The organism is Rhodococcus sp. WWJCD1 (assembly GCF_002258735.1).
GTDB lineage: Bacteria > Actinomycetota > Actinomycetes > Mycobacteriales > Mycobacteriaceae > Rhodococcoides.
Genome location: NZ_NOXY01000026.1, coordinates 1 through 115,343 on the forward strand (window position 1 = coordinate 1; position 115,343 = coordinate 115,343).

Here is a 115,343-nt window from a genome sequence, read left to right on the forward strand (position 1 = left end):
GGAAACGCCCGGTCCCATTCCGAACCCGGAAGCTAAGCCCTCCAGCGCCGATGGTACTGCACTCGACAGGGTGTGGGAGAGTAGGACACCGCCGAACACAACTTGGACCAGACAACCCCCGACCATCATGGTCGGGGGCTGTTTGCATTCGAAACCACTTACAGTCACAACAGTATTCGTGGCCTTGTCCGTCGTCGGTATCCCTGAATTCCAGGGCTCCGACATCTGCACCGCAAGTCCCATCATTGCGATGCGGCCGCGTGTCTCGCCCCCACCCGGGTCGCACACGCGAGCGCACTCGCCAGACGCGAGTAGAACAGCGACACCAGACCGCGCGCACCTGACAAACGCACGCGCATTCGCATAATCCAGAGGTGTCAGCACCGCCGGTTGCCTCCGATGGTGTCGGCCGTCGACTCGTCACTGTCACCCCCCGTCGCACACGCGAGCGCATTTCCCGCAAACAAAGGGAATCAGTGATGCCCAGCTGGGTCGGCCGCCTGACTTGTCATTGCCAACCTCGGTCACAAACGCGCGCGCGTTTGCGAGACGCGAACAGAACAGAGTCACCAGACTGAGCGCACCCGCAAACGCGCGCGCGTTTGCGGGCCCCCGAACCGGACTGAACCCCAACAAGTCGAGTACTGCTATCGAAGCTTGGCGATCGAGGTTGGCGGGCTTACGCACACCTGGCTTCTGCAGACGCGCTCGCCTTCGCGAGGCGCGCGCAGAATCGTCAGCGATGTGGTGAGCGTTCGACAAACGCGAGCGCGTTTGCGAGGGGACCGGGAAAGGACGGCCAAGTCGTCAGTGATGAAAACGGCAGGGACGCAGCGCACTACACCTTCTGAGCCCAACGATCGGGTCAGGCGTGAACAGCTTCGTGCTCATCCGCCTCGACCTTGACGTCCTTCGGATTTGCAAGAACTGTTTCCGCAGAGCGTCCGCGAAGAGTGACTGCATCACCGAATTCCCAACGATGTGCTTCCTCGTCAGCAGCACCGTCGACGGCAGTCTTGGAGGCGAGGATAGCTCCGGGCGCATTCTTTGCCAGTTCGGAGAGACGAGCTGCCTCGTTCACCGGGTCTCCGATAACGGTGTACTCGAATCTGGACTTTGCACCGACGTTGCCGGCAACCGCCCGTCCGGCAGCGACGCCGACGGCGGCGCTGCATTCGGGCACTTCCACCAACAACCGCCGAGAAATTGCTCGTGCTGCAGCCAGTGCGGAGCCGCAGTGGTCGGAAATTTCGTTCGGGGCTCCGAAGATGGCCAGCGCGGCGTCTCCCTCGAACTTGTTGATGAAGCCGCCGTGTTCGTCCACCTCGTCGACCACGACTGCGAAGAATCGGTTGAGTAGGTCCACGACCTCGGTAGGGGGCCGGGATGCCGCCAGTTCGGTCGAACCCACGAGGTCGATGAAGAACACTGCGATATCGCGTTCTTGGCCGCCGAGTTCGCTGTCGGACTGCAACGCCTTCTCGGCAACTTCGTGTCCGACGTGTCGGCCGAACAGGTCGCGGATCTTCTCTCGATCGCGCACGCCGTCGGCCATACGGTTGAACCCACTCTGCAGCTCGCCGAGCTCGGTGCCGTCGTACACCGCGAGGCGGACATCCATGTTGCCCTTCTCCACCTCGGCCATACCCGCACGCACGTTGTTGATGGGTGAAGTGGTCGCGAAGCCGCCCAGCACGGTCAACGCGAGCCCGAACACGATCGTGATGCCACCCAACGCGAGGATGGAGATGGCCAACTGAGTCGATGTGGTTTCGGGGTTGATGAAGCGGAAGATCGCGATGATCATCAAGCCGCTGACCGGGACGCCCGTTCCCAGTAGCCACGACAGGATGGAGCGGCCCATGACTCCTGCGATACGAATTCGTCGAGGATCACCGGCTTCGAGGGCCCGAGCGGCAGCGGGACGAAGCGCGAATTCACTGAGTAGGTAACTGAACGCACAGACGACGGTGCCACCTGCGGCGATCGTGAAGGCAACCTTGGGAATCGACGCCGGGTCGATGATCCCGTCGATCGTGGGGAGCAGCAGCAAGGCTCCGATCCACAGCAGAATCTGGATTCGCGTCAGTCGCCAGGGCATAGCGAGCGTCGCGACCTGCTCCTCGCGGCTGGGTTGACGGTCCTCGATTGCCCACCGCAAGCTTCGCAGGGCGTGCGTGGTGCCCCAGACAGCACCGACGACGAATGCCACGAACACGTAGACCGGTACGACGATGTAGTTGACCCACCAGTACTTGCTCGGATCGAGCACGTCCGGTCCCGGCACGACAACGCTGATCAACACACCGACGATGACGGCGCCGATCAGGTTCGACAGGATGAGGAAGACCGTCAACAGCAGCTGAATGCGAACCCGTCGTCGGCGCGGGGACTCGGAGGTGTCGCCGAGCAGTCGGGAACCCAGGGGAGCGGCGGATCGTCTCAATTGCGGCATGGTCGTCACAGACTAACGGGGCGCCTGCCTTATGGTGGTCGAGTGCGTTTAGTTATTGCTCGTTGCCAAGTCGACTACGTCGGCCGTCTCACCGCACACCTTCCGTCCGCTCGCCGTCTGTTGCTCGTGAAGTCCGACGGATCGGTCAGCGTGCATGCGGACGACCGCGCGTACAAGCCGCTCAATTGGATGTCTCCGCCGTGTTGGACGGTCGAGACCACCGAAGACGAGACGATCAAATGGGTCGTCACCAACAAGGCGGGCGAGGAACTTCGCATCACCATCGATGACGTCGAGCTCGACTCGAGTCACGAGCTGGGCATAGACCCGGGTCTGGTGAAAGACGGTGTGGAGGCACATCTTCAGGAGCTGTTGGCCGAGCACGTCAGCACCTTGGGCGACGGATACACCCTCGTCCGACGCGAATACATGACGGCTATCGGCCCGGTGGATCTGCTGTGCCGCAACGCTGATGGCGGAACAGTGGCCGTCGAGATCAAGCGACGTGGTGAGATCGACGGCGTCGAGCAGTTGACCCGTTACCTGGAGCTTCTCAATCGTGATCCGCTGCTGGCCCCGGTGAGCGGAGTCTTCGCTGCCCAGGTCATCAAGCCGCAGGCGAAGACGCTGGCCACAGACCGCGGCATTCGTTGTCTCACACTCGACTACGACGTCCTACGGGGAACCGACAGTACCGAGTTCCGTCTTTTCTGACGACTGTCGGCACGAGTCGGCCTGTTCTCTACACTGGACGGGTGCCCCGTCGTAACCAACCCCGCCGACCGAATCGGAGCGGCCCGAGTGATCTCGGTCCGGCAACCGACTCGGTGCTGGGTGGCAACCGGGTCGAGGTCGGTCCGGATGGAGACACGTACACGACGCGGATGATCCCGGGTGCCAAGGCCGTCAAGACGTATCGCTGCCCTGGCTGCGATCACGAGGTGCGGCCGGGCGTCGCGCATATCGTCGCGTGGCCGTCGGACGATTTCGGGGGCGCGGACAACCGCAGACATTGGCACACCGGATGTTGGAGCGGCCGAAACACACGAGGCCTCACCCGCAAGTGGTCGTAGCGGGGGAGGCCCAGCGTGTACTGCGAAATCAGGACGCCGAGTCGGCCGATTCCTTCTCGTCCTCGGCCTTCGCGGCTGCCTTCTCTTCTTCCTTCTTGAGGATTGCCGTCGGGTCGGGATTGTCGAGCAGTTCGCTCTCGCGGTTGACCGAGGCGAGCATGGCCGGAACCGAATCGAGCTGGCCACGGATTCCGAGCAGCTGAGCGAGCACGCGGCTGCGCAGCACACGCAACTCCTCGGCCAGTTCCTTGGAGTGGGCGATCCGCCGTTCGGCTTGTTCGCTGGCGGATTGAAGCCGTCGAGCAGCCTCGGTGGTTGCCTCCTCGATGCGGCGGGCAGCATCGGCCTTGCTCGACGCTTCGAGTTCTTCGAGCGCGGTCAGCACCTTGGTGCGGCGCTCGGCCATCGTGATCTCGAAATCTTCCTGAACCTCGGCGCGCTTGGCCTCGGACTCGGCGGCCAGCTTGTCGCGCTCGGCCTGCGCGGCCTCGACCACCCGGGCTGCCTCGGTGCGCGCCTGAGCCATCGTTTGCTGGTGCTCGGTCTCGAGCGCCGTCCGACGCTCTTCGAGTTCTGCCACCAGTGACTCGTGCCGTCCCCGCAGTCGCGCACTCTCTTGCTGCGCAACCGAAATCATTTCTTCGGACTCCGAGTGCGCCTTGGCGCGTACCTCGGATGCCTCGTCGGAGGCCAACCGCAGCATGCGCGAGATGCGATCACTCATACCCTCCGCTGTGGTGGGCGGAACCGACAGGCGATCGATGTCCTTGCGCAGTTCGTCGATCTCGTCACGCGCGTCGTCGAGTTGCTTGGCCAGATCACGAGCCTGGGCTGCGGCCGCATCACGATCAGCGGTCGTCAGCCGGAGCTCGGCGTCGAACCGCTCGAAGTAGTTGGTGACTTCGTCGCGATCGAACCCCTTCCGGACGATGGAAAAGGGAAGTTGCACCGCGGAAGTGCGCTCATGATCGATGGCCATGGCCGTCAATTTACCGGTGAGTCAAGTAGAGAGCCATACGGCTCGTTCACAGAGTTCGATCAGTGCGCGTCGGGGTTCGGCTCGACGAGTTCGATGAGCACGCCACCGGCGTCCTTGGGATGGACGAAGTTGATCCGAGAATCGGCAGTGCCCCGGCGCGGGGCGTCGTACAGCAGCCGAACGCCGCGGGCGCGCAATTCGCTCGAGATCTCCTCGATATCGGTGACGCGGTACGCCAACTGCTGTAGTCCCGGTCCGTTGCGTCCGATGAACTTGGCGATGGTGGACGACTCGTCGATCGGGGCGAGCAACTGCAGTGCAGCGGACTTCTCTCCGGCACCGGGGAACGAGAGCATCGCCTCGCGAACGCCCTGTTCTTCGTTGATCTCCTCGTGCACGGCGACCATGCCGAGGTGGTCGGTGTACCAGGCGATGGCGGCGTCGAGATCGGGCACCGCGACACCCACGTGGTCTATAGCCGTCACCAGGTCGGAGCGCAGCGGGGCTCCCGTGTAAGACTGCGTGCTGGAGGTCATGGCCATGACGTTAGCGCCAGCTGCGTTTCGGTGCTCCGCCCGGCCGGTATCGGTAGGGGGCGTCGGAGCGTTGATCTCGACAAGGCCGTCTTCACACTTTCGGAGGAAATCGTGACCACAACAGTCATCGTTGCCGGTGCTCGTACGCCCGTCGGGCGCTTCTCGGGCGCACTCAAGGACTTCTCGGGATCGGACCTCGGCGGAATCGCCATCAAGGGTGCCCTCGAGAAGGCCGGTGTTGCGCCGGATCAGGTCGACTACGTCATCATGGGACAGGTTCTGACCGCCGGAGCCGGCCAGATTCCGGCCCGTCAGGCTGCCGTTGCCGCCGGCATTCCGATGACCGTGCCTGCACTGACGATCAACAAGGTGTGTCTGTCCGGTGTCGACGCCATCGCGCTGGCCGATCAGCTCATCCGCGCCGGTGAGTTCGAGATCGTCGTCGCCGGTGGGCAGGAGTCGATGACCCAGGCTCCGCACATGCTCGAAAAGTCGCGCGCCGGGTTCAAGTACGGCGACGTCACGATGCGTGATCACCTCGCGTACGACGGTTTGTACGACATCTTCACCGACCAGGCCATGGGCGCACTCACCGAGCAGCGGAACCAGAGTGCCGAAGCCATCAGCCGCGAGGAGCAAGACGCTTTCGCTGCCGCGTCGCATCAGAAAGCCGCAGCCGCCTGGAAGAACGGCGTATTCGACAACGAGGTTGTCCCCGTGTCCGTTCCGCAGCGCAAGGGCGATCCGATCCAGGTCACGGAAGACGAAGGCATCCGCGCCGACACCACGGTCGATTCCCTCGGAAAGCTTCGACCCGCCTTCGACAAGGCCGGAACCGTCACCGCGGGATCGGCGTCGCAGATTTCCGACGGTGCTGCCGCCGTCGTCGTGATGAGCAAGGAAAAGGCCGAGTCGCTCGGTTTGACCTGGCTCGCCGAGATCGGTGCCCACGGAGTGGTGGCAGGTCCCGACTCCACGCTGCAGTCGCAGCCGGCCCGGGCGATTGCCAAGGCGTGCGCGAAGGACGGCATCGATCCGAAGGACCTCGACGTCGTCGAGATCAACGAGGCGTTCGCGGCGGTCGGAATCGCCTCGACACGCGAGCTCGGCATCGATCCGGAGATCGTGAACGTCAACGGTGGCGCGATCTCCATCGGACATCCCCTCGGCATGTCCGGTGCCCGCATCGCATTGCACTTGGCCCTCGAGCTGCAGCGACGCGGCGGCGGAGTCGGCGCAGCCGCACTGTGCGGCGGCGGTGGACAGGGCGACGCGCTCATCGTTCGAGTACCGAAGACGTAGGACCGCGGTGGCTCTGGTCGGGAGTGAGACCAGAGCCACTACGTTCTGTCGTAGCAAACCGGGCACAATGGCTGGCATGACCAACTTCTTCAACCTGAGCAGCACGGCCACCCGTTTCCGTTTCATCGCTGTACTCGAAGCGTTCACCTGGCTGGGACTGCTGATCGGAATGGCGTTCAAGTACATCCCCGCCGATGGCAACGAAATCGGCGTGAAGATCTTCGGGCCGATCCATGGCGGCGTGTTCGTCGTGTACCTGGGCATCGCGGTGCTGACGGCAGTGAAGTTGAAGTGGGACGTCAAGGCAACACTGCTGGCGCTCGTCGCAGCATTCCCACCGTTCGGCACGGTGATCTTCGAGATCTGGGCCGCGCGCACCGGACGCCTCGCCGAGCTGAGCACAGGCCGACCCGTAGCCGACGCGAAGGTCCTGTCCTGACTGCCCGCCAGTGGATGACGCATCGGGTTAGTGACAAACTGTAGAACGTGACTCGACCCGGTTCCCGTCCTCCCGTCCGCCCGTCAGCTGCCGTCCCCGCCTCGATCGCCGGTGCTGTCGACCTGTCCGTTCTCAAGGACCGTCCGGCACCTGCTCCCGCGGCCGAGCCCGCCGGTGAATCCGGGGGACTCGCACCGATCGTGGACGTGACCGCGGCGACGTTCGAGGCCGAGGTTCTGCAACGATCCACTCAGGTCCCGGTGATCGTCGATCTCGGTTCGGCCCGCTCCCCGCAATCGCAGGCGTTGACGCGACAGCTCGGCCAATTGGCCGTCGAGGCAGGCGGCACGTGGGTGCTGGCCCGCGTCGACGTCGATTCCAATCCACAGATCGCGCAGGCGTTCGGTGTGAAAGCCATTCCGACTGTGGTTGCCGTTGCAGCCGGTCAGCCACTGGCCGACTTCGAGGGAACGCAGTCGGACGAGCAGCTGCGTCAGTGGCTACAGGCCGTCGAGCAGGCGACTGCGGGAAAGCTCACCGGGCCTCCCGGGGCGGCTGCTGCAGAACCGGAACCCGAGATCGAGGACCCCAGAATCGTCGCTGCCGAGGAAGCCATCGACGAGGGCGACTTCGACAAGGCGGCGGCCGCATACCAGGCGATCATCGACGCCGAACCGAAGAACACCGACGCCGTCGCGGCGCTGCGTCAGGTCAGGTTCTTGGCTCGGGTGCAGAACATTGCACCTGACGCCATCGAGATCGCCGACGCCGATCCCGCGAACGTGCAGGCCCGGATCGCGGCCGCAGACGCCGAGATGGCTGCTCAGCAACCGGAGCAGGCTTTCGCTCGGTTGATCGACGGCATCAAGATCAGTGCGGGCGACGACCGGACCGCACTGCGCACTCGACTCCTCGAGCTGTTCGAGTTGTTCGACGCAGCCGATCCGCTGGTGGTGTCCGCGCGGCGCAAACTCGCGTCCGCTCTGTACTGAGTTCCTCAGCTGTAGCGCGAGTCGCACAGCTCCTTGCCGCCGAGAACTCCCGAGCGGAAGGCGTCGACTCGGGAGAATCCGGATGGCAACGTCGTTCCGTTGACGTCGCTGGCTGCGAGTCCGTCACTGAGTAGGCCCGACACCGCCTCGTCGAGATCGCCTGGGGAAAGAAAGACTTCGAGGCCCGTCGAACCGTTCTCGGCGCTCATCGCCGAGGTGATGACCCCGGACAGGCACGCCGAACGCAGAGCGGTCTGCGGGTCGTCGAGGGTCTGGCCGGCTTCCTTCTGCACCGCGAGCGTGTAGCGGGAGGCGAACAGCACGTACGCGCTGTAGTCACCGGAGACGTTGAGCGGCAATATGTCTCCGCGCTGCGGGGTCTCGGGCTGTCCGACTTCGGCCAGGGCCTCGACGTCGACGCCGATGGTATTGGTCGAGGGGCAGTACGACACCGGCGCAGTGGCTTCGGCGTCGGCGCATCCGACGTCCGAACCGGTGTAGTCGACGGCCGGGGGAGTTGTGACGGGCAGTACCTGCTCGAAGGATCGAGTGAAGGCGTCGAGGGAGTCCTCGGTGACCGGTAGTTCACCCGAGTCGTCCGGATCATCGAACTTCTGCGGCAACGATGCTCGACGCGAGTCGATTTCGGCCTCGTCGATGCTCGTGCAGGCCCCGGCACCGTCGGTGAAGCCGATCTGCACAGCCGTGACGCGCTCGAAGGCCGAGCCGTGCACCGATTCCGGATCGTTGGGATCGACATCGCGAACGGCGACGGTCGCGGCGAGAACGCCGTTGAGTCCGTCGGAGGTATTGATGGTGAAGTGCGGCGAATCGTCCTCTGCGACATGGCGAATGAACGCGCCGGCAAAACAGTCGGCCTGTTGCTCGGCCACGATGGTGGGAGTGTCGTCTCCGACCAGTCCCGATTGATGCTGGATGGCGTGACCGTATTCGTGGGCGATCACCATCACCACCGACATCGGTCCGAATGCGTCGACCAGAGCAGGAAGCAGAATGGTGCGATCCCACCCGATCGAGTCGTCGCGCGTGCAATACGCGGCATTGGGGATACCGCCGGTTCGATCCCCGCAGAACCTGACGCCGGATCCCTCGTCCTCGGACGCGTCCCACGAGACCACGTTCGAGATCGGCGTGAACGAGCCTTTGAAGAGGGCTGGGTACTGCTCGGCCCAGAACTGTTGAATGTCGTCGATCGCGTTGGTGGCGAGGATATCGGAGTCGGTGCCCTCGGCGTTCTCGACCTCGATCGTCGAATCGGGGACACCCGGTCGTGGCCCGCTCGGTCCGCTCGTGACCGGCAGTCCGGCGACGGTGAACGGGTTCTCGTAGATGGACACGGCGTTGCCGCCGACAGTCTGTGCGCACGAGGCGAGGAGAAGGAGTCCTGCAGTGGCGGCCGCGGCCAGTAGTCGGGGTGTGCGGCCGCCACTCATCTATCGCTCCAGTTTTATCCAGATCGCCCCGTTGGCGGGAAGTGCAACCTGGCCTGACGCCGGTCGACCGTGCCACGAGTGCGATGTTGCCGTCACTTCACCCAGGTTGCCCATTCCGGAGCCGCCGTATTCCGTTGCATCGGTGTTCAGGATCTCGATCCAACGGCCGGGTTCCGGTAGTCCCACACGATAGCTGCCGTGCTCGGAACCGGAGAAATTGAAAATACACGCGATGACCGAACCGTCGGACCCGTACCGCAGAAAGCTCAGCACGTTGTTCTCGGTGTCGTTGGCGTCGATCCACGAGTACCCGCTCGGCGAGGTGTCGAGTGTCCACAGTGCCGGGTGCGACTTGTACGTCGAGTTCAGATCGGAGACAAGGGATTTGACGCCGTTGTGCAGGGGCTCCTCGTCGATCTGGTACCAGTCGAGGCCGCGTTCCTCGGACCATTCACGGGTCTGGCCGAACTCCTGGCCCATGAACAGCAGTTGCTTGCCCGGGTGCGCCCACATGTAGGCGAGCATGCCGCGCAGCCCTGCTGCCTTGGTGTAGTCGTCACCGGGCATCCGAGTCCACAGCGTCCCCTTGCCGTGCACCACCTCGTCGTGGCTGATGGGCAGCAGGTAGTTCTCGCTCCACGCGTAGACGAGGGAGAAGGTGATCTCGTGGTGGTGGTAGCTGCGATGGATCGGATCACGCCCGAGGAATCCCAGGGTGTCGTGCATCCAGCCCATGTTCCACTTCATGTTGAAGCCGAGTCCGCCGACGTTCGTCGGGCGGGTGACGCCGGGCCATGCCGTCGACTCCTCGGCCACGGTGACGACGCCGCGGTGCTTCTTGTGCACCGTCGCGTTCATCTCCTGCAGGAACGTGACGGCCTCGAGGTTCTCCCGGCCGCCGTAGATGTTCGGCGACCAACCGCCCTCGGGGCGGGAGTAATCCAGGTACAGCATCGATGCCACGGCGTCGACACGGAGGCCGTCGATGTGGAACTCGTCGATCCAGTACAGCGCGTTCGCGACCAGGAAGTTGCGCACCTCTCGGCGGCCGAAGTCGAAAACAAGTGTGCCCCAGTCGAGTTGCTCGCCGCGCTGGGGGTCGCCGTGTTCGTAGAGCGGGCCTCCGTCGAATCGAGCGAGGGCCCATTCGTCCTTGGGGAAGTGCGCAGGCACCCAGTCGACGATGACGCCGATTCCGGCGCTGTGCAGGTGGTCGACGAAGTAGCGGAAATCGTCGGGACTGCCGAAACGTGAGGTCGGCGCATAGTAGGACGTCACCTGGTAGCCCCACGACCCGCCGAAAGGGTGCTCGGCGACCGGGAGGAGCTCGACGTGGGTGAACCCTGTCTCGGTGATGTATTCGGCCAATTGCTCGGCCAGTTCGCGGTACCCCAGGCCCGGTCGCCACGACGCCAGGTGGATCTCGTAGACACTCATCGGTGCCTGCGTTGGCTCGATTCCGGCCCTGGTGTCGAGCCACTTCTCGTCGTTCCACGTGTACGACGACGCGGTGACGACCGATGCGGTCGACGGCGGAACCTCGGTGGCAAAGGCCATCGGGTCTGCCTTGTCCTTGACCGAACCGTCGGCGCCGTGAACGCGGAACTTGTACAACGCACCCGGCGCGATATCGGGAACGAAGAGCTCCCACACACCGGTCGAGCCCAGTACGCGCATGGGCCAGCTGCGGCCGGTCCAGCCGTCGAAGTCGCCGACGAGGGTGACGCCCTGCGCTGCGGGGGCCCACACTGCGAACGAGGTGCCGACCACTGGACCGTCCGGTGTCGCGTACGACTGCTGATGCGCGCCGAGGATGTCCCACAGCCGCTCGTGCCGACCCTCACCGAACAGATGTAGATCGAGCTCACCGAGAGTGGGGAGGAACCGGTATCCGTCGGCGGATTCGGAGACGTGCCCGCCGGGCCACGTCACGACGAGCCGATAGTCGATCAGGTCCTTGAACGGCAGCAGCGCCGAGAAGACCCCGTGCGCGACGTGAGTCAGCTCGTGGTCGACACCGCCGACTCGGGCGACGACCTTCTCGGCGTCGGGCTTGAGCGCTCGGATGGCCGTTCCGCCGGGTACCGGATGGGCACCGAGAACGGAATGCGGGTTGTAGTGCCGACCCGCCGCGATGAGTTCCAGATCGTTGTCGGACGGGGCTGCGACGGTGTCTTCGGGCGTCGTCGGATTCTTGGTCACGTTGAATCCACTCACTTTCGGTTGCCGCGGTAGGCCAGTTCGATTCGTGCCGGGTAGGGAATGTGGGGGAGCGTGAAGATGTGCGCCACCGACGTCCAGGGCTCGAGTCGGACGAAATTGGTGTGGCCCCAGTCGTAATGAACGCCGCTCACCTCGTCCTTGATCGTGAGGGTGTCCTGCCAGTCGTGGCCGAGGGCAGGCATGTCCAGATGGATGGTGCCTTCCTCGGCTCCGAACGGGTTGAGGTTGATCACCACCAGAACCGAGTCGCCGGTCTGCGGGTCGAACTTCGAGTACCCGATCAACGCTTCGTTGTCGATCGTGTGGAAGTGGATGTTGCGAAGCTGCTGCAGCGCCGGATGCGCACGCCTGATCGCGTTCAGCGTGGTGATCCAGGGCTCGAGCGACTCGCCTCGGGCGAGCGCACCCTCGAAGTCGCGCGGACGCAACTGATACTTCTCCGAGTCCAGGTACTCCTCGCTGCCCTCACGCACGGCCTGGTGCTCGAACAGCTCGTACCCGGAGTAGACGCCCCAGGTCGGTGCCATCGTCGCCGCGAGAGCCGCTCGCAGAGCGAACATTCCGGGCCCGCCGTGCTGCAGGCTCTCATGCAGGATGTCCGGAGTGTTGACGAACAGGTTGGGCCGCGCATCGTCCGCGCGTCGGGCATGTTCCTCGGCGAACTCGGTCAGCTCCCACTTGGCGGTACGCCAGGTGAAGTACGTGTACGACTGGGTGAACCCGCGCTGTGCCAATCCGTACATGCGCACCGGACGGGTGAAGGCCTCGGCGAGGAACAGCACGTCCGGGTCGGTCTTCTTGACCTCGGCGATGAGCCATTCCCAGAAGTCCGGTGGCTTGGTGTGCGGGTTGTCGACTCGGAAGACCTTGACCCCCAGCGAGATCCAATACCGGACCACGCGCAGTACCTCTTCGTAGATGCCGCGTCGGTCGTTGTCGAAGTTGACCGGGTAGATGTCCTGGTACTTCTTCGGTGGGTTCTCGGCGTAGGCGATCGTGCCGTCCGGCAGCACGGTGAACCACTCGGAATGCGTTGCTGCCCAAGGGTGATCGGGAGCGGCCTGCAGGGCGAGGTCGAGCGCCACTTCGAGGCCGTGCTCCTGCGCGGCAGCGACGAAGGCACGGAAGTCGTCCTCGGTTCCCAGTTCGGGATGGATGGCGTCGTGCCCGCCGTCCTTGGATCCGATCGCCCACGGCGACCCGACGTCCTCGGGGCCCGGAGTCAGCGTGTTGTTCGGGCCCTTGCGGTTGATGGTGCCGATCGGGTGGATGGGCGGCAGGTAGACGATGTCGAATCCCATCCGCTGGATGCGGGGCAACTGCTCGATCGACGTTGCGAACGTGCCGTGCCGCGGCGATCCGTCCTCGTTCCACCCGCCGGTCGATCGAGGGAAGAACTCGTACCAGGCACCGTTGAGAGCGAGATTGCGATCGACCCAGATGTTGACCGCGCGCGAGCGGGTCACCAGCTCGCGCAGCGGGTGCGCGAACAGCAGTTCGGCGACCGACGACGCGAACGCCGACGACACTCGGGCCGGCAGTGGGCGGTCGGTGTCGCGCAGCGCGGCAGCGACGTCGGCCAACAGTTGCCTGCTTTCGGCAGGAACCCCGGTGGCGGCGCGCAGGAACAGCCGCGCCCCGATCTCCAGGTCGTTCGCGAGTTCGTGCGCGCTCTGGCCCACTCCGAGCTTGGCTTCCACGGCATGGCGCCAAGTGCTGATCGGATCGCTCCACGCTTCGATGCGGCAGATCCAGTAACCCGGCCGCGAGGGGACGAACACCGCGTCGAACGTGTCGGGTTCGCGGCCCGGTGTCATCGGGATGCGTTCGAGTTTGCCTCCCGGTCCGCGCACCGACAGTGTCGCGGCCACCGCGTCGTGACCCTCGCGCCAGACGTCGGCGGAGACTGGAAACGTCTCGCCCACCACCGCTTTCGCGGGGTACTTCCCGGTCGTCGTATCTGGAAGGACATTGTCGATACCAAGTCGACCTGTCACTTCACACTCCATTCTTCGCTAGAGGTATGGCTGCGCGGGCGCAACCTCTGATCGAACCGATATTGGTGTGCTTCTATTCGTCAACCGTAATGCAGCAATGCAGATGGCGCGTGCGCCGACGCATACTGCCCGCGACGGGCACCGCAGAGCAGATTTCGTGTAAGCCGCCCATCGACACAGGTGTCCGTGGGTAGGGTTCGATCCTGTGAAAGCTTTGCGCCGATTCACCGTCCGAGCCCATCTTCCCGCCCGCTTGAATGCCCTCGCCGAGCTCTCGACAAACCTCAGGTGGTCGTGGCACTCGGCGACGCAGGATCTGTTCGAGCACATCGATCCACTGTTGTGGACCGAACTCGAGCGCGATCCGGTGGCTGTACTGGGAGCTGTCGCACCCGCGCGCCTCGAGGAACTCGCGGCCGACGAGCGTTTTCTGGCCGAGCTGGACGCCGCCGAGGCGGATCTGCACGACTACCTCGCCCGTCCGCTCTGGTACCAGAACGAGCTGTCGAAGGGGCGGGCCCTGCCGTCGGGCATCGGGTATTTCTCCATGGAGTTCGGTGTCACCGAAGTGTTGCCGAACTATTCGGGCGGGCTCGGCATCTTGGCTGGGGACCACCTCAAGGAGGCCTCCGACCTGGGCCTGCCGTTGATAGGCGTCGGGTTGCTCTATCGCTCGGGGTACTTTCGCCAGTCGCTGACTGCCGACGGCTGGCAGGCCGAACGCTATCCGTCCCTCGACCCGCACGGTCTGCCGCTGCGGTTGCTCACCGACGACGGCGATTCTCCGGTGCTGATCCACGTGTCGATGCCGGGATCTCGCGTTCTGCGGGCGCGTGTGTGGATCGCCCAGGTGGGGCGCGTCCCACTGTTGTTGCTCGACTCCGACATCGCCGACAACGATCCCGAGCTGCGCGGGGTGACCGACCGGTTGTACGGCGGCGACCAGGATCACCGCATCAAACAGGAGATCCTCGCCGGTATCGGCGGAGTACGAGCGATCCGGGCCTACACCCGTGCACACGGACTTCCCGACCCCGAGGTGTTCCACATGAACGAGGGCCACGCCGGCTTCTTGGGCGTCGAACGCATCCGCGAACTCGTCACCTCGGGAACCCTGGATTTCGACGCAGCGCTGGCTGCGGTGCGGGCCGGCACCGTCTTCACCACCCACACCCCTGTCCCGGCCGGAATCGACCGGTTTCCGGCCGATCTGGTGCGGCACTACTTCGGAAGTGCGGACGGCGGCGCGGACTCGGCGCTGCTGCCGGGTTTGCCGATGGATCGAATCCTCGCCCTCGGCGGCGAGAGCGACGCCTCGGTGTTCAACATGGCGCACATGGGATTGCGGCTCGGCCAACGAGCCAACGGTGTGTCGAAACTCCACGGCATCGTCAGCCGCGAGATGTTCAACGGTCTGTGGCCGGGATTCGATGCGTCCGAGGTGCCGATCGGATCGGTCACCAACGGCGTCCATGCCCCGACGTGGTCTGCTCGGGAATGGGCACAGGAGGGGGAGATGTCCTCGGAGCGCGTGTGGTCCACGCGTAACGCTCTGCGTGCGCAGTTGGTGGACGAGGTACGCCGCCGAGTGCGGCGGTCGGCACTCGAACGCGGTTCCACGCAAGCCGAGATCAATTGGACTGCAAGTGTTTTCGATCCGAACGTGCTGACCGTCGGTTTCGCTCGTCGCGTACCGACGTACAAGCGACTGACTCTGATGCTGCGCGAACCCGAGCGACTGCGGGCGATGTTGCTGGACCCGGAACGACCGGTCCAACTCGTGGTCGCAGGCAAGTCGCATCCGGCCGACGACGGCGGAAAGGCGCTCATTCAGCAGATCGTCAAGTTCGCCGATCAAGCCGACGTGCGGCACCGCATCGTGTTCCTGCCCGACTACGACATGTCCATGGCGCGCTTCCTGTACTGGGGATGCGATGTATGGCTGAACAATCCGCTGCGGCCGCTCGAAGCGTGTGGCACCTCGGGCATGAAATCGGCACTCAACGGCGGCCTCAACCTCTCGATCCGCGACGGCTGGTGGGACGAGATGTACGACGGCGAGAACGGCTGGGCCATCCCGACGGCCGATGGTGTCACCGACGACAATCGACGGGACGATCTCGAAGCAGCTGCTCTGTACGAGCTGCTCGAACAGGCTGTGCTGCCCAAGTTCTACGACCGCGGCGAGGACGGCGTGCCCGGTCGATGGATCGAAATGGTGCGGCACACCCTCGAACAGCTGGGCCCGAAGGTGTTGGCGTCGAGAATGGTTCAGGACTACACGCTCGGCTACTACGCGCCTGCTGCCGAGTCCGCTCGCGCGGCGTCGGCCGACGGTCACCGCGGTGCCACGGACGTGGCGTCGTACCGTCGCCGCGTCGAACAGGCCTGGGGCGCAGTGAAAGTCACCCGCGTCGACAGTGAGGGGCTACCGGATACTCCGGTGATCGGTGCGGAACTGTCGCTGCGCGCGAACGTCGATCTCGGCGGCTTGGACGCGGCGGACGTCGTGGTGCAGGCGGTGGTCGGTCGCGCCGATGACGAGGAGAACCTCACCGACATCTCCGCGACGCCCATGACACACGTGGGCACGGAGGGCGGTGAGCACGTCTATGCCGGCGAGAGCACGCTGCCGCACAGCGGCGCAGTGGGATACACCGTGCGGGTGCTGCCGCATCACGACGGCCTGGCCTCGGATGCCGAGCTCGGATTGGTGTCCACTCCGTAGCGGTAGTGGCGCTACTTTCCCGCCAGCCGGGTGAGCGCCTTGCGCACCACCTCCGGGTCCGAGGTCTCCCAGAACGGAGGCAACGAGGCTCGGAGGTAACCGCCGTAGCGGGCAGTGGCCAGACGTGAATCGAGAACGGCGACAACGCCTTTGTCGTCCACGCTGCGGAGCAACCGGCCGACGCCCTGCGCGAGCAGCAGGGCGGCATGGTTGGCGGCGACAGCGAGAAACCCGTTGCCGCCGCGGGATTCGACGGCCTGCTGACGGGCTACGAGCAGCGGATCGTCGGGCCGCGGAAACGGAATCCGATCCAGAATCACCAGACTGAGCGACGGGCCCGGCACATCCACTCCCTGCCACAGCGACAACGTCCCGAACAGGGAGGTGGCCTCGTCGTCGGCGAACTTCTGCACCAGTGCGCCGGTGGAATCGTCGCCCTGGCACAGGATCGGCGTATCGAGTCGCTCGCGCATTTCCTCCGCGGCGGCCTTGGCGGCACGCATCGACGAGAAGAGTCCGAGTGTGCGTCCTCCGGCTGCGCTGACCAGAGACTCGATTTCGTCGAGGTAGGACTTGGAGAGGCCGTCGCGTCCGGGCGGTGAGAGGTGCTTGGCGATGTACATGATGCCGGCCCGGGCATGATCGAACGGTGACCCGACGTCGAGCGAATTCCACCGGATCGACCCGGTATCGGACGGCGGTTCCACACCCGACGCCATCGCGGTATCGCTCCGGGACGGCGTCTCCGCAGGCAGGCCCCAGTTGACGGCCAACCCGTCGAACGACCCGCCGACGGTCAAGGTTGCCGACGTCAGGACCACGGTGGACTCGGCGAACAGGCGCGCTCGGAGCAGTCCGCCGACCGAGAGCGGGGCGATACGGACCGTGCGTTTGACGTTGCCGCGGAAATCGTCGACCGCGTGCCAGACGACGTCCCTGCGTTTGGCCGGATCGGGTTCGTCGAAGGCCGTGAGAACTCGAACGGCGCTGTCGTGCACCTCGTCGACCGCGACGAGTGCAGCGCTGCGAGCCGCGGCAGCCTCGGGGTCGCTGGCCGCCATGCCCTGCTTGTTGGGGCCGATCGCGGTGCGCACTGCCCAGGCGGCGTCGCGGATGGAGGCGAGGGCCGGCCCGACGCCGTCGGGCAGAGATTGCCAGCGACTCGGGGGCAGCTCGTCGAGAATCGCGGCCCAGTTCTCGGCTGCACCTTCGAGCTGGTCCACCGTCTCTTCTTCGATCAACTTCGCGCTCCGGCGAGCGGCAGCGGTGACGGTTGCTGCCGACAGCTCCTCTGTTGCAACGCCCGTCACTCGATCGACCAGTTCGTGAGCCTCGTCGACGACCACGACGTCGTGCTCGGGCAGGATCTGGATGCCGGTGATCGCATCGATCGCGAGCAGCGCGTGATTGGTCACCACGACGTCGACCTGGGCGGCCTCGGTGCGGGCGCGCTCGGCGAAGCAATCCTCGCCGACGGGGCAGCGGGACTTGCCGAGGCATTCGCGCGCAGTGACGCTGACCTGGCGCCAGGCCTGATCGCTGACTCCGGGCACGACGTCGTCGCGGTCGCCGGTCTCGGTCTCGGACGACCACTTGGTCAGCCGCACCACCTCTCGGCCCATGCGCGAGACCGCGAACGGGTCGAACAGTTCTGCGTCCGGTGCCTCCTGCGCGGCACCGGTGTGGATCTTGTTCATGCACAAGTAGTTGTTGCGGCCCTTGAGGATCGCGAACTTCGGTCGTCGACCCAGAGCCTCGGTCAGTGCGTCGGACAGGCGCGGCAGGTCGCGGTCGACCAACTGCCGCTGCAGTGCGATGGTGGCCGTGGAAACGATGACGGTCTTTCCGGAGTCGACCGCGTGCCTGATGCTCGGGACGAGATAGGCGAGGGACTTTCCGGTACCGGTGCCTGCCTGCACCGCGAGATGCTCACCGGTATCGATCGAGTGCGCCACCGCCGACGCCATCGTCAGCTGATTGCTCCGTTCCTTGCCGCCCAGTGAGTGCACCGCTACCTGCAGTAGAGCGGGAACGGTTGGCAACTCGGTCTTCGACGGCACCGAAGAAGACTACTGCCGATTGCCCACCGGGTTCGGCATCGACACCGCCCCTAGCCTTCGACGAAGCGGGTGGGTATCGCCGGTTCGCCCTGAGACAGTTTCAGGCCCTCCCACGGGAGGCTGACCAGGCGCCCGGCCAGTAGTTCACGGCCGTCGGCCAGCGTCGGCAGGCCGGGGACGCGCTCGCCGCCGCGGACCAAAGGCGTGGTCAACGTCTCCACCGTCATATCGTCGCCGATGGTCGGGGGAGAGTCGAAGGGGTGCACGATCTCCTCGACGGCGGTGCCGGTGCTGCGCGCCGTTCGCACCGCGGCCTTGGTGCCCCCGCGCGATTCTTTGTGACTGCTGCGCTTGGCGACAGGGATGCCGTCGACCGTGACCAGCTTGTAGACCATGCCCGCCGTCGGGGCACCGGAACCGGTGACCAGTGACGTGCCGACGCCGTAGGAGTCCACTGGTTCGGCCCGCAGCGCGGCGATGGCGTACTCGTCGAGGTCGCCCGAAACGACGATCCTGGTCTTCGGCGCACCCAGGGCGTCCAGCTGGTCGCGAACCTGCCGCGCGAGCACTCCGAGGTCGCCGGAATCGATGCGTACCCCGCCGAGTTCGGGCCCGGCGACCTCGATGGCGTTGGCGACGCCCTGGGTGATGTCGTAGGTGTCGACGAGCAGCGTGGTGCTCACGCCGAGTGCTCGTACCTGCGCCGCAAATGCGGACCGTTCGTCCGGGCCGTCGACGGTGGTGTGCAGCAGGGTGAACGCGTGAGCCGATGTGCCGGCTCCGGGGACGCCGTGCCGGCGGACGGCTTCGAGATTGGACGTCGCGGTGAACCCGGCGAGGTACGCCGCACGCGATGCGGCGACGGCCGCTTCCTCGTGGGTTCGACGCGATCCCATCTCGATGATCGGCCTGGACTTCGCGGACGCCACCATCCGTGCTGCCGCCGATGCGATCGCGCTGTCGTGATTGAGGATCGAGAGCACGAGTGTTTCGAGGACGACGCACTCGGCGAAGGTTCCGCGGACGGTCAGCACGGGGGAGCCGGGAAAGTACAGCTCCCCTTCGCGATAGCCGTCTATGTCGCCGGTGAATCGGTAGTTGCGCAGCCACTCGACGGTGTCGGCGTCGAGAAATTCGGCCACGATGCGTAGCTCGTCCGGGCCGAAACGAAAGCGCGCGATGGCGTCGAGGATGCGGCCGGTGCCCGCGAGAACTCCGTACCGGCGGCCCGCAGGCAGCCGTCGCGCAAAGACCTCGAAGCTGCAGACACGATCTGCGTTACCGCTGGCCAGAGCGGCTGAGAGCATCGTGTACTCGTACTGATCGGTCAGCAGCGCGGTACTGACGTCGTCGGTGAAAATCGCGTGATCTGTGGTCGCGTCGTTGCTCACCTCGCCCACACTACGAGCGCAGGGGCGAGCGTGTGACGCTGGCCCGACACGCCGTACCCTGTGGACATGCCTTGGTTGACGGTGGATGGAACGCTTCTGCCCGTGGACGGCGTCTCGGCAGGTGATGTTGTCGCAGCATCACCGCAGGCGGTTCCGGCCCAGACCGAGGCCGTTGCTGCCGACGAGTCACACGACACTCCATGGGTCACGATCGTGTGGGACGACCCGGTCAACCTGATGCACTACGTGACCTACGTGTTCCAGAAGCTCTTCGGCTACAGCAAGGCCAAGGCCACCGAGCTGATGATGCAGGTGCACTCCGAGGGCAAAGCCGTCGTGTCGAGCGGCGAGCGCGACGCGATGGAGAACGATGTTCGACGCCTGCATGCGGCTGGTCTGTGGGCCACGATGCAGCAGGACAAGTAGTAGCTCACCACCTCTACGGCAGAGAAGGACATCAGCAACAGTGCGCACGTGGACGAGACGGAATTCGCTGTCCGGGGTCAAGATCAAATCCGAGATCGACGCGCGTGAGGCGGCAGTGCTTCGGTCTCTCGTCGGCTCGGTACTGGGTCTGCTGCGCGACCGATCCGCCGCTGCCCCCACCGACGAGCTGGCCGCGCTGACCGGTCTGCGTACCGGCCACAACACTCCGCCCGACGATGCCGCGCTGGCGCGGCTGCTTCCGGACTTCCACCGCGCCGATCCCAGCCGCGACGAGGAGGATCCGACCGACCTCAACGGCGCTCTGCGTGGCCTCCACGAGCCCGAGATCATCGACGAGAAGTTGGCGGCCGGATCGATCATCCTGGCCACGCTTCCCGAGTCCGGTGGCAAGATCGTGCTGACCCAGGAGCAAGCGGATGCATGGTTGACCGGCCTCAACGACGTGAGGCTGGCGCTCGGCACGACGCTGGGGATCAGTGCGGACACACCGGACGTCCTCGACGAGGGTGATCCTCGCGCTCCGCATCTCGATGTGTACCACTGGCTGACCTGGATGCAGGATTCACTCGTACAGGTCCTCATTCCCTAGGACGCGCGCGTGACCGCAGCCTTCTCCAACCCCGGACCGCGGGACTCTCTGACCGACGTGGCAGGTCTTCTGGTCGGTCACCATCACGAACTCGACGACGACGCCACGATGGGATCCGGCTCGGCCACCGGTGCCACCGTGGTGCGTGCACTCGGTGGAGCGACGGCCGCAGTCGACGTCCGCGGCGGCGGGCCGGGAACGCGCGAGACCGATCTGCTCGATCCGAGCCATTCCGTTCAGCACGTCAACGCGATCCTGCTGACCGCGGGCAGTGCGTACGGGCTCGCGGCCGCAGACGGCGTCATGCGATGGCTGGAAGAGCACGGTCAGGGCATTCCGATGGGCAGTCCCGATCACGTCGTTCCGATCGTGCCGGCTGCGGTGATCTTCGATCTTCCGGTCGGTGAGTGGACGGCGCGTCCGACCTCGGAGTTCGGCTATCTCGCGGCGGCAGCAGCGGCGGCCGAATTCGCGACGGGATCGGTCGGAGCAGGAGTCGGTGCTCGTGCCGGAGTGCTCAAGGGCGGTGTGGGCACCGCGAGCACGGTGATCGAAGGCGGTCCGGCCGACGGGGTGACGGTCGCGGCGCTGATGGTCGCCAATCCTGTGGGCGCGGTATTCGACCCCCGCACCGGATTGTTGTGGGGCACCGGCACACTCGGGCCCGCAGCGTTCGGCATGCGCAAGCCCGACGTCAACGAGGTGTGGACCGCCTCGGCGCTCGAACCCAAGGGCACTGCCCTGAACACCACGATCGGTGTGGTCGCCACCGACGCGACACTGTCGTCGGCGTCGTGCAAGAGGATTGCCGTCGCGGGTCACGACGGTCTTGCTCGGGCCATTCGGCCTGCGCACTCGCCCCTCGACGGCGACACGATCTTTGCCGTGTCCACGGGCACCAGAGCCGTCACTGCCGAGTCCTCGGTCCCCGCCGCGTTCTCGGCGGAGCTACCGGTCCTGGCGGCGGTCACCGAAGCCGCGGCGATCGTCGTCGAGCGGGCCATCGTGCGTGCCCTGCTCGACGCCACCTCGGTGGCCGGCATCCCTACCTACCGCCAGATCTTCCCGTCGGCGTTCGCCGCGTCGCGCACCTGAGGGCAGGTCTCGACCCGTCCCTGGCCGGTACCGTGGAGGAACCGAGGTTGGAGGCCACCATGAGTGATATCGGCAAGCTTCCCGGCAAGCGTGAGCGGCCGGTCTGGATGCAGGCCGCCGTCTACGTCGGGGCATTCACCGCTCTGCTGTGGATCATCGAGATCATCGATGTGGCCAGCGGGTCGAGGCTCGAACGCAACGGCATCGAGCCGCGTTCGGTCGAGGGTTTGTGGGGCATTCTGTTCGCGCCCGTGCTGCACGACGACTGGCAGCATCTGATCGCGAACACCGTGCCGATCATCGTGCTCGGGTTTCTGGTGTTGCTCTCCGGACTGGCGCGTGGGCTGGCTGCCACCGGGATCATCTGGGTGGTCGGCGGGTTCGGCACCTGGCTCACCGCCGGCTCCTACTCGAACACGATCGGTGCGTCGATTCTGATCTTCGGGTTCATCGCATACCTGTTGGTGCGCGGCTTCTTCACGCGCAAGCTCGGGCAACTCGCGATCGGTGTGGTGGTGTTCGTGCTGTACGGCAGCGCCCTGTGGGGCGTGCTCCCGAGTGATCCGAACATCTCGTGGCAGGGACATCTGTTCGGTGCGGTGGGCGGAGTGATCGCGGCTCGACTGTTGTCGGCCGACGCGCGCGCCGAGAGGTCGCGCGCGAAATCGCTCGATCGGCTCACTCCGTAGGTGCGAGGTAACTGCAGACACACCTGTCGTCGCTGGTGAATTTCGCCGACTCGCGCTGTGAATACTGCCCGAACGTTTCTGGTGATGCTCTCGGCGTGGCAGCATGGCTTTCATGCGAATTACCGTCCTGGGATGTTCGGGCAGCGTGTCCGGACCCGATTCACCCGCGTCGGGCTACTTGCTGGAAGAAGAGGAGACCGCTCCGGTCGTTCTCGACTTCGGTCCCGGCGTGCTCGGGGCGTTGCAGCGTTACGCCGACCCGGGGGATGTGAGTGTTCTGCTCTCGCATCTGCACGCCGATCACTGCCTCGATGTTCCAGGTCTGCTGGTGTGGCGTCGCTACCATCCGAACCCGCCGGAGGGTCGAGCGATCGTCTACGGGCCTAAGGACACGGCGTTTCGGCTCGGAGTCGCCTCGGCCGAGTGCGGCGGGCAGATCGACGACATGTCCGACACGATCGACCTGCGACGCTGGGTGGACGGCCGCACCGTGGAGTTCGGCAAGCTGTCGATTCTGACGCGGCAAGTGTTCCATCCGCCGGAGTCGTACGGCATGCGGATCACCACCGGTGAGGGCCGCACCTTCACGTACAGCGGCGACACGGGAATGTGTCAGGCGGTGCGGGATCTGGCGCACGGAGCCGATGTGTTCCTGTGCGAGGCATCGTGGACCGACAGTCCCGAGCGACCCGAGGGCGTGCACTTGTCCGGAACCGAGGCCGGCCGAATCGCTCGCGAGGCCGGGGTCGGAGAATTGCTGCTGACCCACATTCCGCCGTGGACGTCTCGCGAGGACGTCATAGCCGAGGCCAAAGCGGAGTTCAGTGGACCGGTGCATGCCGTTCTTCCGGGGGACGTATTCACCGTCTGAGGACGCGCTAGGCTTCGAGTCGTGTCCAGACGAGAAGACGGCAGGGCGGACGACGAGCTCCGCAACATCAAGATCACCCGTGGATTCACCAGCCATCCGGCAGGGTCGGTGCTGGTCGAGTTCGGCAATACAAGGGTGATGTGTACGGCCAGCGTCGAGGAGGGCGTGCCGCGTTGGCGAAAGGGATCCGGCCTCGGTTGGCTCACCGCCGAATACGCGATGCTTCCGGCCGCGACGCATACCCGCAACGGCCGCGAGTCCGTCAAGGGCAAGGTCGGCGGACGTACCCAGGAAATCTCTCGCTTGGTCGGACGTTCACTGCGTGCCTGCATCGATCTGGCCGCCATCGGTGAGAACACCATCGCACTCGACTGCGACGTACTCCAGGCGGACGGCGGCACCCGAACTGCTGCCGTCACCGGAGCGTTCGTGGCGCTCAACGACGCCGTCACCTACCTACGGGCAGCGGGACGCCTGGCCGATCCGCAGCCGATTTCGTGCATGATCGCCGCGGTCAGCGTCGGCGTCGTCGACGGACGGGTGCGTCTCGACCTGCCGTACGAAGAGGATTCGCGTGCCGAGGTCGACATGAACGTGGTCGCCACCGACACCGGCACCCTGGTGGAAATTCAAGGCACCGGAGAAGGCGCGACCTTCCCGCGCACCACACTCGACAAGTTGCTCGACTCCGCGTTCGTCGGCATCGAGAAGTTGTTCGAGGTTCAGAAGGAAGCTCTGGCGCTGCCGTACCCGGGGGATCTGCCCGAGCCGGCCGCCGCGGGATCGAAGAAGAAATTCGGTGCCTGATACCAAGCTCCTGGTCGCGAGTCGCAACGCGAAGAAGTTGCGTGAATTGCGGCGAGTTCTCGACGCTGCCGGGCTCGTCGGCATCGAGTTGATCGGTCTCGACGAAGTGCCTCCCTTTCCCGAGGCACCCGAGACCGGAGCGACCTTCGAGGACAACGCGCTGGCCAAGGCTCGCGACGGAGCCGCAGCCACCGGATTGCCTTGTGTTGCAGACGATTCCGGAATCGAGATCGATGCACTCAACGCGATGCCCGGGGTGCTGTCGGCTCGCTGGTCGGGTGCACACGGGCAGGACGAGGCCAACACCGCGCTGGTGCTGGCTCAGTTGACGGACACGCCCGACGAGCGCCGCGGGGCGGCATTCGTATCGGCATGTGCGCTGGTGCTGCCAGGCGGCAGCGAGACCGTGGTCCGCGGGGAATGGCGGGGGGTCGTGGGGCGAGAGCCGATGGGGGAGAACGGTTTCGGCTACGATCCGATTTTCGTTCCCGAGGGCGACGGCCGCAGTGCAGCGCAGCTGAGCCCGGACGAGAAGGACGCGGCCTCGCATCGCGGCCGCGCGCTACGCAAACTTGTTCCCGCGCTCGAAGAACTGACGGGGCGGTAGCTCGTGGGGGCGCGCGCAGTGCTGGGGCGTACGTCGGTTGCGCTCGCCGGCGTCGCGGTAATTCTGACTGGTATCCCGGCCTCGGCCACACCTGCGGCAGGCTCGTTCGCCGAGGCTCTCGCATATTCGATCGCGCACCCTGGAGTGACGCCTCCGGGCTCGAACGACTACTCGTGCGTCCCCAGTGCGCAGCACCCGGAACCGGTGGTGCTGGTGCACGGTTTCCTGGAGAACTCGTACGACAACTGGGCGTCCTTGTCGCCGAACTTGGCCGATGCCGGGTACTGCGTGTTCGCGATCGACTACGGAAACACCGGGCCGGTGCCCGCGCTCGGAGCACTCGAGTCCATCCCCGAGAGCGCTGCCGAACTGTCGACGTTCGTCGATTCCGTCCTCGCGGCAACAGGAGCCGAGAAGGTGTCGATCGTCGGTCACTCGAAGGGTGGCACGGTGCCCCGCTACTACGCGCGATCCCTCGGTGGGGATCGCACGGTGGCACGGATTGTCGCGTTGTCGCCGCCGAACTATCCGACTGCGGGCCCGCCCGTGCAGGACGACGTGCTGCAGAGACTGAACGAGGGGAGCGACACCGTCACGGGGATCGAGTACACGACGATCGTCACCCGCTACGACCAGATCGTCGTTCCGTACACCGCGTCACTGCTGACCGGTGCAGGAAACACGAACGTGGTGTTGCAGGACGTATGCCCGGCCAACGTCGTCGAGCACACAGGGATCTCCTACGATCCGCTCGCCCAGCGGCTGGTGCAGAACGCACTGGATCCGGAGAACTCGCAGCCGATCAGCTGCTGACGTCAGACGGCGAAGTCGGCTTTGACCTGCTTGGTGCGCTTGTGCTCGATGTAGAACGACAGGAACGGGATGGTGCCGGCCAGTAGCGTGCCGATGGTGCGGCCGGCGGGCCAGCGCACCTTGATCGCGAGGTCGATCGTCAGGATCAGGTACACGAGATAGACCCAACCGTGCACGACGGCAATCCAATTCGGCACGTTCTCGGCCTTGAAGATGTACTTCGCGACCATCTCGGCCACGAGGACCAGCAACCAGATACCGGTGGCATAGGCCAGAACGCGGTAACGCAGCAACGCGGATGCAATCTTCTGGGTCTTGTTCGCAGATGCCTGCGCCTTCTCCGGTGCCGAACTCACGTGGTGCTCCTGTCGGTCCCGCGGGATTCGTTCAGCTCCGCGAGGTAGCTGTTGTATTCGAGTAGTTGCCGGGCCTCGGGATCGTCGAGATCGCTCGTATCCGCCGCCGGGGCATGCCGCTGGGGAAGCAGGTCGAGGGGCACCTCGGTGGGACCGTCGGGTCGCGCGGCTGCCGCTTCGTCCGGATCCTCGTCCTCGAGTCGGACGAATTTGCGGTAGGCGTACACCACGAACGCGGCGAACAAGGGCCACTGGAACGCGTACCCCAGGTTCTGGCCGTTGCCACCGACCGACTCGAAGCGTTCCCACTGCCACCAGCCGAGGCCGAGACAGACCGCCGCTGCCACCACGACCAGCGCGATCAACGCAGGTCGACGGTTCGGGCGGGAGGTGGTCACGCTTCGACGGTACCGGAGGTACTACTACTGGAGGTAGTCGCGTGCTGCGGCCCGGCGGTGATTCTCACCATGAACGGCCCTGGTGTTCCTACGATCGTCGCCGACTCGCCCGCGCCGCCGCGAGTCGGTCCGCACCCGGGCCGGTGACGTCGGCGAGCGCGCTGCTACGTCCGGTAAGAATCAGTGCCAGCGTGCCCGCCGATCCTTCGATGATCGGACCGTCGCCGCGGGTCCAGTCGAGATCGGTTGCGCGCCACTGCAATCGAAGCTCGGGGCCTTTGAACGGTGCCGCGCCGGTTGCGGGCACCAGGAAATCGAGCATCGTGATCATGCGGTGGTCGGGAACGTGGTGCTCGATGCCCAGCGGCCGACACATGTCCAATCCGTGCACGATGACGTCGGACAAGGGAGCCATCGGCCCGTGTCCCGGCGGGGTGAACTTCTTGTCTGCGTGAGCTGTGAGGAGCGTGGGTAATTCGGCGCCGTGCTTGCGACGCACACGCTGGGTCATCAGCTGATTGGCCCGGTCGAAGTTGCCTCGGGTACGTGCCATGGCGAGGCCGAATTGCCAGAGGGGGACGATCAGCGGGACCACCAGATGGGCGGCGACGTCGCGCACAGTCCAGGCGTCGCACAGCGACGGGGTGTCCCATTGTTCGGGGGTCAAGGTCTCGAGTGTGCGCGCGATGGAGCGTCGTTCTTCGGAAATTTCGGCGAAGATCGCGTCGTCGTCGGGATCGCTGGACATACGAGCCACCTTCACACGTCGGAACCTGCAAACCTGGGAGTCTCGAGAAGAGCCGGGCCGAACGACCGTTGTGCGCGAGGGGGGACTTGAACCCCCACGTCCTGAGACACTGGAACCTAAATCCAGCGCGTCTGCCAATTCCGCCACTCGCGCGTGCCGGTGAAGTCTACAACCGATGCTCCTGCGCGTGCGACGCGGTTCTTCGAGCCAGGTCGACCTCCGATTAGGCTCGCCGGGTGGTGAAGAAGGAGAACTCGTTCGACCCGGCGCGCATCCTCGAGCTGCTGTGGCGGGTGGGGGCGAAGCCGAGCCGAACAGGGCTGAGCGTGGACGCGATCGTCGACGCCGCCATCGAGCTGGCCGACGCGCACGGCCTCGAGTCCGTGTCGATGCGCAACGTGGCCGAGCATCTCGGGGTCGGCGCAATGTCGCTCTACACCCACGTTCCGGGTCGAGAGGAGTTGGCGGATCTGATGATCGACCGATCCCTCGTCGGCCTCTACTCGCATGTCGACGAACCGTCCTCTGTTCCCGGCGGGTGGCGTCCTGCTCTGCGGTTCGTCGCAGAGCGCAATTGGTCTCTGTATCAACGGCATTCGTGGCTGCTGGAGGCGGAAGGGGCGCGGCCGGTGCTGGGTCCGCACACCAACGATAAGTACGAGGCCGAACTACGCCCCCTGGTCGGCACCGGCCTGACCGACATCGAGATCGACTCCGTGCTCACACTCGTACTCACGCACGTCTCCGGTACCGCGCGTGCCCTCGCGGGCGTCGTGCGGGTGAAGGAGCAGTCGGGAATGACCGACGCCCAGTGGTGGGCGGCCACTGCTCCGATCATCGAACGGGTGATGGACCGTGAGCGTTTTCCGGTGTCGTCTCGGGTCGGAACGGCCGCGGCGGCGTCGTACGACGCCGCCAGCGACCCTGTGCACGCCTACCGGTTCGGGTTGGAGTGCATTCTCGACGGTGTGGAGGCGCTGATGTCTCGCGGTCAGCCTGCCGATCGCAATTCCGCTTCGGAGTGACCCTGCTTCGCCCTGCGTGATTTGTGCTGGTATCGCCACACTGCGTGCTCGAGCGAGGCGAGGTCGGTGCCGAGTGCGTTCGCTGCCGCTGTGAGGATCGCGGGGGAGCGGTCTTCGGCAATTCCAGCGGCGAGGTTCTGGCGAAGGGGTTCGAGTGCGTCGGCGACGAACGAGTTCAGATGTGCGGTCGCCTTGTCGGTGCGCACCCCGAGATGCATGAGCATGCACTCCCAGGTGGTCTCGCCGAGGCCGGGGATCGCGCGGAACGCATCGAATTGTTCTTTCGTGTGCTGCTCGAAATCGGTCGAACAGCTCAGCCCCACCGAGATCAACGTCTGTGCCGCCACGGTTGCAGCTGCTGCCTTGGTTCGACTGTTGCCCGGAACGAACTGACGGTTGGACAGAATCTCGACGAGTACACCCGGGTCCGAGGTCAGTTCTGCGAGTGTTGTCAAGTCGTCGAGTCGGTTATCGCCACGATGCGATCGCCATCGCGCGAGCACTGCGCGGACCCCGCTGGTCGGTCCGCCGTACGGGGCGCGGGCGGAGAACAGTGCATCGAGCAGCGCGACCTCGCTCTCGCCGCGCCACCCGGGTGTCCAGTGCGGCGAACGTGATTGTGACGCAACCGATTCGATGTGCAGCAGTACTGCGTCGAGTTCGTTCGGTGTGTAGATGTCTGTTACCGATGAATACATGAATTCCCCCCGAATTCTGTCGACCACCCTCGTGAGGAGTGGTTCGAGTGACGAAGCTAGAGGACCCCACCGACAGGATTGACTGGAGCTGATCTGTGCTCGAGATCACATCACGAAAAGATAACGAAAAATACGAGGGTTTCCTCATGTTCTGCGCGCCGAGGCGATCCCCTCGCCAGCGTGAATGTGGGTTACCGACGAGTTGGGTAAACAAAAAGTAATGCCGCGCGACGGGGCGTACTCGCTGGTAGCACTCGGACGTCCGAGCAAACCTGAGGATTTCCTCATGATTTTGTGTCAATCTTGAGCAGCGCGGAGAGACCTGTCGACGACGACCGGCTCACTGCTTCTGCCTGTAGCCCACGACGCACTCGGGCAGCCATCACAGCGAGCGCCCCGACCCCCGAGGCGCCCACGAGAGGAATCTTCAGCCTTGACGATCAACGAGAGCACACCATCACACGGACGCGGCACGCGGGGCAACGGCAACGCAGGCAAATCCCCTAGAAGCAATGGCGGCTCTCGGACTCTGGCAGATCGTTTCGCCGCGGGTGAGCCCTACGCTCTGGCATTCGGTGGCCAGGGTGCACCGTGGCTCAGCTCCCTCGAAGAGCTGGCCCGCGACTCCGCACTCGAGCCCGAACTCACCGATCTCGTCAACGAGGCTGCAGCCGTACTCGCGCCCGTCTCCGACGAGCTACTGGTCGTCCGCTCCGTCGGATTCGACCCCATCGGCTGGATGCTCGAGCAGGATCTCGCCGACGACGACACCGTCGGCTCGTACGGACCGTCCGAGGCTGCGCTGACCTCAGCCGCAGTCTCGCTTCCCGGAGTGTTCCTCACCCAGGTCGCAGCACTGCGTGCGCTGAAGCTGCAGGGACTCGATCCCTCCCAGACCCCTCCCGTCAAGGTGGTCGGACACTCGCAGGGGCTCATCGCTGCCGAGTCCGTCGCTGCGGACGGCGCGCAGGATGCGAACTTCCTCGCGATCGCTCAGCTCGTGGGTGCAGCAGCGGGTCTCGTCGGCCGCCGCCGCGGAATCATCGGAGCAGGCGACCGTGCGCCGATGGTCTCGGTCGCCAACGTCGAGCCCGAACGCCTGCAGGCCATCATCGCCGACCTCGAGATCGTCGGAGCGCCGGAGCGATCCGCCGCGCTCGCCATCCGCAACGGTCGTCGTCGCGTCGTACTCTCGGGACCGCCGGCCCAGCTGGCTCGCGTTCAGGAGAAGTGCGAGCAGATCGCTGCCGAGGAAGAGCGTGAGCGCGACGCCAAGAAGCGTGGCGGAGCCGTGTTCGCTCCGGTCTTCGAGCAGCTTCCGGTCGAGATCGGCTTCCATCACCCCGCCCTCGAGGACGCTGTCGAACTCGTCAGCGCCTGGGCTCAGCGCTGTGGACTCGACGTCGAGCTGGCTCGCGGCCTCGCACAGAAGATCCTGGTCGACTCCGTGGATTGGGTCGACGCCATCGACGGCGTTGTCGACGCCGGTGCCGATTGGATCCTCGACCTCGGTCCGGGCGACCTGCTCACCCGAATGACCACTCCGGCACTGCGCGGACAGGGCGTCGGCATCATCGCCGCATCCTCACGCGGGGGCCACCGGAATCTACTCACTCCGGGAGCCGCACCCGAGGTGCAGCCCGCATGGTCTGCCTTTGCGCCCAAGCCGGTCACGCTGCCCGACGGCCGCGTTGTGGTCGAGACCTCCTTCACCAAGATGACCGGACGTTCACCGATCCTGCTCGCCGGCATGACGCCGACGACGGTCGACGCGAAGATCGTTGCCGCAGCGGCCAACGCAGGCCACTGGGCCGAGCTCGCCGGTGGCGGCCAGGTCACCGAGGACATCTTCACCGATCGCGTCGCGGAGCTCTCCACTCTCCTCGAGCCCGGCCGCGCCATCCAGTTCAACTCGCTGTTCCTCGATCCGTACCTGTGGAAGCTGCAGCTCGGCGGTCGCCGCATCGTGCAGCGCGCTCGCGCAGCAGGTGCCGCCATCGACGGCGTCGTCGTCACGGCAGGCATCCCCGAGCTCGACGAGGCAGTCGCTCTCATCGAAGAGCTGTCCGAGGCGGGCATCAGCTACGTCTCGTTCAAGCCCGGCACCGTCGCGCAGATTCGCGCCGTCATCCGCATCGCCAACGAGGTGCCGTCCTACCAGGTCAACGTCCACATCGAAGGTGGCCGCGCAGGCGGGCACCACTCGTGGGAGGACCTCGACGACCTGCTGCTGACCACCTACGCGGAGCTGCGGTCGCGGCCCAACCTCGTCATCTGTGTCGGCGGCGGCATCGGAACCCCCGAGCGCGCAGCGGAATACCTCACCGGCACCTGGTCGGCCGTCTACGGCTACCCCAAGATGCCGCTCGACGGAATCCTCGTCGGCACCGCTGCCATGGCCACCCTCGAAGCCACCACGGCACCCGAGGTCAAGCAGCTTCTCGTCGACACACCGGGAACTCCCGACTGGGTCGGGGCCGGAACCGCCACCGGCGGAATGGCTTCGGGCCGTAGCCAGCTCGGTGCCGACATCCACGAAATCGACAATGCGGCATCGCGTTGCGGTCGACTGCTCGACGAGGTCGCCGGCAACGCCGACGCCGTGGCCGAGCGCCGCGACGAGATCATCGCCGCACTCGACGGCACCGCAAAGCCGTTCTTCGGTGACGTCGCCGAGATGACCTACCAGCAGTGGCTCGCCCGCTACCTGGATCTGGCCATCGGCACCGACTCGCGTAGTGACTTCGATTGCGGCGGTGAGTTCACCGAAGCCGTGACCGAGGCACGTGAATCGGTATGGCTCGACATCACCTGGCGCACCCGCTTCCTGGAGATGCTGCAGCGCGCCGAGGCTCGTCTGCACCCGGTCGATCGCGGACCCATCCCCACCCTGTTCGCCGACGCCGAGGTTCTCGAACGTCCGCGCGCAGCACTGAAGTCGCTGCTCGCGCAGTTCCCCGACGCCGCCGACGTGGTGCTGCACCCGGCCGACATCACCTTCTTCACCTCGCTGTGCCGGATGCCCGGCAAGCCGGTCAACTTCGTCCCTGTCGTCGACGGTGACGTGCGCCGCTGGTGGCGCAGTGACTCGCTGTGGCAGGCACACGACCCTCGCTACTCTGCCGATCAGGTCTGCATCATCCCCGGAACCGTTGCCGTTGCAGGCATCACCCGTGTGGACGAGCCGGTCGGCGAACTGCTGAACCGTTTCGAGAAGGCCACTGCGGACCAGCTTCTCGCCGAGGGTGTCGAGCCGGCGGCCATTGCCAGCCGCCGCCACGCCGAGATCGCGCCCGGACTGCTGGGCATCGTGCTGGCAGCTCCCGACGTCACCTGGGCTTCGCGTATGACGCAGAACCCCGTTGCACGCCTGGGTGATCCGGCCGAGTGGACCGTCGATTCCGATTCGGTGGCCTCGCATCCGCAGACCGGCTCGTCGCTGACCGTGCTCGATGCCGAGCACGTGGAGCTGCTGGTTCCTCTCGCTCCGGGCAAGGAAGTACGCATCCGTCTGACGGTGCCCGCCTCCACGATCGACGGCGGCGCTCCCGTCGTCACCGCACAGGATGCCCAGCAGGCCATGTCGGCACTACTCGGAGTCGCTGCCGGCCAGGAGCTTCCGGCCGTCAAGGGCGGCGTCGCGCGGCTGAACATCGCGTGGATCCCCGACCTGATCGCCGACCACGCCGGCGTCACCGGTTCCGGACTGCCCGACACACTGACCGTCAGCGGCAAGGCCGTTCCCGACGTTCTGGTCGGTGCCTGCTGGCCCGCCGTCTTCGCCGTCCTCGGTGCTACCCGCAACGCCGAAGGCATCGACGTCATCGAGGGCATGCTCGACCTGGTGCACCTCGATCACAGCGTCAACCTGGTCGGTGAATTGCCTACCGACACTTCGATTCTCGTCGTCAAGGCGGCTGCAGGAGAGGTGCTCGACACCGACCTCGGTCGCGTCGTCGAGGTCACCGTCGAGATCGGTGCCATGCTCGGCGAGGGCCTCGATGCTCCTTCTGTCGCAACCCTGGTGGAGCGCTTCGCGATTCGTGGACGCACCGGCAAGGGCGAGCTGTCCGATCCGGCTCGCGCCGGCGGATCCCTCAGCGCCGACGCCAAGGACACCCCGCGTCGTCGTCGCCGTCAGGCCACCATCGTGGCCCCGCGCAACATGGCGGCGTTCGCTCAGGTCTCGGGTGATCACAACCCGATTCACACCTCGGACGCCGCAGCACTGCTCGCCGGTCTCGGCAGCCCGATCGTGCACGGCATGTGGCTCTCCGCGGCTGCCCAGCAGACGGTCACCGCAGTCGACCACGCGGACACCAAGACTCCGCCGCGTCGCCTCACTGCGTGGACGGCACGCTTCCTCGGCATGGTTCGTCCAGGAGCCGAGATCGACGTTCGCGTCGACCGCACCGGGTTCGACCAGGGTGCAGAGCTCGTCGAGGTGTCCTGCCGTGTCGCAGGCGAACTCGTCATGGTCGCCACTGCTCGCACCGCTGCGCCGAAGACCGTCTACGCATTCCCCGGCCAGGGCATCCAGCGCCCGGGCATGGGACTGGACGCACGGGCTCGGTCGAAGGCCGCACGTGAGGTGTGGGAGCGTGCCGACAAGCACACCCGCAGCGCACTCGGATTCTCGATTCTCGCTGTGGTGCGCGACAACCCGACAACTCTCAAGGCGCGCGGCGTCACGCACAAGCATCCCGACGGCGTGCTGCACCTGACCCAGTTCACCCAGGTCGCGATGGCTGTTCTCGGTGTCGCACAGGTTGCCGAGCTGCGCGAATCCGGTGCGTTCGTGGAGAACTCCATCCTCGCCGGCCACTCGGTGGGTGAGTACAACGCACTCGCCGCTGTCGCCGGTGTGCTTCCGCTCGAAGCCGTCCTCGAGGTCGTCTTCCAGCGTGGCTCGGCCATGCACGCACTCGTTCCTCGTGACGAGAACGGCCGCAGCGACTACCGGATGGCAGCCATTCGCCCGTCTCAGATCGGCCTGGCCGACGAGGACGTGCAGGGCTTCGTCGCCGGTGTCGCAGCAGAATCCGGTGAGTTCCTCGAAATCGTCAACCTCAACCTGCGCGGTTCGCAGTACGCCATTGCAGGCACGGTCGCCGGCCTCGGCGAGCTCGAGAAGAAGATCGCGATTCGACGGGCAGAATTCGGTGGCAAGGCCGCCTACATCATGGTTCCGGGCATCGACGTGCCGTTCCACTCGACCGTGCTGCGCGGGGGAGTCGACGACTTCCGCAACCGCCTGCAGACCCTGCTGCCCGAGCAGCTGGATCCGGCGATCCTCGTGGGGCGCTACATCCCGAACCTGGTGCCCAAGCCGTTCTCGCTCGACCGCGAGTTCGTCCAGGAGATCGCCGATCTGGTGCCGTCCGAGCCGCTGAACACTGTTCTCGCGGACTTCGATTCGTGGGCCGCACGGCCGAGCGACCTGTGCCGGGTGATTCTGACCGAGCTGCTGGCATGGCAGTTCGCCAGTCCGGTTCGATGGATCGAGACGCAGGACCTGCTGTTCGCGGACGAGTCCGACGGCGGCATGGGCATCGAACGCTTCGTCGAGATCGGCCTCGGTGCAACGCCGACCGTCGCCAACCTAGCGTCGCAGACCCTCAAGCTGCCCGGCCGCTTCGGTCACCCGGTCGAGGTGCTCAACCTCGAACGTGAAGCCGCGATCGTCTACGGCACCGACACCGACCCGGCTCCGGCCGACGAGGACGAGGCAACTCCCGCTCCCGCGACCGCCGCTCCTGCAGCCGCGGCTGCTCCGGCGGCAGCACCTGCTCCGGCAGCTGCACCGTCGGGCGGACCTCGCCCGGACGACATCGCCTTCGTCGCTGCAGACGCGACCAAGATCCTCATCGGCCTGTGGACCAAACTTCAGCTCGATCAGATCGGGCCCGCCGACACCATCGAGGCACTGTGCGACGGCGTCTCCTCACGTCGTAACCAGCTGCTCGTCGACCTCGGCTCCGAGCTCTCGCTCGGTGCCATCGACGGCGCAGCCGATGCCGACATGGGCGCGCTCTCGGGCACGGTCAACAAGCTGGCTCGTACGTACAAGCCGTTCGGCCCAGTGCTCAGCGATTCGATCAACGATCACCTCCGCAAGGTCTTCGGCCCCTCGGGTCGACGCCCGGCCTCGATCGCCGATCGCGTCAAGAAGACCTGGGAACTGGGCGACGGCTGGGCGCATCACGTCACCGCCGAGGTCGCTCTCGGCACCCGTGACGGTGCCTCGGTCCGCGGCGGTGCACTCGGCGGCCTCGCCGACGGCGCTCTCGCCGACGGCACTGCTGTCGACAACGTCATCGATGCGGCAGTAGCTGCGGTGGCCGCACGTCGCGGCGTCGCAGTCTCGATGCCGCAAGCAGGCGGTGGAGCCGGCGGAACCGTCGACGCTGCTGCTCTGGGTGAGTTCACCGAGCACATCACCGGCCGCGACGGCGTTCTCGCCTCCGCAGCCCGGTTGGTGCTCGAACAGCTCGGACTGGCCGATGCCCCCAACTCGCTGCTGGCCGAGGACCCCGACGCCGCTCTGGTCGAGCTGGTCTCCGCCGAACTCGGATCGGACTGGCCCCGCCTGGTCGCTCCCGCGTTCGACGCCAAGCGCGCCGTGCTGATCGACGACCGGTGGGCAACTGCCCGTGAGGATCTGGCCCGGTTGTGGCTCGGTACCGCAGGCGATATCGCCGTCGAGTCCTTTGCAGGCGCAGGCAATGCCGTTGCAGCTCAAGCACAGTGGTGGAAGGCCAAGGCCGACCACGAGAACAAGACCGTGCTCGCCGAGACCTTCGGACGCATCGCGGACATCGCGGTCGCATCCGAGGACAAGGGCCAGTGGGCCGACGAGGTCGCTGTCGTCACCGGTGGCAGCAAGGGATCCATCGCAGCAGCGGTGACCGCCAAGCTGCTGGCCGGGGGAGCGACGGTCTTCGTCACCACTTCCAGGCTCGACGACGAGCGGCTCGGCTTCTACCGGGCGCTCTACCGCGACAACGCACGTAGCGGAGCGTCGCTGTGGGTGGTTCCGGCCAACATCGCGTCGTACACCGACGTCGATGCTCTCATCGAGTGGATCGGCAGCGACTTCATCGACACTGCCGGTGGCGCAAAGACTCTGGTCAAGGCCGCCACCACGCCGACGATGCTGTTCCCGTTCGCCGCACCCCGGGTCATGGGCGAGATGTCCGACGCCGGTGCTCGCGCCGAGATGGAAATGCGCGTGCTGCTCTGGTCGGTCGAGCGTCTGATCACCGGACTGGCGAAGGTCGGCTACGACACCGACATCGACACCCACCTGCACGTGGTGCTGCCGGGATCGCCGAACCGCGGAATGTTCGGTGGCGACGGTGCCTACGGCGAGTCGAAGGCTGCACTCGATGCGGTTGTCGCCAAGTGGGGCTCGGAGAAGAACTGGGCCGAGCGGGTGTCCATCGCCCACGCTCACATCGGGTGGGTGCGTGGCACCGGCCTGATGGGTGGCAACGATCCCATCGTCGAGGCCGTCGAGGCCGAGGGTGTGCGCACCTGGTCGACCGAGGAGATGGCGACCGAGCTGCTCGAACTGTGCACACTTGCCGCTCGTCGTCAGGCTACGCAGGAACCGATCACCGCCGATCTCACGGGCGGCCTGGCCAACACCAAGCTCAACCTCGTCGAGCTCGCTCGGGACGCAGCTGCGGCCGCGGCCGAGAAGACCGAAGAGGCAGTGGACAACTCGGTGATCGCGGCACTGCCCGCACCGCCGCGGCTGTCGACGTCGACCACGGCTCCGGCATGGCCGACCCTGGATGTCGATCCGAAGGACCTGATCGTCATCGTCGGTGCAGGTGAGCTCGGACCGTACGGTTCGGCGCGTACCCGCTTCGAGATGGAGGTCGACGAGCAGCTTTCTGCCGCAGGCGTTCTCGAACTCGCATGGAACACCGGCCTGATCGCCTGGGAGAACGATCCCAAGCCGGGTTGGTACGACATCGAGTCCGGTGACCTGGTGCCCGAGGAAGACATCGCCGACAAGTACCACGACATCGTGGTCGAGAAGTGCGGTATCCGCACCTACGGCGACGACGGTGCGATGGTCGGCAACACCGCTCCGCTGATGACCTCGATCTTCCTCGACAACGACCTCACCTTCGTGGTCGGAACCGAGATCGATGCCCGGTCGTTCGCGGCAGCGGATCCCGAGCACACGCTGATCACACCGGTTCCCGATTCGAGCGACTGGCAGGTCACCCGCAAGGCAGGCACCGAGATTCGCGTTCCGCGCAAGATGAAGCTCACCCGCACCGTGGGTGGACAGATTCCGACCGGATTCGATCCCACCAAGTGGGGCATCTCGCCCGACATGGCCAGCTCGGTCGACCGAGTCGCCCTGTGGAACATCGTCACCACGGTCGACGCATTCATCTCCTCGGGCTTCAACCCGTCGGAACTGATGCGCTGGGTGCACCCCACACTGGTCGCCAACACGCAGGGCACCGGCATGGGCGGCATGGAGTCCATGCGCTCGCTGTACATCGATACCCTGCTCGGTGATGCTCGTGCGAACGACATCCTGCAGGAGGCTCTGCCGAACGTCGTTGCTGCGCACGTGGTCCAGTCGTACATCGGTAGCTACGGCGCGATGGTTCACCCCGTCGCCGCCTGTGCCACCGCTGCAGTCTCGGTCGAGGAAGGCGTCGACAAGATCAAGCTGGGCAAGGCTCAGCTCGTAGTCGCCGGCGGATTCGACGACCTGAGCACCGAAGGCATCATCGGCTTCGGCGACATGTCGGCCACCGCGGACTCGGCAGCGATGTCCGCCAAGGGAATCAGCGACCGACGCTTCTCGCGGGCCAACGACCGCAGGCGCGGTGGATTCGTCGAATCGCACGGCGGCGGAACGATTCTGCTCGCCCGCGGCGATCTGGCACTCGAGATGGGCCTACCGGTTCTCGGAGTGGTTGCCTACGCACAGTCGTACGGCGACGGAGTGCACACCTCCATCCCGGCTCCGGGACTCGGCGCGCTCAGTGCCGGTCGCGGCGGCAAGGACTCGGCACTTGCGCTCTCGCTCAACGCACTCGGCGTCAGTGCAGACGACGTGGCCGTGATCTCCAAGCACGACACGTCCACCGCAGCCAACGACCCGAACGAGGCGGAACTGCACACCCGCCTCGCCAAGGCCATCGGCCGCTCGGACGGCGCTCCGCTGTTCGTCGTCTCGCAGAAGAGCCTCACCGGACACTCGAAGGGTGGAGCGGCTGCCTGGCAGCTGATCGGCCTGTGCCAGGTGCTGGCCAACGGCGTCATTCCGCCGAACCGCAGCCTCGACTGCGTCGACGACAAGATGACCGGCTTCGAGCATCTGGTGTGGGCACGGGAGCCGTTGCGGTTCGGCGACTCGGTTCCGCTCAAGGCGGGTCTGCTCACCTCGCTCGGATTCGGGCACGTGTCCGGACTCATCGCTCTGGTGCACCCGCAGGCGTTCATCGAGGCCGTTCCCGCGGATCGCCGTGCGGAGTACATCGCCAAGGCGAACGAGCGTCGAATTGCCGGTCAGCGCAGGCTGATCTCCGCAATGGTGGGAGGCGACTCCCTCTACGAGCGGCCCGACGATCGACGGCTCGGACATGACGGGACGCCGGCCAAGGCGTCGCGCGAACTGGAGGCAAACGTGTTGCTCAACGAGTCCGCTCGCCTCGGCGAGGACGATGTCTACTCCTCCGGTCTGCCGGGTGCCATCTGATGGCGATTCTCGGAGTGGGTTTCGACCTGGTGACGGTGTCCGACTTCGCCGAGCAGATGGAGAAGGTCGGCACGACGATGATTCGCGACAGCTTCACCGCGGGTGAGCGTCGGCATGCCGCGACGAAGAGTTCCGATCCGACCCGCCACTACGCAGCACGGTGGGCCGCCAAGGAAGCAGTGCTGAAGGCATGGGCGACATCGCGATTCGCTCGGCCGCCGCAGATCGGTGACAACCCGTACCCGTTGATCGAGGTCGTCAACGATGCGTGGGGCCGTCCGTCCATCAAGCTGCACGGCATCGCGCAGGAGTTCCTGCCGACGGTCAAGATTCACCTGTCGCTGACGCACGACGGCGACATCGCTGCCGCGGTGGCGATCCTGGAGGAGTGAGTCTCCGCTGAAACGAGTAAGGCCCGTCCGATCCACGAGATCGGGCGGGCCTTTCGTCTGTGCGGGCTCGGTTGCTCAGGCCTGCTCGTTATCGGTCGCCGAGCCGCCGGAGCGCCTGCTCTCCTTCTCGGCGACGAGCAGATAGGCCATCATGATGCGTTTGAGTTCGGCGACGGCGTCTTCGTGGCTCTGGCCGTCCTGCACGGAGAAGTTGAGCATCGAGTAGACGATGTGCACCAGCACCTGAGCCATGAGGTTCCTGCGGTGCCGTGGTGTGCGCGGAGTCAACGGCCCGAGCATGCGCGAGACCTGATCGGCGAACTCTCGCTCGTGGATGACTCCGGTCGCACGCGTCGACGGCGTCGACTGCATGGCGAGCCACACCTCACGGCGCGACGGGTCGGTCATCCACATGCCCGCCATGTGGTCGACGAAGTTGTTGAGGAACCGCACCCAGTCCAGCGACGGGACCTCGCCGTCGAATTCGGCCAGCTCCTGTTGTACTCCGACGAGGTCCTGGCGATTGAGCTCGCAGACGATGACGTATTTGTTGGCGAAGAACTGGTACAGCGTGCCGATCGGCAGTTCGGCGCGCGACGCGACTTCCTCGCAGGTGAACGACTCGAACCCCACGTCGCTGAGCAACTCACGCGAGGCCTGCAGCAGGGCGTCGAATTTGCGTTGACTGCGTTCCTGGGTGGGTCGGCGGCGCGGCATCAGTTCCTGCGTCTGTGCCGTCGACTCGAGCGCGGCGTCGAGACGGCGCGAGGACTGAGCACGAGCAGAGGATTCCACCCGGTCAGGCTATCCGGCGGACGGGCCCGGTAGCCACACCTGGTCCGCTACCTGCGGGTCGGCAGCCGAGAGTTTCGAACGAACATGGGGTTGACGACAACGGCCGGTTCCAATCCCTGTGACAAACTCCAAGACTGATCTGGACCAATTTAACCGTCAACAGGTATGGTTCAGGGAACAGAATCAATTTCCGTGCAGGGTGATCGTCGTTCGGATCCGCTGGATGACGTTCATGGTCGGGTGCCTCCACCCTGAGCACAGGGAGACTGCCATGGCAACTATTGGTATAGCGATCGAATCTGGCTCGATGCAGACAATTCTTGTCGAGCCGACCTCAGGCGAGGTACTCGCTGATCGGACGACGCCACTGCACCCCGACGCGGCCACCGTACTGACCGAAGCGATCGAGATCATGCGTGCCGAGGCCGCGACCCTCGATACCGACGTCGACGCAGTAGGCGTGGTGTATCGATCCGAGGCGGAACGCGCCGAATTCAGCGGTGCTCTCGGCGACGAACCTGTGACGTTGTGTTCGGCGTCCGAGTCGTTCCTGACCTGGCTGGCCCAATCGGAAGAACTCGCCGACGCGAAGACAGTGCTCCTGTACTACATGGGTGAGGCTGGCGTCTCCATCTCTCTTGCGGATGCCGCAGAGGCATCGTTCACCCCTACGAGAACCGCCGAGCTGGATTCGATGTCGCCCGAACGCATCGGCAGCACCATTCCACTGGCATGGGACGTAGTGGATCACTCCGGCAAGAAGCCCGAGTTCGTGGCCCTGTTCGGCGACTCGTCGAGCAATCGCGACCTCGTCGACATCCTGGCTCTCGGACTCGGTGTTCCCGTGGTGCGAGTGGGCGATGCCGATCAGATCGCCGCACGAGGGGCTGCGCTACTGGCGCTCGCGGACGGGCCGGCCCCAGTGGAAGAGGCAGTGGAAGAGGCAGTCGCAGCGCCGGCCGTCGCGCCGGTGGAGCCGTTGTCCGCCGAATCGGAGCCGGAGCAGACTGCCGAACCCGACGAGGCCGACGCTCAGGACACCGTCGCGACGCCACTACTCGTGACCGCTGTTTCTGCGTCCGCAGTGCCGACGGTAGCCGACTCGAAGCCATCACAGGCCGGGAGCTCCGGTCGCAAGCTCGTGTTCGCAGCCGTGCTGCTGGCGGGCGTGCTGTCGGCAGGTGTTGCGGTTGCTGCCACGTTGCCGGGTGACTCGGAATCCACCTCGGAGCAGAGCGTCGACCAGCGTGATGCCGGTGCCGATCTGGCCGGGGCAACCCGTTACGTGGACCCGATGACGACGACCGACCCGGCTGCCCTGGCCGCACCGGCCCTTGCACCGCTACCGGAGACGATTCCTCCTACCGTGGATCCGGCAACCGTTGCCACACCGACACCGACAACGGACGCGTGGGCCACGCAGGATGCGCCGCAGGCCGTGGTCGCTCCGCAGCCGGCTCCCGCTCCGACGAAGGTCGACCCTCCGCAGTTCACCGTCCCTGTCGTTGTGCCGGAGCCGGGAAAGTCGCAAGAGCAGCTCGAGCAGGAAGCGTGGGATCGACACTGGCAGCAGACCGGCGAGTGGATTCATCAGGAGTTGGCCGGGGGCTGACAGCGGGCGCTCCGCGCTACGAGTGATGACAGACTGGCGAGAGCCTGTCTGTCATTTTCTCGTTTGGAGGAACTATGCCTGCCGATGCACCACCCGTGGACGTTCGATCCGACATCGAAGCGGCGATGCCCCGAGCGAAAGCGGAGTTGGCAGAGCTGGTTCGGTTCACGTCGGTACACGATCCCCGACAGTTTCCGGTCGAGGAATGCTTCGGTGCGGCACGCTGGGTGCAACAGGCTTTCCTGGACGCGGGTGTTCCGGACGTGCAGTTGATCGAGACGGTCGACGGCTCGCTGGCCGTTGTCGGCTCGCGTCCGGCACCCGCGGGAGCGCCGACCGTTCTGCTCTACTCGCACTACGACGTTCAGCCTCCGGGAGAGCAGAATCTCTGGAACAGTGAGCCTTTCGAGCTGACCGAGCGAGACGGTCGGTGGTACGGGCGAGGATCGGCCGATTGCAAGGGCAACGTGATCATGCACCTGTTGGCGCTTCGGGCGCTGGGGGAGTCCATCGGCGTGGGCGTTCGGATCGTCTGTGAGGGTTCGGAAGAGACGGGCACGGGTGGGCTCGAAGCGCTCGTGGAGCAGCGACCGGAATTGTTCGCCGCCGACGTGGTCGTCATCGGCGACACCGGGAACGCGCGGGTAGGCCTGCCGACGGTGACGACCACTCTTCGCGGTATCGCCAATGTGGTGGTACACGTGGAAACACTTGCAGGAGAGGTTCATTCCGGCATGTACGGCGGTCCAGCTCCCGATGCGCTCGCCGCGTTGGTGCAGGTGCTCTCCACCCTGCGCAACGAGCAGGGTGACACCGTGGTCGACGGTCTCGACGGAGTGCAGACTTGGGACGGAGTCGCGTACGAGACGGAGCAGTTCCGCTCCGATGCCGGGGTGCTCGACGGCGTCGGGCTGGCGGGCTCGGGCTCTGTGGCCGATGCGGTGTGGGCGCGGCCCGCTCTGACCATTCTGGGGATCGACTGCCCGCCCGTCGTGGGGTCTGCGGCGGCGATCTCACCGCGTGCGTCCGCGCGTCTCAATCTGCGCGTGCCGCCGGGAATGGATCCGCTGGCGGCTCAGGATGCGTTGGTGGCTCATCTGGAGGCGCGTACGCCTTGGCATGCGCGCGTCACCGTCGAGCGGGAGGCGATCGGGTCGCCGTTCCGGGCGAAGACCGACGGGCCGGGCTACGCGGCGCTGTCCGAGGCGCTGGAGGAGGCGTTCGGGCATCCGATGGGGACGGCCGGTCAGGGTGGCTCGATTCCCCTGTGCAACGCCTTGGCTCAGGTGCTGCCGGACGCCGAGATCGTGCTGATGGGTGTCGAGGAACCCCGGTGCCGAATCCACGCTCCCAACGAGAGCGTGGATCCGACGGAGATCGAGAGAATGGCCGTCGCAGAGGCGTTGTTCCTGCAGCGGCTGGCCGGGTCGGACGGTGGGGACTCAGACCGCTAGGTCGCGGCGGAGCTTGGCGACGTGGCCGGTGGCGCGGACGTTGTACTGCGCTACCTCGATCTTGCCGGCCTCGTCGACGAGGAACGTGGAGCGGATGACGCCCTCGTAGACCTTGCCGTAGTTCTTCTTCTCCCCGAATGCGCCCCACGCCTGCAACGTCGTCTTCTCCTCGTCGGAGAGCAGCGGGAACGTCAGCTCTTCCTTGTCGCGGAACTTCGCGAGCTTGGCCGGCTTGTCGGGGGAGATGCCGATGACTTCGAGGCCTTCGCCGTTGAGCTCGGCGAGACTGTCGCGGAAGTCGCAGGCCTGCTTGGTGCAGCCGGGGGTGCTCGCGGCGGGGTAGAAGTACACGATCACCTTCTTGCCTGCATAGTCGGCGAGGGAGACGTCGTTGCCGTCGGCATCGGGCAGGGTGAACGCCGGAGCGGTGTCGCCCGGCTCGAGCTTGCTGTATTCGGTCACCGCACGAGACTATCGAAATATCGTCGTGCTCTAGGCTCGACTGCGACCGAGACTATTTGCAACAAGTTGGAGGACACGTGGCCAAGGACACCGACCGAATCGAGCGCGAGATCGAGGCCGCTCGCAATCAGCTCGCCAGCACCCTGGACGAGCTGAGCGTCCGTGCCAGCCCCAAGAACATCGTCGCCAACACCAAGCAGTCCGTGGTGGCAAAGCTCAACGAGCCGGCAGTGAAGTTCACTCTGCTCGGAGTGGGTGCAGTGGTGGCAGTTCTCGTGGTTCGCAGGATCTTCAACTGACGCAACAGGCGCTTTGACCAGCCGATTTCACATCTGGCGGCATCTGCTGTTAATGTTTCTCCCGCACCGCAGAGAACACGCGGTGCGGATCGGCGCCATTAGCTCAGTTGGTTAGAGCAGCTGACTCTTAATCAGCGGGTCCGGGGTTCGAATCCCTGATGGCGCACACCGAGTGCCCCTGAACAGCGTTTACGCTGGTCAGGGGCACTTTTTGTCGTCCGGGTATGGCTGGGCATCCGCAAGCTTCGCGAAGATGGACAACTCCGTGACCTGCGGGTTCTCAAGCGGCGTAGAGCGTTTCGGAGACTTGACTCTTAATCGCAAATACAGGGAGTCAGGTTCCGGCTGCCATGCCGCTGACCTGCGAATTGTGTGCCGGATTCGCACTGCCGGATAGCTGATGGACGTCTGTGGACGCTCCAGTCATCACTTACTCATCTTTTTGAGCCTCCACAATCGAACGCGGCAAGTATCCGTGGGTATTCCGCGGCGGTTGCTTGAGCTGTATCGGCATTGAGACGACGGACGGGCACGAGAACGATAGGCAAATGCAGGAGTTGTACTCGTGGAGGTGGTCGAGGACCGTCTTCACCGCACGCTCATGTTGCTCGGCCGAGCAACGCTCAGGCTTGTGCTTCATCCTTCGTAAAGAACGAAGCGGCATCAAACCCGGGACTGTTCAGTTTCCGGTGTTCGGACGACGTTGACGAGCAGGACAGTCCACGCGGCGGCCACGACGAGGGAGAGGACGACTTCGCTGAGGGTCATCAGGGTGAGTACGAGTTGGGCGGCTGCGAGTAATCCGCTCAGTAGGCCGGCGACGATCCACGCCAGTATCCGAATCGGGCGGGTCACCCATGGGCTCAGCAGGATCACTACGATCGCGAGCGCGCAGGGGACGATGGCAGCTTGAAGATCGAAGAAGTGGACAGGAGATTCGGTGTCGGCTGATCGTTCGCGGACGTAGTCTGCGACCCACTCGCTCGCAATGGCGAGAGCCGCGAGCCCCAACGAGATTGTGATGGCCCGCATTCGTCGCGGTCGGTCGGCATGGCTTCGGTGGCGCAACACGAACACGAGCGTGACCACGTAGGTCACCAAGAGCACGGTCGTTGCATTGAGTCCGGTGAGAACGACTTCGGCGGCAGTGTTCGCAGTGTCCGAGGCCCGCTCGTTCACCCAGGTGGCGGCTGAATTGTCTACAGAGTCGAGGGTGCTGCGCTGCACGGCCCACACCATCGCGGCACACGTGGCCAACCCGGCGAACACTGCGATCAACCACCAGAGAACACCGGTAATCGTCGGTGCCGAGCGTGGACCTACCCGCGCCGTCACGACGCGATCGACGGCGGAATGAATTCGAGCAGACCTCCCGGGGTGATTATTGCCGGTCGGTAGTAGTCCCCACTGCGGCTGACGTGCGACGAATCGGCCGGCAACGCCCAGGAACACGATGACTATCACCACGACGGCTACTGCGACTGTGCCGTTTCCAAGCGCCTCGGTCAGGACCTGATAACTGGCACCGGCCAGGTGGCCGGCAAGAGTGAGCAGAGCCGCCCACACAGTCGCGGTAGGAATACTGACCAGCGCGAACCGCGCGTAGGGCATGGGGGACATCCCGACCAGCAGTGGTACCAGAGTGCGTGCGCCGACAACGAACTGGGCGACAGCGACAGCTTTCCGTCCCTTGGTGTCGATGACGCGTTCGGCCGTCTGCCATGAGCTCTCGGGGATCCGCTGACCCAGTTTCGAGGTGCGCACTGCCGGGCCCCCGATCCTGCCGACGCGCCATCCGATGGAGGGTCCGGCGACAGCGGCGGCGATGGCGACGATGTACGCGACCGGTGGAGGAACGATACCGAGCCCGGCCATCACCCCCATCGCAATCACTGCCGTCGTTCCGGGGAGCACCAGACCGAGAAGAAAACCCGACTCGACAAGGATGGATGTGCCGATGGTCAGAGCCACGAGCCACCCGGGCAAGGCACTCAACCATCCGATCATGAGGGTCCCTTCGTTATGTGGATGCGTGTAGCGGTCGAACTGTCAGCACTCCACGCGTACGTCCGAATACCTTGCCTGTGCGCCCCGGCAATGTTGATCATCGTTGCGCACTGTGGTTATCGCGTACGCAGCGAACCTGAAGCTGCCACACACGCGCCGGGGGTACATTCGCCCACACCGTGCGCTGAGATGCAACGAACCCGGCACGGAACTCCGCCAGCCGCTCGTCGACCTCGTCATGCCGTCGGACCGAATCGCGGTGCGGGGACAGCGCACGGAGACGACGGGTCCCGCGATACGCGAAGTACGTGATCGTGCCGCTGGCGGCCACCAGTTCTCGGTACCGGTCGGTGATCGTTCTGACGACGTCGGGCTCGAAGTTTGCGAACGGTAGTCCGGACACGATCAGGTCGTACTCTGTCGTGGTCTCGAAGTGCTCGATTCGGGTCCGGTGTACCTGCGTTCGTGGGCCACCGGCTTCGCGTGGGCGATGTGTGCGAGTGCGGAGGATTTCGGCGAAGTTCGGGTTGGCTTCGACGATATCGAGGCGGTCGGAGGGATCGAGTCGTCGCATCAGCTCGTACGTCACCGCGCCCGTCCCGCCGCCCACTTCCAGTACTTTCCGGCCGCGACGCTTTCTCTCGACTGGATGTGTCAGCGCGAGTGCGAGTGCGGTACTGCTCGGGGCCACCGCACCGACGTCATGCCGGTTGCGGATCGCCTCGCGGACGAACAGTGTGCTTGCTCGTCCTAGCTGCGCGATCGGGTGTGGTGCACGTTCGTGGTCGTCCATGCCACCGACGCTATGGATGCTCAGCGTCGGTGCCATCGGCCGTTCTGCGGTGTTCTGATCCGACGAAAGTAGGGGGTAACTGCAGCCGTTGGTTGTGGGACCTCAGTGACTGAGGCCGACTACCGTCGTGTCGGTGAACTGGTTCGCCAAGCCTTCGGTGCGTCAGACAGCGCGCTATCTGATCGTCGCTGCGTTGACGTTCAATGGGGTGACCACTGGGCTGCAGTTCGCGACGCCGGCCTACCGCGTCGCGACAGTGATTGCCGTGGTCATCTGCGGCGCTGTGGCGGCCCGTCGACCCCATGGCTGGTACGTAGTTCCTGTGGCGACGACGGCTGCTGCAGTCGTGTTCGGGACAGCGCTGCTCCCGTTGCTGATGCTCGCTCTCTACGATCTCGGGACACAACGACGAGTGCCGGCCGCAGCAATCTGTGCGGTCGTCGTCGCCAGTTTTTCACTGGTCGCACCTGTCGGCTCGGTCCGGATGGACGCACCGACGGTAGCTGTCTCGCTCGTGCTGTTCGCTGTGGTCACCGCGGTGGGGACTGTGGTCGGGCGTAGACGGGAAGGACTCGAGGAACTCAACAACGAGATCGAGCATCTGCGTGCGGAGAGGGTTCTCGGCGAAGAACGAGCGCGAGAAGCCGAACGGGCCCGCATCGCTCTCGAGATGCACGATGTCCTTGCCCACCGATTGAGCCTCATCGCGTTGCACGCTGGTGTGCTCGAGACAAAGGCAGCAACGGTGCCCGAACCGGTACGAGAACGGTTGGCTTTGCTCAGGACGGCGTCCACCGACGCGCTGAACGATCTGAGGGATGTGCTCGGGGCTCTACGCGCGCCGGACGGTCGAGAACCGCGGCGGCCGGTGTTGAGTGATGTGGAAGAACTGGTGACCGACGCGCGTCGAGCCGGACAACATATCTCTCTGAACGTCGACGGACTGGTGGGTGAGATCTCGACCGCGCAACGCTTGGCTGTACAGCGCATTGTGCAAGAAGGACTTACCAACGCTCGAAAGCACGCCGCAGGTGGATCGGTGACCGTCGATATCGATCGAGTGCCGGATGCAGTGTTGGTGGCAGTGCGCAATACGGCCGGGACCAGCCTGGACCCGCAGGCGCCTCCGGGCTTCGGATTGGTTGGATTGCGAGAGCGTGTCCGTGCGCTCGATGGCTCGATCGACGCTGGACCCGAAGAGAACGCAGCTTGGGCGATCAGGGGTCGAATTCCCTTGGCATCGTTGACGAACAGAACCGCGCCATGATTCGAGTGATGGTGGTCGACGACGACGCACTGGTCCGACTCGGCCTGAGCGATCTGCTCGGCGATGATCCGGACGTCGAGGTGGTTGCTCAGGCGGCCGATGGCCTCGAAGCTATCGAGAACGCTCTGGCGGTTCGAGTCGATGTTGCGCTCGTGGACATTCGTATGCCTCGGATGGATGGCATCGCCGTCATTCCCCGTCTGCGCGCCCTGCCTCACCCGCCCAAAATAATTACGCTGACGACATTCGATCTGGACGAGTACGTCTACAGCGCAATCACCGCTGGCGCAGACGGATTCATGCTCAAAGACACCCCACCCGCCGAGATACTTCGCGCTGTTCACATCGTTGCGGCAGGGTCGGCGATTCTGCACCCCACCGCGGCGCGGGCGTTGATCGACAAATATCACAGGACAGGCACCGTCGACCGCGTCGCCGCGAAGTCGCTGATCGGCACGTTGACCCCGCGCGAACACGATGTGCTTGCGCTGCTGGCACGCGGAGATACCAACGCCGACATCGCTCTTCAACTCGGAATGCGCGAAAGTACCGTCAAATCGCACGTCAGTCGGATTCTGACCGCTTTGCTGGTGACCAACCGAGTGCAAGCGGCACTCGTCGCCCGCGACGCCGGTCTGTGAAAAGCGGAAAGTGGCTCCACTACACGGTGATTGACACCCGCGTGAATTCTTCTTGATGTTGCGGAAACTGCGCCTCGAGCACCACGTGGATGGGGAGCGGTGTCGAGCCTCAGCGCGAGTGGGCGAGCTTCGTGCCTGTGTCGGGGACTGGCGGATGTTCGCCAAGATCGTCGACGACGATCCGGCATACCTTTACGGCCGTGATATTTCGTGAACGGCGGTCATCGGCATTGATGTAGCTACGGTTCGCATTCCACGGCAATGGGCACTGCACGGGCAAGTTCTCTTCGGTGCGGCGTATCCGGAGCGTGTCCTCGTCCCGATGATGGGGTTCCAAGCAGTTCTACGGAGCTCATCACTGTGAAACATGGTGGAGTCGAATGTCCACGGCGGTCCGTTTAGACGGTGAAGGATCGTGCGGGACGCTGATGGACTGAAAGCAGGCCCGCTGTGCTCATAGTTTACTCATCACTTTGGGGCGCACCCGGGTGGATTCACGCGGACGCCGATGGTCACTCGATTCGCCGAACACCCAGCTCAACGGGCCACTGATGGACGCGAGTGCATCCACGTGAATTGTTATCTCTTGTACAGCGGGTCCGGGGTTCGAATCCCTGATGGCGCACACTGAAACGCCCGTTCACCAGAACCATCTGGTGAACGGGCGTTTTTTGTTGGGTGGCTGCCCAGTCGATTCGTCTCGGACGTATCCGCCGACGAGTGCTTGGATTCAGTCGGGTATGCCGGTGGTCCGTTGGATGTAGTGCTTCGCCGCTGAGCGGACTACTCCTCGGTGGAGCTCGCGATACCTCGCATCGAGTTCCACTATTCGAGGGAGTCACCTATCTGAAACTGCGCGCTGCGCAAGAGCTCCCGAGTCAGTTCGACGCCAGTGTGGTTGACGATCATCGCCAAATAGACCTCCAGCGTATGAAACAGGCCGTCGGGCATGGAGTCCTCGGTATCGGGGGCATCGCCGACGTCACGCATGCGATCTCGCCAGGGGCTGTCGAGTTCATCGAAACCCGGCCCATCCTTCAGCAGCGCATCGAACATCGCCGTTCGTACGCCGTCGACCCATTGGGCAAAATTGCTGTGACCCAACTGAGTCGCGAAGGTGAGGGCCTCGCCACCGACCGACAACGGTGCCATCAATTCATGGGCCAACCCTGCAACCGACGGTGCGACCACCAGAACCCAAGCACCCACCTGAACGACGCCAACGACCTCGACATCGGCATTGACACCCTCCAAACCGGTAACCGTGCCGGTCCTCGACGTGGTCAGGGCGTCGAGGACCGCTTCCGCATCGTCGTGGTGGACGAATGTGAACGACACGCCCGTATGTACCCATTCGTATTCGTCGGAGATCCAGGTGAAGTCTTCCCAAGTTGCAGGCATAGCCGAATTCTCACACGCTCGACGTACCGGATTCCGCCTGTGTGGAAGGCCGTCTGGATCAGCGGAAGGTGTCCTGCGAAGCTGTGCGGATGTCTTTCATCATCAGGCTGACGACGTCGATCGACGCGGACCCGGCAGTGGTGTTCGATCTGGAATCGGATGCTGTCGTTCACGCCGAGTCTCAGGGTTCGTTCGATGAGAGTGTGCGGGTCGACTCGGGTCGAAGTGATCTTCGTTTGGGCGATGAAATCGAAATCCGTTCCAGGCACCTCGGTGTGTGGTTCACCTTGACCAGTCGCATCACGGAGTACGAGCCCTCACGATATTTCGTGGATGAGCAGGTCACCGGCCCCGTTGCCTCCATGCGTCACGAGCATTTGTTTCTCGCACGACGTGAACACACGCACATGGTCGACATCACGTCGGTGACATTCCCTGGCGGACGACTCGGCGCTGTGATCCTGGACGTCCCCGGCAAGCTGTATCTTCGGCGCGTCCTGCGCGTTCGGAATGCATACATCAAGAAGCGTGCGGAATCGGAGCAGGGAACTGGTGGACGGTAGACGTCTGCAATCTGACACCGACACAACGGTTCTCGATCCTGTTTTGTGCGACCTCAGGCTGCATTCGGTTCGAAAGATGCTGATCGGTATTTTTTGAGGCAGACTGTTGAACCGGACGTAGTTCGCTCGAACGAGGAGAATTGCCATGCAATCGACCCGCCGACTGCTGCTCGGGGCTCTACTCTGCGCCCCAGCACTATTGGTGTTCCCCGCGACGGCATCGGCGGCGCAGTCGACAGATGTGACGTACGCGTTCGAGGTCGACGGGTCGACCGTGACAAACACGATTACCAACAATTCCGGTAGCGAACTGACTTGCGGCACATCGTTGGCTCCCGCACCGGGCGGAGTGCTGCCTCCAGTGTGGGAGGTCGTCGGCAACGGTCAGTCGCTGTACTCGACCGACGACGCGGGCCAGGTCGGAATCAGTACCCAACACGTCACCGATATCCCGGCCGGCACCTATGTTGCGCTCGCATCGTGCGTTACCGAAGGCGCCGATCCCACAACAGCGTGGGTCTCGGACTACCCCGGCCTCCCCGACGTCCTCGCAACCCTGCCATGGACCTCGTACACCGTGCAGCAGGCATCGCCGATCGTAACGATCGAAAGTTGAGCGCTGGAACCTGATTCGGTCCCTGGCAGCTCTGCCTAACCGATACGTTTCGAGGAGGAGCCGAATTCGACCGTCCGGCAACGTAATCGACGATGAACTCAAGGTCGCGTTGGGCTGTGGCTTCCCACGATGCGGTGGTCCAGGTATCGTCGGAAATGTTGCTGCCACCGGCTTCTCGGGTGATCTGCGACGGAGCCGAGGTGCGGTGGGACGTGAAGGCTCGGGGTCGGCGTCGTTGAACAGAAACCACCCGTGCGCGATCGCTGGTGGCCGAGCGACCTGATCAGCGTTGACGGCTATCGGTGCGGGATACTCGATCGATGGTGGTCGTCCGATCGAGAGATCCAGCTGACCTGCCGCTGTGTGTCGAGGCGCTGATCGACGTCCACAAATCCGACGACTATCCGCATCGTTGGCCACACGATCCGGCTGACTGGTTGACGCCCGAGAACATGGCGGCCGCGCGGGTTGCCGAGCATGAGAATCGCATCGTCGGACATGTCGTCATCGTCGACAAGGCGGGTGCCCTCTGGGTGTCCCGACTCTTCGTGCGACCGGGACACCGGGGCTCGCTCGTCGGAGATGCGCTGTTGCGGCAGGCGCGAATTGGAGGTGCGTCGATGCTCGATGTCATCGAGCGCTCCGGCAAAGCGATCGAACTGTACGAACGCACCGGCTGGACGCTGTTCGACAGGCGTCCGGCAGAGTGGATCATGTCTGACGGTCGTAGGCCGGTCGAGCGAATCTACCGCGCGGATTCGCACTCGACCGAGCACAACTCGACGGGCCCAACACTCCGGTGATCGTTTTCGATGCCCGATCAGAAGCGTACTGGGATGCCTGGGGCTGATCGGACCAACTCACGGCCCTCTCACTCCACAGTCGAATGTCCGACCCATGGTGCATGATCGCGGGCATTGGATGCGTCGACCGAAAGGAAACCGAGATGTCAACAGAACCCGAGGCCGGCTCCGGCGTCACGGTGGTCGTCTCTCACACGACCCTGCCGAACCAGCGCGACGCTGTCCGAGCCCTGTGGGAAAAGCACATGGCTCCGGCTGTGCTCGACAATCCCGGGCATCTCGCTTACTACTACTGTCTCGATTCCGACGATCCCGATCGCATCACTGCGTTTCAGCACTACCGCACCGCCAAGGATGCGGTCACATTTCTCCAGCATCCCGCTTATCGGGAGTACGAACGTGAAGTGGCACCGCTGTTGGCCGGCGCACCACAGGTACGCACCCTTGTCCCGACATGGATCAAGCTGGGAAAGTAGCGGGAAGACGGCGAACAGCGAATGCGGATCAGCACCCGGGGCCGCATACTTGGCCGCGAGATGAGACTCCTTTCCGTCACCTTCGCCCTCTCCGTCCTTGTCGGGTCCCTCGTGCTGTCGGCCGCACCCGTCTCGGCGGCACCGGGTAGTGCCGATTTCTACGGTGCTCCCGTTGCCGATTTGGAGGCGTACGCACCTGGGTCCATCGTGCGCCGAGAACCCGTGCCGCAGCTCGACCTTCTGGGGTCGCACACCGAGCGCATTCTGTACCGATCTGCCGATCCCCGTGATCGTGCAGTGGCGGTGTCGGGGCTTCTGGTCACCCCGACCCGTGCATGGACAGGGCCCGGACCCCGGCCCGTGATCGCTTATGCGCCGGGCAGTTACGGGATCGCTGACCGCTGCTCGGCTTCCTCCGAGTTGGGACTGACAACGACGATGCCGGCGCTGTTGCCGCTTCTGGCACAGGGGTATCAGGTGGTCACGACCGACTACCAAGGGCTCGGTACCCCCGGCGAGTACGAGTTCCTTGGCCGGGTCGCCAGCGCACGTGCCCTGCTCGACTCGGCGCGGGCCGCGGCACGTGAGACCGACGCGCCCGTCGTCCTTTACGGCTACTCGGCGGGCGGCGTCGCGTCGGCTGCCGCAGCAGAGCTCGCCTCCACGTACGCGCCCGACGTGTCCGTGGTCGGGGCCTTCGTCGGTGCCGCACCGACCGATCCTGTGGTCCGCGTCGAAGGCCAGGACGGCTCCGCGTGGGCCGCGACAATGCTCTATACGATCGACGGCCTGATCGGCGCGCACCCCGACCAGGCCGACCGAATCCGCGCTCTGTTCAATGATCGCGGACGGGCAGCTCTCGATGCGGCACTGGATTTCTGCAACACCGACGCGCTCGGGTACGGATCACTGCGGTCCGAGGACCTGACTGCGGACGGCACGTCGCTGAGCGCGCTGATGCTGGGTCCCGTACTGGGCCCACTGACGGCGGCGAACACCGTTGGATTCACCGCGCCAGTCGCGCCCGTGATGATCGTTCACGGCATCCACGACCGTTCTGTCGAGATCGAGCAGAGCCGACTCCTGACGCAGCGCTGGCGCGCCGCCGGAGGTACCGGCTTCACCGTTCGGGAGTTCGACTTCGGAACCGATCTCGTTCCCGCAGTCGACCATACGGCCACCAACATCGCTGCTTACCCCGAGTTGCTCGAGTGGATCGACCGACTTGTCGCGCAGGCCTAACGCGGTACCCGATTGATAGTCAGTGATGTAGATCACACGTGAGCGATGTGTGCTTGCTCGTGTTCGAATCGACTTACTCGGCGCAGCTACCAGGTACAGGGCGTACCGGAAAGCCTGCTGCTTCCGAGAAAGGACCAACAGAACATGATCGCCACTGGAAACGAGGCCACACTATGAGCAGCCGCAGAAGTCTCTCCAGCCGACTCTTCGAGGGTCTCGGCCGCATCACATGGGGCTACGGAAAGCGAAAGCTGGACGAACGGCGCGCACGTAAGCGCGGCGGGCGATAAGCCGAACGGCGAGTGTGCGTAGGTTGTCCGATTCCGGCAACCTCGATCGGTACGGTGCAGGGATGGACGGATTCGGAATAGGCGACGGCGTGACACCACTGAGTGGGCCCATGAGTGGTGTCTACGGAACCGTGGTCTGGTTCTACGAGGAGAAGCACCAACTGTTGGTTCGCTTCGGTGCCAGTCAACAGATGTACTTCGCGGGGGACGAGTTGAAACGCTGGGGAGATTAGACGCCCCTTCTGGTCTGCCGCGGAATAATTGAAGTTTCACCTACGCTGACGAATACGTCCACCACCGATCGAAAGGTCCCATCGTGCATCTGGGCGTCGACAGTTTCGTTTCTTCCGTGACCGACCCGACGGACGGCCGGGTGATCGCTCCAGAGGAGCGGATGAGTCACCTGCTCGAGGAGATCGCACTCGCCGATCAGGTTGGGCTGTATTCGTTCGGCATCGGCGAGCATCATCGCAGTGAGTACTACGACTCGGCCCCGTCGATCATCCTGGCTGCCGCTGCTGCGCGAACCCAGAACATCAGGCTCGGTAGCGCCGTCAAGGTACTCAGCGCAGACGATCCGGTGCGGGTGTTCCAAGAGTTCGCCACCCTGGACCTGATCTCGAAAGGGCGGATCGACCTGGTCGTGGGTCGCGGTTCCTTCACCGAATCGTTCCCGCTGTTCGGCCTGGATCTGGCCGATTATGACTCGCTCTTTGCTGAAAAGCTGGACCTCCTGCTGCAGATCCGCGACAACGTAGAAGTCACCTGGTCGGGTCGGCACCGTCCGGCGCTCAACCGACAGGGGATCTATCCGCGCCCACTTCAGGACCCGTTGCCGATCTGGGTCGGTGTAGGTGGCACCCCTGAATCCTTTGCTCGCGCAGGACTTCTGGGACTCCCGCTGATGATCGCCATCATCGGCGGCGAGCCACGCCAGTTCGCTCCGCTCGTCGACCTCTACCGCCGCGCCGGCGCGCAAGCGGGTCACCCGCCCGAGCAGCTGAAGGTGGGTCTGCACGTGTTCGGCTTCGTCGCCGAGACAACCCAGGCTGCAGCCGACACCATCTATCCCGGCTGGAACGAGATGTTCACCAAGATCTCCCGTGAGCGTGGATTTGCCCGACCGAGCCGGCAACAGTTCGACGCCACTTCCGGCCCGAACGGCGCGTTCTTCATGGGCGATCCGCAGACGGTGGCAGACAAGATTCTGCGAGTGGGTGAGCAACTGGGCGGTGTGGATCGACTGTCGCTACAGATGACCAATCCGCGGCTGGCGCACAGCGACCTGCTTCGCGGCATCGAATTGCTCGGCACCGAGGTCGCGCCCCTCGTGACTGGAAAATGAGGCCTACCTAGTTCGAGGCCCATTCCATTTCGTCGACGCCTGCGACAGGCGTCAGCAGGGAACGGATCTCACCGGCGTACATGGTGCGTTTGATCTCGCCCAGAACGTCGCCACGAGTTCCGGCCAGGTCGCCTGCGCGGGCGACGGCGTCGTCGAGCAGTGAATCGGCGGGCGATACAGCATCGACAAGCCCGAGTGCCATGGCGTCACCTCCGCCGTAGCGGCGTCCGGTGGTGAGTGCCTCGTGGAACGCATGGGGAGCCAGTCTCGCTCGCACCATGTCGACGGTTCCCGGGCTGTAGGTCGCGCCGATGTTGACACCGGGGAAGCAGAGGAAGCCGCGATCGGATCGCATGATCCGGTAGTCGTGCGCCATCACGAAAAATGCGGCACCACCGAAAGTGTGTCCCTGCATGGCCGCGACTGTCTGCATCGGAAGCGTCAGAAAGCGCACCAACATCTCCTGAACGGTGCCGATGAATCGGTTGATCTGGTCGAGATTCTCCGCACCCCACGACAGGTCCACTCCGGTGGAGAAGTACTTGCCTGTCGCTGTCGTGACGAGCGCAGCGGCACCGGAACTGGCCTGGACTTCGTCGAGCAGAGTATTGATCTCGGCAACCCAATCCGGACTGATGCGGTTTTCGGTGTCGTCGACACCTCGGCTTCCGAGGTTCAGTACGAAGACATCGGCAACTCGTTCGAGATATGGCATATCCCGAACGTACCCACATCTGGTTGTTCTCACTCACAACGCCGAGGGTTCGACGGTCGTTACGAGGACGCGCTGGCCGACTCTCGACGAATCAGTTCGCGGTGACCGTAGGTGGCACCGAGAATGTCCTCGCGATTTGCCACGGAGGAGCCGACTGCGCCTGCCGCCGTACCCAGCGAAGCGGCGAGCCATGCGAGGGAGAGATAGTCGCCAAGAGTCGCGTCGCGACCGATCTGTGTAGTCAGGAAGTCCGGCGAAATGACCACCGCTGCCGAGAACAGTACGACTGCGAACAGCAGCGCGTACATGCAGAGCGCACCGGCCAGGACCGTTCCGAGGGTGGCTGCGTTGTACATCCAGCGATCGATCGTCGAGCTTCGGAACGATCGCTTCTCCCACAGCCCGTTGGGGAAGACGACCCACACCGTCATGGCGATCACCGCGGTGACTCCGATCATCGCCAGTCGTCCTAGGCTCATCGACGCCGCCATCTGCCAGATGCTCGCGTAGAACACACCGAAGGCGGACGCTGCGCTCGCGGCTGCAAGCGCGCTCGACAACGTGGGAACCAACCGCCACGGACGATTACACCGAATCATTCCCGATACCAACCTGATTCGCCCGAATATGCTCGACGTCAGGAGAACTTCGGCACCCTCCCCGGAATCACTCGGAGCCCAGCGAGAGCGAGAGTATCTACGTGGTTGCCGTGAGGGGTCGTCGGCTTCGATCAACTCGTGCAATACCGCCAGTGCGGCCGAGACAGCGCGTCGCCGGACCGCCAGTGTTCCGAAGGAGGGCACGTACAGCGCGCCCGTCGTACCGCCTCGAATCTCGGCGATCACCGGGCGCGACCCGAGGCGGCGAGGAACCTCCGAGACACACAAGACAATGTCGTAGTTGTCGGTGGCTTGCACTGATGCCAGCCACTGACCGAGTGGGGCGGCACCGGTTGCGGTGGGTGGGAGCGGAACCGATGCTCCGGACACCCGTAGTTCTCGCCGGTGCCCGTCGATCATCGCGTGATCGGGCAACTTCTCGATGATGGCGGACGCGACGGTCGACGCAAAGCCGTCGTCACTGACCACGCCGACCGAGAGGGGCGCGACGTCTGCGTCGGTGGCATGTGTGTTGTCGGTGGTGTCCGGGCCCGCTGAGGCCGGTCGATCCAAGTGCATCCAGTTCGCTTACCCGATGCCACTCGATGCACACCACGCCTAGATGGGTTTGTCGTCCTGCACACCGGGTAGGGCTCCAACAATCGATGTAGTCCAGCGAGAGGAAGTTTCCGATGCCGGCGAAGAACAACGAAACCGACGACCAGCCGCAGTTGAAGGATCAGGGCCTGTACGAGAAGCTTCGCGAAGAAGGCAACTCGAAGGAAAAGGCTGCTCGCATCTCGAACGCAGCCGCGAAAGAGGGCAGGGAGCAGATCGGTGAGAAAGGTGGGAAGTCCGGATCCTACGAGGACTGGACCGTGGACGAATTGACCGACAGAGCCAAAGAACTGGGCCTGGAAGGTTACTCGAAACTGAAGAAGGAGGAGCTCATCGACGCGCTGCGACACCACTGATTCACTGCGGGCGCAGCGATGAGTAGTACTCCTGCTGGGATGGGTAGTAGTCGTCGAAACTCGGGAGTGGGTCGCCGCTTCCGGCCGCGACGAACATGTCCAGGTAGTACTCCCACCCCGGTCCGATGTCGCCCAGACCGTCCGTGCTTTCGCAACTGTGTACGAGCACGAGAAGGGTCGCTGTGCCTCTCTCGGTCAGGCGGACCTCGAGTGGCCACTGGCCCTCGCCGGTCATCCGTACTGCCAGGAGGCCCGGTGCCTCACACGTTTCGATGATCATGTCCGAGGCCGGCTCGCCCTCCTCGAAACTCATCGTGACCCGAATGGTGTTGTCCGAAATGCGCTCCCATGGACCGAACCACAGTGCCGTCCGGGAAGATTCGGTGAGGTGTGCCCACACGTCCTCGCGTGGTGCCGAGATGGTCCTGCTCAATTCGAGGGCGAAGCCGGTGTCGGTGGTTCTCAGTGTCCCCGTGGGTATCGGTGCCATCGGGTGATTATGCGACTCCGGCACCACTGCCGTCGAGCACCATCATCATTGCCGTTGCACGGGCACGGTGCTCGATGGAATCGACCGGATAGCCGACCGCCTCCGATATTTTGGCCAGACGATGCGCGACGCTGCTGTGGTGAAGATGCATCCGGTCGGCGGTTGCACGCAAGCTGCCCGAACCCATGTAGGTGCGGAGGGTGCTGATGAGCTCGATCCCGTGAGTGGTCGTGCGAAGTTCGGCTATGCGTACGAGATCGGGAATATCGCTGATTACCAACGTATTTCCCTTCGCCAACAGATTCAGTGCGCCGAATCTATCGGCGATCACCACCGGCTCGAGCTCGCCGGCCTGTGCCAGAGCGAACCGTGCATTTCCGAGATGCCGATGGAGTTCGGACGCCGTCAGGGCCAACGAAACGCCTACGCAACCGGAGCCCACGAGGGCTGCGGACGGTTCACCCTGCAGTAGATACATCGCGTGGTCGTCCACTGAGATCGGGATGGATCGTCCGGCGGTCGGCATGCTGGTTTCCGTCGGAGAGCCGGCAGCAGCAATGGCAACTCGTACCCGTGCGGTCGGCTCGATGTGCAACGCGGTCAGCGAACTCAACAGTGCGATGTCGTCCATCGGAAACAGGACTGCTCGGGTGTGTTCGGCCGCGGACGGAATGTGCCGAGGCACCAAAATGATGGCTGCGGTCAAGGCCATTCGATCGACGAGCATCTCGTCGAGAGCGAGTGCGGGACCTGCGCGCTCGATCCACACCGAACCCATCACGACGTCGTCGACGACGACGTCCTTGGTCTCGGACCGCTCGGCGACTGCCTGGGTGAGCCAGCGGCCCTTCGGATCGCACCGCGCATGCTGGCGGTGTCCGCCTGACGTGCCGACGACGTCGATTCCGACGACGCAGTCGGCCAACGCCGCGCTGGCGCGCAGCATCGCGGACGTGTCCGCGCCGTGTCTGATCAGTGCGTCGAAATAGTCGATCACGCGCACCAGGCCCGCGGAGTCGGCATCGAGCTCCGCGAGCCGGTACATCAGTCCTTGCATGAACAGACGCTACGAGGCGTGTACACGAAGGCGCAAGCCCCGGCGAAGGGCGTCCAACGCCTCCGCATGTCCGCGCTTGCTCACCTCCGCGGTCGCCAGCAGCGCGGAGCCGTGGAAAGTGCCCGGGAACGAATGCAGTTCGACGCTCACTCCGGCCCGCAGCAACCGCACTGCGTAGTCGATGCCCTCGTCGCGAAGCGGATCGAGCTCCATCGTCGAGACGTACGTTGCAGGAAGACCGGCAAGATCGGTGGCGCGAGCCGGGGCGGCGTAGATCGAGACGTCCGGGTCGTCCGGTCCGCTGTAGGTCTCGCCCAGGTAGTACTGCCAGGACAGGATTGCGTTGGGGCGGTGCCACATCGGTGTATCGACGAACTCGGTCATCGACACGGTGGTGAGGCGGTCGTCGAGTTCGGGGATCTCGAGCAACTGGAACGCCACCGGTACGACGCCTTCGTCGCGAGCGCGGAGAACCGTTCCGGCTGCCAGGCCACCACCGGCGCTCTGCCCTCCCACGGCAATCCGCGTCGGGTCGATTCCCAATTCGTCCGCGTGCGAGTGGATGTACGTAAGCGCGGCGTAGCAGTCATCGAGGGGCCCGGGAAACGGGGTCTCGGGGGCGAGCCGGTACTCGACGCTCGCCACTGCGAATCCGAGTTCCCGAACGACATCCACGCAGTAGGGATCACTGGAAGCCGCTGTCCCGATTGCGAATCCGCCGCCATGGATCCATACCAACACGGGCAGCGGCCCGTCGGACTGCTCCGGCTTGAAGAATCGGACGACGACGTCCGGAGCGCCGTCGAGCCCGGGGACGGTGAGCTCGCGTAGAGATACTCCGTCCATCGAGAGATCGGCGAGCATGGCATCGAGGAGTGAGCTGAACGTCGACCTCGCCGACGGAACGTCGCCGAAATCGATGCTCGGAAGCATCGTGACGGCTGCGGCGAGTTCGGGGTCGAGAGTGGGAAAGTTGGTCATGCATCAATCATCACCGCGGGTGTGGCCTGTGTCACTTGTCGCGTGGAGGAATTCGAGTCCACCCTGTCCGACGGGTGTCGGACCACGCGACGATCAACTCGGGGCGTAGAGCTTCTCCACCAAGCCGAGGGCCCACATGGCGGTGAGGGGACCACCGTCGTTGGTGAACTTGTCGGTCCGCACGATCCGGTCGCTGCGCACCGCCGGTAATCCGGTCCACAGTGGGTTGGCGTTCATCGCCTGCAGATCCTCCTCCGACGTGATCGCGGCGATCATCGCCACTGCGTCGGATGCGGCGGTGACGTTCTCGGGTCCGTATTCGATCTCCGGGGTGGCGGCGGCCCAGGCGGAGCCGAAGCGGGCTCCCACATCCTCCAGTGCAATGGATGTCACCCGGTCGCGTCCTATCGAGATCCCGCCTTGCTCCGACGTGCTGACAGGTAGGACGGCGGTATCGGCGATCGCATCGGCGTACTGCGTCGTGAGTTGGTCTACGCCAGTGGTGTATTCGTCGATTATCGTTCGGGCCTCATCCTGCAGATTCAGTGCCGCGCCGATCGTTGTCACGTCCTGCTGCCAGCTGACTCCGGTGCCGGTGGAGCCCACCGGCAGTACTGGCGCTATGTGGCTGAGCTGGTCGTAGATTTCTTCGATCACCTCGTCGCGCCCGATGATCAGGTCAGGATCGACACGTGCGATGGCTTCGAGGTCGACGGTGTTTCGCGGATACAGTTCGGGAACACCGTCTGCGAGCAGCATCCTGGTGGGCTCGGTCAGAGGACCCGGTATTTCGGGCGGAGCTTCGGTTTCCACCGGCATTCCGGCGATGGGCAGATCGAATGCCAGGGCGATGTCGAGGTCGCGTCGTCCGTCGATCACGACGACCGACTCGATTCGATCCGGTACCTCCACGGTGCCGAACTGCGTGGTGACCGTGTGGGTCGCCGGGTTTGTGGCTGCAGGCTCGGTGTCCGAACCGCAGGACGACATCAGGGCGGCAGCAAGGACCGCGCCTAGGGCAACGGACAAGTGGGGGAGTCTCTTCATAACTTAAGTAAACCAAACCTAAGTAAATTGCGAAGAACTGGTCAAACGTCGTACTCGACTCGCACCGAAACGGGGTCGGTCTGCAACGCACGGAAGCCGGCTCCGATGATAAGTCCGAGTACCGGATTGTTCGAGAAGGATCGTGCTCGGAGGGCAACGTCGTCGTCGGGCACGAACGTTGCTGTTCCGGTGCGCCACCGGCTACCCACGCGAATGCGGATCCTCGGCTCGTCGGTGATGTTGGCTCCCCAGCCGGATCTGGTTCCGTGTTGGGATATCAGCCACGCACCGGAGTCGTCGAACGACGCCGACACCGGCACGCGCCGGGCGAGTCCGGTTTTACGGCCCACTGTCTCGATGTCGGTCACCAGCGAGGTGGTCACACCGATGGATGTCAATCCGTTGACGATGGGATTCGCGACGTATTTGCCGATCAAGCGCTCGCGTCGAAACTTCGCAGCACTGGCAGCGCTGGTCGGATTGCCCGTGCCGCGACGGTTGCGGAACGCGTCCCAGCCGTTGCGCTGCATCATCGTGGCCGCAGTCTTCCACGCCGGACGACTCGAATTCGGTTGCCGCCCAGCACCGATGAGCTGCAACTGGTCGGTGTGCCACTGCAGATCGAGAGCGCCGTTGATCTGCTTGAACGCGCTGGACTTCGACGGGACGCGCAGAGCCACGCGCGGCGACTCGACCCGGTCCAGCGTGCCGTCGACCAGAGAGTTCGCGACGGCCGGGTCGAGGGCCGTGGGACGGCCGAGACCCACCATGTCGCACTCGCCCGACTGGACCGCCGAACTCATCACCGAGCGGGTGCGGAATCCTCCGGTTACGGCCAGTGGCACCGTTCCTGCGGCGTCGCGTACCGTCCGCGCGTATTCCAGGAAGTAGGCCTCGCGCTCTCGGGTACTCGAGGTACCCATCATTGCGGGGGATTCGTAACTACCACCGCTGATTTCGATCAGATCGATGGATTCTCGGACCAGATGCTCGACGGTGATCCGCGATTCTTCTTCGCTGAACCCGCCGCGCTGGAAGTCTGCCGAATTCAGTTTGATTCCCACGGCGAAGCTGGGGGACACCGTTGACCTGATGGCGCGGACCACTTCGAGAACGAACCGCATTCGCCCGTCGAGGTCGCCGCCCCACTCATCGTCGCGTTTGTTGGACAGTGGCGACAGGAACTGAGACACCAGGTAGCCGTGTGCGCCATGGATCTGGACGCCGTCGAAGCCGGCTGACTCGGCCACAGCTGCTGCCGTGGCGAATCGATCGATGATGTTGCGAATCTCGTTCTTGCTCAACGCACGCGGTGCCGGAATGCCCGGGATGTTGGGGGCAATGGCGGACGGTGCGACGGGCTTGGTGCGGGTGACGATCGGATTGGCCTGCCGGCCCGGGTGATTGAGCTGCATCCAGATGGGTGCGCCGCCGTCGGATGTCGCCTTTGCCCACCGAGCAAGTGCGTCGCGGTCGCGGTCGTCTTCGATGACGACGTTGCCCGGTTCTCCGAGATGGGATCGGTCGACCATGACGTTGCCGGTCACAACAAGGCCGTAGCCGCCTGCACCCCATTGGCGGTACAGCGTCTCGAGGCGAGAGTCGGGTGCATGCTCGGCCGTCGCCAGTCCCTCGCTCAGAGCCGACTTCATCACGCGGTTCGCCAGGATCTGCCCGCAGGCGAGTGTGAGAGGGCTGCTCAGGTCGATGACCTCGGTGTCGGGGGACATGGCGTTGCTCCGATTCCAGTGGATAGCCGTTGCGGGCTATGCTCAGCAGCATAGACAACGCGACCCTAGATGTAACTTCGCGTTACGTCAATAACGGTCGAGAAGGGTTCGAATGGCCAATCGGAGTAGCGCGCGGGCAGACATGCTGCGCAGCGCCGCGCAATTGTTCCGTCGGCGTGGAGTGGAAGCCACCTCGTTGGCCGACGTCATCGACCACGCGGGCGCGCCGCGTGGCTCGATCTATCACCATTTCCCTGGCGGGAAGCCTCAGCTGGTGGAGGAGGCAACGCGAACCGCGGGTGCCGCGATGAGCGCGATGATCTCGGCCGGTCTGGCTTCGGCCGGTCCGGCGGCAACCGTCCGGGCGATCATCGACGGATTCCGAAGCGAGCTGCTGGCGACGGATTACGTTGCAGGGTGCCCGGTCGCGCCTGCTGCGCTCGAGGGGCTGCATGCGCCGGCCGCTGTCGCGGCGGCAGGTGAGTCCTTCTCGTCCTGGGAGGACGTGATCGCGGCGTCCCTGTGGCAGCGCGGATTGGCCCGCGAGCGGTCCTACACGTTGGCGACTTTCTCGATCGCCGCCATCGAAGGCGCGCTGATCGTGGCCAAGGCGCAGCGATCCACCACCGCTCTGGACCGGACGGAAACCGAACTGTTGGCCCTGCTCGGGGCGGTACTGGACGCGTCGAACCCTCCTCGTCCATGAGTCGGTAGCGGTTGGCCCTGTTGCTATAACACCCAGTTACAGTTACTTTCCCTTCGGGAACTATGCCGATCGTCATAGTCGAAGGGATCCTGATGTCGTTGCCTACAACTTCCCGTCACCGAGCAGATGCCCCGCCGCGGAGTCGGCGATACCTGGCGCTGCTCGTCATCTGCACAGCTGAGTTGCTCGTCGTTCTCGACAACACCGTCGTCAACGTTGCGCTGCCCTCCATGGGGTTGCAGCTTCGTGCCGATATCAGCGGGCTTCAGTGGGTGGTCGACGCGTACACGCTGACGTTTGCCGGACTGTTGCTTGCGTTCGGTCACCTCGGTGATCGCTATGGCCGAAAGAGGGTCATGATTTTCGGGCTGGCCGGTATCGCGGTCATGTCCGTCGGCGGCGCTCTTGCCGCGGATCTAGGGCAGGTCGTCCTAGCTCGGGCGGCGATGGGTGTGTGTGCGGCAGCAGTGTTCCCGGCAACGCTCGCGCTGATCATCAATATCTTCACCGACGCCAAGGAGCGGGCGCTGGCCATCGCCGCCTGGACCGCGATGGCAGGTTTCGCGATCGCTATCGGTCCCACAGCAGGCGGTTTTCTGCTCGAGCACTTCTCGTGGCACTCGGTGTTCTGGATCAATGTTCCTGTGGCGCTGTCGGTTCTGATAGCCGCTGTGTGGTGTGTCCCGGAATCGCGGGCCGAGCACGTCGGGAAATACGACCCGCTGGGCATCGCGCTGTCGTTGGCCGGTATCACGGTGCTGGTGTGGGCGATCATCGAAGCGCCGCACAATGGATGGTTGTCTGCGACGAGTGTCGTTGCCTATGTTGCCGGTGCCGTCGCTCTTGCCGGGTTCGTCTGGTGGGAGCTCCGGACACCATCCCCGGTGCTGGACCTGAATCTGTTTCGGAACAGGCGGTTCTCGTTGCCGGCCTTGGCGATTGCCGTCGCCTATTTCAGTATGTTCGGGTTCCTTTTCATGATCACCCAGTACTTCCAAGGCGTGATGGAGCTGACGCCGCTGCAGTTCGGCATCCACTCGTTGCCCTTCGCGGTGTCCATCGCGATCGGCGCACCCATGGCCACGGTGATCGCACAGCGCATCGGAACCACGGCCGTGATCGTCTTCGGCTTGGTGGTGATGAGCGTCGGGATGTTCATCGCCGGCCAGGTGAAGGTCGAAACCCCTTATCTGGGACCGGTTGTGGTGTCGATGGTGCTGATGGGCCTCGGTTTGGCAATCGTGCAAGGCCCGGCCACCGAATCGATCATGTCTTCGGTGTCGCTCGACGAAGCAGGTGCCGGCTCCGCGGTGAACGACACCACCCGGGAGGTCGGCGGAACCCTCGGAGTTGCCGTCCTCGGATCCATCGTCGCGTCGATCTACACCGCACAGGTGAGTCCGAAGATCGACGCGATACCCGACGCGATCATGGAGCCGTACCAAAAAGCGTTCGCTCGCGAAACGGTTATCAGCGTCATCGAGATCGTGAAAGCGCCCACCAACCCGATCTTCGCGACGCAGAAAGCGGACCTGATCTACGCGATGAAGGCGGCCTCGTTGGAAGGCTTTCAGCTCGCATCGTTCGTCACAGTCGGGGCCGCCATGACGTGCGCGATCGCTGTTGCGCTGTTCCTGCCCTGGCGACGACCCGAGGGTAGCGGTGTGCTTCTGGCGTGGCGCGACCACACGGACGCCGACGGGGTCAGTTGAAGGGCGTGCCGCCGGTGACGGCGATGGTCTCGCCCGTGATGTAGCTCGACTCGTTCGATGCCAGGAACACGTACGCCGGAGCCAGCTCCGCGGGGTGGCCGGGTCGTCCGAGAGGAACGGTTTCGCCGAACTTCTCGTACTTCTCGGCCGGCATCGTGGCCGGGATCAGTGGGGTCCAAATTGGTCCTGGCGCAACGGCGTTGACGCGAATACCACGCGCTGCCAGGTCGCCGGCGAGACCCTTGGTGAAGGCTACGATTCCCGCTTTGGTGGTGGCGTAATCCATCAGCTCCGGAGATGGATTCGATGCCTGAATCGAGGTGGTGTTGATGATGGTCGCGCCTGCGTCCATCGTTTCTGCAGCGCGTTTGGAGATCCAGAACAGAGCGTACAGATTGGTCTTGAGTACGCGATCGAACTGCTCGGTGGTGATGTCGGCGATGCCGCCCATCTGAGCCATCTGAAACGCGGCGTTGTTGACGACGATATCGAGTCCGCCCAGAACGTCGGACGCGGTGTCCACCAGCTGGACACACTGATCTTCGTCGGTCACGTCACACGCGATCGCCCTGCCTGCTCGGCCTGCACTCTCGATCAGGTCGACGGTGGCCTGAGCGTCAGGACCCTCGGACTCGAGATGAGCGATGACGACATCGGCCCCTTCGCGAGCAAAAGCCAGTGCGACGGCCCGCCCGATTCCCGAATCGCCGCCGGTGACCAGGGCCTTACGACCGTGCAGACGGTCCGATCCCCGGTAGGAGTTCTCGCCGTGATCGGGGGCGGTCACCATGTCGCGCGTCAGCCCGGGGTGGTCCAAGCGATTCTGCTCTGCCCGCTCCGGCATCGGGAATGCGGAAGTGGGGTCGGTCTTGCTGAACTGGTCGGACATTGTCGATCCTCGCCTCGGTGCATGAAGTGCTCCGGACGGCGATACGACAGCCGCCCCGGAGTCGCTGTCCACCGAGGGTTTGCCGGATGCGGCCTTCTGCAAACCTGGGCCGTCAGTACCGACGCGGATCCGTCACGATCGCCGCCGCACCCAGGGCTTCGAGAATCATGCGCGCCGGCCGCGTCGGCGCGAAGACTTCGAGCCGGCCGGCGCTGCGGGAAGCGGCGTCGATGATCACGCTGGCTGCGCCGGAGTAGATGAACGACACCGCCGACAAGTCCAGCAGCACAACGGTTTCCTTGTGCAGGGCCTCCCGGATTGCGTGTTCCAGATCGGCGCGGGAGTTCAGCTCGAGATCGCCGGTTGCCCGGACGACAGTCAGGTCTGCCGAGTACGACTCGGTCGTGATCGAGTAGCCGGGACGGCTGCGCACGATGGGTGCGATTCGAGATTCGAGGTGGTCGGTGACAGTCACGGTGCGAACCTCTCAGTTCGGATGGCCTAGCGACCGGCATGCTCTGGCTGGAACCCGAGGGCTACAGGTTCCGTCGTATGCCGTGCGGCAATCCTGACAGCGCAACGTCACCGAATCGAGGCCTCCCCATCACGGAGCGATAGCGAGTGAGTAACGAGATGGTAACGGTGGATGTGACGCAGCTGAGCAACGCTCAGGGCAAGGTGTGACCTGCGGCGACGAAGAGTCGGTACCACTCCTGCCTGGTCAAACGCAGGTCCGAACCTGCGGCGGCCTCGACCACTCGATCGGGGTTCGTGGTGCCCAGCACAACCTGAATGTTCGCGGGATGTCGAGTGATCCAGGCTGTCGCGATCGCCGACGGGGTCGAGCCGTGCGACTCGGCAATCTCATCGAGTGCGGTGTTGAGTTCTGGATAGTTCACTCGGTCTCCTACGAAGACGCCGGAGGCGCTACCGCTCTGAAAGGGCGACCACGCCTGCAAGGTGATGCCGCGCGCCCTCGCGTAGTCCAACAATCCGTTGTCGCGATCGATCGATTGATCCTCCGAGCTCATGTTGGCGGTGAGGCCGGCCGCGATCAGGGGGGAATGAACGATGCTCAGCTGCACTTGATCGAACAGAATCGGTTGTTCCACAGCGGTCTTCAGTAACTCGATCTGTCCGGGTGTGTGATTGGAGACGCCGAAGGTCAAGACCTTGCCCGACGCGTGCAGCTCGTCGAACGCCGCCGCCACGTCCTCCGGTTCGACGAGGCTGTCCGGTCGATGCAGCAGCAACGTGTCCAGATGATCCACACCCAGTGCAGTGAGGGATTCTTCGACCGTGGTGACGATGTGATCCTTGGAGAAATCGAACCAGCCTTCGCGAATGCCAACCTTGCTCTGAATCTCGACGCGCTCGCGCTGGGCCGGAGTCAGCTTCACCGCATCTCCGAATCGCTTCTCGCACGTGTGCGGGGTGCCGCCGTAGATGTCGGCGTGGTCGAACACGGTGACGCCCACGTCGAGGGCGGTGTCCACCAGCCTTCTGATCTGGTTCTCGTCCAGATCGGTGATGCGCATGAACCCCAGCACGATGCTCGAGACGCTTGCGCCGGTCTGGGGGAGGGGAAAGGTGCGCACGGTGGATCTCCTGTTCGCCGGTCGAGCTGTCGGGTCGAGTCTGTCAAAGACGGGCGGGCCGCTACCTCCAGGCTTTTGCGCAAGGTGTTGACAATATTGCGCAATACCTGCATTCGTTGTGCTCAGCATCACAAACAACATCCGAGGTGAACCATGGCACCCACCCTCACACAGGTGGCGCAACAGGCAGGTGTGTCGTTGTCGACGGCGTCGCGCGCCTTCAGCAATCCGGACCGTATCGGTGCAGACACGCTGGCCCCGTCGACCTGTCTTGGCACGACAGTTTCGACCTCGATGCGATTGCTGCCGACATCGCCGACTGGCAGCACGGTGCGGCAGGACAATCGGTGTTGAAGCGCCGATGAGGTTGGGCCACGAGGCATCGGGAACGGTGGTTCGCCGTGCCGAGGACGGTAGCGGACCCGTCGAGGGCACCACGGTGACGTTCCACCCGGCAACACCGGGCGGAACGGGCGCGAAGTATCCGGCGGATCGTCCGAACCTGTCGCCCGGGTGTCGGTACATGGGCAGTGCCGCGCAGGTACCGCACAACGACGGACTCTTCATCGGGCACGTCGCCGTCCCGACACGGATGCTCAGAGCATTGCCCGAGGGACTCGATCTGAGGATCGCAGCGTTGGCCGAGCCTGCGAGCGTCGCTTGGCACGCCGTCGAGCGCGCCGCCGACGTCTCGGGCAAGACCGTCCTCGTCGTGGGCACCGGCCCGATCGGTGCCCTCGTCGTGGCGGTCGCCGCGCGGGCGGGTGCGGCACACATCGTGGCGGCCGACCTGACGGCGTTCTCGCTCGACGTGGGACGTGCACTCGGGGCGCATCGAACTATCGATGCTCGTGAGTCCGCAGCGATCGCCTCCGTGGAGGCGGACGTCACGTTCGAGTGCTCGGGCAACCACCGCGGCCTCGCTTCGGCGATCGACGGCACCATGCGCGGCGGGCGAGTGGTCATGGTCGGGCTACCGCCGGCGGGGGATCAGCCGGTGCCGGTGTCGCTGGCGATCACCCGCGAGATAGACCTGGTCGGTTCCTTCCGTTTCAACGACGAGATGGACGATGTCATCGAGGCTTTGGCGGACGGCTCGCTCGACGTCGAAGCCGTCATCACAGCGGAGTATCCCGTTGCGGAGGCGCTCGACGCCTTCGCGCTGGCTGCGGACGCGTCTCGATCGAGCAAGGTCCTACTGACTTTCTGATCGAGTGTCCGGTCGTTACTCGAATTCCAGGCGCATGGATTGCGTCGTGGCCTGGAGTATCACCACGAAGCCGGTCAGCGTCACCACGATCGGTGCCCACAGAACAACCGCGACGAATATGTCCACGTCTCGCTCCATCACGATGAACACCGCAACGATGGACGTGCCGGCCAAGCACAGTGCGATGTGCGCGGCCAAACGCCACTTGTCGAAGAAGAAGCCGGCCAGCATTCCAATGGGGATGAGGAACGTGCATTTCCCGAGCGTGACCTCGGGTGCGAAGTTCGCTGTGATGGTGGCTCCGAAGATCGCGATGTCAGCAATGACGACGAAGGCGAACGCCTGCCCGAGTGTCGGCCACGGGCCGAACCACCAGAACGCGCCCATGATGTACGCGGCGATCATGGAGGTCCATTGCACGATCGACGGGAGCGGTGTGGTGGCGCCGTAGCCGTATGCCAGCTCGAGGGTGACCACAAGGGCCATGGACAGAGCAGCCGCCGAGACGATGCGTTTGACCACAGTGGTGATGGCGAGAGACGTCATCACCCCGACGCCCCACTGATAATGCTCGTTCGATCTGGTCGCAGCGCGAGTCATTTCGGCCCCTATCGTTCCAATCGGCAACCGATTGAAACACAGCCGTGATTGCGGGGATCGACTTTCGCCGAGTCCCCACTCGTATCCTGTCCGTTCGGCTTTTCGGTCAGCTGGTCAAGCGTGCCAACAGTTCGGGGAGCGTCTCACCGATGTCGTGGCGGCTTGCGACTCGGTATCTCGCGGCGCTGCCGAGAGCGCGACGTCGATCCGAATCGCCGATGACGGTCGAGATTGCACCGGCGAGGGCGGCAGCATCACCGGGTGCGACGAGAATCCCGGCACCGTCGGCGAGGAACTCGTGGGTGCCACCGTGGTCGGTTCCGATCACCGGAAGTCCGTACGACATTGCTTCGAGCACCGACAACGGACCGGCCTCCGGTGACGTACTTGCCGAGACGACCACATCCCATCTGCGCAGCGCCGATGGGGCGTCGGTGTGTCCGAGGAACTCGACACGGCCCGCGAGGTCGGGTCGAGATGCTCGCTCGTGGAGCTCCGCGACGTACTCGCGGTCACCGGGGAAGCTCCCCCCTGCCAGTTCGACACGAATATCGGGGAGGGTGGCCACGGCGTCGAGCAGTACTCGATGGCCCTTCCACGGCGTGAGGAGGGCGAGTATGCCGACAACCGGCGGGGAATGCAGCTCGCCGCCGAAACGCGGTACCGGCCACGTGACTCCGTTGTGTGAGACCACGACCGGAAGGCCGGCCGCACGGAGAGGTACCGCAGTGGCTTCCGATACGGAAACCGCTACCCGAATTGCGGAGCGGGCGTAGCGAACTACCAGACGTTGCTTGAGGGACGTCATGGTGTCGTGGACCAGCCATGAGGCACCGCGGGGCGGGCGGGACAATGCGGCGACCGGGAGGGCGAAGAGCGAGTTGACGACAGTGGCCGTACCCGGCGCGCGGGCAATTGTGCGCACCGAACGTGATGCGATGACCCACCTCGCGAACATGCGTATCGCCGCGATACCTCTGGCCGCTCCTCGTTCGCCACCCAGACCGAGTTCGCCGATGGGGATGTGTCGCGTCGTCCTGGGGACGCGATCGGCCAGTGGGCCGTTCGGACACGCGATCACAGTGTCGTGGCCGCGGCGCTCGGCCTCGTCGATCAAGTCCAGCAGGACCTTCTCGGCGCCGGAGACCTGCCCGGTGTGGGCCAGGAACAGCACTGTCGATTCTTCGGTCATCTGTAGGCCCGTCTGTGCAGCGAAGGTCGTTCCGGCAGATCAATACACATCGCGGAGCAGCGCCACTGGGTCTTCACACATTCTCCGCAGCGCTGCATCCATGACCGACACGTCGACCATCTTGCTGCAGAACGAGGCCGTGTAGGTTCGCCCACCGGCAACTTCGGCGATGAGCATCGTGCAGCCGTCCGGGCCGTCCGGTTCGAGTGATGCGGCCATCTGCGGGGGTCTGCCGTCATCGGTCCAGTCGAGGTGATCGAACACTCGCACTCGGCCGAGGTCACTGACGGCCAACCGCAACGTCTCTGGAACCTCGACGACCGAATTCTCGTCAGGCGACTGCGCCGAACGTCGAATACGCGACGCCACATCGCGGAGATGCGACATGCCCAGTACTGCGATGGGCCAGCCGGATTCGATCACCTCGCGCATTGCCGTAGCGATGGCGACGGGAGTCGTGCTGGCGGGGAGGTGAAGTGGAATGCCGACGGCAAAGTTCCCGTGCGAACTCTGTTGCGCCGGATCGAGATAGCGCCTGCTGTTGAACAACACCATGATGTGATCGTCGACGTCGACGGCTTCTGCTCGAAGTGCAGCGCTCCACAGGGCAATCGATATCGACGCAGGGGTCGCTCCAGGCAGGTTCTCGGCCGTCCAGTGCTTGAGTTCGTCGACTACGGCTCTGCTCATGTACCCGGCTCGGCTGACTTTTCCGGCTTCCCAGTTCTCGATCCGGCGCCGGGGACCGGACCCGCCGTTCGTCTCCGACCGATGGCGAGCGCGCAGTGCCCAGAAGTCCGCCAGTGTCTTCGGATTTCGAGAGTAGTGACGCCACAGAGCTTTCCATGTCGTGCTCGGCGGCAAGCCTGCGGCCAGTCCCGGAACCAATGACCCGTCGGCATCGTCGCAGAATGCCGCCAACATCAGGACGCCGATCTGGCCGTCCCCGATTCCGTGCGAATAGTCGACAGCGAGATGGTCGTCGAACACGACCACTTCGAGTGGACCGCGGGTACCTCTTCGAGATCGAATGTCGGTCAGCATCTGCCCCAGGTCTTCGGTGGGGCTGCTGCTCGACATGACATTGTCGCCGGCGATGTCGCTGCGGTACCGCCACCGTCGGGCATCCGACCGTGGTTCCAGCGCGATGTGCGGTGCCGCGTCGACGTGTTCGGCGGCGGTGAGCGTTCGACGCGTGCGCTCTATGTCGAGTCCGCGAACGGGGCCGACCGCGGTGACTATTCGGGTATCGGCGAATACGCGATCCAGCGCGGTCGAGCGATAACTACGTTCAGCGGACGGCATCGACGACCTCCTGCATACGACTCCGGAAGTTGGCCCGCGAGAAGCCCTCGGCCCATGCGCGAATCTCACTGCGGTCGAAGTCTTCGGGAGTGAACGACCGCATGGCGTCGGCGAACCCGGCGACGACTGCCTCGTCGGTGCCCGGCTGCACATGCAGGCCGGTCTTGCCTGGAATCACGGAGTCCATGGCACCGCCGTCACCCAACGCGATGACCGGGGTTCCGGTTGCCATGGACTCGACGGGGACGATGCCGAAGTCTTCTACTCCGGGCATCAGAAGAGCACGCGTCGTTCGATGAAGTTCGAGGAGCTTCTCGTGTGAAACCCGTCCCAGGAACGTCGTTTTCGGGCCGGCCAGCTCTCGGCAGGCGTCCATCGCACGGCCGTCTCCCGCCACCACGAGGGGCACGTCGGCCTCGGCGGCAGCGCGCACCGCGATGTCGGGACGCTTGTAGGGGACCAGTCGACCGGCGAGCAGGAAGAAGTTCTCACGCTCGATCGACGGGTCAGGAGTGAAGCCCTGGGTGTCCACCGGCGGATGAACCACCACGGCGTCGTCGCGGCCCCACCAGTCTTCGATCCTACGAGCGACCGCAGTCGAGTTGGCTACCACGGTCGTCAGTTTCGGTGCGGCAGCGATCTCGCATCGACGGGCCACGGCCGACAGCGCCGTCAAGATCGCCGCTCCGGCTCTGCCGCCGCCTTCGCCTGCGCGCAGTTCGGGGTCCCAGGCCCACCGTGCGGGGCTGTGTACGTAGGCGATCACCGGGGAGTCGGTGGCGAACACGGCCTGAGTCGCGAAGGCGTGATGGCTCACCACCACTGCATCGAAACCGCGGAGCGGCATGCGGCGAAAGGCCAACGGCATCAACGGAAGAACAGGTGCGTACGACCGTTGGCCCAAAGCGCTGTACACGCGATCGAGGCCGGACGTGTGCGGCTCGCGGCTGATTCCCGACGGAACCCCGGACGGCCGGGAGATGGGTGCGAACACCTCGGCCGCGGGCCAGTGCAGGGCAAGTTGTTCGATGACGTGCTCGGATCCGGCGATTTCGGTGAATCGTTCGTGAACGACGGCAATTCTGTCAGCTGGCATTGCGTTGGCCTTCCGGCGCGATCGTCTGCGCGGTCTGTTCCGCTCGTCGGGTCGAGGTCTTGTTCTGCAACACCAGGTGTACGGGAATGTCGAAGTCGCCGAGTCGCCGTAGCGTCGCAGTTGCTGCCTTCTTGTCTCGTCCACGTTTCGACACCAGCACCACGACGGTCTCGACATCACCCACGTCGGTGTCCTGCCACCACTGTTCCGACAGGCCGAATTCCGCTGTGGCTTCGTGATGTCCGGTTGTCGGACCCTGACCCCGTGTCGACTCGAAGACCGCACCGTCCCCGACCAACAGGAGAATCACGCTGTCGCCCTTGGGAGCAGCGTGTCGCGCACTTCTGGACGCAGGCCGGTCGCCGCGCTCGAGGGCCGCAATCCGTGAAGCGACGACGGGGGGCATGGTGTCGCCGGCTGTCTGGTCGAAGTGTGCACCGTACTTGCGGGACACGCGCCGCGCCCACGAGCGAGAGGGCTTGCGGCCGAATCGTCCTCGAAGCAACACGATCAGTTCGGCCGCGACGATGAGGGCAGCGAGAGCTGCGACGAGTGCCTCCGAGACCGGCTTCGGTGAGACCGGAGTCGTGCTCTGCTCGGGGTTCGACAACACAACCAGTCGATCTCCACTCGCAGCGGCCTCGAGTTCGCTCTGGCGGGTGCGTAGTTCGGCCAGCTCGGACAGTGATGCAGCCCGATTGGGATCGTCGGCGGGGAGAGCGTTCACCTGCGCCTGTTTCGCGTCGATGGCGGACTGTCCCTCGTCTGTTCGCTCCTGCGAGTCGCGGATCGCATTGTCCGAGGCGGTACTTGCCATCGTCGACACCATCGCCTCGGCAAGATCGGCGGCGAGTTCGGGGGATCGGGTCGTCACGGTCACGGTCAGCAGCGCGGGCGAGGTACCGGGAGAGAGCTCTACGCTCGAGGCCAGTTCCGCCGCGTCCATACCGGCGTCCACCTGTGAGAGGACCTGATCGAGCACGCCGCGATCGGTTGCCAATTCGATGAACGGTGCACGCATCTGCTCGATGAACGCGTCACCGGGAACGAGGGCCTGGACCGGTTCGATCTCGGCGACGATCGACGCGGCGTACTGCTTGTCGGTGAGCTCGCTCCTGAGGTAGAACACGCCCGCACCGACCAGCGCCGCAATGATCACGGCGGGCAGCAGTGCCCGGCCGAGCTCACGCATGTGTCCCGCGAGGTCGATCGGTGGGGGCACGTCGCCCCGGTGTACGGCATCGTGGACGGACATCAACCGCGTACCCTTCCGTCGTCGATGCGAGCGGATGTACCGCTTCGGTGATTCGTGGAGCCGATGGGCTCGATGATAGCCGGGCACCGGCGCTGTTCGCGTAGCCGTGCCGTTCGTGAATGGAGCTGCATATCAACAACATTGGAATAACATGCGCAGCGGTCCGAAAAAATCGTGAAACCGAACTTCGACTCCGCAGCGCGCGGACCGAATCGGGTGATGTGTCCGATGTACCTGCCGGCCTCACTGGGAGCGTGCACGGTGTCGTCCTTTCTCGGCTGATCCCGGCAACGGTGACTCGACGAGTCCTATGGCGACGAACGCGTACAGCGAGATCGCGACCAGTAGGGCTGCCGCAACGGAAACGAGCAGCCACAGACCGGGGTAGTGCTGTACCAGGAACCAGCCCCCGACCGTCGTGGCGACGGTGATCACGACGACGATCGAAATGGACTGCAACGGAAACAGTCTGGGGACGGGCATGCTTCGAGCAATCACGATCCACAGCAGGACGAGGGTGGTTCCGATCGTCGCGACCGTGGACACAGCAGCTCCGTCGTACGACATCCGCGGGATCAATACGAGGTTCAACCCGATGTTCAGGGCCAGACCGACCAACGCAACCACGGGGTAGTGACGTTGCATTCCGGCCGATGCGAGCAGAAATATGCCCAGCATCACCAACGACATCAGCGCTGCGCCGATCACGAGCAGACGGGCAGCGTGAGCACCGTCGACGAATCTGTCGCCGTACAGCAGACCGATCAACGGCTCGGCCGACGGTATGAACGCCGCGACAGCCATCGCGCCGAACAGCGCGAACAGCAGTGCGGCCGAACGTGAGCGAGCTCGGAATGCTGTGGTGTCGTGGGGCCACGACGCGACGAGCAAAGTGCTGATCGGTGCCACCGCCGCCAGCACGAAGGTGTCGATCATGTCGGAGAATTTGTAGCCGATGGAATACAGTCCCACGGCCTCGAAGGTGTCGAGGAGGCTGAGCATCAGCATGTCGATCTTGAGCATGGCGATGGTGAGGGCGAAGCCGATCGCCAGCGGCACGGCCTCTCTCAGATACGGCCCCCAGCGGCGCACTTCGATGTGTCTCGACGGTCGCAGCCCCATGGAACGGTTGCCTATACCGAAACCCTTCGTGACCAGCTTGAACACTTCGTTGACCACTGCTGGAAGCACGAAGATGAGCAGGGTGGGGGCCAGCACGGCCGCCAGCACGGTCAAGGCCAATTGTATTGCCTGGCCCGCACTTTCGGCCACGGCCACCAGCACCAGGCGGTGACGGCTCTGGAAGAGGACGCTCAAGGCGTGGCCCGGTGTGGCGAACACGACGACCAATCCGCCGAGCGCTGTTGCGAGCACCACCTCCGCCGGATACTGCAGTAGGAGAACGTACGCGACGGCCAGCACGTACCCCACCAACCCGAGGACGGTACGCAGAGCCAGGAACGACGATGCCGTTCGACCGATCTCTTCGGGATCGTCGTCCATCAGTTTCGCCAGCACGACGCGTCCGACTCCCAGATCGGTGACGACGGACATCAAGCCGAGCAGTGCGAAGACGAAGCTGAACTGACCCCAGTCGTCCGGTCCGAGGGATCGCGCGATGACGACGCTGCCTGCCCATCCCAGGGCTGCGATGATCACTCGGCTGATCAGGACGGCAATCGTGGCTTTGGCCGCAGCTTTCGGATCCGCGGCGACTGCGCGGTAGTCGGGGGGCTGCTCGGTGCCGTCGAGTGCGAGGTCCTCGGCCATCAGACCGCGCCTGCGGCTCGATACGCGTCGGCAGTGAGTTCCGCTGTTCGACGCCAGCTGATCCGGCGTGAGGCTTCGGCCGCAGCTCCGACGAGGGCGGCGCGGGCGTCCTCGTCGAATGCGATGGGCCGCATGGCCCGTACCCAGTCGTCCACGTTCTCCGACTTCACCAGAACGGCACCGTCACCCACGACATCGGGTAGGGCTCCGACTGCGCTGGCGACCACGGCACCGCCGCACGCCATCGCCTCGACCGGTGGGAGTCCGTAACCCTCGTACCGAGAGGCGTAGGCGGTCACGGTCGCAGCAGCGTAGAGCGCCGGGAGGTCCGTGACGTCGACGTAGCCCAGACCATGCGAATTGTGCGGGGCGCTCGGCCCGGTGGAACCGGCACCGGCCAACACGCACGGTAGTCCGATCTCCTCCGCCGCATCGGCCACCAGTCGAACGTTCTTGCGTGGCTCCACTGTTCCGACCTGCAGGACGAATCGATCCGGCAGAGCGAACTTGTTGCGGACGGCGTCCACCTCGGCGTCGGTGGGAACGGCCGCCCATGCGGCCGGTGCCAGCCCGACGACAGTGGCTTCGCGGCCGCTGACTGCTTCGATCCGATCGGCGGTGAATCGCGATACCGCTATCAACAGATCTGCACGACGCAGCGCATGGCGAACCAGCCGCTGTTCACCCGCCGCCCTGAATCGGCTCGATGCCGACGGCATGTCGATGACGGAAAGGTCGTGCACCGTCGCGACAGTGAAGGCTTTCGTGAGCAGTGGGAGATCGACGTCCAGCCCATGAACCACATCGCACGCTCCGAGGGGGAGTGCTCCGAGTACTGCCCGAGCCGCACCGCTCGAGACGGGTCGCTCGATCGGCCGCACCGAGGGCGGGAGCTCGCTCACTGCGTCGCGCTGCACCGATGCGGCGAGGTCGGCATTCGGCAGGCAGTGCGGTAGCTCGTTCAGTAGTTCGCGTATGTAGGTCTGTACGCCGCTTCCGCCCGGTCGGAGGGCGAGCGCCCCGAAGACGATTCGTGTTGCGCTGCTGCGCATCCCACCACTCCTAACAAGAGCCAGAAATAGACATCGATCGGAAAGATCTCGAAGTACGTCGAGACGAGACTGGCGAACATGGCTGCGACGATCGACGCACCGACTCCCAGCGCCAGTGCGCCGTCACCACCGGGCAGTGTCCGCGACAGGCGCGTGCACCACAGCAGCGACGTGACGAGTAAGGCGACCACGACCCACAGACCGATGGGGCCGAGTTCGAGCAGCGCCTTCACGTAGTAGTTGTCCGGCTGATAGTTGGTCGACAGACCGGATTGCGTGAACGCCGTGCCCTCGGCAGTGGAAATACGGTCTGCCGCAGAACCACTCGATCCCAGTCCTGTTCCGAACGGATGAACCAAGATGCTCGCGATGATGTTGGCCCAGCCGTCTCCACGCTGACCGAGGCTGCTCGACGAGAAGAAGACCGACGTTATCTTCGGTACGAAGGGAACCGTGACCGCCACGGCCAGTGCCGCCAGAGCAAGAGGTGCAGCGAGGTAGCGGAAACGCACAGCGATCAAGTAGATGGCCCCGACCGCGAGCCCGAGAATTGCTCCTCGCACGATCGAACTGGACATGGCGACCACCATCATCGGAGTCGCCCAGAGGAACAACATGTTTCGGCGTCGGCGCGGATCGGCCAGGGCAACGGCTCCGCCCACGAGCAAGGCCAGCATCACGTACAGCCCGAACGGGAAGGGCAGGTTGAACGTGCTGAACGTTCGGAGCAGGCCGCCCGAGGTTCGCACTTGCGTGCCGTACTCGTACCCGAGCGACACCAGCGCAGCCGGTCCGGCCACAAGTTGTGCGATGCCCACCGCCGAGGTGAACACACCCATACCCATCAGGATGGAGACGAGGTGATCGCGATCCTTCGCGTCGAACGGTGCGAACCACATCACGACAACCAGCAGAACGTAGAAGAACGTCACCTTGATACCGAATATGCCGACGATGCCGAACGTGGCGAACGCGGAGATGCTGCCGAGTACGACGAACAGGGCCGCCGCCGGCCACCACGGCATGAACACCCGAGGCGTCGAGCCACGGACGTGTCGCGGTCGGCGCAACCACGCACACAGAACCGTGAAGACGACAAGACCTTCCTTCCAACCGGACACCACGCCGGGCAGGGGAACGAGAACCAGAAGGCCGTGCAGTGGAACGAATGCCGCGAGCAACAGTATTCCGCGCTGGGGTCGCCGGTAGATCGTCACAGCAACTGCGCAACCGAGCGCGACGACCACCACCGCGCCGAAACCGATGGCGACGTACGTGATCACGGGGTGACCCGAACGTGGCCGTATTCGGCGTAGACCACGATCAGTCCTCGGCGCGTTTCAGAACGGCCAGCACTGTGAGGAACAGGATCTTGATATCGAGCCAGACGGACCAGTTCTCGATGTAGTAGTTGTCCCACTCCGCGCGGTCGGCAATGGAGGTCTGGCCGCGAAGGCCGTGAACCTGAGCCCATCCCGTCACACCGGCCTTGACGCGGTGGCGTTCGCCGTATCGACGGATCTGCATTTCGAACAGGTCGACGTACTCGGGTCGTTCCGGCCGAGGGCCGACCAGACTCATGTCACCGCGAATGACATTGATCAGCTGGGGAAGTTCGTCCAACGAGGTCTGTCGCATGATCTTTCCGATACGGGTGCGCCGATCGACTCCCTCGACGCCACCGGGCGCGTCCCCGGCCTTTCGCTCGAACGCGGCGTCCGATGCGCGCGGGGGCCGCATGGAGCGAAACTTCAGGCAATCGAAGGGCAATCCGTCCCGCCCGATCCGCTCCTGCGCGAAGAAGATCGGGCCGGGGGAGCTCAGGCGCACGAGCAGCATCAGCGTCAGGAAGACGGGGGAGAGCAGCAGGAGACCGAATGCCGTCAGGACTCGATCGAGAACACCTTTGAGGGCGAACTGCCACCCCTTGGGGTTCACGTGCGGCAGCACCATCAACGGCAGGCCGCCGATGTGCTCGACGCGAGTGTTGACGCCGACGGCGTCGTACAACCTGGGCACCACCCACACCCGCATACCGAGCCGATGCGCAGTTCTGATCGCTCCGACCAGGACTCGGTCTTCTGTCGGAGCGAATGCAACGATCAGTTCTTCCGCACCGGTCCTACGCGCAACTGCCTCGAAATCGCCCGGCAGCCCGAGGTGTGGCAGATCGGGTAGCTCGCTTTGCGGCGAGACGTCGGCGATCGGGGCATCGCCGACGTAACCGACCGGAGCAAGACCGTACTCGGGAAATTGTCTTGTGCGAGAAACGAGTTGATGTGCGATCGGATCGTTGCCGAGCACGATGGCCGGTGCCGCGGATCCGAACTTGGTGCGAAGCAAGCGCTGGACGACGACGCGGATCAGACGTGCGATCGCAATCGTGAGCGCGCTCAGCAACCACAGTCGCAACACGACCGCGCTGGGCCGGTAGTCGGTGTCGGCCAGGAACATCACGACCGTCAAAGCGAGCGACGCGAAAGCAACAGCCGTTTCGGCCGGCCCTATCTCGTCGAGGAAGTTGCGACGTAGGCTGCGCCGGTACATCGACTTGCCGGCCATGATTCCGATGAGTAGTGGCAGGAACAGCCATGGGAGCCAGCCGGTGTCGGTGAGACTGCCCGAATGCCACAGTAGCGCTCCGATCAAAGCAACGGCACCGGCGAGCACATCCACCGCGACGGTGATCGCGGTGTTGAGCGGATCGACCCGTAGTCGGTCCACCAGTGTGCGGCGAACCGCAGCGGTGTCGGGCTCGACAGACCGCGGGCGAGTGTGCGGTGATTCGAGTGTTTCGGGCACAGCGTCTTCCCGGTGGCTAGTTTCGGATGGGTAAGTCTTTGATATCCCATTGAATGTATACCGCTGAGAAAGAGGTCACCCGGTCGACTTCATGAAAAAAACCCGAGGTCGGTTGTAGGCCGAGAAAAGCTATTAGCAGTTGAGGAAAGTGGCCTTTATTCGAAAACTCGCTCGCGAATAATCCAGGCCAAGTCCTGCAGTATCTGAACGTGGCCGGTGGTCCACTGCCGCGGCTGCCGATCCCACACGCAGAGGGTGCCCACGGAATGGCCGCCGTCGTCGACGAGCGGAACTCCGAGGTAGGAAACGAACAGATTGCTCTGGACCGACGGATGATCCTTGAGTGCGTCGTTGAGTCTCGCGTCCTCTACCACCAGCGGCTGGCCCAGATCGATCGCATAACGGCAGATGGACGCTTCGAGAGGAACCTCCTGCGCGCCACCGAGTTCCGACGGAAGTCCGAGTGCACTCTTGAAGTACTGACGTCTGTCGTCGAGAAGCGAGAATGCGGCCGACGGAGCGTCCAATGCATCGGCGACCATCGCGACGATCCGGTCGTAGCCGGCGTCGGATCCGGTGTCCATCAACCCTGTCCGAGTCACTGCTGCCAGCCTCTCGGGGTCGTCGATCGGGGTACCGAATGCCCGCGTCACCTCGACCGGGTCGACGCCCTTCTCGGAGGCGGCCTGCAAGGCCCGCAGTAACGCACCCACGTCGGAGTCCTGGTCGTCGGACAGTTCGCGAACGAGCCGGTCCACCACTGCGCGCCGAATGAATTCTTCGGTGGAAAGACCGGATTTCTCCGCTTGCCGGGCGAGTAGCTCGTTCAGACGCTCGTCGAAACCGGGAAAGCCTGTAGTCATTGGGCAAATGGTAGTACAGGCAAAGTTGTCGTACCGATGACTGCCGCAAGAAGATTTTTTTCGATTCTGAAACACGCCGCCTTTGCGACAATGCGTATGACAATCCATTCGTGAATGACTGCGCCCCGTTGTTGCTAGCATCTGTCGATGAGAAGGAATTCGACGCGACGAGCGAGTGCCGCACTGGTGATCGTGCTGTTGGCGTTCGCTGCCGGGTCGGTACCCGCTGCTGCATCTGTTGTGCGGTCGCAGCAGGCCGGAAGTCCATTGTGTGCTCGGCAGTCCGATGCAGTTCGGATCGGGGTATCGCCGGGCGCGTCGATAGGCACACTGTCTCCGGCGGATCTGGATCGGGAACTCACTCTTGCTCGAGACGCCGGGGCTTTCGCCGTTCGTGTCGACATCGATTGGTCCGCAATCGAATCGACTCGGGGCCGCTTCGATTGGAGTCGCACGGACCGAGTTATCGACGCCGTTGTGGCCCATGGGATGTGCCCGCACGGCATAATCGCCTACACCCCGAGATGGGCACGAGTGGCGGCTGCCATCAACGATTCGCACTCCCGACCTGCCAATGCCGCCACCTTTGCTGCGTTCGCCAAGACCGTGGCGCAACGGTACTCGAGCCGAATCGGCATCTGGGAGGTGTGGAACGAGCCGAACATCGTGACGTTCTTCAAGCCGGCCCCCGATGTGACGGCATACTCGGCGCTACTGCGCGCCAGCTATACCGCAATCAAGCAAGTGCAACCCGCATCCACGGTGCTGGCGGGTGGGATGGCACCCTCCGAGGACACCAACGGAAACATCTCCGGTACGTCGTTCCTGTCGCAGATGTACGCGCAGGGGTCGAACAAGTACTTCGACGCCTTCAACGTCCACCCGTACACATGGCCGTATCTACCCAACGACCCCAGCACCGCGTCGTGGAACACCGCCATGAAGATGTGGTCCATGCGAGACACCATGATTGCCGGTGGTGACAGTGCCAAGCAGATCTGGATCACCGAGTTCGGTGCTCCTACCGGAACATCTCCCAACAGCGTCAGTGAGCAGGTGCAATCGGACAGCATCGGGATCGTGCTCGATGCTGTCCTCGGTAACGATTGGCTCGGGCCTGCCTACGTCTACAGCCTCCGCGACGCCGGTTCCAACACCGCCGACACCGAACAGAACTTCGGATTGGTGCACAGAGACTGGACGCCCAAGATCGCCTACGGACGCGTCGACGCATATGCCGCGGAGCAATCCGGTCGATGATCGACCGATTCTCCTGGTGTGGGCTACTGTCTGCCCATGACGTCGCAGCCGGGGGGCTCGTTTCCTGATCGTGTAGAGGTCTCGTTCGATTCGCAGGGGGATTCCTGCGCGGCGTGGCTCTACCTTCCGAACGACCCGCGCCCAGCTCCGGTGATCGTCATGGCGCACGGTCTCGGCGGTACCCGGGAGATGCGACTCGACGCCTACGCCGAGCGCTTCCGTGCCGCCGGGTACGCCTGCCTGGTGTTCGACTATCGCTACTTCGGGGCCAGCGGCGGCGAGCCGCGCCAGTTGCTCGATATCGAGTCCCAGTTGCAGGACTGGGCTTCGGCCATCGCCCATGCGCGTTCGCGTACCGATGTGGACAACGGTCGAATCGTGTTGTGGGGCTCGTCGTTCGGCGGGGGCCACGTCATCGTCGCTGCCGCCCGAGACCAACAGGTCGTGGCCGTCGTGGCGCAGTGCCCGTTCACCGACGGCATTGCGTCGGGGCTGGCGTCGAACACGTGGACCTCGGTGAAGCTGTCCGGCCGGGCCTTGGCAGACCTCGCGGGATCGGTGATAGGGCGCCCGCCGCTGATGGTGGCGACGGCTGGGCGACCCGGGACGACCGCGCTGATGACCTCACCCGACAGTTACGACGGCTATCTGGCCCTCGCTCCTGACACCGACGAATCGTTCCACAATCGGGTAGCGGCCAGAGTCGCGCTGCAGATCGTGCGGCACCGGCCCGGACGTCGAGCCGAGGATGTTCGATGCCCCATTCTGTTCGTCGTCTGTGAGACGGACTCGGTCGCGCCCGCAAAAGCAACCCTGCGGTACGCACGGAAGGCTCCGGTCGGCGAGATCAGGACCTACGACGCCGGTCACTTCGAGATCTATCTGGGAGAGGCGTTCGAGAGGGTGGTGGCAGATCAGCTCGAGTTCCTGACGCGCACCGTGCCACTGCACCGTCAGTAGACGTCGCGCACGTAGCGCTTCTCGGCAGCAAGAGCTTTGACGTAGGCCTCGGCACTGCTGGGAGCAAGCTTTCCGTGCTGGGCCACCACGCCCTTCAGCGCAGCATCGACGTCCTTGGCCATTCGCGTTGCGTCGCCGCAGACGTAGAAGTGGGCGCCACGAGCAATCCAGTTCCACAACTCGGCCCCGTGCTCACGCATCCGATCTTGAACGTAGACCTTGTCTTTCTGATCGCGCGAGAAGGCAACGTCCAGGCGGCTGAGCGACCCGTCCCGCATCATCTCCGTCAGTTCGTCGCGGTAGTAGAAATCGGTATCCGCATGTTGCTCACCGAAGAACAGCCAATTTCGGCCGGTGTGCCCCAGAGCCCGACGCTCGTGCAGAAAGGCTCTGAACGGGGCGACGCCCGTGCCGGGGCCGACCATGATCATCGGGGTGGCGGGGTCGTCCGGTGGCTTGAAATGCGAGGACTTCTGCACGAAGATCCCCACCTCGTCGTTCGCCGCGTGGTCGGCCAGATACGTCGAGCACACGCCGCGTCGCGGAACTCCGTGCACGTTGTACCGTACCGCCGAAACAGTCACCTGTACCTCGTTGGGATTCTCCTTCGGACTCGAGGAAATCGAATACAGGCGCGGCTGCAGCGGTTTGAGAACTCCCAGCCAGTCTTCTACCGACGCCCTGACCGGATGGGCAGCGAGGACATCGATCGACTGGCGACCCCACATCCAGTCGAGCAACGCATGTTTGTTGTCGGGATGCAGCATTGCTTCGAGATCGTCCACCGCGGTCCGGCGGTGAATGAATTTCAGTAGATCCGGTGTTGCACGGGCGATCTCGAGGTGGCTGCGCAGTGCCGTGCGCAATGTCATGGCACCGGTGCCGCTGAGATCGACATTCGTGTCGCCGTCCAGTCCGGTTGCCAGCAACCACTCGTCGACGAAAGCATCGCTGTTGCGCGGCCAGACTCCGAGCGCATCGCCCACTTCGTAGTCGAGTGTTCCGTCGGGTAGGTGAAAGCCGAGTTGACGCACGTCCTTCATCGATCCGCGCGAATTCAGTACTCGGTTGCGTACGACAGTCGTCACGAGCGGAGACTTCTTGCTGAAGCGCGCCGGGGTGGCCTCGTGTGTCGTCTGTTCGATGGGTCGTGTCTTCTCCACCGTCGTCGGCGCGCCGAGGCCACCTGTGTTCGAGGGGGTGGCGGTGTCATCGTTACGAAGGCAGACCACCACCGCGTCGAGCCACGATGCGGCCTCGTCTTCGTAATCGGGTTCGCAGTCCACTCGGTCGAGGAGCCGGGTAGCACCCAATTCGGAGAGACGCTCGTCGATCCTGCGGCCGTGGCCGCAGAAGTCGGCATAGCTCGAGTCGCCGAAAGCGAGTACTGCGTAACGGATTCCATTCAGACCGCGCACCGACTCGTCGACCAGGCTGTCCCAGAACGTCGCTCCGTTGTCCGGAGCTTCGCCGTCACCGGTGGTACTGCTGACGATCAGCACATCTGCCTCGGCGGGCAGTCGATCGACGGTGAAGGAGTCCATCGAGTGCTCCGCGACGGTCAGCCCTGCTCCCTTCAGATGTGACAGGCAGGTCTGCGAGTATTCCTCGGCAGTCCCGGTCTGCGAGGCCCACAGCAGAAGAAGCGGCCGCCCCGACGAGTCGGGGGAGAGGTTCGGGGCCGTGGTCGGCGCGCCGTCGAAGTCGATTCTGCGCGAAAACAATCCGGCGAGAACTCCGTCGAGCCAGGCGTGAGTCTCGGGGGACAGGGGTGTCTGCGCCGGCAGGGTGGGAGTTCCCGCGGCCGCACGGCCTGCCGCGCTACCCAGACCCTCCAGCAACCCGGCGATGTAGCTCTGCTCGACCGCGGTGAACGGTGCCGACGGGCGGGCGGGTCGGCCGACCATCTCGGCGAGTGCGTCGATCGGATCCTCGGTACCGTTCTCGACCACAGGCGACGGTGGCTCCACTGCAGCAACTTTGGTGAGTGTGACTGCGCACGCCTTGAACTCGGGTTGCTGGCTGTACGGATCGACCGCATCGTTGGTGACCGCATTGATCGCCAGATTTTCGCCGAACTCGTCGTTCCAGTGAAACGGAGCGAAACAGTTGCCCGGGAGAACTCGATCGGTGACGACTGCCGGGAGTACCGCTCGGCCCCGTCGAGATACGATTTCCACACTGTCGCCCTCGGTGAGACCGAGACGGTCGGCATCGATGGCATGTACCTCGACGAACGGGCCGGGATCGAGCTTGTTCAGCTTGGCGACCTTGCCGGTTTTGGTCATGGTGTGCCACTGATGAGGCAGGCGACCGGTATTGAGAACGAACGGGTAGTCGTCGTCGGGCATCTCGGCCGGTGCCATGCTCGGCCTGGCGAAGAACTGTGCTCGTCCGGTGGGGGTGGGGAAGGACAGTGCGGGAATCGATCCGTCCTCGCAGATGCGTTGTCTCTGGCTGACCCCGTCGTTGAGGTAGCGGATCGGGTTTCTTGTGGTCGTTGCATCGGGCGGGCACGGCCACTGGAGTGGATTCTCGCGCAGGCGCTCGTAGGTGACACCGCGGATGTCGTAGCCGGTGTCAGGGTTCGAGAATCGCTTGATCTCCTCGAACACCTCCTCTGCGCTCGAATAGGTGAATGCCTCCGAATATCCCAGCGCGCAGGCCATGTCGGCGATGATCTTCCAGTCCGGCAGAGCCCCGCCCGGTGCCTCGACTGCCGGTTGGAAGAGCGTCAGGTTGCGCTCGGAATTGACCATCACGCCCTCGGCTTCCGTCCACAGGGCCGCGGGAAGCATGACATCGGCGTAGCTGTTGGTCTCGGTATCGGCGAATGCATCCTGGGTGATCACCAAATCGGCGCGTTCCAGGCCGTCGATCACTGTCGTTCGGTTGGCCACGGAGGCAACCGGATTGGTGCAGATGATCCAGCAGGCCTTGATGTCCCCTGCAGCGAGCTTGGAGAACATCTCGATGGTTCCGCCGCCGACGTCGGTGCGGAGCGTCCCCTCGGGGATGCTCCATCGATTCTCGACGAATTCACGGTCGGCATCGCTGATCACCGATCGCTGTCCCGGGAGTCCTGGGCCCATGTAGCCCATTTCTCGTCCGCCCATGGCGTTCGGCTGCCCGGTCAAGGAGAAGGGTCCGCTTCCGGTCTTGCAGATGGCACCGGTCGCCAGATGAAGGTTGCACAGTGCGTTGGTGTTCCAGGTTCCGTGCGTCGACTGGTTGAGGCCCATGGTCCAGCAGCTCATCCAGTTGTTCGCATCACCGATCATCACGGCCGCGGCGCGCAGGTCCTGCTCGTCGAGACCTGTTGCAGCACAGACTTTGTCCAGGGTGTAGTCGGCGAGGAATTCCGGCATCGCGTCCCACCCATCGGTGAATTTCGTGATGAACTCGGGGTCGGTGTTGCCGTCCTCGACGATGAGCGCCAGCAACCCGTTGAGTAGGGCCAGGTCCGAGCCCGGCTTCAGTTTCAGATGCAGGTGGGCCTTGTCTGCGGTGGCGGTACGTCGAGGGTCGACGACGATCAGCTTCGCGCCGGCCTTGACTCGGTCCATCATCCGCAGAAACAGAATGGGGTGGCAGTCGGCCATGTTGGAGCCGATGACGAAGAAGACATCGGCGTGGTCGAAGTCCTCGTAGGATCCGGGCGGGCCGTCGGCACCGAGCGACTGTTTGTATCCGGTTCCCGCGCTTGCCATGCACAGGCGCGAGTTGGATTCGATCTGGTTGGTGCCGATGAACCCCTTTGCCAATTTGTTCGACAGATACTGAGCTTCGATCGACATCTGCCCTGATACGTACAGTGCCACTGCATCGGGACCGTGCTCGTCGATGATGGTGCGGAGCCGCCCAGCGGCGTCGTTGATCGCCACCGCGGTGTCCGTGCTTTCCGCGCGCTCGCCGCGGCGATGCCGAATCTGCGCTTTCTCGAGTCGACCGGGCCCGGCCAGCATGTCTGCAGTGGTAGTTCCCTTGGTGCACAGGCGGCCGAAGTTGGCCGGGTGAGACTTGTCGCCGACGGACTTGGTGACGACGGACCTGGTGACGACGGGGCGTGCGTCCGCCGACGTCGACAGGCCGCCGACCTGGAGCACCATGCCGCATCCCACACCGCAGTACGCGCAGAGTGTCTTCACCGTGGTGACCATGGATTCCACAGTGCCCGGCCCAAGGTGCGCGGCCATTACACGTCAGTTAGCCCGATATGACGTTGTCCTCACCGTGCTGTGCGGGGCTCGGTGATCTGGTGTCGTGAAGCGCATCGCATGGGGTGAGGAGGTAACACGAACTTTGCGCCTCGCGATTGGTACTCGAACGTTATTCATCGAACGGGCTGTCGAGTGGAATGTGAAGATTCTCCGCTGGCACAATCGTGCGAGTCGGGCTCGAAGTGGGAAGTGGTGTGGTTGATGAGGGTGAATCGCGGATTCGTACTCGCCGCGGTGGGAGTCGTCGCTTCGGTGGCGGTCCTGTCGGGATGCAGCTCTGCGTCGGACATTTCCGAGCCCTCGGTGCCCATCGACTCCAACCCGATGACCGAGCTGATGAAGCCGAAGTTGACGTCGAGTGTCCTCGACGGAGCAGTCGGATTCTCGCCCGCCGACCCGGTGACCGTCTCGGTGGCCGACGGCAAATTGTCCTCGGTGACGATGCTCAATCCGGCTGGAGAGCCGGTGTCGGGGGCAATCGCGCCCGACGGTTTGTCGTGGACCAACACCGAGCCGCTCGGCTACGACCGCGAGTATCGCGTGCAGGCCGACGCATACGGACTCGGGGGAGCGTCGAGCACGATCACCAGCTTCACCACCAGCCAGCCCGGTAACTTCACCAAGCCGTACGTTCTGCCGAATCCCGGTGACGTCGTGGGTATCGGGCAGCCCGTCGCGGTCCAGTTCGACGAAGCCATCACCGACAAGCTTGCTGCACAGAACGCGATCACGGTGACCACGACGCCTGCCGTCGAAGGCGCGTTCTACTGGGTCAACAACAAAGAGGTTCGCTGGCGACCACAGAATTACTGGGCACCGGGCACCAAGGTCGACGTGGCGGTGAACGTGTACGGGCGCGACCTCGGTGACGACATCTACGGTCAGGAGAACGCGACGACGTCGTTCACGATCGGTGATGCCGTCATCGCCACAGCCGACGACAACACCAAGCAGGTGACGTTCAACGTCAACGGCCAGGACGTCATCACCATGCCGACGTCGATGGGCAAGGACAGCACCCCGACCGACAACGGCGTCTACATCATCGGTGACCGTTTCGAGCACCTCGTGATGGATTCTTCGACGTACGGCGTGCCGGTGAACTCGTCCACCGGATACCGAACGCCCGTCGATTGGGCGACGCGAATGTCCTACAGCGGCATCTTCTTCCACTCCGCACCGTGGTCGGTGGGGCAACAGGGGTACTCGAACGCCTCGCACGGTTGTCTGAATCTGAGCCCGACCAATGCCAAGTGGGTCTACGACAACACCAAGCGCGGCGACATCGTCGTCGTGAAGAACACCGTCGGTGGAACGCTGTCGGGTACCGACGGCCTCGGTGATTGGAACATCCCGTGGGACGAGTGGAAAGCGGGCAACGCCACCACGGTCTGATCGGTTTCGATCGGGTGGGTCAGCTTCGATCGCGGGTTTGATACAGCGAAGGATCTATGCCGAGTGTCTTCAGGTACGCCACCGGTTCGATGCTCGAGCCGTTGTTGCGTACCTCGAAGTGCAGATGCGGTCCTGTCGAATTGCCGGTGCTGCCGACTGCGCCGAGTACGTCTCCCGGTGCCACCTCGTCGCCGACCGACACCGCGAGGCTGGACTGATGGCCGTAGTAGGTCTCGGTATTGCCGCTCTTGACCCGAACGAGCTTGCCGTAGCCGTCGCCCGCGTCTCCGGCCTGAACGACGGTTCCGCCGGTCACCGCATGGATGGGGGTCCCGCTGTCGGCGGCCAGGTCCACGCCCTGGTGGTACTGCGCGCCGTTGCCGGTCGGGTTGTTGCGTCCGCCGTAGCCGGAGGTGATGCGGTATTTGCCTGCATCGATCGGCAGCACGGCACCGCCGAGACCGACGGTCGGCGGTGCGGTCGGTAGTTCGATCTCGGGAACATCGACAGTGCTCGGAGCGTCCGGCGAATCCGGTACCGACAGCACGTCGCCGTCGAGAACGATCGCCGCGACCTGGTTGATGAGAACACCGGTGGCGTCGAGCACCGCGGCGAGAATCGCGGCCCGCTGTTGGGCATCGGGCTGGGGGATCGGGATCTGAGGTAGTTCGATCGTGGGTTGAGCGGTGGCCACCGCTGGGCTGAGCAAGCCGGTTGTGCCGATGCACAGTGCTGCCGACAAGATCGAACCCGCTATGACTCTGTGCATTCTGCGACCCACGAAAAGCCTCCTCGTCTGCGTCCTCCGCGCACCGTCGGATGGGTGCGTGCAGGACGTAAGAACATGTTCGGTGACGCTTCGGGGCACGCTGAACTCACGTAGCAAAAAACACATGAATCACATTGGTACTTTTCTTCCCCAAAAGTGCCATTAGTAACCGTACGTCACATCAACCCCACAGGAAACCTGAAAGTTGAATTACAACAACGTAATTCGAGGTAAGGGTGGGTGCGTCGGCACCTCCGGCCGGTCTGAGACGTGTGAAATGAACGCACGAAAAAGGCCGGTCTCACGAGGAGACCGGCCTTCTTCGTATGGGGTGAGCGACGGGACTCGAACCCGCGACATCCAGGATCACAACCTGGTGCTCTACCAGCTGAACTACGCCCACCATTGCACGCGTCCGCAGAACCTTTTCGGGCTCTGCATCAGCAGCGTCGACAATACTAGCGGGTTGAATCCGCGGTTGCTAATCCGCCCCCGGTTGCGTGTCGAGATCCTGAACAACGGCCGCGATGTCGCTGGTAGACGGCCCCGGCGGAGCCACGAAGGCCGTCCGGCGGTAGTACTGCAGTTCTTTGATCGACTCCTTGATGTCCGCCAGGGCACGGTGCGCAAGGCCCTTGGCCGGCTGTCCGTAGTAGATCCGCGGGTACCACCGTCGGGAAAGTTCCTTGATCGAGCTGACGTCGATCATTCGGTAGTGGAGGTAGGTGTCGAGCGCGGTCATGTCGCGAGAGATGAATCCACGATCGGTCCCGATGGAGTTTCCCGCGAGCGGAACCGTGCCGGCCACCGGGACGTGCTCCTTGATGTACGCCAGTACGCGCTGCTCGGCTTCCTCCAGCGTCACCGTCGATGCGCGCACTTCGTCGGTCAAGCCCGACTTGGCGTGCATGTCGATCACGACGGCAGGCATGTTCGCCAACGCGTCGTCATCGGCGTGGATGACGATGTCGACACCCTCTCCGAGGATGTTCAGCTCACTGTCGGTCACCAGCGCCGCAATTTCGATCAGCTTGTCCTTGCTCAGGTCCAAGCCGGTCATTTCACAGTCGATCCACACGAGTTTGTCCTGCACGCGCTCCACACTAGTGCGAGCTGTGATGCCACTAGGGTTTGCGGTGGCGATCGAACCAGTTCAGCACCAGCACACGTTCACGGAGGACGCGGACATGACAGTCGACCCGACCCAGCCGGCACCCACACTCAGCCCTGCCGAGAGGGCGAAGGCGGCCAAGGCGGCGGCCGTCGAAGCCGCACGGGTGGCTGCCGAAGCTCTGGCTGCAGCGGACGCCGCCGAGGCCGAGGCGCTTGCCGCGGAACAAGGGTCGACACCGACAGCGAACGGCAAGGCTGCCGAGATTGCCGCCGGCTACGCATCATCAGGTGCCGCACTGGAACTGGGAACCGTGGTTCTCGACGGCGTCACCGACCCCGCTGCTCGCATCCGAATTCCGTTGGCCACGTTGAACAGGCACGGTCTCGTTGCCGGGGCCACCGGAACCGGTAAGACGAAGACGCTGCAGGGGATTGCCGAACAGCTCTCTGCGGCAGGGGTTCCCGTCGTCATGGCCGATGTCAAAGGCGATCTGTCGGGACTGTCCGCGCCGGGCGAGGACAACGAGAAGATTCGGAGCCGCGCTGCGGACACCGGGCTCACGGACTGGGCTCCGGCCGGACACCCGGTGGAGTTTCTTTCTCTCGGCACCGAGGGAATCGGAGTGCCGGTCCGTGCCACCATCACGGCGTTCGGTCCGATCTTGCTGAGTAAAGTGTTGGGGCTGAACAATACTCAGGAATCCACCCTCGGTCTGATCTTCCACTGGGCCGACTCCCAGGGGCTCGCCCTGCTCGACCTCAAGGACCTGCGGTCGGTGATCATGCACCTGACCAGTGACGAGGGGAAAGCAGATCTCAAGGGCATCGGCGGGGTCTCCTCGGCCACCGCAGGAGTGATTCTGCGCGCGCTGGTCAACCTGGAGGCAGACGGAGGAGACACCTTCTTCGGTGAGCCGGAGCTCGAGACCGAGGACCTGCTTCGCGTCGGACCGGACGGCAGAGGGGTCATCACTCTGTTCGAGCTCGGGGCGCAGGCGTCGCGGCCGGTGATGTTCTCCACGTTCTTGATGTGGGTGCTTGCCGACCTGTTCCAGACGCTTCCCGAAGTCGGTGACATCGACAAGCCCAAGCTGGTCTTCATCTTCGACGAGGCACACCTGCTGTTCGCCGATGCGTCCAAGGCGTTTCTGCAGCAGGTGGAACAGACCGTCAAGCTCATTCGCTCGAAGGGCGTCGGCGTCTTCTTCTGCACGCAGTTGCCAACCGACGTTCCCAACGACGTGCTCTCACAACTGGGCGCACGTATTCAGCACGCTCTGCGCGCCTTCACGCCCGATGATCAGAAGGCGTTGAACAAGACGGTGCGCACGTACCCCAAGACCGACGCGTACGACCTCGAAAAGGCGCTGACGTCGTTGGGGACCGGCGAAGCAATCGTGACGGTGCTCTCGGAGAAAGGCGCGCCGACACCGGTGGCGTGGACGAAGATTCGTCCGCCCCGCTCACTGATGGACACCATCGGCAACGACGCCATCGCCGCGGCCGCATCGTCGAGCACCCTGTCCGCGAAGTACCGTGAAACGATCGATCGCGAGTCGGCCTACGAGCGGATGAACGCGCGCGTGGCGAACGTGCCCGCTCCGGCCGAGAAGTTCGACATCCCGCCGCTGCCTGCCGATCTGCCCGACCTTCCCCCGAGCGAGCCTGACGGCCCGTCGGCTGCCGAGCGCATCATGGGCAACCCGGCGGTCAAGAGCTTCCTGCGATCGGCTGCTTCGGCTGCCGGGCGGGAAATCTCGCGCAGTATCTTCGGAACCGGACGCCGGCGCCGGCGCTAGCTGCCGAGCTTCTTGTAGAAGCTGCCGATGATCGGTGCGGAGATGCTGCGTGGGCTGTACTGCCCGGCGACCGACATACCCTTGCTCAGCAGGCCCGGGACGACGCGCATCTTGTTCTTCGCGAGGCCGTCGAGGGACAGCTTCGCGGTGTAGGCGCTGTCGATCCACAGGAAGTCGGGAACCATCTTGTCCACGATCGAGGCGTCGGCCGGGTCGGGTGTCTCGGTGCGGACCGGGCCCGGAGCGAGAAGCGTGACGTTGACGCCGGTACCCGCGAGCTCGCCGCGCAGCGACTCCGAGAAGGTGTTGACGAAGGCCTTGGTCGCGGCGTAGGTCGCGTTGTTGGGGATGGCCATGTTGCCCGCCGCAGATCCGGTGATGAGGATTCCGCCTGCTCCGCGACCGATCATGCCGGGCATGACCGCGAGCGTGAGGTCGTGTACGGCAACGGCATTGAGCTCCACCTGATCGCGCTCGTACGCCGGGTCCAGACCGGCCACCGGTCCGAACGTCGCGATGCCCGCGTTGTTGCACAGGATGGAGATCTCGCGCTCGGACAGCTCGGTGACCAGTGCCTGCCGCTGCTCACGATTCGACAGATCCGACTGACGCACCTCGACGGCAACGCCGTGTTCGGCCGTGAGCTTCGCAGCCAACGCCTCGAGCAGCTCGCCGCGTCGAGCCACCACGATCAGCGAGTGACCACGGGCGGCGAGTTCGGTGGCCAGGGCTTCACCGATACCGGAAGAGGCTCCGGTGACGACGGCGCGGGCATCGGGGTTGGGCTTGGGCAGGCTCACGGTGAGACAGGCTAGCGGACAGATCAGATCGTGGCCGCGAGCCGGGTGCCTTGCTCTATCGCCCGTTTGGCGTCCAGCTCGGCCGCGACGTCCGCACCGCCGATGATGTGCGTGGTGGTACCCGCGGCCTTCAGCTCGTCGACCAGATCGCGAACCGACTCCTGGCCCGCGCAGATAACGATGGTGTCGACCTCGAGCAGACGCGCGCGCTCATGCTTCTCGCCGAACGAGATGTGCAGGCCCGCGTCGTCGATTCTCTCGTAGTTGACGCCTGAAAGCTGATGCACGCCTTTGGCTTTTAGAGCGGCGCGGTGAACCCAACCCGTCGTCTTGGCCAGCCCTGCGCCGATGCGTCCCGGCTTGCGCTGCAGCAGATACACCTCACGCGGTGACTGCGCGGGCACCGGTGTGGTCAACGCTCCTGGCGCGGCCTCGGGCTCGGTGACGCCCCACTCCTGCTTCCATTCCTTCAGGTCCAGCGTGGGGGAGGCGTCGGTGGTGAGGAACTCGGAGATGTCGATGCCGATTCCGCCGGCTCCGATGACCGCAACCCGATCACCGACCGGCTTGCCGTCCCGAACCAGTTCTGCATACGACAACACCGAGGGGTGTTCGATGCCGGGGATGCTCGGAATCCGGGGAGTGACGCCGGTAGCCAGCACCACCTCGTCGAATTCGCCGGCAATCAGCTCCGCGGCTGAGACTCGGCTGCCCAAGTGGACGGCGACGTCGGCGGTGCGGAGCGCGCTGGAGAAATAGCGGATCGTCTCTGCGAATTCCTCCTTGCCGGGAATCAGCCGCGCGATACCGAACTGACCGCCGATCTCGCTTCTGGCCTCGAACAGGCTGACCGCATGGCCGCGTTGCGCGAGATTGAGGGCTGCGGCCAAGCCTGCGGGCCCGGCTCCGACGACCGCGACCTTCTTCGTCTTCTTCGTCGGCAGCAATTGCAGGTCGATCTCGCGGCCCGCACGGGGGTTGACCAGGCACGAGACCTTCTTGTGGACGAAGGCGTGGTCGAGGCAGGCCTGATTGCAGGCAATGCAGGTGTTGATCTGGTCCGCGGAGTCGGTGGCTGCCTTCTGGACCCAGAACGGATCGGCCAGCATCGGCCTGGCCATCGCGATCAGCTGTGCGTCTCCGCGGGCGAGAATGTTCTCGGCGATCTCGGGCATGTTGATGCGGTTGGATGCCGCAACGGGAATGGTGACGTACTTCTCCAGCTTGCCGGTGATGTCCGCAAACGCTGCTCGCGGAACCGAGGTGACGATGGTCGGCACCCGCGATTCGTGCCAGCCGATGTCGGTATTGATGATGTTCGCGCCTGCAGCCTCGACATCCTCCGCCAGGGCAACGATGTCGTTCCAGCTCTGGCCCTGTTCCACCAGGTCGGCCATCGACAGCCGGAACACGATGAGGAAGTCCGGGCCCACTGCAGCCCGCGTCTGTCGCACGATCTCCACGGCCATCCGACGGCGATTCTCCGCCGAACCGCCCCACTCGTCACGCCGCTTGTTGGTGCGCTCGGAGAGGAACTGATTGATGAAGTATCCCTCGCCGCCCATGATCTCGACGCCGTCGTATCCGGCGCTCTGTGCGAGCCGGGCGCAACGCACGAAATTGCGGATCTGCCAGCGGACGCCCCTCGACGTCAACCGCCGCGGCCGAAAAGGGTTGATGGGGGCCTTGATCGAGGAAGCCGACACGCTGAACGGTTGGTACGAGTAGCGACCGGCGTGCAGGATTTGCAGCGCGATCTTGCCACCCTCACGGTGTACCGCCGCGGTGATCCGGCGGTGCCGACGGGCCTCGAGACGGTTGGTCAGCTTGGCTCCGAACGGCAGGAGCCAGCCGGTGCGATTGGGGGCGTAGCCGCCGGTGACGATAAGGGCGACGCCGCCGCGGGCTCGCTCGGCGAAGTAGGCCGCCAGACGGCCGGTGTCTCGTGCGCGGTCTTCGAGGCCGGTGTGAATCGAGCCCATGATCACCCGGTTCTTCAGCGTGGTCGCACCGACGTCCAACGGCGACAACAGAATCGGATAGGGGCCAACGGACTGCTCGGTCTTCACAGCTTCTCCAATACTTCGGTGCACCACTCGGTGAATCCTTCTTCGACGCGAATTCCGCCTCGCAGCACCAGGTATTGGTGCAACGCGGTGCCGGTGAGGGCAGCGGGGGCCGGAAAGTCCTGCTTCTCGATCAGTCGGTAGACGTCGAGGCGGGTGGCATGAACATCGCGATGGCGGGCGACTTCGACCTTCAAAGCGTCGATGTCACCGTTCGCGGCACCGCGAATCTTGACGGCGAGTTCCTCGCGTAGCTGCGAAGGATCGGTCGGCGCCGCGATCCAGCGATCGAGCTCGGCGCGGCCCGCGGCGGCGACCGAGTAGACCTTCTTGTCGGGACGGCCGTCTTGTGCGACGGCCTCACCGGTGATCCACCCGGCCCCGTCCATCCGCGTCAGCGTCCGGTAGATCTGCTGATGTGTTGCGCTCCAGAAGAAGCCGATGGACTTGTCGAACCGTCGGGCGAGCTCGTACCCCGAGCCACTGAGCTCGGTGAGGGAAACCAGAATCGCGTGTTCCAAAGCCACAACCGAGAGTATGTATGCAACGTGGTGACTATGCAACTAGGTGCACCAAAGAATTCGGATTCCGCGGTCTAGTGTTGGCAACCATGGGAACCCAGTCGGAGGCCGCCGTCGTCGGAGTCGCAACCACTCGTAAACAGGTCACTGCCTGGGGATTCTGGGATTGGGGCTCGGCTGCGTTCAACGCCGTGATTCTCACGTTCGTGTTCTCGGTGTATCTCACCGATGCGGTCGGTGACGACCTGCCCGGCTCGATCTCGGCCACCACCTGGTTCAGCTGGTCCATCGCACTGTCGAGCGTCGTCATCGCGCTCCTCGCGCCGGTCTGCGGGCAGTACTTCGACGCGCGCGGCAAACGGAGATGGTTGCTGGGAGTGTTGACCGGACTGACCGTCGTGGCCATGGCCGGTCTGTTCTTCGTGCAGGACAACTATCACTATCTCTGGCTCGGTCTGTTGCTGCTCGGTCTCGGATCCATCATGTTCGAGTTGGCCAGCATCCCGTACAACTCGATGCTGCGGCAGGTCTCCACTCCGGAGAACATAGGTCGCGTATCCGGATTCGGTTGGGCGATGGGCTATTTCGGTGGGATCGTGCTGCTTCTCCTGTGCTACGTGGGCTTCATCGTCGGCGCCGGCGACACTCGGGGCTTGCTGGGGTTGACCACCGACGGTGGCCTGAACATCAGACTCGTCGCCGTACTCGCGGCCGTATGGTTCGCGGTCTCGGCCATCCCGGTGATGTTCGCAGTTCCCGAAGTGCCCAGGGCCGTTGCCGATCCCACGGCTGGACAGGCCGGGTTCGCGGAGTCCTATCGCGTCCTCTTTCGCGATGTGCGCGAGTTGTGGAGTGCAGACCGGCGCGCCGTCTACTACCTGATCGCCAGCGCACTGTTCCGAGACGGACTGGCAGGTGTCTTCACCTTCGGGGCCGTTCTCGCCGTCAGCGTCTACGGCATCGGCGCGGCGGACGTACTGCTGTTCGGCGTCGCCGCCAACGTCATCGCAGGCCTCGGTGCCATCGTCGCCGGCCGGTTCGACGACAGAATCGGACCCAAGAAGGTCATCGTCTTCTCGCTCACGTCCATGATCGCGGCCGGCACCGTTCTGCTGTTCGTGTCGGGACCGACGATGTTCTGGATCTTCGGGCTGATCCTGTGCCTGTTCGTGGGGCCCGCACAATCCTCTGCGCGTACCTTCCTGGCCCGACTGGCACCTCCTGGGCGAGAAGGTCAGTTCTTCGGACTGTTCGCGACAACGGGTCGTGCCGCGTCGTTCCTCGCGCCGTCCCTGTTCGGCCTGTTCGTGTGGATGTTCGACGCCGACCGGGCAGGTATCGCCGGGCTGATCATCGTCCTTGCCGCCGGTCTGCTGGCGTTGCTGAAGGTGCGGGCTCCGGAGCAGGTCTAAGCGGAGTCGATACGGGCCAGGATCTCGGTCGTGAGTTCCCCGGGGGCTTCCTCGGGGATCCAATGGGAGATGCCGTCGAGTTCGACGAATCGGTACGGCGCATCGACGAATTCGCCGCAGCGCTCGGCACCGGCTCGGCCGATGGCGGTGTCGCCGTTGCTCCAGACGTACGTGGTGGGGACGGTCACCGGAGGGAGGTTCGCGAACTCCCTGGTCATCGCGGCGTACCAACTCGATGCGGCCGTCAGTGCCCCGGGGACGGTGAGATGCCGAACGTACTCGTCGTCGAGGCTCTCGGCACCGAACATCGCGCGCAGACGCTGTGCGTCGTTCTCCACCAGAACTCGCTCGGCCTTCTCCGGCTTCCGGAGCAGGCCGAAGTACTGCGACCGCTCCTGCTGATCCGGATCCTCGCGGATGGCCCAGTTGAACGCCGCCGAATGCGGAACCGATGCCGCGGTGAGCGTGCGGACACGATCGGGGTGCTCGGCCGCCAGGTGCCAGGCAACCACCGCACCCCAGTCGTGTCCGACCAGGTGCGCCGACGGTAGATCGAGCGCGTCGAGCAAACCGAGGATGTCACCGGTGAGCTGCTCGATGCGATAGTGCTCGACCCCGATCGGCCGGGCTCCGGGGGAGTATCCCCGCTGATTGGGCGCGATCACGCGACAACCCGCGGCGACGAGTCCGGGGGTCACGCTGGTCCACGACGCGTTGGTTTGCGGAAAGCCGTGCAGCGCAACGACTGGAACTCCATCCGAGGGGCCCGCCATCGCAACTTCGAATACGTACGCGCCGACACTTACCTCGGACATGAACTTCCCTTCGTGGACGTGTTCTTCTCGAACGGTCAAGCCCGCCGTGGTTCCCATCGGCTCATCCCGAGCATGATCATGCGGATCTGCTTCTCGGTTCGCTCGATCAGATCCTTCTCGTTCTGACTACCCGGTCTGTCGATTTCCAACAGGCCGACCACCGCAGTGAGCATGGTCGAGACGAGCAGATCGGCGGTCATCTCCAGATCGGCGACGTCCCACTGCTCGAGACCGGGCATCCGGGAGAGATCGATCGTCAGCTCACTGACGAACAGTCGCAGCTCGGTGGCGAAGGCACGACGAACCTCGGTGACGCCGCCGTACCGCTCGCGACTGAGAAAACGGAACTGATCCTCGTGGCTGCGAACCTGGCGGACCAGGATGCCGAAGGATTCGGTGGCCGTCTTGGCGCTCGGGTTGCGACGGGCATCGCGCAACATCTGCCGCAGCATGCGCATGCTGTCCTCGACGAGAGCGACGCCCAGATCCTCCATCGAGGCGAAGTGGCGGTAGAACGCAGTGGGAACGATGCCGGCCGATCGGGCGACCTCGCGCAGGCTGACACTGGCGAAGGATCGTTCGCGTAGCAGGTCGAGGGTGCCCTCGATGAGGGCTTGGCGCGTGCGCTCCTTGCGCTCGGCGCGGGTCCCCGGTTCTGTCACAACGTCCAGTTTATGGGCGCGCATTCTGTGACCTTCCTTCCGGTTCTACCCGGACCCCCGTCGACGGCCGTTTTTGCTGTGTAACGACGGTCACATAAACGTTGACAGGTACCGGTGTCGCTCTGTCACACTCATGTTAGTGCACAATCGTTCACTGAATGGGTCGTTGGTTTCGATCCGGTTAGGGAGGATGGAATGACGCTTCAAGAACGTCCGTCGCGAACGTCGGGTTCGCGCAAGTTCTCGCTTCTTTCCCTGTTCGAGGCCATGGCCACACCCCACGCGCTCGATCGGTACCTCGAGCTCGTCGATCCTATGACGACGGTTCGCGACCTACGCGGAGAAGTGACCGAGATACACCGGTCCACCGAAGACTCGTTGACGCTCACCATCCGCCCGACACGTCAGTGGAAGGGCTTCAAGGCGGGTCAGTTCGTCCAGGTCGGTGTCGTCATCGACGGTGTTCGGCAGACGCGCTGTTACTCGCCCGCCTGCTCGCAGTACCGCAAGGACGGCCGGATCGAACTGACGATCAAGGCGCATCCCGAAGGCCTGGTGTCGCAGTACCTGCACAAGAACGCGCATGTCGGCCTCGTGGTCAGCCTGTCGCAGGCCGACGGCACGTTCGAGCTTCCCCAACCACGCCCGGCGAAGACGTTGCTGATCAGCGGTGGCAGCGGCATCACGCCGGTGTTGTCGATGCTCAGGTCGCTGCTGGACGAGGGGTACAGCAGCGACCTGACCTTCCTGCACTACGCGTTCACCGAGAACGACGTCGCGTACAAGAAGGACCTGGAGAAGATCGCCGCCGAGCACGAGAACGTGAACATCGTCTTCGCGTACACCGAGCAGAAGACGGGCGGCGACCTGTACGGGTTCTTCGGCCAGGAGCACCTCGATGCCGTGGCACCGTGGTTCGCAGACGCGGACACGTTCCTGTGCGGCCCTCCCGGACTCATGAAGGGCGTGAGGTCTTTCTTCTACGACGCAGGCCTCGGCGAGCGACTGCACCTCGAGGAGTTCACGCCGTCGTTCGCCACCGTCGGCGACGACGTCACCGGAGTCACCACGTTCTCCGGGAGCGATGTGTCCTCGGAGAACGACGGCGAAACGCTGCTCGAGCAGGCAGAGGCCGCTGGTCTCTCGCCGGCCAACGGGTGCCGGATGGGAATCTGCTTCACCTGCACCTCGGTGAAGAAGTCCGGCTGCACCAAGAACATCAAGACCGGCGAGACCGACACCGAATCCGACAAGAAGATTCAGCTCTGCGTGTCCGTCGCCGTCGGCGACGTCGACATCGACATCTAGGTCCACCCAAGACATTTCGACACACAGACCATCTCGACCCGATCGAATTGGAGATCATCAGATGCTCGGAACGATTCTCTCGATCCTGCCCACCGCGGTCCTACCGTTTCGCCGCAACGAGACACTGCCGGACGCGCCTACCGTGCTGACCTACGAACAGGTCGAGGAGCTCGGCCGTGAGCTCGACGACCTGCGTGCCCGAACCGTCGCCAAGCTCGGCGACGAGGACCGCGAATACATCTACAAGATCATCAAAGCGCAGCGCGGCCTGGAGATCACCGGACGCGCGTTGATGTACCTGCCGTTCCTCCCGCCGGCATGGCTCGCCGGTGTCGGTGCCCTCGGCGTTGCGAAGATCCTCGACAACATGGAGATCGGCCACAACGTCATGCACGGCCAGTACGACTGGATGCGCGAGCCCGGTCTGAACTCCGAGGTGTTCGAGTGGGACACCGTCTGCCCCGCAGACCAGTGGAAGCATTCGCACAACTACATGCACCACACCTTCACCAACATCGTCGGTATGGACCGCGACATCGGCTACGGCATCCTGCGGATGGACCAGGAACAGAAATGGAATCCGTACTACCTGGGCAACCCGGTGTATGCGTTCCTGTTGATGACGTTCTTCGAGTGGGGCGTCATGCTCCACGACCTCGAGACCGAGAACATCGTCGCGGGCAAGCGCAAGTGGCACGACGTCAAGCCGCTGCTGCAGGGCATGTGGCGCAAGGCGGGCAAGCAGGCGCTCAAGGACTACGTGATCTTCCCGGCGCTGACCGGACCGTTCTTCGCGTCCACCGTGGTCGGAAACGTTGCTGCGAACCTGATTCGCAACGTGTGGACCTACTCGATCATCTTCTGTGGCCACTTCCCGACCGGAGTCCAGACCTTCAGCCAGGAGGAGACCGCCGACGAGAGCCGCGGCGAGTGGTACGTGCGTCAGATGTTGGGATCGGCCAACATCGAGGGAACCCCGCTGTTCCACATCATGTCGGGCAACCTCTCGCACCAGATCGAGCATCACCTGTTCCCGGACCTGCCCGCGCATCGCTACCCGCAGATCGCGCCCGAGGTCAAGGCGTTGTGCGAGAAGTACGACCTGCCCTACAACACCGGCGGCTTCTTCCATCAGATCGGTTCCGTGTGGGGCAAGATCTTCAAGCTCGCCCTGCCCAATTCGCTCACGGGGTCGGCAGCTCCGGCCAGTGTTATCGTCGAGCGTAAGAAGACCAGCGCAGCGTGACGACTTCGAAGGGGGCGGTCCTGTTGGTGGGAAAGTTCGAGCGCAACAAGGACACCGTGCAGGAGTTCACCGAATCTGCCGCCAATCACGTCGGCCGGATCGTGGTGATCATCACCGGAGCCGTCCGCGATGTCACCCGTGAAATCGGAGACCTGATCACCGATGGCATCGAAATGCGGGAAGCGGCGAAGAAAGCGGAGCGTGACGCCCCGCTGGGCACCGTGATCAACGGAGAGTTCGAGACTCGCGACCGTCGTTGAGGTAGAGCACTATCGACAAAGCCGCCCGAGTAATGCTCGGGCGGCTTCGTCGTATCTAGCGGCGGTGCAGTCTCCACAGTGACGTCGTCTCGCGCGAGCGGGCCTCGTGCAGCACATCGGAGGAGTCGGTGACTCGCGAGTGCGTCGGTGTGGTGTCGCTACGGTCGACAACCACCAGCCCTGCAGCGTCGAAAGCCCCGAGAAGGTCTGCGCGCGTGACCAATCCGAGCAGTTCGGCGAGATCGGACAGAACCAACCATGCTTCGCCGTTCGGTGTCAGGTGCCCACCGAGGCGGCTCAGGAACGACTTGAGCATCCGCGAGCCCGGGTCGTAGACCGCGTGCTCGATGCCCGACGTCGGCTTCGTGGGAATCCAGGGCGGATTGCACACGATCAATCCCGCGCGCCCGGTCGGGAAGATGTCGGTCTGCACCACCTCGACTCGATCGGTGCAACCGAGTGCGTCGATGTTCTCTCGTGCACAGGCGACCGCCCGCGGGTCCTTGTCGGTGGCGACCACCGAGCTCACGCCGCGGCGGGCGAGTACTGCAGCCAGAACGCCCGAGCCGGTACCGATGTCGAACGCGCGGTCCGTGGGAGGCAGTGGTGCGTCGGCGACGAGTTGGATGTACTCGCCGCGAATGGGGGAGAAGACCCCGTAGTGCGGGTGGATCGAGGCGTCGAGAGCCGGGACGAAGACGCCCTTGCGACGCCACTCGTGTGCGCCGACCATGCCGAGGAGTTCGCGCAACGAGAGCACGCACGGCGCGGCATCGGGGCCGATGGCCTCCGACACTGCGGCCTGGACATCCGGTGCCCGGCCGAGATCGAGGCGGGCACTCGAATCGAGTTCCACCAGAAGCATTCCGAGCACTCGAGCGCGGCGCGCCTGGTTTTGGCGATGCAGATGAAACTGCTCGGCGGGCGACGCATCGAGCGACCGTTTGGCGGGCGGAACCCGACGGGTCATCGCGGACAACAGTTGTCGCGCATTGTTGTAGTCACCGCGCCACAGCAGAGCTTCGCCGATCGTGGCCAGCTTGTAGGCCACGTCTGCGGTCGTCGAATCGTCGACGATGCGCACCGCACGAGGCGCGGGAGCGCCGTTCTCCGACTGCCAGCGGGAGGTGCGTTCGCTCCCGTCCTCGACCCAGGTGATGCTCATGTCGCGCTGTCGTTCACGCTGCAGTGTGCGGGTACTCCGCACTGCGATGTTGGAAGGCAAGGATATTGGGGTTGACGATGACGCCGCCCCGGATCTCGATCGATCGCTCGATGGTGGAATCGGCGCTCCACGCCGAGGGGCCGTCGAGCACGATCCGCAAGTACGGCAGCAGCGATTCGCTGATCTCCCAGGTGGCCGAATTCCACAGATAGGACGGACTGTGGTCGACGGCGTAGTACCGCACGTTGTCGCCCACTGTGAACATGGGATCGGCGAACGCCGTGGGCTTGGCCCACTCGAATCCCATACCCTCGTCGCAGGAGACGTCCACCACGAGGGTCCCCGGTGCGAGGGTGGGTAGGTCCTGGTTCGTCAGGAACGTCAATGGTGAATTGGTATCCTGTAGAACACAATTGACGATGACGTCATGGTCGGCCAGGAAGTGTGACAGTGGTACTCGACCGTCCGGAGTGAGTGCTCGACTCTGGCGAGGGTCGGCGTCGTCGAGATCGAAATTGACGATGTTGGCCGAATGGATCGGCGAACTGACCGCAGTGACTCCGCGTTGGGTGAGAACGTCCACATCGTGAATGCCGTGGGCGTTGAGTGCGGTGACCGCACCGCGAGCGGTGGCTCCGAAGCCGATGACCGCAGCACGCAACCGGCGGCCGTAGTCGCCGGTGGACCCGATCAGTTGCAGTGCATGCAGCACGGAGCAGTAGCCGGCCAATTCGTTGTTCTTGTGGAAGACATGCAGATTGAACGAACCCTCGTTGGTCCAGTGGTTCATGGCCTCGAAGGCAATCAGTGTCAGCTTGCGATCGACGGCGATCTGCGTGAGCTTCTCGTCCTGCACACAGTGGGGCCAGCCCCACAGTGTCTGCCCTGGGCGTAAGGATGCAAGATCCTCCGCCTGCGGCTTGGGCAACAGAATCACATCGCACTCGGCGATGAGCTCCTCGCGTGTGCGAATGCCTCCTACTTGGCCGGCCAGGTGCTCGTCCGAAATTCCGAACGGTTCGCCGTAGCCGGATTCGACGAACATCCGGGCGAGGATATCGGCGTCGATTCGATCGAAATGCAGTGGATGAATCGGTAGTCGACGCTCATCGGGCTTGCGCGAACGTGAGAGGACTCCGAGAGTGAGCTGATGCACGTGTGACCCTTCGTTACCTCCAAGTCAACCACAGCGAGCTGGGACGGATTACGTTCGCGCTGGTCAGGGCGTAGTCATCGTTCTCGAGTGAGCTCGGGTACCTCGGTTGCGATGACGGTACGCGCTGGTGCCGCACGCAACGTTGGGATGAAACCGGCCAGGACCAAAGACAGTACGGCGGCACCGGCCGCCACGCCCATTGTGACGTGGAAAGCCGCTTCCGACGGAATCTCCCGGCCGCCGGCACTGACGGTGAGCTGAGCCAGAATGACGCCGGCGACCGCGCTGGCGAACGATGTTCCGAGAGAACGCATCAGCGTGTTGAAGCTGTTGGCTGCCCCGGTTTCCGACGCCGGGACCGCGCCCATGATGAGTGCAGGCATCGCGCCGTACGCCAGGCCGATGCCTGCGCCGATCACCAACGAGATCAGGACCAGGAGCCAGACGGCACCGAGCGTGACAGCACCGACGAGGTAGCCGGCCGCGATCACCGCAGCACCCAGCATCAGTGTCGTCTTCGGTCCGCGCGTAGTGGTGATGCGGGCCGACAGCGGCGCGACGAACATCATGACGATGCCCGAGGGGGCCATGACCAAACCCGCGGCGAGAATCGACTGGCCCAGTCCGTATCCGGTCTCGGTGGGCAGTTGCAGAACCTGAGGGAAGACCAGAGACATTGCGAACAAAGCGAATCCGATGGCGATCGAAGACAGGTTCGTGAACAGGATCTGGCGCCGCATGGTCACTCGGAGGTCGACGAGGGGTAGCGGTGTGCGTAGCTCCCACCAACCCCAGAACAGAAACGCAGCGAGGGAGAGCGCGAGCATCCCCATCGTCGTTCCGCTGGTCCAGCCCCAACTCGAACCCTTCGATATCGCGAGAAGCAACGACACGAGCGCGATCGACAGTGCCGCGGCACCGGGGAAGTCGAAGCTGCCCCCTGCTCGTACCGTCGATTCGGGGACGACAAGAACGACGAGAACGGTAACGACGACGCCGAGAGCGGCCGACGTCCAGAACAGGAAGTGCCAGTCGGCGTACTCCGCGATCAACGCGGCGGCCGGCAGGCCGAGCGCGCCGCCGACTCCGAGCGAGGCGCTCATGAGAGCGACGGAACCGGCGAGTTTCTCTCGGGGTAGGACGTCGCGCATCACGCTTATGCCGAGGGGGATCACACCCGACGCGAGACCCTGGAGTACCCGGCCGACGATGAGGGGCAGGACGGTGTCACTGAGCGCACCGACGACAGAACCGAGCACGAGAAGGGCGAGTCCGACCAGGAGTAGGCGGCGTTTGCCGAACATGTCGCCGAGGCGACCCATCACCGGGACGGCAACCGCGCCGGCCAGAAGCGTTGCCGTCACGACCCACGCGGTGTTCGCTGCAGAGGCGTTCAGCAGTGTCGGCAGCTGCGGAATGATCGGAATGACGAGTGTTTGCATCAATGCGACGACGATGCCGGCAAACGCCAGGACTGCAACAATCCCGTTCGTGCCGAGGGTTTTCGGTGCCGTGTCGTCGGGTGAAATTGCAGACATGCCGCTCCTCTGGTAATTGGTTGGTAAAGTATTTAAACCGGCTGACTTAAATAAGTTAAGTCATGTGATTGAACATGGCAAACGGAAGGGTGCACATGCACAGCGACGACACACGCGAAGTGATCCTGGTGGCCGCCGAACGGCTGTTCGCCGAGCGTGGCGTGTTCACGGTGTCCAATCGTCAGGTCAGCGAGAGTGCAGGACAGCGGAACAGTTCGGCCGTCGGCTACCACTTCGGGACCAAGGACGACCTGGTACTGGCCATCGTCGAGAAACATGCGCGGCCTATCGAAGAGCGCCGCGTCCGGATGCTGACGGAGGTCGAGGGGTCTACCGATCTTCGTGACTGGGTGTCGTGCCTCGTCCTTCCCTACATCGAGCATCTCGCATCGATCGGTGAGTCCTCGTCCTACGCTCGGTTCAGTGCGCAGGTGATGACGGATCCGACACTGCGCGGACTGGTCTACGAGACCGCACTGGAATCGCCTGCCCTACGTGGGATTCTGGAGGGAGTGCGGAGCTGCGTCGGCGATCTCCCGGAATCGGTGCGCAGGACGCGCGGAGACATGGTGAGGCAGCTGATGGTCCACATGAGCGCTGAGCGAGAGCGAAGCAACCCCCGCGAGTGGACGGGCTTCGGGACGGATCTGGTGGATGCCATGGTCGGGCTGTGGCGCGCGTCGGTCACCCAGTGACTTCGCTGGGATCGGTCGCGGCGAACCGAAAGTGCGATGTGCATTTCGACTGGTCAGAGTGTGCCCCCGGCAGGATTCGAACCTGCGACCAAGGGATTAGAAGGCCCTTGCTCTATCCCCTGAGCTACGGAGGCTGGCACGTACGGGCAAACCCGCTCGAGCACGGTTGACGAGTGTACCTTTCCGTATACGTCGATCGCGCAGGCATGGGTTGGGCGACGGCCGTGGCGGGAAAGCAAAGGTCTCGGAAACGTTCCGAAGCATGTCGAAGGAGGTTCGATGCACGACATCCTCGACGACGCGATGAGCGCATGGAAGTCCGACGACATCGCAGCGGTGGCAACCGTGATCCGCACGTTCGATTCTGCACCGCGTCCCGCCGGAGCGGCCATGCTGGTCGGCGCGGACGGCACGGTTGCCGGGTCGGTGTCGGGCGGCTGCGTCGAAGGCTCGGTCTACGAACTCGCACAGGACGTCCTGCGCACCGGAACTCCGGTTCTCACTCGATACGGAGTGTCCGACGACGATGCTTTTGCCGTCGGGCTCACCTGCGGCGGAACACTCGACGTCTTCGTCGAAGTGTTCTCCCGGCAGACGTTCCCGGAACTCGACTCGGTCGTGGCGGACGTGCGCGACAACATTCCCGTCGCGGTGGCGACCGTGGTGTCGCACACCGATCCGGAACGCATCGGCCGAAGGATGGTCGTCGGAGAGGAGGGCACCCGTGGCTCGCTCGGCAGTGCGCGGGCCGACGCAGCCATCGCTGACGACGCGAAAGGGCTTCTGGCATCCGGACGTTCGGCCGTCCTGACGTACGGTCCCGACGGTCAGCGACGAGGTGAGGGCATGGAGGTGTTCGTGTCCAGCCATGCACCGCCGCCCCGAATGCTGGTGTTCGGGGCCATCGATTTCGCCGCCGCGGTGGCGCAGCAGGGCGTTTTCCTCGGCTACCGCGTCACCGTCTGCGATGCGCGTGCAGTCTTCGCCACCCCGCAGCGATTTCCCGCCGCCGAACAGGTCGTCGTCGCCTGGCCGCACGACTACCTGACGGAGCAGTGGTCGGCGGGGGAGTTGGACGCGCGCACTGTTGTCTGTGTGCTCACCCACGACCCCAAGTTCGATGTGCCACTGCTCGAGGTCGCGTTGCGCCTGCCGAGCCTGGCTTTCGTCGGTGCGATGGGCTCACGCCGTACTCATGACGACCGCATGGCTCGGTTGCGCGCAGCGGGGCTGACCGAGTCCGAACTCTCCCGGCTGGCCAGTCCGATCGGTCTCGATCTCGGTGCACGTACGCCTCAGGAGACCGCGGTATCGATCGCGGCGGAGATCATCGCACGCCGCTGGGGCGGCACCGGGGAACCGCTGCGGGCCCGACACGGTCGCATTCATCACGACGCGATCGAGGACGGGCGCGGGGGTAAGTACGACGCTGTGTAGGACTCGCCTTTCGAGTATCGCCGATCACCTCCTACTCTGGTGGTATGGCAACACCGGATCTCGAGAAGACCGAACCCTCGACCGCTGAACTCTCGGCGGACGATGTGCGGACCGACGGGGAACCGCGTTCGGCCACCACAACGGTGTTCGTCACTGCCGGCGTCATCGCCGGTGTGGTGGCCGCCCTCATCGTGATGCTCTCCGCGTCCGATGCATTGGTGTTGCTCGGAATCCCGGACCCGGGCCCGGCCACCACCTACGGTCTGCCTGCTCTGCGGGCGATCGGCGAGATCGCGGCCGTCATCGCCATCGGGTCCTTCCTGCTGGCAGCGTTTCTGGTGCCGCCGCAGAAGAACGGCGTCCTCGATGTCGACGGCTACCGGGCGGTGCGCACCGGCTCGGTCGCATCCATCGTCTGGGCTGTGTGCTCGCTTCTCCTCGTGCCCCTGACGTTGTCCGACACCTCAGGCCAGCCGTTCACAGAGGCCATCAAGCCGGCGAACCTGTGGATCGCGCTCGATCAAGTCGAGATTGCCAGTGCGTGGCGTTGGACGGCGATCATGGCCGTGGTGCTGGCGATCTTCTCGCGCACGGTGTTGCGGTGGTCCTGGACCCCCGCGCTGCTCGGGTTCTCCCTTGCGACGCTGCTCCCGATCGCCTTGAGCGGCCACTCGTCGGCGGGCGGGTCGCACGATGTCGCGACCAACAGCCTGATCCTGCACCTCGGTGCTGCATCACTGTGGGCAGGCGGGCTGTTCGCGTTGCTGGCGCACGTACGCAGGGGAGGCGCGCACTCCGACGTCGCGGCGCGCCGGTTCTCCACCATCGCCGGCATCTGCTTCGTCGTCATGGGTATCAGCGGCGTCATCAACGCGCTGGTTCGGGTCTCGATCGCCGACCTGTTCACCACCACCTACGGCTTGTTGATCGTGGGGAAGATCGTCGCGTTGATCGTGCTCGGCGGATTCGGATGGATGCAGCGTCGTCGGGCGCTGCCCGCGCTGGTCGCCGACCCCACTGCACGCGGACCGCTGCTTCGATTCGCCGGGGCCGAGGTGCTCGTTCTCGCCGCGACCATCGGCCTGGCCGTCGGGCTCGGGCGCACACCTCCGCCGGCCGAGATCGATCCCAACCTCACACCCGCGGAGGCGGCACTCGGATACGACCTGAGCGGACCGCCCACGTTCGCACGGATGGCCTTCGACTGGCGCTTCGACCTCATCTTCGGCACCGCCGCAATCGTGATGGCCGTGGTGTACCTGATCGGCGTTCGTCGTCTGCGGCTGCGCGGAGACGCGTGGCCGGTGGGACGAACCGTCGCCTGGATCCTCGGCTGCCTCACGTTGCTGATCAGCACGTCCTCGGGAATCGGTCGCTACTCCACCGCGGTGTTCAGCGTGCACATGACCGGACACATGATGCTCTCGATGCTGGCACCTGTCCTCCTCGCGCTCGGCGGGGCACTGACGTTGGCGTTGCGAGTCCTGCCCGCAGCAGGCAAGGACGGTGTCCCCGGAATGCGCGAGTGGTTGCTGCTCGGCCTGCACAGTCGCATTTCGCAGTTCGTGACTCACCCACTCGTGGCGGCGTTGATCTTCGTCGGCGGCTTCTACGTGCTGTACCTCGGCGGGATATTCGGAGCCGTGCTGGACAGTCACGGCGCGCACCTGCTGATGAATCTGCACTTCGTACTCAGCGGCTACCTGTTCTACTGGACGGTCATCGGCGTCGATCCGTCGCCGCGCAAGATCGCGCCGGTCACGAAGCTGGCGGTCGTGTTCGGATCACTGCCGTTCCACGCGTTCTTCGGGGTGGCCCTGATGAGCATGAACACCGTCATGGGTGCCTGGTTCTATCGGACCCTCGGACTGGATTGGAACTCCGACCTGCTCGGAGATCAGAAGCTCGGCGGCGGGATCGCCTGGGCAACCGGCGAAGTTCCGCTGGTGCTTGTCATGTTGGCGCTGCTGATCCAGTGGTCTCGGAGCGATGACAGAGATGCCAGGCGCGGCGACCGCGCCGCCGAGCGGGATCACGACGCCGAATTGGCGGCCCACAATGCGATGTTCGCCGAGCTCGCCCGACGAGATCAGACGGGCGGACGCTGACCGAACGGGGTCAGTCGCTCTCGGCAATTTTGCCGAGTAGTCGATTCAGCTCGACGCGTTCGGCCGACTCGAGGCCGTCGAACATCTCGGACGACACCTGACGACGCGCGTCGTCGATCCGGTCCAGCAGTGCGCGACCGGTATCGGTCAGCGTCACCAGCACGGCCCGCCGATCACTCGGATCCGGCTGCCGCATCACCAGCTGCGCCGCTTCGAGCGAGTCGACGATGTCGGTGGCCGATCGCGCCACGATGCGGAGGTGTTCGGCGAGATCGCGCAGACGCATCGATTCCGGCTCGCGGGCCAGGACGTGCAGAGCCCGGCTCTGTGAGGGATTGAGTCCGAATGGTTCGAGCGCACTCATATGGCTGCGCCGGATGCGCCGGGCGACAGCCATGAAACTTTCGCTCAGATTGGTCGAATGTCCGGGATCCATGGAACGGATCATAGCGAGGGTTGCTCGCAACCTCATAGTGAGGTAACCTCTGCATACTGCTTCAGTGACCCTGCTCGTCAACTTCCCCGGAGGTCTACTTGGAAAGCCGACCCGAACGTTCTCTTCCCGCATCCGATCCAGCACCCGTCAGTCGAGTCCTGGCTCTGTTCACGCCCTATCGGCGCAAGATCGCCATCGTCAGTGCGATCATCGTGGCCAGTGCGATCATCGCGCTCGCCTCTCCCTTACTCCTTCGCGAACTCCTCGATCATGCGATCCCCGACCGTGACGTCACTCTCGTCACTCTCATCGCGCTCGGCATGATCGCAGTTGCAGTCGCCACCAACACCCTCGGCGTCGTACAGACCTGGATGTCCAACGGCGTCGGCCAGCAACTCATGCACGACCTCCGCGTACAGGTCTACTCGCACCTGCAGCGGCAGTCCCTCGGATTCTTCGCTCGCACGCGCACCGGTGAGGTGCAATCGCGTATCGCCAACGACATCGGCGGTATGCAATCGGTCGTCACCAACACCGCGACGTCCATCGCTCAGAACGCGACCACCGTCGTCGCGACGGTGATCGCACTCTTCCTGCTCGACTGGAAGCTCGCGACCTTTTCGTTGATCATCCTGCCCGTTTTCGTTCGGGTCGCCCGCCGCATCGGCGACGAGCGTCGCAAAATTTCGACAAAGCGGCAGAAGCTGCTCAGCGACCTCTCGGTGCAGATCGAGGAATCCCTCTCTGTCAGCGGCATTCTGCTGGGTAAGACCACGGGTTCCGCACAGGTGCTGACCCAGAAGTTCGCCGATCGATCCCACGAAGTGGCCGGCGTCGAGCTCGCAGCGATGATGGCAGGAAAGTGGCGGATGGCCACCATCCAGATCAGCTTCGCGGTCATGCCTGCCCTGGTGTACTGGTTCGCCGGCATCACCATCGGCCAGGGGAGCGCGTTGACGATCGGAACTCTGGTCGCCTTCACCGCTCTGCAAACTCAATTGTTCCGGCCCACCATGCAATTGCTCAACACCGGAGTCGAGGTGCAGGCCTCGCTCGCCCTGTTCGGGCGGGTGTTCGAGTACCTCGATCTGCCGATCGACGTAGCCGAGCCGGCGCATCCGGTGGCGCTGCCCCGTGAGGCCGTGCACGGCGACGTCGCCTTCAGCGGCGTCGATTTCACCTATGCCGCGGCGACAGCTCCGACCTTGAGCGACATCGACCTCGAGGTCCCGGCCGGAAGCACTCTCGCCCTGGTCGGTGCCACCGGATCGGGCAAGACGACACTGGGCTATCTCGTTGCGCGACTGCATGATCCGACGTCCGGATCGGTGACCATCGACGGCATCGATCTGCGGGAGATGGCGTCGGAGAACATCGCCGACCTGGTCGGCGTCGTCTCACAGGAGACATACCTGTTCCACGCCACCATCAGGGAGAATCTGCGGTTCGCCAAACCCGATGCCTCCGACGAGGAGATTTTCGCGGCCGCCCGAACGGCGCAGATCCACGATTTCATCGATGGACTCGACGACGGCTACGACACGATGGTCGGTGAGCGCGGATACCGGTTCTCGGGTGGCGAGAAGCAGCGGATCGCGATCGCGCGCACCGTCTTGCGGAACCCGCCGATTCTGGTGCTCGACGAAGCGACCAGTGCCCTCGACAACCGCACCGAACGTGCAGTGCAAACAGCTCTCGACGGTCTGATGGACGGTCGAACGACCATCCTCATCGCGCATCGACTGTCGACGGTGCGTTCCGCGGATCGCATCGCAGTACTCGATCACGGGGTCGTGCGTGAAGTCGGAAGCCACGAGTCCCTGTTGGAGCAGGGCGGCATGTACGCCCAATTGGTTCGAGCCGCAGACGATGTCGTGGACAGTGTGGCTGCATGAGTGAGACCCGGTGATCCCACTGCGGACCATCGCGGGGCGCGTCGAGTGCGAGATCGAGATCAAGAAATCTCGCTTCGTCGCGGTCGTAGATCGTGCTGCCACCGAAGCAGACGCGCGAGTGCTGATCGAACGCGCCCGCAAGGCCGATCCTGCTGCTGGGCATCACTGTTCGGCGTTCGTTGTCGACGCGTCGTCCACCGATCAACGCATCGAGCGGTCCAACGACGACGGTGAACCCGGTGGCACGGCAGGGATGCCGATGCTCGAGGTGCTGCGTGGACACCACCTGACGAACGTCGTCGCAGTGGTCAGCAGATATTTCGGTGGAACCAAGCTCGGCACCGGTGGTCTGGCCCGCGCCTATTCCGGCGCGGTGACCGAGGCGCTGATCGGCGCGGCATTTCTCATCCGGGAGCGACGCGAGATACTGACCCTCGAACTCGATCACGCCGAGGTCGGTCGAGTCGAATCGGAACTTCGCGGGCACGGAGTGCTCGTGGTGGGGACTTCCTATGCAGCCCGCGCGGTCCTGACCGTCGCGGCCGCGGACGCCGATTCGGTTGCGACACTTGTTGCTTCGCTCACAGCTGGACGCGTGGCCCCGGTACGCAGCGGGCACATGTACGTGGAAATTCCGGACTAGCACAGCGAACCGACATTCTGGGGTCCGACGAGCCCCGATCCGGGCCGTTCATCCACAGGGCACGCGTCTGTCCACATTTTGCGAACACGTTCACCACGGACGTCCTGCGCGTAGCAGTCTCGAATTCGATCGCAATCACGCGATACTCCAATCGAGAGGGCAGAGAACCATGTACGAAGCACAATGCGCCGTGGTCGGCACAGTCATCACCAACCCCGTCAAGCGGTCGACACCCACCGGCGACGAAGTCCTCAGCTTTCGGATGGCCAGCAACGCTCGGCGTCAGGACCGCAACACGGGTGAATGGACCGACGGCGGAACCCTCTACCTGACGGTCACGTGCTGGCGCCGTCTGGTGCGCGGCGTCGGGGCCTCGCTGATGAAGGGCGATCCGATCATCGCCTACGGACAGTTGCGAACCAACGAATACACCAATCGGGACGGAGTCGAGCGCGCCGATCTCGAGATGAGCGCCAGCGCGGTCGGACCGGACCTCGCGCGGTGCAACGTCTCGATCCATCGGACCAAAGCAGTGGTGCCCGAGGCGGCGACGGACGGAGATCCGGGAGCGGCGGAACCCCTCGACCGCGATGGGGAGTCGATGGCGGACCGCGAATCGATCGACGAGGACGTTCGAGAGTCGGTACCTGCCTGAACGACTGCCGGCATCCGCCGTCCACGCTGCAACGGAAGCTGCGATCGAGTGTGGACGGCGGATGCGGGCTCGGCACGTTCTCGGGCGATGGTGTTCGGACGCGCTCGCACCGATAAGCTGGGCCTCATGGCTGAATTCATTTACACCATGAAGAAGGTGCGCAAGGCGCACGGCGACAAAGTCATCCTCGACGACGTGACGATGAGCTTCTATCCGGGAGCGAAGATCGGCGTCGTCGGCCCCAACGGCGCCGGTAAGTCCAGCATCCTCAAGATCATGGCGGGAATCGATCAGCCCGGAAACGGTGAGGCGTTCCTCGCTCCCGGTGCATCGGTCGGCATCCTCATGCAGGAGCCGGTTCTCGACGACACCAAGACCGTTCGCGAGAACGTCGAGGACGGTCTCGGCGAAACGATGGTCCAGCTCAAGCGCTACAACGAGATCGCCGAGCTGATGGCCACCGACTACTCCGACGAACTGATGGAGGAGATGGGCGAGCTGCAGGAGAAGCTCGACCACGCCGATGCCTGGGAGATCGACTCTCAGCTCGAGCAGGCGATGGACGCACTCCGCTGCCCGCCGCCCGAGTCACCCGTCACCAACCTCTCCGGTGGCGAGAAGCGCCGTGTGGCGCTGTGCAAGTTGCTCCTGAGCAAGCCCGACCTGCTGCTGCTCGACGAGCCGACCAACCACCTCGACGCCGAAAGCGTGCTGTGGCTAGAGCAGCACTTGGCCGCCTACGCCGGGGCCATTCTCGCCGTGACCCACGATCGGTACTTCCTCGATCACGTCGCGCAGTGGATCGCCGAGGTCGACCGCGGCCACCTGTACCCGTACGAGGGCAACTACTCCACCTACTTGGAGAAGAAGGCCGAGCGTCTCGAGGTTTCGGGCAAGAAGGACCAGAAGCTGCAGAAGAGGCTCAAGGACGAACTGGCCTGGGTTCGCTCCGGTGCCAAGGCTCGTCAAGCCAAGAGCAAGTCTCGTCTGGCTCGCTACGACGAGATGGTGGCCGAGGCGGAGAAGACCAGGAAGCTCGACTTCGACGAGATCCAGATACCGAACCCGCCGCGCCTGGGCGACGTCGTGGTCGAGGTCAAGAGCCTCGACAAGGGCTTCGACGGCCGCGTGCTGATCAAGGATCTGTCGTTCACGTTGCCCCGCAACGGCATCGTCGGCGTCATCGGCCCCAACGGTGTCGGTAAGACGACGCTGTTCAAGACCATCGTCGGGCTCGAGGAGCCGGACGGCGGAGAGGTGAAGATCGGTCAGACCGTCAAGCTCAGCTACGTCGACCAGAACCGCTCGGGCATCGACTCGAAGAAGACGGTCTGGGAAACGGTCTCCGACGGACTGGACTTCATCACCGTCGGCAGCTCCGAGTTTCCGTCCCGCGCGTACATCAGCTCGTTCGGATTCAAGGGCCACGATCAGCAGAAGCCTGCCGGAGTGCTCTCCGGTGGTGAGCGGAACCGTCTGAACCTGGCGATGACGCTCAAGCAGGGCGGCAACCTGATCCTGCTCGACGAGCCGACCAACGACCTCGACGTCGAAACGCTCGGATCGCTCGAGAACGCGCTCGAGGAATTCCCCGGTTGTGCCGTGGTCATCTCGCACGATCGCTGGTTCCTCGACCGCACCTGCACGCACATCCTGGCGTGGGAAGGTGGCTTCGGCGACAACGAGGCAGCGTGGTACTGGTACGAGGGCAACTTCGAGGGCTACGAGGCCAACAAGGTCGAGCGTCTCGGGCCCGACGCGGCGCGTCCGCATCGCGTCACACACCGAAAGCTGACCAGGGACTGACATGTCGGGAAAGACCTTCACCTGCACTCTTCAGGTGCGGTGGGGAGATTCCGATCGCCTCGGCCACGTCAACAACACCAGGTTCGTCGAATACCTCCAGGAAGGCCGCGTTCAGTTCCTGAACGCGGTCTTGGGAGGTTCGGGGCCACGGGGCGCAGCGGTGGTTCGTAAGCTCACCACCGATTTTCTGCATCCGATACTCGACGACTCGGGACCGTTGACGATCGAACTGTGGGTCACTCGGATCGGGAACACCTCGTACGGCGTCGAGCATGTGGTCACCGACCGCGATGGAACGGTCTGCGCGAGGGCGGAGGCGCTGATGGTCGCCTTCGATCTCGCAACCTCCTCGTCTCGTGCTCTGAGCGAGGACGAGCGACGTCTCCTCACGGAGTATCTCGTCGCCGGAATCGAGTCCCCGGAATAGTTCGCCGCGCTGGGTCTGCAAGGTCACTGCGGTAATCGAGTCATCGACACTAAGGTCGAGGAGTCATCGACGACCGGCGATCGGCGGGCGTCGGGAAAAATCCTCACGAGGGAGTACTCGAACACCATGCCGCGCTCGCTGGACCTGACCGACAACGCCTGGGCCGA

98 protein-coding genes, 4 tRNA genes, 1 rRNA gene and 2 pseudogenes (1 of these 105 running past the window's edge) are annotated in these 115,343 nt (G+C 64.3%); 53 read left to right on the top strand and 52 right to left on the bottom strand.

Features of this window, described 5'->3' with window-relative positions; all coding sequences use genetic code 11:
- Positions 1-97 (top strand): 5S ribosomal RNA (gene rrf / locus CH286_RS18115); the annotation flags it as partial.
- Positions 98-865: 768 nt separating this feature from the next.
- Here rrf and CH286_RS18120 read toward each other — a convergent pair.
- The gene (locus CH286_RS18120; RefSeq protein ID WP_094610106.1) at positions 866-2,455 is read right to left on the bottom strand and encodes an adenylate/guanylate cyclase domain-containing protein; all 1,590 of its coding nucleotides are present in this window, start codon (positions 2,453-2,455) and stop codon (positions 866-868) included.
- Between the two features lie 42 nt (positions 2,456-2,497).
- Between CH286_RS18120 and nucS the strand changes: the two genes are divergently transcribed.
- Positions 2,498-3,169, top strand: a complete 672-nt coding sequence (nucS, locus tag CH286_RS18125) for an endonuclease NucS (RefSeq protein WP_032375951.1) — start codon at positions 2,498-2,500, stop codon at positions 3,167-3,169.
- Between the two features lie 41 nt (positions 3,170-3,210).
- Positions 3,211-3,528, top strand: coding sequence for an ATP/GTP-binding protein (locus CH286_RS18130; RefSeq protein WP_094610026.1), 318 nt, complete (start codon positions 3,211-3,213; stop codon positions 3,526-3,528).
- A gap of 28 nt (positions 3,529-3,556) precedes the next feature.
- On the opposite strand, the gene CH286_RS18135 is transcribed toward CH286_RS18130, so the two are convergent.
- A complete protein-coding gene (locus tag CH286_RS18135; protein ID WP_094610027.1) occupies positions 3,557-4,507 on the bottom strand; it encodes a hypothetical protein in 951 nt (316 codons plus the stop codon).
- Between the two features lie 59 nt (positions 4,508-4,566).
- Positions 4,567-5,049: a methylmalonyl-CoA epimerase gene (mce, locus tag CH286_RS18140; RefSeq protein ID WP_441347127.1), complete on the bottom strand. Its 483-nt coding sequence runs from the start codon at positions 5,047-5,049 to the stop codon at positions 4,567-4,569.
- Between the two features lie 105 nt (positions 5,050-5,154).
- Here mce and CH286_RS18145 point away from each other — a divergent pair, with 105 nt between their 5' ends.
- From CH286_RS18145 to CH286_RS18155, 3 genes are all read left to right on the top strand, one after another.
- A complete protein-coding gene (locus CH286_RS18145) occupies positions 5,155-6,345 on the top strand; it encodes an acetyl-CoA C-acetyltransferase (protein ID WP_094610028.1) in 1,191 nt (396 codons plus the stop codon).
- Between the two features lie 67 nt (positions 6,346-6,412).
- The gene (locus CH286_RS18150; protein ID WP_170944783.1) at positions 6,413-6,784 is read left to right on the top strand and encodes a DUF3817 domain-containing protein; all 372 of its coding nucleotides are present in this window, start codon (positions 6,413-6,415) and stop codon (positions 6,782-6,784) included.
- A 104-nt stretch (positions 6,785-6,888) separates the two neighbouring features.
- Complete coding sequence (locus CH286_RS18155) at positions 6,889-7,776, top strand: tetratricopeptide repeat protein (protein WP_094610108.1); 888 nt, start codon at positions 6,889-6,891, stop codon at positions 7,774-7,776.
- Positions 7,777-7,781: 5 nt separating this feature from the next.
- On the opposite strand, the gene CH286_RS18160 is transcribed toward CH286_RS18155, so the two are convergent.
- From CH286_RS18160 to CH286_RS18170, 3 genes are read right to left on the bottom strand one after another with little or no spacing between them, the layout of a single operon-like run.
- Positions 7,782-9,230, bottom strand: coding sequence for a metallopeptidase (locus tag CH286_RS18160; RefSeq protein WP_094610029.1), 1,449 nt, complete (start codon positions 9,228-9,230; stop codon positions 7,782-7,784).
- Positions 9,231-11,432: a 1,4-alpha-glucan branching protein GlgB gene (glgB, locus tag CH286_RS18165; RefSeq protein WP_094610109.1), complete on the bottom strand. Its 2,202-nt coding sequence runs from the start codon at positions 11,430-11,432 to the stop codon at positions 9,231-9,233.
- An 11-nt stretch (positions 11,433-11,443) separates the two neighbouring features.
- On the bottom strand, positions 11,444-13,450 hold the full coding sequence (locus CH286_RS18170; protein ID WP_032376028.1) for an alpha-1,4-glucan--maltose-1-phosphate maltosyltransferase: 2,007 nt from the start codon (positions 13,448-13,450) through the stop codon (positions 11,444-11,446).
- Positions 13,451-13,655: 205 nt separating this feature from the next.
- Between CH286_RS18170 and glgP the strand changes: the two genes are divergently transcribed.
- Positions 13,656-16,178: an alpha-glucan family phosphorylase gene (gene glgP / locus CH286_RS18175; RefSeq protein ID WP_094610030.1), complete on the top strand. Its 2,523-nt coding sequence runs from the start codon at positions 13,656-13,658 to the stop codon at positions 16,176-16,178.
- A gap of 11 nt (positions 16,179-16,189) precedes the next feature.
- On the opposite strand, the gene CH286_RS18180 is transcribed toward glgP, so the two are convergent.
- Both CH286_RS18180 and CH286_RS18185 read right to left on the bottom strand, forming a co-directional pair.
- Positions 16,190-18,238 carry an ATP-dependent DNA helicase gene (locus tag CH286_RS18180; RefSeq protein ID WP_032402288.1) on the bottom strand — a complete coding sequence of 683 codons (2,049 nt, stop codon included), beginning with the start codon at positions 18,236-18,238 and terminating at the stop codon, positions 16,190-16,192.
- A gap of 50 nt (positions 18,239-18,288) precedes the next feature.
- Positions 18,289-19,545 carry a nicotinate phosphoribosyltransferase gene (locus CH286_RS18185; protein ID WP_230592419.1) on the bottom strand — a complete coding sequence of 419 codons (1,257 nt, stop codon included), beginning with the start codon at positions 19,543-19,545 and terminating at the stop codon, positions 18,289-18,291.
- A gap of 150 nt (positions 19,546-19,695) precedes the next feature.
- Between CH286_RS18185 and clpS the strand changes: the two genes are divergently transcribed.
- The 8 genes from clpS to CH286_RS18225 all read left to right on the top strand — a co-directional run bounded on the left by clpS (position 19,696) and on the right by CH286_RS18225 (position 25,547).
- Positions 19,696-20,055, top strand: a complete 360-nt coding sequence (gene clpS, locus CH286_RS18190; protein WP_170944785.1) for an ATP-dependent Clp protease adapter ClpS — start codon at positions 19,696-19,698, stop codon at positions 20,053-20,055.
- Between the two features lie 40 nt (positions 20,056-20,095).
- Entirely contained in the window at positions 20,096-20,665 is a 570-nt protein-coding gene (gene aosR / locus CH286_RS18195; protein ID WP_032375959.1) for an oxidative stress transcriptional regulator AosR, read from the top strand.
- 9 nt (positions 20,666-20,674) lie between these two features.
- Positions 20,675-21,760, top strand: coding sequence for a P1 family peptidase (locus CH286_RS18200; protein ID WP_094610031.1), 1,086 nt, complete (start codon positions 20,675-20,677; stop codon positions 21,758-21,760).
- A gap of 107 nt (positions 21,761-21,867) precedes the next feature.
- Positions 21,868-22,449 carry a rhomboid family intramembrane serine protease gene (locus CH286_RS18205; protein ID WP_371828252.1) on the top strand — a complete coding sequence of 194 codons (582 nt, stop codon included), beginning with the start codon at positions 21,868-21,870 and terminating at the stop codon, positions 22,447-22,449.
- Positions 22,450-22,561: 112 nt separating this feature from the next.
- Positions 22,562-23,320, top strand: a complete 759-nt coding sequence (locus CH286_RS18210; RefSeq protein WP_176457261.1) for a cyclic nucleotide-degrading phosphodiesterase — start codon at positions 22,562-22,564, stop codon at positions 23,318-23,320.
- 21 nt (positions 23,321-23,341) lie between these two features.
- A complete protein-coding gene (gene rph / locus CH286_RS18215) occupies positions 23,342-24,127 on the top strand; it encodes a ribonuclease PH (RefSeq protein ID WP_032375961.1) in 786 nt (261 codons plus the stop codon).
- Entirely contained in the window at positions 24,120-24,734 is a 615-nt protein-coding gene (gene rdgB, locus CH286_RS18220; protein ID WP_094610032.1) for an RdgB/HAM1 family non-canonical purine NTP pyrophosphatase, read from the top strand. Before rph ends, rdgB begins: the two co-directional genes overlap by 8 nt.
- 3 nt (positions 24,735-24,737) lie before the next feature.
- The gene (locus CH286_RS18225; protein WP_094610033.1) at positions 24,738-25,547 is read left to right on the top strand and encodes an esterase/lipase family protein; all 810 of its coding nucleotides are present in this window, start codon (positions 24,738-24,740) and stop codon (positions 25,545-25,547) included.
- 2 nt (positions 25,548-25,549) lie between these two features.
- Here CH286_RS18225 and CH286_RS18230 read toward each other — a convergent pair whose 3' ends face one another.
- From CH286_RS18230 to CH286_RS18245, 4 genes are all read right to left on the bottom strand, one after another.
- A complete protein-coding gene (locus CH286_RS18230) occupies positions 25,550-25,903 on the bottom strand; it encodes a DUF3817 domain-containing protein (RefSeq protein WP_032375964.1) in 354 nt (117 codons plus the stop codon).
- Entirely contained in the window at positions 25,900-26,301 is a 402-nt protein-coding gene (locus tag CH286_RS18235) for a glucitol operon activator (protein ID WP_032375965.1), read from the bottom strand. Before CH286_RS18235 ends, CH286_RS18230 begins: the two co-directional genes overlap by 4 nt.
- An 88-nt stretch (positions 26,302-26,389) precedes the next feature.
- A complete protein-coding gene (locus CH286_RS18240) occupies positions 26,390-27,049 on the bottom strand; it encodes a maleylpyruvate isomerase family mycothiol-dependent enzyme (protein ID WP_094610034.1) in 660 nt (219 codons plus the stop codon).
- A 71-nt stretch (positions 27,050-27,120) separates the two neighbouring features.
- Positions 27,121-27,202 (bottom strand) — tRNA-Leu (locus tag CH286_RS18245).
- Positions 27,203-27,285: 83 nt separating this feature from the next.
- Here CH286_RS18245 and CH286_RS18250 point away from each other — a divergent pair.
- Positions 27,286-28,074, top strand: coding sequence for a TetR/AcrR family transcriptional regulator (locus CH286_RS18250; protein ID WP_032375967.1), 789 nt, complete (start codon positions 27,286-27,288; stop codon positions 28,072-28,074).
- On the opposite strand, the gene CH286_RS18255 is transcribed toward CH286_RS18250, so the two are convergent.
- On the bottom strand, positions 28,041-28,772 hold the full coding sequence (locus CH286_RS18255; RefSeq protein WP_141215873.1) for a hypothetical protein: 732 nt from the start codon (positions 28,770-28,772) through the stop codon (positions 28,041-28,043). The genes CH286_RS18250 and CH286_RS18255 overlap by 34 nt on opposite strands.
- 433 nt (positions 28,773-29,205) lie before the next feature.
- Here CH286_RS18255 and CH286_RS18260 point away from each other — a divergent pair, with 433 nt between their 5' ends.
- Positions 29,206-38,508, top strand: coding sequence for a type I polyketide synthase (locus CH286_RS18260; protein WP_094610035.1), 9,303 nt, complete (start codon positions 29,206-29,208; stop codon positions 38,506-38,508).
- Positions 38,508-38,900, top strand: a complete 393-nt coding sequence (gene acpS, locus CH286_RS18265) for a holo-ACP synthase AcpS (protein ID WP_032375969.1) — start codon at positions 38,508-38,510, stop codon at positions 38,898-38,900. The genes CH286_RS18260 and acpS overlap by 1 nt, the downstream gene beginning before the upstream one ends.
- Before the next feature lie 75 nt (positions 38,901-38,975).
- Here the strand turns inward: acpS and CH286_RS18270 are convergent, their stop codons facing one another.
- Positions 38,976-39,617 carry a TetR/AcrR family transcriptional regulator gene (locus CH286_RS18270; protein ID WP_371828253.1) on the bottom strand — a complete coding sequence of 214 codons (642 nt, stop codon included), beginning with the start codon at positions 39,615-39,617 and terminating at the stop codon, positions 38,976-38,978.
- Positions 39,618-39,966: 349 nt separating this feature from the next.
- On the opposite strand from CH286_RS18270, the gene CH286_RS18275 reads away from it, so the two are divergent.
- Positions 39,967-41,307 (top strand): hypothetical protein, encoded by a 1,341-nt coding sequence (locus CH286_RS18275; RefSeq protein WP_176458288.1) that lies wholly within the window; start codon positions 39,967-39,969, stop codon positions 41,305-41,307.
- Positions 41,308-41,381: 74 nt separating this feature from the next.
- Entirely contained in the window at positions 41,382-42,761 is a 1,380-nt protein-coding gene (locus CH286_RS18280; RefSeq protein WP_094610037.1) for a dipeptidase, read from the top strand.
- Here the strand turns inward: CH286_RS18280 and bcp are convergent.
- The gene (gene bcp, locus CH286_RS18285; RefSeq protein ID WP_032375973.1) at positions 42,750-43,223 is read right to left on the bottom strand and encodes a thioredoxin-dependent thiol peroxidase; all 474 of its coding nucleotides are present in this window, start codon (positions 43,221-43,223) and stop codon (positions 42,750-42,752) included. The genes CH286_RS18280 and bcp overlap by 12 nt on opposite strands.
- A gap of 77 nt (positions 43,224-43,300) precedes the next feature.
- Between bcp and CH286_RS18290 the strand changes: the two genes are divergently transcribed.
- Together CH286_RS18290 and CH286_RS18295 are read left to right on the top strand one after the other, a co-directional pair.
- The gene (locus CH286_RS18290; protein WP_032375974.1) at positions 43,301-43,522 is read left to right on the top strand and encodes a DUF3618 domain-containing protein; all 222 of its coding nucleotides are present in this window, start codon (positions 43,301-43,303) and stop codon (positions 43,520-43,522) included.
- 92 nt (positions 43,523-43,614) lie between these two features.
- Positions 43,615-43,688, top strand: a tRNA-Lys gene (locus tag CH286_RS18295).
- Positions 43,689-44,185: 497 nt separating this feature from the next.
- On the opposite strand, the gene CH286_RS18305 is transcribed toward CH286_RS18295, so the two are convergent.
- Together CH286_RS18305 and CH286_RS18310 are read right to left on the bottom strand one after the other, a co-directional pair.
- Positions 44,186-45,529 carry a DedA family protein gene (locus CH286_RS18305; RefSeq protein WP_037151132.1) on the bottom strand — a complete coding sequence of 448 codons (1,344 nt, stop codon included), beginning with the start codon at positions 45,527-45,529 and terminating at the stop codon, positions 44,186-44,188.
- Between the two features lie 97 nt (positions 45,530-45,626).
- Positions 45,627-46,322 (bottom strand): class I SAM-dependent methyltransferase, encoded by a 696-nt coding sequence (locus CH286_RS18310; protein WP_037151336.1) that lies wholly within the window; start codon positions 46,320-46,322, stop codon positions 45,627-45,629.
- A gap of 133 nt (positions 46,323-46,455) precedes the next feature.
- Here CH286_RS18310 and CH286_RS18315 point away from each other — a divergent pair, with 133 nt between their 5' ends.
- Positions 46,456-47,589, top strand: coding sequence for a sensor histidine kinase (locus CH286_RS18315; RefSeq protein ID WP_141215875.1), 1,134 nt, complete (start codon positions 46,456-46,458; stop codon positions 47,587-47,589).
- Positions 47,586-48,230, top strand: coding sequence for a response regulator (locus CH286_RS18320; RefSeq protein ID WP_094610039.1), 645 nt, complete (start codon positions 47,586-47,588; stop codon positions 48,228-48,230). The genes CH286_RS18315 and CH286_RS18320 overlap by 4 nt, the downstream gene beginning before the upstream one ends.
- Positions 48,231-49,055: 825 nt before the next feature.
- Here the strand turns inward: CH286_RS18320 and CH286_RS18325 are convergent.
- A complete protein-coding gene (locus CH286_RS18325) occupies positions 49,056-49,631 on the bottom strand; it encodes a DUF6461 domain-containing protein (RefSeq protein ID WP_094610040.1) in 576 nt (191 codons plus the stop codon).
- An 89-nt stretch (positions 49,632-49,720) separates the two neighbouring features.
- Between CH286_RS18325 and CH286_RS18330 the strand changes: the two genes are divergently transcribed.
- The 7 genes from CH286_RS18330 to CH286_RS18360 all read left to right on the top strand — a co-directional run bounded on the left by CH286_RS18330 (position 49,721) and on the right by CH286_RS18360 (position 54,966).
- A complete protein-coding gene (locus tag CH286_RS18330) occupies positions 49,721-50,194 on the top strand; it encodes an SRPBCC family protein (RefSeq protein WP_141215876.1) in 474 nt (157 codons plus the stop codon).
- Between the two features lie 145 nt (positions 50,195-50,339).
- Positions 50,340-50,810: a hypothetical protein gene (locus tag CH286_RS18335; RefSeq protein ID WP_037151123.1), complete on the top strand. Its 471-nt coding sequence runs from the start codon at positions 50,340-50,342 to the stop codon at positions 50,808-50,810.
- A 320-nt stretch (positions 50,811-51,130) separates the two neighbouring features.
- A complete protein-coding gene (locus tag CH286_RS18340; RefSeq protein WP_094610042.1) occupies positions 51,131-51,613 on the top strand; it encodes a GNAT family N-acetyltransferase in 483 nt (160 codons plus the stop codon).
- A 143-nt stretch (positions 51,614-51,756) separates the two neighbouring features.
- A complete protein-coding gene (locus CH286_RS18345) occupies positions 51,757-52,089 on the top strand; it encodes a putative quinol monooxygenase (RefSeq protein ID WP_094610110.1) in 333 nt (110 codons plus the stop codon).
- 60 nt (positions 52,090-52,149) lie between these two features.
- Positions 52,150-53,331 (top strand): alpha/beta fold hydrolase, encoded by a 1,182-nt coding sequence (locus CH286_RS18350; protein WP_176458289.1) that lies wholly within the window; start codon positions 52,150-52,152, stop codon positions 53,329-53,331.
- Positions 53,332-53,683: 352 nt separating this feature from the next.
- A complete protein-coding gene (locus tag CH286_RS18355; protein WP_176458286.1) occupies positions 53,684-53,854 on the top strand; it encodes a hypothetical protein in 171 nt (56 codons plus the stop codon).
- An 83-nt stretch (positions 53,855-53,937) separates the two neighbouring features.
- The gene (locus CH286_RS18360; RefSeq protein WP_037151119.1) at positions 53,938-54,966 is read left to right on the top strand and encodes an LLM class flavin-dependent oxidoreductase; all 1,029 of its coding nucleotides are present in this window, start codon (positions 53,938-53,940) and stop codon (positions 54,964-54,966) included.
- Between the two features lie 7 nt (positions 54,967-54,973).
- Here CH286_RS18360 and CH286_RS18365 read toward each other — a convergent pair whose 3' ends face one another.
- Together CH286_RS18365 and CH286_RS18370 are read right to left on the bottom strand one after the other, a co-directional pair.
- Complete coding sequence (locus tag CH286_RS18365; RefSeq protein WP_094610045.1) at positions 54,974-55,681, bottom strand: enoyl-CoA hydratase-related protein; 708 nt, start codon at positions 55,679-55,681, stop codon at positions 54,974-54,976.
- Positions 55,682-55,740: 59 nt separating this feature from the next.
- Positions 55,741-56,859, bottom strand: coding sequence for a hypothetical protein (locus CH286_RS18370; RefSeq protein ID WP_094610046.1), 1,119 nt, complete (start codon positions 56,857-56,859; stop codon positions 55,741-55,743).
- Positions 56,860-56,972: 113 nt separating this feature from the next.
- On the opposite strand from CH286_RS18370, the gene CH286_RS18375 reads away from it, so the two are divergent.
- Positions 56,973-57,254, top strand: a complete 282-nt coding sequence (locus tag CH286_RS18375) for a DUF7218 family protein (protein ID WP_032379277.1) — start codon at positions 56,973-56,975, stop codon at positions 57,252-57,254.
- A 1-nt stretch (position 57,255) separates the two neighbouring features.
- Here CH286_RS18375 and CH286_RS18380 read toward each other — a convergent pair whose 3' ends face one another.
- The 5 genes from CH286_RS18380 to CH286_RS18400 form a co-directional block, all read right to left on the bottom strand.
- Positions 57,256-57,744 (bottom strand): SRPBCC domain-containing protein, encoded by a 489-nt coding sequence (locus CH286_RS18380; RefSeq protein WP_094610047.1) that lies wholly within the window; start codon positions 57,742-57,744, stop codon positions 57,256-57,258.
- Between the two features lie 7 nt (positions 57,745-57,751).
- Positions 57,752-58,801: a helix-turn-helix domain-containing protein gene (locus CH286_RS18385; protein WP_255182704.1), complete on the bottom strand. Its 1,050-nt coding sequence runs from the start codon at positions 58,799-58,801 to the stop codon at positions 57,752-57,754.
- A 9-nt stretch (positions 58,802-58,810) separates the two neighbouring features.
- Positions 58,811-59,782 carry an alpha/beta hydrolase gene (locus CH286_RS18390; protein ID WP_094610048.1) on the bottom strand — a complete coding sequence of 324 codons (972 nt, stop codon included), beginning with the start codon at positions 59,780-59,782 and terminating at the stop codon, positions 58,811-58,813.
- A gap of 93 nt (positions 59,783-59,875) precedes the next feature.
- Positions 59,876-60,829, bottom strand: coding sequence for an ABC transporter substrate-binding protein (locus CH286_RS18395; RefSeq protein WP_255182705.1), 954 nt, complete (start codon positions 60,827-60,829; stop codon positions 59,876-59,878).
- 41 nt (positions 60,830-60,870) lie between these two features.
- On the bottom strand, positions 60,871-62,559 hold the full coding sequence (locus CH286_RS18400) for a nitroreductase family deazaflavin-dependent oxidoreductase (RefSeq protein WP_094610050.1): 1,689 nt from the start codon (positions 62,557-62,559) through the stop codon (positions 60,871-60,873).
- 112 nt (positions 62,560-62,671) lie between these two features.
- Between CH286_RS18400 and CH286_RS18405 the strand changes: the two genes are divergently transcribed.
- Together CH286_RS18405 and CH286_RS18410 are read left to right on the top strand one after the other, a co-directional pair.
- Positions 62,672-63,265, top strand: a complete 594-nt coding sequence (locus tag CH286_RS18405; protein WP_230592410.1) for a TetR/AcrR family transcriptional regulator — start codon at positions 62,672-62,674, stop codon at positions 63,263-63,265.
- Positions 63,266-63,357: 92 nt separating this feature from the next.
- On the top strand, positions 63,358-64,977 hold the full coding sequence (locus CH286_RS18410) for an MFS transporter (protein ID WP_094610112.1): 1,620 nt from the start codon (positions 63,358-63,360) through the stop codon (positions 64,975-64,977).
- Here CH286_RS18410 and CH286_RS18415 read toward each other — a convergent pair.
- The 3 genes from CH286_RS18415 to CH286_RS18425 all read right to left on the bottom strand — a co-directional run bounded on the left by CH286_RS18415 (position 64,970) and on the right by CH286_RS18425 (position 67,464).
- Positions 64,970-65,866 carry an SDR family oxidoreductase gene (locus CH286_RS18415; protein WP_094610051.1) on the bottom strand — a complete coding sequence of 299 codons (897 nt, stop codon included), beginning with the start codon at positions 65,864-65,866 and terminating at the stop codon, positions 64,970-64,972. The genes CH286_RS18410 and CH286_RS18415 overlap by 8 nt on opposite strands.
- 112 nt (positions 65,867-65,978) lie before the next feature.
- Positions 65,979-66,341: an STAS domain-containing protein gene (locus tag CH286_RS18420; RefSeq protein ID WP_032402344.1), complete on the bottom strand. Its 363-nt coding sequence runs from the start codon at positions 66,339-66,341 to the stop codon at positions 65,979-65,981.
- Between the two features lie 193 nt (positions 66,342-66,534).
- Positions 66,535-67,464, bottom strand: a complete 930-nt coding sequence (locus CH286_RS18425) for an aldo/keto reductase (protein ID WP_032402345.1) — start codon at positions 67,462-67,464, stop codon at positions 66,535-66,537.
- Between the two features lie 153 nt (positions 67,465-67,617).
- On the opposite strand from CH286_RS18425, the pseudogene CH286_RS18430 reads away from it, so the two are divergent.
- A pseudogene (locus CH286_RS18430) lies at positions 67,618-67,704 on the top strand (LacI family DNA-binding transcriptional regulator); the annotation flags it as partial.
- A gap of 65 nt (positions 67,705-67,769) precedes the next feature.
- Positions 67,770-68,674: pseudogene (locus tag CH286_RS18435) on the top strand (zinc-binding dehydrogenase); the annotation flags it as partial.
- Between the two features lie 15 nt (positions 68,675-68,689).
- Here CH286_RS18435 and CH286_RS18440 read toward each other — a convergent pair.
- The 10 genes from CH286_RS18440 to CH286_RS18485 form a co-directional block, all read right to left on the bottom strand.
- The gene (locus CH286_RS18440; protein WP_032402346.1) at positions 68,690-69,274 is read right to left on the bottom strand and encodes a hypothetical protein; all 585 of its coding nucleotides are present in this window, start codon (positions 69,272-69,274) and stop codon (positions 68,690-68,692) included.
- Positions 69,275-69,380: 106 nt separating this feature from the next.
- Positions 69,381-70,466 carry a glycosyltransferase family 4 protein gene (locus CH286_RS18445; RefSeq protein WP_037151104.1) on the bottom strand — a complete coding sequence of 362 codons (1,086 nt, stop codon included), beginning with the start codon at positions 70,464-70,466 and terminating at the stop codon, positions 69,381-69,383.
- 39 nt (positions 70,467-70,505) lie between these two features.
- Positions 70,506-71,771: a hypothetical protein gene (locus CH286_RS18450; protein WP_255182706.1), complete on the bottom strand. Its 1,266-nt coding sequence runs from the start codon at positions 71,769-71,771 to the stop codon at positions 70,506-70,508.
- Complete coding sequence (locus tag CH286_RS18455; RefSeq protein WP_032402348.1) at positions 71,758-72,867, bottom strand: glycosyltransferase; 1,110 nt, start codon at positions 72,865-72,867, stop codon at positions 71,758-71,760. The genes CH286_RS18450 and CH286_RS18455 overlap by 14 nt, the downstream gene beginning before the upstream one ends.
- The gene (locus CH286_RS18460; RefSeq protein WP_255182707.1) at positions 72,857-74,122 is read right to left on the bottom strand and encodes a hypothetical protein; all 1,266 of its coding nucleotides are present in this window, start codon (positions 74,120-74,122) and stop codon (positions 72,857-72,859) included. Before CH286_RS18460 ends, CH286_RS18455 begins: the two co-directional genes overlap by 11 nt.
- Before the next feature lie 243 nt (positions 74,123-74,365).
- Complete coding sequence (locus CH286_RS18465) at positions 74,366-75,892, bottom strand: flippase (RefSeq protein WP_094610052.1); 1,527 nt, start codon at positions 75,890-75,892, stop codon at positions 74,366-74,368.
- Positions 75,892-76,944 carry a glycosyltransferase family 4 protein gene (locus CH286_RS18470; RefSeq protein WP_037151095.1) on the bottom strand — a complete coding sequence of 351 codons (1,053 nt, stop codon included), beginning with the start codon at positions 76,942-76,944 and terminating at the stop codon, positions 75,892-75,894. Before CH286_RS18470 ends, CH286_RS18465 begins: the two co-directional genes overlap by 1 nt.
- Positions 76,854-78,227: an O-antigen ligase family protein gene (locus CH286_RS18475; protein WP_032402351.1), complete on the bottom strand. Its 1,374-nt coding sequence runs from the start codon at positions 78,225-78,227 to the stop codon at positions 76,854-76,856. Before CH286_RS18475 ends, CH286_RS18470 begins: the two co-directional genes overlap by 91 nt.
- A gap of 40 nt (positions 78,228-78,267) precedes the next feature.
- A complete protein-coding gene (locus CH286_RS18480; protein ID WP_032402352.1) occupies positions 78,268-79,746 on the bottom strand; it encodes a sugar transferase in 1,479 nt (492 codons plus the stop codon).
- Positions 79,747-79,901: 155 nt separating this feature from the next.
- The gene (locus CH286_RS18485) at positions 79,902-80,609 is read right to left on the bottom strand and encodes a GAF domain-containing protein (protein ID WP_032402353.1); all 708 of its coding nucleotides are present in this window, start codon (positions 80,607-80,609) and stop codon (positions 79,902-79,904) included.
- Between the two features lie 147 nt (positions 80,610-80,756).
- Between CH286_RS18485 and CH286_RS18490 the strand changes: the two genes are divergently transcribed.
- Positions 80,757-81,869 (top strand): endo-1,4-beta-xylanase, encoded by a 1,113-nt coding sequence (locus CH286_RS18490; RefSeq protein ID WP_094610053.1) that lies wholly within the window; start codon positions 80,757-80,759, stop codon positions 81,867-81,869.
- A 36-nt stretch (positions 81,870-81,905) separates the two neighbouring features.
- Positions 81,906-82,829, top strand: coding sequence for an alpha/beta hydrolase (locus tag CH286_RS18495; RefSeq protein WP_094610054.1), 924 nt, complete (start codon positions 81,906-81,908; stop codon positions 82,827-82,829).
- Here the strand turns inward: CH286_RS18495 and CH286_RS18500 are convergent.
- Positions 82,823-86,989 (bottom strand): bifunctional nitrate reductase/sulfite reductase flavoprotein subunit alpha, encoded by a 4,167-nt coding sequence (locus CH286_RS18500; RefSeq protein WP_094610115.1) that lies wholly within the window; start codon positions 86,987-86,989, stop codon positions 82,823-82,825. The genes CH286_RS18495 and CH286_RS18500 overlap by 7 nt on opposite strands.
- A 261-nt stretch (positions 86,990-87,250) precedes the next feature.
- Here CH286_RS18500 and CH286_RS18505 point away from each other — a divergent pair, with 261 nt between their 5' ends.
- The gene (locus CH286_RS18505) at positions 87,251-88,444 is read left to right on the top strand and encodes a L,D-transpeptidase (protein ID WP_094610116.1); all 1,194 of its coding nucleotides are present in this window, start codon (positions 87,251-87,253) and stop codon (positions 88,442-88,444) included.
- 19 nt (positions 88,445-88,463) lie between these two features.
- Here CH286_RS18505 and CH286_RS18510 read toward each other — a convergent pair whose 3' ends face one another.
- The 3 genes from CH286_RS18510 to orn form a co-directional block, all read right to left on the bottom strand.
- Entirely contained in the window at positions 88,464-89,225 is a 762-nt protein-coding gene (locus tag CH286_RS18510; RefSeq protein WP_037177223.1) for a M23 family metallopeptidase, read from the bottom strand.
- Positions 89,226-89,540: 315 nt separating this feature from the next.
- A tRNA-His gene (locus CH286_RS18515) sits at positions 89,541-89,616 on the bottom strand.
- Positions 89,617-89,694: 78 nt separating this feature from the next.
- Positions 89,695-90,306 (bottom strand): oligoribonuclease, encoded by a 612-nt coding sequence (gene orn / locus CH286_RS18520; RefSeq protein WP_094610117.1) that lies wholly within the window; start codon positions 90,304-90,306, stop codon positions 89,695-89,697.
- Between the two features lie 94 nt (positions 90,307-90,400).
- Here orn and CH286_RS18525 point away from each other — a divergent pair, with 94 nt between their 5' ends.
- On the top strand, positions 90,401-92,125 hold the full coding sequence (locus CH286_RS18525) for a helicase HerA-like domain-containing protein (protein ID WP_037151309.1): 1,725 nt from the start codon (positions 90,401-90,403) through the stop codon (positions 92,123-92,125).
- Here the strand turns inward: CH286_RS18525 and cmrA are convergent.
- From cmrA to CH286_RS18540, 3 genes are read right to left on the bottom strand one after another with little or no spacing between them, the layout of a single operon-like run.
- Positions 92,122-92,925: a mycolate reductase gene (gene cmrA, locus CH286_RS18530; RefSeq protein ID WP_032379250.1), complete on the bottom strand. Its 804-nt coding sequence runs from the start codon at positions 92,923-92,925 to the stop codon at positions 92,122-92,124. The two genes, CH286_RS18525 and cmrA, sit on opposite strands and share 4 nt — an antisense overlap.
- Positions 92,926-92,948: 23 nt before the next feature.
- The gene (locus CH286_RS18535; RefSeq protein ID WP_094610055.1) at positions 92,949-94,994 is read right to left on the bottom strand and encodes an FAD-dependent oxidoreductase; all 2,046 of its coding nucleotides are present in this window, start codon (positions 94,992-94,994) and stop codon (positions 92,949-92,951) included.
- Positions 94,991-95,518, bottom strand: coding sequence for a PadR family transcriptional regulator (locus tag CH286_RS18540; RefSeq protein ID WP_032379248.1), 528 nt, complete (start codon positions 95,516-95,518; stop codon positions 94,991-94,993). Before CH286_RS18540 ends, CH286_RS18535 begins: the two co-directional genes overlap by 4 nt.
- An 83-nt stretch (positions 95,519-95,601) precedes the next feature.
- On the opposite strand from CH286_RS18540, the gene CH286_RS18545 reads away from it, so the two are divergent.
- Positions 95,602-96,924 (top strand): MFS transporter, encoded by a 1,323-nt coding sequence (locus tag CH286_RS18545; RefSeq protein ID WP_094610118.1) that lies wholly within the window; start codon positions 95,602-95,604, stop codon positions 96,922-96,924.
- Here the strand turns inward: CH286_RS18545 and CH286_RS18550 are convergent.
- Together CH286_RS18550 and CH286_RS18555 are read right to left on the bottom strand one after the other, a co-directional pair.
- Positions 96,921-97,739 (bottom strand): alpha/beta fold hydrolase, encoded by an 819-nt coding sequence (locus CH286_RS18550; RefSeq protein ID WP_032402526.1) that lies wholly within the window; start codon positions 97,737-97,739, stop codon positions 96,921-96,923. The two genes, CH286_RS18545 and CH286_RS18550, sit on opposite strands and share 4 nt — an antisense overlap.
- Before the next feature lie 35 nt (positions 97,740-97,774).
- Positions 97,775-98,425: a TetR family transcriptional regulator gene (locus CH286_RS18555; RefSeq protein WP_230592413.1), complete on the bottom strand. Its 651-nt coding sequence runs from the start codon at positions 98,423-98,425 to the stop codon at positions 97,775-97,777.
- A gap of 171 nt (positions 98,426-98,596) precedes the next feature.
- On the opposite strand from CH286_RS18555, the gene CH286_RS18560 reads away from it, so the two are divergent.
- The 3 genes from CH286_RS18560 to CH286_RS18570 all read left to right on the top strand — a co-directional run bounded on the left by CH286_RS18560 (position 98,597) and on the right by CH286_RS18570 (position 101,215).
- Complete coding sequence (locus tag CH286_RS18560; protein WP_094610056.1) at positions 98,597-99,709, top strand: ferredoxin reductase; 1,113 nt, start codon at positions 98,597-98,599, stop codon at positions 99,707-99,709.
- Positions 99,710-99,770: 61 nt separating this feature from the next.
- Positions 99,771-100,955 carry a fatty acid desaturase family protein gene (locus CH286_RS18565; RefSeq protein ID WP_032402361.1) on the top strand — a complete coding sequence of 395 codons (1,185 nt, stop codon included), beginning with the start codon at positions 99,771-99,773 and terminating at the stop codon, positions 100,953-100,955.
- Between the two features lie 23 nt (positions 100,956-100,978).
- Entirely contained in the window at positions 100,979-101,215 is a 237-nt protein-coding gene (locus CH286_RS18570) for a hypothetical protein (protein ID WP_032379604.1), read from the top strand.
- Positions 101,216-101,270: 55 nt separating this feature from the next.
- On the opposite strand, the gene CH286_RS18575 is transcribed toward CH286_RS18570, so the two are convergent.
- From CH286_RS18575 to CH286_RS18585, 3 genes are all read right to left on the bottom strand, one after another.
- The gene (locus CH286_RS18575) at positions 101,271-102,380 is read right to left on the bottom strand and encodes a methyltransferase (protein WP_094610120.1); all 1,110 of its coding nucleotides are present in this window, start codon (positions 102,378-102,380) and stop codon (positions 101,271-101,273) included.
- Between the two features lie 13 nt (positions 102,381-102,393).
- Complete coding sequence (locus CH286_RS18580) at positions 102,394-103,536, bottom strand: N(5)-(carboxyethyl)ornithine synthase (protein WP_094610057.1); 1,143 nt, start codon at positions 103,534-103,536, stop codon at positions 102,394-102,396.
- A 74-nt stretch (positions 103,537-103,610) separates the two neighbouring features.
- The gene (locus CH286_RS18585; RefSeq protein ID WP_032402363.1) at positions 103,611-105,074 is read right to left on the bottom strand and encodes an MFS transporter; all 1,464 of its coding nucleotides are present in this window, start codon (positions 105,072-105,074) and stop codon (positions 103,611-103,613) included.
- Between the two features lie 95 nt (positions 105,075-105,169).
- Between CH286_RS18585 and CH286_RS18590 the strand changes: the two genes are divergently transcribed.
- A complete protein-coding gene (locus CH286_RS18590; protein WP_032402364.1) occupies positions 105,170-105,769 on the top strand; it encodes a TetR/AcrR family transcriptional regulator in 600 nt (199 codons plus the stop codon).
- Positions 105,770-105,830: 61 nt separating this feature from the next.
- Here CH286_RS18590 and CH286_RS18595 read toward each other — a convergent pair.
- Positions 105,831-105,903: transfer RNA gene (locus CH286_RS18595), tRNA-Arg, on the bottom strand.
- A 145-nt stretch (positions 105,904-106,048) separates the two neighbouring features.
- On the opposite strand from CH286_RS18595, the gene CH286_RS18600 reads away from it, so the two are divergent.
- Together CH286_RS18600 and CH286_RS18605 are read left to right on the top strand one after the other, a co-directional pair.
- Complete coding sequence (locus tag CH286_RS18600) at positions 106,049-107,206, top strand: XdhC family protein (RefSeq protein ID WP_037177811.1); 1,158 nt, start codon at positions 106,049-106,051, stop codon at positions 107,204-107,206.
- Positions 107,207-107,250: 44 nt separating this feature from the next.
- Positions 107,251-109,314 (top strand): cytochrome c oxidase assembly protein, encoded by a 2,064-nt coding sequence (locus CH286_RS18605; RefSeq protein ID WP_037151078.1) that lies wholly within the window; start codon positions 107,251-107,253, stop codon positions 109,312-109,314.
- A 10-nt stretch (positions 109,315-109,324) separates the two neighbouring features.
- On the opposite strand, the gene CH286_RS18610 is transcribed toward CH286_RS18605, so the two are convergent.
- Positions 109,325-109,750: a MarR family winged helix-turn-helix transcriptional regulator gene (locus CH286_RS18610; RefSeq protein WP_032402367.1), complete on the bottom strand. Its 426-nt coding sequence runs from the start codon at positions 109,748-109,750 to the stop codon at positions 109,325-109,327.
- A gap of 98 nt (positions 109,751-109,848) precedes the next feature.
- Between CH286_RS18610 and CH286_RS18615 the strand changes: the two genes are divergently transcribed.
- From CH286_RS18615 to CH286_RS18640, 6 genes are all read left to right on the top strand, one after another.
- Positions 109,849-111,645 (top strand): ABC transporter ATP-binding protein, encoded by a 1,797-nt coding sequence (locus CH286_RS18615; protein WP_094610058.1) that lies wholly within the window; start codon positions 109,849-109,851, stop codon positions 111,643-111,645.
- A gap of 10 nt (positions 111,646-111,655) precedes the next feature.
- The gene (locus CH286_RS18620; RefSeq protein WP_170944788.1) at positions 111,656-112,288 is read left to right on the top strand and encodes an IMPACT family protein; all 633 of its coding nucleotides are present in this window, start codon (positions 111,656-111,658) and stop codon (positions 112,286-112,288) included.
- Between the two features lie 169 nt (positions 112,289-112,457).
- Complete coding sequence (locus CH286_RS18625) at positions 112,458-112,943, top strand: single-stranded DNA-binding protein (protein WP_032402368.1); 486 nt, start codon at positions 112,458-112,460, stop codon at positions 112,941-112,943.
- Positions 112,944-113,069: 126 nt separating this feature from the next.
- The gene (gene ettA, locus CH286_RS18630) at positions 113,070-114,749 is read left to right on the top strand and encodes an energy-dependent translational throttle protein EttA (RefSeq protein ID WP_032402531.1); all 1,680 of its coding nucleotides are present in this window, start codon (positions 113,070-113,072) and stop codon (positions 114,747-114,749) included.
- Between the two features lies 1 nt (position 114,750).
- Complete coding sequence (locus tag CH286_RS18635) at positions 114,751-115,176, top strand: acyl-CoA thioesterase (RefSeq protein WP_032402369.1); 426 nt, start codon at positions 114,751-114,753, stop codon at positions 115,174-115,176.
- Between the two features lie 126 nt (positions 115,177-115,302).
- Positions 115,303-115,343: the beginning of an NAD-glutamate dehydrogenase gene (locus CH286_RS18640; RefSeq protein ID WP_094610059.1), read on the top strand. Its footprint extends 4,813 nt past the window's final position; the window shows 41 of its 4,854 coding nt (coding positions 1-41); it begins with the start codon at positions 115,303-115,305; its stop codon lies off the right edge, out of view.

Excerpts from the sequence above, each read along its gene's own strand:
- CH286_RS18405 (WP_230592410.1), top strand. The coding sequence starts at position 62,672 with ATGGCCAATCGGAGTAGCGCGCGGGCAGACATGCTGCGCAGCGCCGCG.
- CH286_RS18490 (WP_094610053.1), top strand. The coding sequence starts at position 80,757 with ATGAGAAGGAATTCGACGCGACGAGCGAGTGCCGCACTGGTGATCGTG.
- CH286_RS18305 (WP_037151132.1), bottom strand. The coding sequence starts at position 45,529 with ATGATCGGATGGTTGAGTGCCTTGCCCGGGTGGCTCGTGGCTCTGACC.
- CH286_RS18345 (WP_094610110.1), top strand. The coding sequence starts at position 51,757 with ATGTCAACAGAACCCGAGGCCGGCTCCGGCGTCACGGTGGTCGTCTCT.
- CH286_RS18335 (WP_037151123.1), top strand. The coding sequence starts at position 50,340 with ATGCAATCGACCCGCCGACTGCTGCTCGGGGCTCTACTCTGCGCCCCA.
- CH286_RS18350 (WP_176458289.1), top strand. The coding sequence starts at position 52,150 with ATGAGACTCCTTTCCGTCACCTTCGCCCTCTCCGTCCTTGTCGGGTCC.
- CH286_RS18355 (WP_176458286.1), top strand. The coding sequence starts at position 53,684 with ATGGACGGATTCGGAATAGGCGACGGCGTGACACCACTGAGTGGGCCC.
- CH286_RS18445 (WP_037151104.1), bottom strand. The coding sequence starts at position 70,466 with ATGACCGAAGAATCGACAGTGCTGTTCCTGGCCCACACCGGGCAGGTC.
- CH286_RS18635 (WP_032402369.1), top strand. The coding sequence starts at position 114,751 with ATGTCGGGAAAGACCTTCACCTGCACTCTTCAGGTGCGGTGGGGAGAT.
- CH286_RS18275 (WP_176458288.1), top strand. The coding sequence starts at position 39,967 with ATGGCAACTATTGGTATAGCGATCGAATCTGGCTCGATGCAGACAATT.
- CH286_RS18320 (WP_094610039.1), top strand. The coding sequence starts at position 47,586 with ATGATTCGAGTGATGGTGGTCGACGACGACGCACTGGTCCGACTCGGC.
- CH286_RS18185 (WP_230592419.1), bottom strand. The coding sequence starts at position 19,545 with ATGCTCTCAGCCGCTCTGGCCAGCGGTAACGCAGATCGTGTCTGCAGC.
- CH286_RS18310 (WP_037151336.1), bottom strand. The coding sequence starts at position 46,322 with ATGGACGACCACGAACGTGCACCACACCCGATCGCGCAGCTAGGACGA.
- CH286_RS18625 (WP_032402368.1), top strand. The coding sequence starts at position 112,458 with ATGTACGAAGCACAATGCGCCGTGGTCGGCACAGTCATCACCAACCCC.
- CH286_RS18135 (WP_094610027.1), bottom strand. The coding sequence starts at position 4,507 with ATGGCCATCGATCATGAGCGCACTTCCGCGGTGCAACTTCCCTTTTCC.
- CH286_RS18545 (WP_094610118.1), top strand. The coding sequence starts at position 95,602 with ATGGGAACCCAGTCGGAGGCCGCCGTCGTCGGAGTCGCAACCACTCGT.
- CH286_RS18375 (WP_032379277.1), top strand. The coding sequence starts at position 56,973 with ATGCCGGCGAAGAACAACGAAACCGACGACCAGCCGCAGTTGAAGGAT.
- CH286_RS18605 (WP_037151078.1), top strand. The coding sequence starts at position 107,251 with ATGGCAACACCGGATCTCGAGAAGACCGAACCCTCGACCGCTGAACTC.
- CH286_RS18610 (WP_032402367.1), bottom strand. The coding sequence starts at position 109,750 with ATGGATCCCGGACATTCGACCAATCTGAGCGAAAGTTTCATGGCTGTC.
- CH286_RS18470 (WP_037151095.1), bottom strand. The coding sequence starts at position 76,944 with ATGCGCAGCAGCGCAACACGAATCGTCTTCGGGGCGCTCGCCCTCCGA.
- CH286_RS18505 (WP_094610116.1), top strand. The coding sequence starts at position 87,251 with ATGAGGGTGAATCGCGGATTCGTACTCGCCGCGGTGGGAGTCGTCGCT.
- CH286_RS18575 (WP_094610120.1), bottom strand. The coding sequence starts at position 102,380 with ATGAGCATCACCTGGGTCGAGGACGGGAGCGAACGCACCTCCCGCTGG.
- CH286_RS18340 (WP_094610042.1), top strand. The coding sequence starts at position 51,131 with ATGGTGGTCGTCCGATCGAGAGATCCAGCTGACCTGCCGCTGTGTGTC.
- ettA (WP_032402531.1), top strand. The coding sequence starts at position 113,070 with ATGGCTGAATTCATTTACACCATGAAGAAGGTGCGCAAGGCGCACGGC.
- CH286_RS18525 (WP_037151309.1), top strand. The coding sequence starts at position 90,401 with ATGACAGTCGACCCGACCCAGCCGGCACCCACACTCAGCCCTGCCGAG.
- CH286_RS18410 (WP_094610112.1), top strand. The coding sequence starts at position 63,358 with ATGTCGTTGCCTACAACTTCCCGTCACCGAGCAGATGCCCCGCCGCGG.
- CH286_RS18455 (WP_032402348.1), bottom strand. The coding sequence starts at position 72,867 with ATGCCAGCTGACAGAATTGCCGTCGTTCACGAACGATTCACCGAAATC.
- CH286_RS18500 (WP_094610115.1), bottom strand. The coding sequence starts at position 86,989 with ATGGTCACCACGGTGAAGACACTCTGCGCGTACTGCGGTGTGGGATGC.
- CH286_RS18560 (WP_094610056.1), top strand. The coding sequence starts at position 98,597 with ATGACGCTTCAAGAACGTCCGTCGCGAACGTCGGGTTCGCGCAAGTTC.
- CH286_RS18255 (WP_141215873.1), bottom strand. The coding sequence starts at position 28,772 with ATGTATTCATCGGTAACAGACATCTACACACCGAACGAACTCGACGCA.
- CH286_RS18495 (WP_094610054.1), top strand. The coding sequence starts at position 81,906 with ATGACGTCGCAGCCGGGGGGCTCGTTTCCTGATCGTGTAGAGGTCTCG.
- CH286_RS18150 (WP_170944783.1), top strand. The coding sequence starts at position 6,413 with ATGGCTGGCATGACCAACTTCTTCAACCTGAGCAGCACGGCCACCCGT.
- CH286_RS18365 (WP_094610045.1), bottom strand. The coding sequence starts at position 55,681 with ATGCCATATCTCGAACGAGTTGCCGATGTCTTCGTACTGAACCTCGGA.
- CH286_RS18460 (WP_255182707.1), bottom strand. The coding sequence starts at position 74,122 with ATGTCCGTCCACGATGCCGTACACCGGGGCGACGTGCCCCCACCGATC.
- CH286_RS18450 (WP_255182706.1), bottom strand. The coding sequence starts at position 71,771 with ATGCCGTCCGCTGAACGTAGTTATCGCTCGACCGCGCTGGATCGCGTA.
- CH286_RS18385 (WP_255182704.1), bottom strand. The coding sequence starts at position 58,801 with ATGCAAGGACTGATGTACCGGCTCGCGGAGCTCGATGCCGACTCCGCG.
- CH286_RS18240 (WP_094610034.1), bottom strand. The coding sequence starts at position 27,049 with ATGTCCAGCGATCCCGACGACGACGCGATCTTCGCCGAAATTTCCGAA.
- CH286_RS18555 (WP_230592413.1), bottom strand. The coding sequence starts at position 98,425 with ATGCGCGCCCATAAACTGGACGTTGTGACAGAACCGGGGACCCGCGCC.
- CH286_RS18600 (WP_037177811.1), top strand. The coding sequence starts at position 106,049 with ATGCACGACATCCTCGACGACGCGATGAGCGCATGGAAGTCCGACGAC.
- mce (WP_441347127.1), bottom strand. The coding sequence starts at position 5,049 with ATGGCCATGACCTCCAGCACGCAGTCTTACACGGGAGCCCCGCTGCGC.
- CH286_RS18390 (WP_094610048.1), bottom strand. The coding sequence starts at position 59,782 with ATGACCAACTTTCCCACTCTCGACCCCGAACTCGCCGCAGCCGTCACG.
- CH286_RS18395 (WP_255182705.1), bottom strand. The coding sequence starts at position 60,829 with ATGAAGAGACTCCCCCACTTGTCCGTTGCCCTAGGCGCGGTCCTTGCT.
- CH286_RS18270 (WP_371828253.1), bottom strand. The coding sequence starts at position 39,617 with ATGCCGCGCCGCCGACCCACCCAGGAACGCAGTCAACGCAAATTCGAC.
- CH286_RS18330 (WP_141215876.1), top strand. The coding sequence starts at position 49,721 with ATGTCTTTCATCATCAGGCTGACGACGTCGATCGACGCGGACCCGGCA.
- CH286_RS18565 (WP_032402361.1), top strand. The coding sequence starts at position 99,771 with ATGCTCGGAACGATTCTCTCGATCCTGCCCACCGCGGTCCTACCGTTT.
- acpS (WP_032375969.1), top strand. The coding sequence starts at position 38,508 with ATGGCGATTCTCGGAGTGGGTTTCGACCTGGTGACGGTGTCCGACTTC.
- CH286_RS18210 (WP_176457261.1), top strand. The coding sequence starts at position 22,562 with ATGCGAATTACCGTCCTGGGATGTTCGGGCAGCGTGTCCGGACCCGAT.
- CH286_RS18440 (WP_032402346.1), bottom strand. The coding sequence starts at position 69,274 with ATGACTCGCGCTGCGACCAGATCGAACGAGCATTATCAGTGGGGCGTC.
- CH286_RS18160 (WP_094610029.1), bottom strand. The coding sequence starts at position 9,230 with ATGAGTGGCGGCCGCACACCCCGACTACTGGCCGCGGCCGCCACTGCA.
- CH286_RS18590 (WP_032402364.1), top strand. The coding sequence starts at position 105,170 with ATGCACAGCGACGACACACGCGAAGTGATCCTGGTGGCCGCCGAACGG.
- CH286_RS18120 (WP_094610106.1), bottom strand. The coding sequence starts at position 2,455 with ATGCCGCAATTGAGACGATCCGCCGCTCCCCTGGGTTCCCGACTGCTC.
- CH286_RS18415 (WP_094610051.1), bottom strand. The coding sequence starts at position 65,866 with ATGTCCGACCAGTTCAGCAAGACCGACCCCACTTCCGCATTCCCGATG.
- CH286_RS18370 (WP_094610046.1), bottom strand. The coding sequence starts at position 56,859 with ATGCACTTGGATCGACCGGCCTCAGCGGGCCCGGACACCACCGACAAC.
- CH286_RS18485 (WP_032402353.1), bottom strand. The coding sequence starts at position 80,609 with ATGACTACAGGCTTTCCCGGTTTCGACGAGCGTCTGAACGAGCTACTC.
- CH286_RS18325 (WP_094610040.1), bottom strand. The coding sequence starts at position 49,631 with ATGCCTGCAACTTGGGAAGACTTCACCTGGATCTCCGACGAATACGAA.
- CH286_RS18205 (WP_371828252.1), top strand. The coding sequence starts at position 21,868 with ATGCAGGCCGCCGTCTACGTCGGGGCATTCACCGCTCTGCTGTGGATC.
- CH286_RS18400 (WP_094610050.1), bottom strand. The coding sequence starts at position 62,559 with ATGTCCCCCGACACCGAGGTCATCGACCTGAGCAGCCCTCTCACACTC.
- CH286_RS18280 (WP_094610037.1), top strand. The coding sequence starts at position 41,382 with ATGCCTGCCGATGCACCACCCGTGGACGTTCGATCCGACATCGAAGCG.
- CH286_RS18380 (WP_094610047.1), bottom strand. The coding sequence starts at position 57,744 with ATGGCACCGATACCCACGGGGACACTGAGAACCACCGACACCGGCTTC.
- CH286_RS18585 (WP_032402363.1), bottom strand. The coding sequence starts at position 105,074 with ATGTCTGCAATTTCACCCGACGACACGGCACCGAAAACCCTCGGCACG.
- clpS (WP_170944785.1), top strand. The coding sequence starts at position 19,696 with ATGCCTTGGTTGACGGTGGATGGAACGCTTCTGCCCGTGGACGGCGTC.
- CH286_RS18550 (WP_032402526.1), bottom strand. The coding sequence starts at position 97,739 with ATGTCCGAGGTAAGTGTCGGCGCGTACGTATTCGAAGTTGCGATGGCG.
- CH286_RS18465 (WP_094610052.1), bottom strand. The coding sequence starts at position 75,892 with ATGGCCGAGGACCTCGCACTCGACGGCACCGAGCAGCCCCCCGACTAC.